General features: G+C 73.2%; 67 protein-coding genes, 3 tRNA genes and 2 pseudogenes (1 of these 72 only partly in view). 43 read left to right on the top strand and 29 right to left on the bottom strand.

Features of this window, described 5'->3' with window-relative positions:
* Positions 1-102: 102 nt before the first annotated feature.
* Positions 103-462 (top strand): annotated as a pseudogene (locus B056_RS46305) (integrase); the annotation flags it as partial.
* A gap of 235 nt (positions 463-697) precedes the next feature.
* Here B056_RS46305 and B056_RS0134030 read toward each other — a convergent pair.
* Positions 698-774 (bottom strand) — tRNA-Pro (locus B056_RS0134030).
* A 155-nt stretch (positions 775-929) separates the two neighbouring features.
* The gene (locus B056_RS0134025; RefSeq protein ID WP_026240481.1) at positions 930-1841 is read right to left on the bottom strand and encodes a metallophosphoesterase; all 912 of its coding nucleotides are present in this window, start codon (positions 1839-1841) and stop codon (positions 930-932) included.
* A 100-nt stretch (positions 1842-1941) separates the two neighbouring features.
* On the opposite strand from B056_RS0134025, the gene B056_RS0134020 reads away from it, so the two are divergent.
* Positions 1942-2400 carry a GatB/YqeY domain-containing protein gene (locus B056_RS0134020; protein WP_018506302.1) on the top strand — a complete coding sequence of 153 codons (459 nt, stop codon included), beginning with the start codon at positions 1942-1944 and terminating at the stop codon, positions 2398-2400.
* A gap of 169 nt (positions 2401-2569) precedes the next feature.
* Here the strand turns inward: B056_RS0134020 and B056_RS39050 are convergent, their stop codons facing one another.
* Entirely contained in the window at positions 2570-4912 is a 2343-nt protein-coding gene (locus B056_RS39050) for a penicillin-binding protein (protein ID WP_051105823.1), read from the bottom strand.
* A 798-nt stretch (positions 4913-5710) separates the two neighbouring features.
* Between B056_RS39050 and B056_RS0134010 the strand changes: the two genes are divergently transcribed.
* A complete protein-coding gene (locus B056_RS0134010) occupies positions 5711-6067 on the top strand; it encodes a WhiB family transcriptional regulator (RefSeq protein ID WP_018506300.1) in 357 nt (118 codons plus the stop codon).
* Positions 6068-6423: 356 nt separating this feature from the next.
* Here B056_RS0134010 and B056_RS39045 read toward each other — a convergent pair whose 3' ends face one another.
* A complete protein-coding gene (locus B056_RS39045; RefSeq protein ID WP_020572859.1) occupies positions 6424-7893 on the bottom strand; it encodes an ArsA family ATPase in 1470 nt (489 codons plus the stop codon).
* Entirely contained in the window at positions 7890-8924 is a 1035-nt protein-coding gene (locus tag B056_RS0134000; protein WP_018506298.1) for an ArsA-related P-loop ATPase, read from the bottom strand. Before B056_RS0134000 ends, B056_RS39045 begins: the two co-directional genes overlap by 4 nt.
* A 119-nt stretch (positions 8925-9043) precedes the next feature.
* Between B056_RS0134000 and B056_RS43805 the strand changes: the two genes are divergently transcribed.
* The 5 genes from B056_RS43805 (at position 9044) to B056_RS0133975 (ending at position 16030) form a co-directional block, all read left to right on the top strand.
* The gene (locus tag B056_RS43805; protein ID WP_018506297.1) at positions 9044-9202 is read left to right on the top strand and encodes a DUF4177 domain-containing protein; all 159 of its coding nucleotides are present in this window, start codon (positions 9044-9046) and stop codon (positions 9200-9202) included.
* Positions 9203-9281: 79 nt separating this feature from the next.
* Positions 9282-9773 carry a RidA family protein gene (locus B056_RS0133990; protein WP_018506296.1) on the top strand — a complete coding sequence of 164 codons (492 nt, stop codon included), beginning with the start codon at positions 9282-9284 and terminating at the stop codon, positions 9771-9773.
* A 38-nt stretch (positions 9774-9811) separates the two neighbouring features.
* The gene (locus B056_RS0133985; RefSeq protein WP_018506295.1) at positions 9812-10834 is read left to right on the top strand and encodes an NUDIX hydrolase; all 1023 of its coding nucleotides are present in this window, start codon (positions 9812-9814) and stop codon (positions 10832-10834) included.
* Positions 10831-11610: an MBL fold metallo-hydrolase gene (locus B056_RS0133980; protein ID WP_018506294.1), complete on the top strand. Its 780-nt coding sequence runs from the start codon at positions 10831-10833 to the stop codon at positions 11608-11610. The genes B056_RS0133985 and B056_RS0133980 overlap by 4 nt, the downstream gene beginning before the upstream one ends.
* 490 nt (positions 11611-12100) lie before the next feature.
* Positions 12101-16030, top strand: coding sequence for a tetratricopeptide repeat protein (locus B056_RS0133975; RefSeq protein ID WP_018506293.1), 3930 nt, complete (start codon positions 12101-12103; stop codon positions 16028-16030).
* A gap of 491 nt (positions 16031-16521) precedes the next feature.
* On the opposite strand, the gene B056_RS0133970 is transcribed toward B056_RS0133975, so the two are convergent.
* Together B056_RS0133970 and B056_RS0133965 are read right to left on the bottom strand one after the other, a co-directional pair.
* The gene (locus B056_RS0133970; protein WP_018506292.1) at positions 16522-17211 is read right to left on the bottom strand and encodes a Crp/Fnr family transcriptional regulator; all 690 of its coding nucleotides are present in this window, start codon (positions 17209-17211) and stop codon (positions 16522-16524) included.
* A 301-nt stretch (positions 17212-17512) separates the two neighbouring features.
* Entirely contained in the window at positions 17513-17749 is a 237-nt protein-coding gene (locus tag B056_RS0133965) for a hypothetical protein (RefSeq protein WP_026240480.1), read from the bottom strand.
* Between the two features lie 119 nt (positions 17750-17868).
* Between B056_RS0133965 and nth the strand changes: the two genes are divergently transcribed.
* From nth to B056_RS0133945, 4 genes are read left to right on the top strand one after another with little or no spacing between them, the layout of a single operon-like run.
* Positions 17869-18594: an endonuclease III gene (nth, locus tag B056_RS0133960; RefSeq protein WP_018506290.1), complete on the top strand. Its 726-nt coding sequence runs from the start codon at positions 17869-17871 to the stop codon at positions 18592-18594.
* On the top strand, positions 18591-19319 hold the full coding sequence (locus B056_RS0133955) for an NUDIX hydrolase (RefSeq protein WP_018506289.1): 729 nt from the start codon (positions 18591-18593) through the stop codon (positions 19317-19319). Before nth ends, B056_RS0133955 begins: the two co-directional genes overlap by 4 nt.
* The gene (locus tag B056_RS0133950) at positions 19316-19732 is read left to right on the top strand and encodes a cupredoxin domain-containing protein (RefSeq protein WP_026240479.1); all 417 of its coding nucleotides are present in this window, start codon (positions 19316-19318) and stop codon (positions 19730-19732) included. The genes B056_RS0133955 and B056_RS0133950 overlap by 4 nt, the downstream gene beginning before the upstream one ends.
* A gap of 19 nt (positions 19733-19751) precedes the next feature.
* The gene (locus B056_RS0133945; RefSeq protein ID WP_018506287.1) at positions 19752-20933 is read left to right on the top strand and encodes a MarP family serine protease; all 1182 of its coding nucleotides are present in this window, start codon (positions 19752-19754) and stop codon (positions 20931-20933) included.
* A gap of 9 nt (positions 20934-20942) precedes the next feature.
* On the opposite strand, the gene B056_RS0133940 is transcribed toward B056_RS0133945, so the two are convergent.
* Positions 20943-21977: an alpha/beta fold hydrolase gene (locus B056_RS0133940; RefSeq protein ID WP_018506286.1), complete on the bottom strand. Its 1035-nt coding sequence runs from the start codon at positions 21975-21977 to the stop codon at positions 20943-20945.
* An 89-nt stretch (positions 21978-22066) separates the two neighbouring features.
* Positions 22067-22567 (bottom strand): phage holin family protein, encoded by a 501-nt coding sequence (locus B056_RS39040; RefSeq protein ID WP_018506285.1) that lies wholly within the window; start codon positions 22565-22567, stop codon positions 22067-22069.
* 342 nt (positions 22568-22909) lie between these two features.
* Between B056_RS39040 and B056_RS0133930 the strand changes: the two genes are divergently transcribed.
* From B056_RS0133930 to B056_RS46300, 7 genes and pseudogenes are all read left to right on the top strand, one after another.
* The gene (locus B056_RS0133930; protein ID WP_018506284.1) at positions 22910-23887 is read left to right on the top strand and encodes a Fic family protein; all 978 of its coding nucleotides are present in this window, start codon (positions 22910-22912) and stop codon (positions 23885-23887) included.
* 161 nt (positions 23888-24048) lie between these two features.
* The gene (gene ssd, locus B056_RS0133925; RefSeq protein WP_018506283.1) at positions 24049-25677 is read left to right on the top strand and encodes a septum site-determining protein Ssd; all 1629 of its coding nucleotides are present in this window, start codon (positions 24049-24051) and stop codon (positions 25675-25677) included.
* Positions 25674-26978, top strand: coding sequence for a TadA family conjugal transfer-associated ATPase (locus B056_RS0133920; RefSeq protein ID WP_018506282.1), 1305 nt, complete (start codon positions 25674-25676; stop codon positions 26976-26978). The genes ssd and B056_RS0133920 overlap by 4 nt, the downstream gene beginning before the upstream one ends.
* On the top strand, positions 26975-28492 hold the full coding sequence (locus tag B056_RS0133915) for a hypothetical protein (protein WP_026240477.1): 1518 nt from the start codon (positions 26975-26977) through the stop codon (positions 28490-28492). The genes B056_RS0133920 and B056_RS0133915 overlap by 4 nt, the downstream gene beginning before the upstream one ends.
* A 177-nt stretch (positions 28493-28669) precedes the next feature.
* Positions 28670-29005, top strand: coding sequence for a DUF4244 domain-containing protein (locus B056_RS45205; protein ID WP_035753718.1), 336 nt, complete (start codon positions 28670-28672; stop codon positions 29003-29005).
* 10 nt (positions 29006-29015) lie between these two features.
* Positions 29016-29459 (top strand): TadE family type IV pilus minor pilin, encoded by a 444-nt coding sequence (locus B056_RS0133905; RefSeq protein WP_018506279.1) that lies wholly within the window; start codon positions 29016-29018, stop codon positions 29457-29459.
* A pseudogene (locus B056_RS46300) lies at positions 29456-29833 on the top strand (Rv3654c family TadE-like protein); the annotation flags it as partial. The gene B056_RS0133905 and the pseudogene B056_RS46300, both read left to right, overlap by 4 nt.
* A 107-nt stretch (positions 29834-29940) precedes the next feature.
* On the opposite strand, the gene B056_RS45200 reads toward B056_RS46300, so the two are convergent.
* Positions 29941-30921, bottom strand: coding sequence for a hypothetical protein (locus B056_RS45200; protein ID WP_026240476.1), 981 nt, complete (start codon positions 30919-30921; stop codon positions 29941-29943).
* A gap of 108 nt (positions 30922-31029) precedes the next feature.
* Positions 31030-33606, bottom strand: coding sequence for a DEAD/DEAH box helicase (locus B056_RS39030; RefSeq protein ID WP_018506278.1), 2577 nt, complete (start codon positions 33604-33606; stop codon positions 31030-31032).
* A 353-nt stretch (positions 33607-33959) separates the two neighbouring features.
* On the opposite strand from B056_RS39030, the gene B056_RS0133890 reads away from it, so the two are divergent.
* From B056_RS0133890 to B056_RS0133845, 9 genes are all read left to right on the top strand, one after another.
* Complete coding sequence (locus B056_RS0133890) at positions 33960-34301, top strand: STAS domain-containing protein (protein WP_012157755.1); 342 nt, start codon at positions 33960-33962, stop codon at positions 34299-34301.
* 36 nt (positions 34302-34337) lie between these two features.
* Entirely contained in the window at positions 34338-34925 is a 588-nt protein-coding gene (locus tag B056_RS0133885) for an ATP-binding protein (protein WP_018506277.1), read from the top strand.
* A gap of 610 nt (positions 34926-35535) precedes the next feature.
* A complete protein-coding gene (locus B056_RS0133875) occupies positions 35536-37896 on the top strand; it encodes a sodium-translocating pyrophosphatase (RefSeq protein WP_026240475.1) in 2361 nt (786 codons plus the stop codon).
* A 674-nt stretch (positions 37897-38570) separates the two neighbouring features.
* Positions 38571-41663, top strand: coding sequence for a type I DNA topoisomerase (topA, locus tag B056_RS0133870; RefSeq protein WP_026240474.1), 3093 nt, complete (start codon positions 38571-38573; stop codon positions 41661-41663).
* A complete protein-coding gene (gene tmk / locus B056_RS0133865) occupies positions 41663-44122 on the top strand; it encodes a dTMP kinase (RefSeq protein WP_018506272.1) in 2460 nt (819 codons plus the stop codon). Before topA ends, tmk begins: the two co-directional genes overlap by 1 nt.
* Positions 44123-44135: 13 nt before the next feature.
* Entirely contained in the window at positions 44136-45392 is a 1257-nt protein-coding gene (locus B056_RS0133860; RefSeq protein WP_018506271.1) for a DNA polymerase III subunit delta', read from the top strand.
* A 51-nt stretch (positions 45393-45443) separates the two neighbouring features.
* Positions 45444-46367 (top strand): metallophosphoesterase family protein, encoded by a 924-nt coding sequence (locus tag B056_RS0133855; RefSeq protein WP_018506270.1) that lies wholly within the window; start codon positions 45444-45446, stop codon positions 46365-46367.
* An 88-nt stretch (positions 46368-46455) separates the two neighbouring features.
* Positions 46456-47475, top strand: coding sequence for a PSP1 domain-containing protein (locus B056_RS0133850; RefSeq protein ID WP_018506269.1), 1020 nt, complete (start codon positions 46456-46458; stop codon positions 47473-47475).
* Between the two features lie 166 nt (positions 47476-47641).
* Positions 47642-48310 (top strand): histidine phosphatase family protein, encoded by a 669-nt coding sequence (locus tag B056_RS0133845; RefSeq protein WP_035753716.1) that lies wholly within the window; start codon positions 47642-47644, stop codon positions 48308-48310.
* Here B056_RS0133845 and B056_RS0133840 read toward each other — a convergent pair.
* Positions 48270-49001 carry a response regulator transcription factor gene (locus B056_RS0133840; RefSeq protein ID WP_012157746.1) on the bottom strand — a complete coding sequence of 244 codons (732 nt, stop codon included), beginning with the start codon at positions 48999-49001 and terminating at the stop codon, positions 48270-48272. The genes B056_RS0133845 and B056_RS0133840 overlap by 41 nt on opposite strands.
* Before the next feature lie 469 nt (positions 49002-49470).
* On the opposite strand from B056_RS0133840, the gene B056_RS0133835 reads away from it, so the two are divergent.
* Positions 49471-49542 (top strand) — tRNA-Thr (locus B056_RS0133835).
* A 140-nt stretch (positions 49543-49682) separates the two neighbouring features.
* Here the strand turns inward: B056_RS0133835 and B056_RS0133830 are convergent.
* Positions 49683-50222 (bottom strand): inorganic diphosphatase, encoded by a 540-nt coding sequence (locus B056_RS0133830; protein WP_018506266.1) that lies wholly within the window; start codon positions 50220-50222, stop codon positions 49683-49685.
* A 672-nt stretch (positions 50223-50894) separates the two neighbouring features.
* On the opposite strand from B056_RS0133830, the gene dacB reads away from it, so the two are divergent.
* The 5 genes from dacB to folE all read left to right on the top strand — a co-directional run bounded on the left by dacB (position 50895) and on the right by folE (position 58863).
* Entirely contained in the window at positions 50895-52379 is a 1485-nt protein-coding gene (dacB, locus tag B056_RS0133825) for a D-alanyl-D-alanine carboxypeptidase/D-alanyl-D-alanine endopeptidase (RefSeq protein ID WP_018506265.1), read from the top strand.
* Between the two features lie 79 nt (positions 52380-52458).
* Positions 52459-53592 (top strand): zinc-dependent metalloprotease, encoded by a 1134-nt coding sequence (locus tag B056_RS0133820; protein ID WP_026240471.1) that lies wholly within the window; start codon positions 52459-52461, stop codon positions 53590-53592.
* Positions 53593-53665: 73 nt separating this feature from the next.
* The gene (gene hpt / locus B056_RS0133815) at positions 53666-55519 is read left to right on the top strand and encodes a hypoxanthine phosphoribosyltransferase (RefSeq protein WP_026240470.1); all 1854 of its coding nucleotides are present in this window, start codon (positions 53666-53668) and stop codon (positions 55517-55519) included.
* Positions 55520-55819: 300 nt separating this feature from the next.
* A complete protein-coding gene (ftsH, locus tag B056_RS0133810) occupies positions 55820-58096 on the top strand; it encodes an ATP-dependent zinc metalloprotease FtsH (RefSeq protein ID WP_018506262.1) in 2277 nt (758 codons plus the stop codon).
* Positions 58093-58863: a GTP cyclohydrolase I FolE gene (gene folE, locus B056_RS0133805; RefSeq protein ID WP_018506261.1), complete on the top strand. Its 771-nt coding sequence runs from the start codon at positions 58093-58095 to the stop codon at positions 58861-58863. The genes ftsH and folE overlap by 4 nt, the downstream gene beginning before the upstream one ends.
* 66 nt (positions 58864-58929) lie before the next feature.
* Here the strand turns inward: folE and glsA are convergent, their stop codons facing one another.
* From glsA to B056_RS0133790, 3 genes are all read right to left on the bottom strand, one after another.
* A complete protein-coding gene (gene glsA / locus B056_RS0133800) occupies positions 58930-60804 on the bottom strand; it encodes a glutaminase A (RefSeq protein ID WP_026240469.1) in 1875 nt (624 codons plus the stop codon).
* Between the two features lie 165 nt (positions 60805-60969).
* Positions 60970-61815 (bottom strand): ATP phosphoribosyltransferase, encoded by an 846-nt coding sequence (hisG, locus tag B056_RS0133795; RefSeq protein WP_018506259.1) that lies wholly within the window; start codon positions 61813-61815, stop codon positions 60970-60972.
* Positions 61816-61879: 64 nt separating this feature from the next.
* Positions 61880-62332, bottom strand: a complete 453-nt coding sequence (locus tag B056_RS0133790; protein WP_018506258.1) for a phosphoribosyl-ATP diphosphatase — start codon at positions 62330-62332, stop codon at positions 61880-61882.
* A gap of 124 nt (positions 62333-62456) precedes the next feature.
* On the opposite strand from B056_RS0133790, the gene B056_RS0133785 reads away from it, so the two are divergent.
* Positions 62457-63245 (top strand): HAD family hydrolase, encoded by a 789-nt coding sequence (locus B056_RS0133785; RefSeq protein ID WP_018506257.1) that lies wholly within the window; start codon positions 62457-62459, stop codon positions 63243-63245.
* Positions 63246-63262: 17 nt separating this feature from the next.
* On the opposite strand, the gene B056_RS0133780 is transcribed toward B056_RS0133785, so the two are convergent.
* Together B056_RS0133780 and B056_RS0133775 are read right to left on the bottom strand one after the other, a co-directional pair.
* Positions 63263-64099 (bottom strand): helix-turn-helix domain-containing protein, encoded by an 837-nt coding sequence (locus tag B056_RS0133780; RefSeq protein ID WP_018506256.1) that lies wholly within the window; start codon positions 64097-64099, stop codon positions 63263-63265.
* A gap of 671 nt (positions 64100-64770) precedes the next feature.
* Positions 64771-64968: a hypothetical protein gene (locus B056_RS0133775; protein ID WP_026240468.1), complete on the bottom strand. Its 198-nt coding sequence runs from the start codon at positions 64966-64968 to the stop codon at positions 64771-64773.
* 616 nt (positions 64969-65584) lie between these two features.
* Here B056_RS0133775 and B056_RS39885 point away from each other — a divergent pair.
* From B056_RS39885 to B056_RS0133760, 3 genes are all read left to right on the top strand, one after another.
* Positions 65585-66751: a hypothetical protein gene (locus B056_RS39885; protein WP_051105817.1), complete on the top strand. Its 1167-nt coding sequence runs from the start codon at positions 65585-65587 to the stop codon at positions 66749-66751.
* Between the two features lie 291 nt (positions 66752-67042).
* Positions 67043-68614, top strand: a complete 1572-nt coding sequence (locus tag B056_RS0133765; RefSeq protein WP_018506253.1) for a TldD/PmbA family protein — start codon at positions 67043-67045, stop codon at positions 68612-68614.
* Positions 68611-70122, top strand: coding sequence for a metallopeptidase TldD-related protein (locus B056_RS0133760; RefSeq protein ID WP_018506252.1), 1512 nt, complete (start codon positions 68611-68613; stop codon positions 70120-70122). Before B056_RS0133765 ends, B056_RS0133760 begins: the two co-directional genes overlap by 4 nt.
* Positions 70123-70206: 84 nt before the next feature.
* Here the strand turns inward: B056_RS0133760 and B056_RS0133755 are convergent, their stop codons facing one another.
* The 3 genes from B056_RS0133755 to B056_RS0133745 form a co-directional block, all read right to left on the bottom strand.
* The gene (locus B056_RS0133755) at positions 70207-70770 is read right to left on the bottom strand and encodes a bacterial proteasome activator family protein (RefSeq protein WP_020572856.1); all 564 of its coding nucleotides are present in this window, start codon (positions 70768-70770) and stop codon (positions 70207-70209) included.
* Between the two features lie 101 nt (positions 70771-70871).
* Complete coding sequence (locus B056_RS0133750; RefSeq protein WP_076784829.1) at positions 70872-71864, bottom strand: NAD(P)H-quinone oxidoreductase; 993 nt, start codon at positions 71862-71864, stop codon at positions 70872-70874.
* A gap of 42 nt (positions 71865-71906) precedes the next feature.
* A complete protein-coding gene (locus B056_RS0133745; RefSeq protein WP_018506249.1) occupies positions 71907-72122 on the bottom strand; it encodes a hypothetical protein in 216 nt (71 codons plus the stop codon).
* Between the two features lie 487 nt (positions 72123-72609).
* On the opposite strand from B056_RS0133745, the gene B056_RS0133740 reads away from it, so the two are divergent.
* From B056_RS0133740 to B056_RS0133725, 4 genes are all read left to right on the top strand, one after another.
* A complete protein-coding gene (locus tag B056_RS0133740; protein ID WP_154677375.1) occupies positions 72610-73512 on the top strand; it encodes a SigE family RNA polymerase sigma factor in 903 nt (300 codons plus the stop codon).
* Positions 73513-74263: 751 nt separating this feature from the next.
* Complete coding sequence (locus tag B056_RS43365) at positions 74264-75316, top strand: hypothetical protein (protein ID WP_154677374.1); 1053 nt, start codon at positions 74264-74266, stop codon at positions 75314-75316.
* Between the two features lie 606 nt (positions 75317-75922).
* Positions 75923-76465: a hypothetical protein gene (locus tag B056_RS0133730; protein WP_018506247.1), complete on the top strand. Its 543-nt coding sequence runs from the start codon at positions 75923-75925 to the stop codon at positions 76463-76465.
* Positions 76462-76896 (top strand): DUF3817 domain-containing protein, encoded by a 435-nt coding sequence (locus tag B056_RS0133725; RefSeq protein WP_076784828.1) that lies wholly within the window; start codon positions 76462-76464, stop codon positions 76894-76896. The genes B056_RS0133730 and B056_RS0133725 overlap by 4 nt, the downstream gene beginning before the upstream one ends.
* 62 nt (positions 76897-76958) lie before the next feature.
* Here B056_RS0133725 and B056_RS0133720 read toward each other — a convergent pair whose 3' ends face one another.
* The 7 genes from B056_RS0133720 to B056_RS0133690 all read right to left on the bottom strand — a co-directional run bounded on the left by B056_RS0133720 (position 76959) and on the right by B056_RS0133690 (position 81626).
* On the bottom strand, positions 76959-77807 hold the full coding sequence (locus B056_RS0133720; protein ID WP_020572853.1) for a hypothetical protein: 849 nt from the start codon (positions 77805-77807) through the stop codon (positions 76959-76961).
* A gap of 155 nt (positions 77808-77962) precedes the next feature.
* Entirely contained in the window at positions 77963-78310 is a 348-nt protein-coding gene (locus B056_RS39015) for an FDXHR family putative zinc-binding protein (protein ID WP_230203317.1), read from the bottom strand.
* 781 nt (positions 78311-79091) lie between these two features.
* Positions 79092-79180, bottom strand: a tRNA-Ser gene (locus B056_RS0133710).
* Positions 79181-79192: 12 nt separating this feature from the next.
* Positions 79193-80656, bottom strand: coding sequence for a tyrosine-type recombinase/integrase (locus B056_RS0133705; protein WP_018506244.1), 1464 nt, complete (start codon positions 80654-80656; stop codon positions 79193-79195).
* A complete protein-coding gene (locus B056_RS45630) occupies positions 80653-80817 on the bottom strand; it encodes a helix-turn-helix transcriptional regulator (RefSeq protein ID WP_018506243.1) in 165 nt (54 codons plus the stop codon). The genes B056_RS0133705 and B056_RS45630 overlap by 4 nt, the downstream gene beginning before the upstream one ends.
* 44 nt (positions 80818-80861) lie before the next feature.
* Complete coding sequence (locus B056_RS0133695; RefSeq protein WP_018506242.1) at positions 80862-81071, bottom strand: hypothetical protein; 210 nt, start codon at positions 81069-81071, stop codon at positions 80862-80864.
* Positions 81072-81323: 252 nt separating this feature from the next.
* Positions 81324-81626: a hypothetical protein gene (locus B056_RS0133690; protein ID WP_018506241.1), complete on the bottom strand. Its 303-nt coding sequence runs from the start codon at positions 81624-81626 to the stop codon at positions 81324-81326.
* A gap of 149 nt (positions 81627-81775) precedes the next feature.
* Between B056_RS0133690 and B056_RS0133685 the strand changes: the two genes are divergently transcribed.
* A complete protein-coding gene (locus B056_RS0133685; protein ID WP_035753711.1) occupies positions 81776-81976 on the top strand; it encodes a helix-turn-helix transcriptional regulator in 201 nt (66 codons plus the stop codon).
* A gap of 7 nt (positions 81977-81983) precedes the next feature.
* Here B056_RS0133685 and B056_RS0133680 read toward each other — a convergent pair whose 3' ends face one another.
* A protein-coding gene (locus B056_RS0133680) for a replication initiator (protein WP_018506239.1) crosses the window boundary here: on the bottom strand, positions 81984-82921 show its 3' portion. The gene runs 694 nt beyond the window's last position; 938 of the gene's 1632 nt are visible here — the last part of the coding sequence; its start codon lies off the right edge, out of view — the gene reads right to left on this strand; its stop codon occupies positions 81984-81986.

Raw genomic sequence — 82921 nt, 5'->3', positions numbered from 1 at the left:
TGGTCGGGTCGCCCGGGGGGATCGCACCCCCGGGCTCCCACAGAACGGAGCGTGAACCTCTCGGTTCACTCCGCTCTTCTCACCGTGATCCGGTCGGCATGGATGGCCATGGTGTGGTCGCTGCTCTACGCCCTGACACGCAACGCTCTCGGGCTGATGCTGCTCCGTTCCGCGGGGACACCACGCAGGACGTGGAGCTCCTCGTCCTGCGGCACCAGGTGGCGGTGCTACGACGACAGGTCCACCGCCCGGCGCTGGAACCGGCGGATCGGGTCGTCCTCGCAGCACTGTCCCGGCTGCTGTCCTGGGCCCGCTGGGGTTCGTTCTTCGTCGCCCCGGCCACAGTGCTGCGCTGGCACCGGGACCTCCTCGCACGCAATGGACCTACTCGCGAAGACATCCGGACGGCCATCGGTCCGCCGGGAGATCTGCGATCTGGTCCTGCGCTTCGCGCGGGAGAGCTACCGCCGTCGCCTCTAACCTCAACCGCGGCGCCAGTTCCCCGCCGGTACCAACCAAACACCCAAATCGTCACCATCTGTGACGAAAAAGGGCGAGGGGCTGGGGGGATTCGAACCGCCACCACACCACCGACCTGCACCGTTGCAAAACACCAGCAGCGGAAAGCAACCCATACGGTGCCGGACGATCTATCCGGCACCGTATTTACCCAGGTCAGACATACAATCACTGTGCGTGGTCGGGGTGGCGGGATTCGAACCCACGACCTCTTCGTCCCGAACGAAGCGCGCTACCAAGCTGCGCCACACCCCGTAACCGTGGCTCAGTGTACTAGACGCAAGGATCCAGGTGGTGCGTCGGGGTGTCCCGGTTTTGCCGCGGTCCGCCAGGCCGGCTCCGGCGCTCCGGGCGGGGGCCGGGCGCTGGACACCAACGGGGCGCCCGACGTTGGACGGGCCGGGCGCGGGTCAGCGGCGCTCGGTGAGGGTGAGCAGGGTGGCCTCCGGGCGGCAGTTGAAGCGGAACGGGGCGAACGGCGAGGTACCGAGCCCGGCGGACACGTGCAGCCAGGAGTGCCGCCCGCCGGCCGCGTACCGCGACAGGCCCCAGGCCCGTTCCCGGTCGAGGCCGCAGTTGGTGACCAGGGCGCCGTAGCCGGGCAGCCGGATCTGCCCGCCGTGGGTGTGGCCGGAGAGGATGAGGTCGACCCCGTCCGCCGTGAAGGCGTCCAGCACGTGGGGCTCCGGTGTGTGCGACAGGCCGAGCGCGAGCGCCGTCCCCGGCTCGGGCGGGCCGGAGACCAGGGCGAGCCGGTCGCGGTGCAGGCGGGCGTCGTCCACCCCGCGCAGGTCGAGGGTGCGTCCCCCGACGTCGATCGTGCCCCGGACGTTGGTCAGCTCGCGCCAGCCGCTGGCCGTGGCGAGCGCGCGGGCGAAGCCGGCCCAGTCGAGCGCGGGGCCCTTCGGCGCGGGCTTGTACCCGCGTCTGAGGTAGTGGTGCGGGCTGCGCAGAGTCGGCGCGTGGTAGTCGTTGTTGCCCGGCACGAACAGGCCGGGGAACGTGAAGAGCGGATCGAGCGCGGCGAGCAGCGGGGCCTGGGCCCCCGGGTGGGAAAGCACGTCGCCGGTGAGCACGACAAGGTCGGGGACCAGCCGGGCCAGGTCCGACAGCCAGGCGTACTTGCCGTGCTGGTTCGGGGTGACGTGCAGGTCCGAGATGTGCAGCAGACGCAGCGAGGTGCTCCCCGGAGCGAGGACCGCCACCTCCCGCCGACGCAGCGTGTAGGCGGTTCGCTCGTAGACGCCCGCGTAGAGCGCGGTGCCCAGGCCCGCGGCCGCGAGCCCCGACACCGCGCGGACAGTTCCCCGGCTCGGTCGCATCGGTCCAGTCTCGCCCAGCCGCACGACGACCCGGCGATCCGGGGCCGCGCCGCGGAAACCGCGTGGCCGCCGGTGCGGGTGGGCCGTAGGCTCGTTGACCATGAGCACACTCAAGGAGCGGCTGCGCGAGGATCTCACTGTCGCGATGCGAGCACGTGACGACCTGCGCCTGTCGACGCTGCGCCTTGCCCTCTCCGCGGTGAAGGACGCGGAGGTCGCCGGCACCACCGCCCGGGAGCTCGACGACCCCGAGGTCGAGAAGATCCTGGCCCGAGAGGTCCGCAAGCGCCGGGAGGCGGCGGAGGCGTTCGCCGCCGCCGGGCGGCCCGAGCAGTCCGGCCGCGAGAACGCCGAGGGCGACGTCCTCGCCGGGTACCTGCCCAGCCAGCTCGGCGAGGACGAGCTGCGGACGATCGTCGACGAGGTGATGGCGGAGCTCGGGCTCACCGGGATGAAGGCGATGGGCCAGGTGATGAAGGCCACGCAGGCGCGCGTCGCCGGCCGGGCCGACGGGAAGCGGGTGTCCGAACTCGTCCGCGCCAGACTGAGCGAAACCTGACGACCCGGCCCCGCCGGGGCCCACCCGCCGAAGTGTGTTGCCTGACCAGCACACGGACGGGCTGAGACAACTCACAACGGCGGTGCCCGCCGGGCCGGTACCGCCGGGGCCGCCCGGCGGTACCGGCCCGGCGGTGCTGGCCGGCACCGCCCGTTGCGGAGCCGGGCTTTCAGTTCCGGAGCTGGTTGCGCAGGTCGGGCAGCCCGGCGATGCCGCCACGGCCGTCCCCCGCCGGTGGGGCGACGGGCTGGCCGGGGCGGACGCCGCCACCGTTGGGCAGCAGCACCGCGCCGGTGAGGCCGCCGGAGACCTGGAGCACCACCTCGGTGTCCACCGAGATCTCCCCGGGCCCGGGGGCCATCCCGACGACGATCCCCGGCGGCGCCACGTGCGGCACGGTTTCCGACCGGACCCGGAATCCCAGCGAGCGCAGGACGTACTCGGCTGCCTGCTGGGTCTGGCCGCGGACGTCCGGAAGCGCCTTCTTGGGGACCTGGGGCTGGGTGTTGTCCGGGGCCGGCAACGGCATGACCGGCAGGGCCAGGCCGTCGATCGTCCGGGTCATCGTCCGGGCCCAGACCTGGGCCGGGAATCCACCGCCGAACACCTGGCGGCTGGTGAGCACATTGCGCAGCTGATGGGTGGTGGGCCCACGCGGGTCGGCGAGGGTGACGGCGGTGGCGAGCTGCGGGATGAAGCCCGCGAAGGACGCGGTGCTGAATCCCTCCGCGGTTCCGGTCTTGCCAGCCGCCGGGCGGCCGATCTGGCCGTTGCCGGACGCGGTCCCGTGGTTGATGACACCTTCCAGAACCGAGGTGACGGTGTCCGCGATGCCGGGGGCGAGCACCTGTTCGCAGGGCTTTCCGGTGTTGAAGGCCAGCGGACGGTCGGCCGTCCCGACGCGTTGGGTGATCGAGAGCACCGTGCGGGGATAGCAGCGGTTTCCGCGGGCGGCCAGCGTCGCGTAGGCGGTGGCGAGATCCAGCGTGCTGATCTCGTTCGAGCCGAGGACCGCCGAGCCGTCCACCGGCCCGATGCCCTCCACGCCCTTGCACTCGGGGTCGTTCTCGTCGTTCGGCCGGATCCGGCAGGAGGAGACGCCGAGCCGGCGGGCCATCTCGGCGGTCTTCATGACGCCGAGCCGCTCGGCGAGCTGGATGTAGTAGGTGTTGACCGAGTTCCAGGTCGCCGTGGTGAGCGAGTAGAAGCCGTCCTCGCTCGGGTCGGCGTTGCTGTAGCAGTTCTTCCCGTCCGGATCCGGGTTGGGGAAGCGGTCCGAGTGGTAGCACAGCGGCGAGTGGAAGGTGGTCGACAGCGGGATGTTGTTCTCCAGCGCGGCGGCCAGCGTGAAGACCTTGAACGTGGAGCCGGGCGAGAACGAGTCGGGGTCGACCGGGTAGATCTCCTTGGTGTGGACGAAGTCGGTGGTCAGCGCCGGGGGCTGGTCGTCGACCGGTGTGCCGTATTCCCGGTTCACGGCGAGCGCCAGCACGTTGCCGGTGCCGGGCTGCACCATCGCGACGCCGGCGGCGACCCGGTTCCCGGTGGGGATCACCTCGGACGCGGACGTCTGCGCCGCCCCCTGCGCGACCGGGTCGAGCGTGGTCCGGATGGTGAGCCCGCCCTCGAACAGCAGGCGCCGGGCGTCCTCGGGGGTGGCGGCGAACGTCCGGTCGGCCAGCAGGACCTGGCGTACGTAGGAGCAGAAGAAGGCCGCCGAGGAGTCCTCGCAGGCGTCCGGTGAGCGCGCCGGCCGGTTGAGGACGAGCTCCTCGGCCCGGCCCGCCTTCCACGCCGCGGCGTCGAGGTCGCCGAGCTCGTGCATCCGGTCGAGGACGGTGTTGCGGCGTTCCCTGGCGGCCTGCGGGTGAAGCACCGGGTTGTACGCGGTGGGGTTCTTCACCAGGCCGGCCAGCATCGCCGACTGGGTGACGCTGAGCTGGCTGACGTCGATGTTGAAGTAGTGCCGGGCAGCCGCCTGGATTCCGTAGGCGCCGTCCCCGAAATAGGCGATGTTGAGGTACCGCTCGAGGATCTCGTCCTTGGCGAGGTGTTCTTCCAGGTACAGCGCGTAACGGGCTTCCCGGAGCTTGCGGTCGACGGTCTGCTCGATCGCCGCCGCCTTTTCCTCCGGTGTTCTGGCGGAGGCCAGCAGGACGTTCTTCACGTACTGCTGGGTGAGTGTCGATCCGCCCTGGGTGACCCCGCCGGACTCCTGGTTGGCCAGGTAGGCGCGGATCATTCCGCGGTAGTCGACGCCGGTGTGCTCGTAGAAGCGCGCGTCCTCGATGTCGATGATCGCCTGGCGCATCTGCGGCGGGACCTTGTCCAGGCCGACGATCTCACGGTCCTGCTCGCCGCGGAGCACCGCGATCTCGTTTCCGGCGGCGTCCAGGATGCGTGAGGGCTGGGCCAGCGGGGGAACGGTCAGATTCGCCGGCAGGGACAGGAAATGATCCGCGCCGCCCTTCGCGGTGACGCCGGCCAGGCCGACGACCGGCAGCGCCAGCATGCTGAGCAGAACGCCCGCCGCCACGCTGGTGGTAAGGACGCCGAGCAGCCGTTTCGGGGTGACTCGGCGGCGGCGCGCCGGGTCGGGCCCGAAATGCCGTGGGGCGGGGCCGACCGGCCGTGCGGCGGGGCCGGGAGCCGGCGTGGACGGGCCCGCCTGGCGCGTGGAGCGCGCGTCAGCCGCGCCGCGCGAGTTCGGCCGGATCACGCCTGGACCCACCGTCGCATCGGGAACGCTTCGAATGCTTCGAACATGGGGAACGGAGGGGTGCCCGGAACGCCCCGGGGCCCGGTTCCGGCTTCGGCGACCGGCGCTTCACCGGTGTTTCGGCCTGGTATGAACACTGAGCCCGGGACCCCCTGCTCGAGTCCTCCGCTGCCGTCGACGATGCCCGCCTTCGTCAGGTGCCCGCACCGGCCGCGGCCGAGGCGCTGATCCAGAGTAGTGCGCTGACCCAAACACCGTGCCCGCCCGGGGCCTGCCAGTCCAGGACTGTGGTCCCGCGCACTGCCCGCCCGGGACAACATGGGTGCACACGGCAGGCGTCCAAGCGGCTACCTCATCGAGCTAAGACTACGACGCCACAGCAGGGTCACAGTTGCGTCACCGAAGTGACACACAGGCGTCACAGATCGCACTACTGCGGCGATCGGGATCAATGGCCCGGACTAGTCATTTGGACAACCACCCGTGTGGGGTCTGTGCCGTGGCCACGCCACTCCGTACGGTTTCGGTTCAACGCCACGTCACCACCCGCACGGGCCCCCTGACCCGGACTCGAGAAGAAAGGCAGGTGGCATGACCAGAAGCCTGACCCCACCCGTCAGCCTGTCACGCCGTACCAGTACGACCGGGCTCGTCGGCTCCACCGCCGACGGCGACTGGACGGCCCACGCCGCCTGTCGCGACCTCGACCCGGATGAGCTCTTCGTCCAGGGAGCGGCCCAGAACCGGGTGAAGACCAGGTGCTTCGGGTGCGTCGTGCGCACCGAGTGCCTGGCGGACGCCCTCGACAACCACGTCGAGTTCGGCGTCTGGGGAGGAATGACCGAGCGGGAGCGCCGCGCGCTGCTCCGCCGCCGCCCGGACGTCACCTCCTGGCGGAAGCTGCTCGCGGACGCCCAGGCGGATCACCGCTCCGCGTCCGCCGGCTAGCCCGGCCCCGAGCCCTCATCCGGAGGTGTCCGACGACAGCGGGGTCGACCGGACACCACCACCCCGAACGTGACACCAGCAGTACACATTTGTTTCCATCCGAGTCGCGTATAGCCCGGATGGGCGGTGAAGTCTCCACCAGTGGCGCTGGTCCCCCGCAAGATCCCGGGCAACACGTTCCCCGTGTATGGCCCGGACGGGCGGAGGCCCTCCTTGGACCCGGGTTCACATCGCACCGGCGCGATTCCCGGGGCCGTCACCTCGGCTCCCCCCGAACATGCTCCTCCGAGCGGCAAGCTCCCCGAACGCTTCCCTGAACACGCGCCGCGCGCTCCCACCCGCCGTTTCCCGGCCGGTCAGCCGGCCGCCGCGGCCCGTTCGTCCCCGGCGAGCGCGCGACCGATCTCTCGCAGCCCGGCCAGGTCGTGGACGTCCTCGGACAACGCCTCGACCTCGACGAGTGCCGTGTCCGGATGGGCACTGGTGAACCGTTCACGCAGCCGGACCTCGCGTTCGGCAAGCCGCGCCCGATCGGCGTGGATACGCAGCACAGCCGCGGCCAGCGGATGCTCGCCGTGGTCGGTGAGATTCTCAGCGGCGGCCAGCCCCCGCTCGACGGTCAGCGCGGAGGCGGCGCAGAAGTGCATCCTGTTGACGATCAGTCCCGCGAGCGGCATGCCGTCCGCGTCGAGCCGGTCCACGAAGTAGGACGCCTCCCGCAGCGCGGCCGCCTCGGGCGCCGCGACCACCACGAAAGAGGTGCCGGGCGCCGCGAGCAGGCGGAACGTCTCGTCCGCGCGAGCCCGGAAACCACCGAACATCGTCTCCAGCGCGGCCACGAACTGGCTCACGTCGGCCAGCAGCTGCGCGCCGAGCACCTTCGTGATGATCCGGGTGAACATGCCCAGGCTGGCCCCGATGACCTTCGCGTACGCCCGGCCACCGGCCTTCGCCGGCGCCAGCAGCAGGCGCAGCAGCCGCCCGTCGAGGAAGTCGCCGAGCCGGTTCGGCGCGTCCAGGAAGTCCAGCGCGGAACGGGTCGGCGGGGTGTCGACGACGATCAGGTCCCAGGAGCCGCTGGCGTCGAGCTGCCCCAGCTTCTCCATCGCCATGTACTCCTGCGTGCCGGCGAAGGAGGACGAGAGCGACTGGTAGAACGGGTTCGCGAGCAGCGCCTCGGCCCGTTCGGGCGTGCTGTGCTCCAGGACGATCTCATCGAACGTCCGCTTCATGTCGAGCATCATCGCGTCGAGGCGGCCACCGGCGGCCGGGTCGACCCCCGCGACCTCGCGAGGATTGTTGTCGAGCGCGGTCAGACCGAGCGACTGCGCGAGGCGCCGGGCCGGGTCGATCGTCAGCACCACCACGCGCCGGCCGCGCTCGGCGGCGCGCAGCGCGAGCGCCGCGGCGGTCGTGGTCTTGCCGACCCCGCCCGCTCCGCAGCACACGATGATCCGCTCGGTGTCGAGCATGTCGTCGACGTCCAGCCGCGGGACCCCGGGCGGATGCGGACGCGGCCGCGGCCGGCTCGGCGCCGTCGTCCGCTGACCCCGTCCCGGGGCCCGACGGGCCCCGGTCGTCTTCCGCGGCGCTCCGGGCGTCGTCTTCGCCCGCCCCGTAGTGGTCTTCTTCCCGGCGGCGCGTGACCCTGACCCCGCGGCGCGTGTCCCCGCGGCGCGAGTCGGCTTGCCTGTCGTCGCGCCGGTGCCACCGTCGCCGGACGGCTGCCCGTCGCCGGACGGCTGCCCGCTGCCGGACGGGCCCGCGCCAGCCGGGTCCGCGCCAGCCGGGCTCGTACCGGCCGGGTCGGCGCCCGCGGGGGTCATGGCACCATCCGCTGGGATCGCAGCATCTCGGCGAACCGGTAGAGCGAGCCGAGATCCACGCCGTCCGCCAGCAGCGGCACCTCGTAGACCGGACGTCCCAGCGCGGCGATCTCGGCGCGTTGCGCCGTCTCCAGCGCGACCCGCTCCGCGTGCTGCGCGGCCTCCCAGGCCAAATTCGAGATCAGTTCCTCGGTCGGCTCGATGCCGGCCTCCTTGATGCCGGTGGCGAGTTCCTCCCGGTCGAGCTGGCCACGCCGGGCCAGGTCGAGATCGCCGGGAGCGAGCAGCGGGCTGCGCACCATGTTCACCACCACCGCGCCGACCGGCAGGCCGACCTCGCGCAGCTCCCGGATCCCGTCCACCGTCTCCTGGATCGGCATCTCCTCGAGCAGGGTGACCAGGTGGACCGCCGCCCGGTCGGGCGCCAGCACCGCCATCACACTGTCGGCCTGTGACCTGATCGGGCCCATCCGAGCCAGGCCCGCGACCTCCGCGGTGACGTTCAGGAAACGGGCGATCCGGCCGGTGGGGGGCGCGTCGAGCACGACCGCGTCGTAGGCGAGCCCGCTCGGCCGGGTGCCGTCCGGGCGGTTGACGGCCTCCTTCACCTTGCCGGTGAGGAGCACGTCACGGACACCGGGCGCGACCGTGGTGGCGAAGTCGACGGCGCCGATGCGGCCGAGCGCCCGCCCCGCGCGACGCAGGTTGTAGAACATCTCGAGGTACTCCAGCAGGGCCTCGTCCGCGTCGATGGCCAGCGCGAACACCTCGCCGCCGCCGGGCGCGCTCGCCACCTTGCGCTCCCGGTAGGGCAGCGGCGGGGTGTCGAAGAGCTGGGCGATCTGCTGGCGGCCCTCGACCTCGGTCAGCAGCACGCGGCGCCCGCCCGTGGCCAGCGCGACGGCCAGCGCGCCCGCGACCGTGGTCTTTCCCGTGCCGCCCTTGCCGGTGACGATGTGCAACCGACGGTCCCAGGGGCTGGCGGCCGCCGCTGGCACCTTGGCGTCAGGCGCCCTGTCGTCACCGGTCACGTGCTCGACCGTACCCGTGGGCCGCCGATCCGGACCGCCACGCCCCGGGCCCTCGTCACGGCGGCCACACCGCCTACCCAACCGGGTGGCGGTCCGCGGATGCTCTAGGGTCCATCGTCATGCAGACCAAGTGGGAGTACCTGACTGCCCCGCTCCTGATCCACGCCACCAAGCAGATCCTGGACAACTTCGGCGCCGACGGCTGGGAGCTCGTCCAGGTCGTTCCCGGGCCCAACCCGGAGAGCCTGGTGGCGTACTTCAAGCGGCCGAAGTCCTAGCGCCGAGGTCCTGGTAAGGACACCCGTCTCCGTTCCCCTCCCTGACGGCTCCCTCCTCGACAGAAGGTCGACTCCGACGATGACCGCTCCCGTCCCGTCCGCGGACGCCACGACGCCGTCCGAGCGGCTCGCCGAGCTCGGGCTGGTCCTCCCGGCGGTGCCCACCCCCGCCGGGGCCTACGTGCCCGCGGTGCGCGACGGCGATCTGGTCTGGACGGCGGGGCAGCTCCCGCTGGTGGCCGGGAAGCTGGCCGGGACCGGCCTGGTCGGCGCGGAGATCACCGCCGAGCGGGCCGCCGAGCTCGCCCGGGTGTGCGCGCTCAACGCGCTGGCCGCCGCGGCGTCCGTGGCCGGCGACCTGGACTCGATCATCCGGATCGTGAAGGTCGTCGGCTTCGTCGCGAGCGCGCCGGGGTTCGTCGGCCAGCCGGTCGTCCTGAACGGTGCCAGCGAGCTGCTCGGTGCCGTCTTCGGTACCGCCGGGCTGCACGCGCGCTCCGCCGTCGGGGTCGCGGCGCTCCCCCTGGGAGCGCCCGTGGAGGTGGAGCTCGTCGTCCGCGTGGCCGGCTGACCTCGTCTTCTGTCGGCCGCACGATCTACCATCAGAGGATGGTTGATCTTCAGGCGGCGCTGGTCGCCCGGTTCGGCACGTCCCGCCGGGTGGAACCGGAGGAGGAACTCCGACTGGCCCGGCTGGCCGTCGAGCCGTCCCCCGCCCGGGACGCCGCGACCGTCGTCTTACTCCGGGACGCGCCGGCCGGTCCCGGTATCGAGGCCTACCTCCTCCGGCGGACCCGGGCGATGTCGTTCGCGAGCGGCATGCACGTCTTCCCCGGCGGGCGGGTCGACCCGGCCGACTCCGCCGAGGACCTTCCGTGGGTCGGCCCCGCCGTCGCGGAGGTGATGCCGGGGCTGGACGACGATCACACCAGGGCCCGGGCCCTGGTGTGCGCGGCCGTCCGGGAGACCTTCGAGGAGTGCGGCGTCCTGCTCGCCGTCCCGGCCGACGGGGCTGGTCCTCCAGGCACGAATCCTCCTGGTCCTCCAGGCACGAATCCTCCAGGCACGAACGATCCGGGCACCGGCAAGCCGGCCGCTGCTGATCAGGGCGACGGCGATCCGGGCTGGGCCGCCGAGCGGCGGGCGGTGGAGAGCCGCCGCAGCGGGCTCGGCGAGCTGCTGGCCCGGCGCGGGCTGGCCCTGCGGGCCGACCTGCTGGCCCCGTGGGCCCGTTGGATCGCCCCCGAGCTGGAGCCACGGCGGTACGACACCAGGTTCTTCGTCGCCGCGCTGCCGGCCGGGCAGCTGCCGGGCGAGCAGGCGACCGAGCTCTCGACCGAGGCCGACGGGATGCTGTGGATCAGCCCGCTGGAGGCGCTGGAACGGTTCGTCGCCGGCGAGATCGGCATGCTCCCGCCCACCGCCTTCACCCTCGCCGAGCTGTCGGCCCACGACGACGTCGCCGGTGCGCTCGCGGCCGCGCGCACCCGTGACCTCAGCCCGATCATGGCGCGGATCGACGTCAGCGACGGCCGCTGGCGGCTGTTGTTCCCGCACCTGTCAGCACCGGACGGCGCGCCGGCCGCGGGCGCGGCCACGGGCGCGGGCGCGCACAGCGGTGGGCCGCGGTGACCGCCCCGCGTCAGGTCACGACGCTGGCCTCCGTCGTCCTCGCGCCGAATCCCGGCCCGATGACCCTCGACGGCACGAACACCTGGATCCTGCGGTCGCCGGGCGAGGCCGGCTGCGTGGTGGTCGATCCCGGCCCCGACCACGCCGAGCACCTCGCCCGGGTCGCGGCGGCCGGCCCGGTGCGCACGATCCTGCTGACCCACGGGCACCGCGACCACAGCGCGGGCGCCGCGACGCTGCACGCGCTGACCGGGGCGCGGGTGCGCGCCCTCGACCCGGCGCACCGACTGGGCTCGGAGGGCCTGGGCGCCGGGGACGTCGTCGCCGCCGCCGGGGTCGAGCTGCGGGTGCTGGCCACCCCCGGTCACACCTCGGACTCGCTGTCCTTCGTGCTGGCCGGCGACGACGAGCACCCCGCCGTGCTCACCGGCGACACCATCCTGGGGCGCGGCAGCACGGTCGTCGCCCACCCCGACGGCCGGCTGGCCGACTACCTCTCCAGCCTGCGCCTGCTGCGCGAGCTCGGCGAGGCCACCGTGCTGCCGGGCCACGGTCCCGAGCTGCCGGCGGCCGGGCGGGCGGCGCAGGCCTACCTGGAGCACCGGGCCCGGCGGCTCGATCAGGTGGTCTCCGCGTTAGCCGTTCTGGGCACGTCGGCCGAGCAGGCGACACCCGCCGACGTGGTCCGGATCGTCTACGCGGACGTCGACGTGGCGCTGTGGCCGGCGGCCGAGTTGTCCGTTCGGGCCCAGTTGGACTACCTCCGCCGACGCTGAGCCACCCGCGCGGCGGACACGCCGCGGGCACGCGGCCACCGCGGCGCGCGCCGGTTCGTCAGGCCCGGCGCAGGTCAGGGCCCCGGCGACGGGCACCGCGGGTGGCCGGGGCAGCCAAGGCGGCCACCCGGGGTCCGCGCCTGCCCGCAACCTGCCGAAAGCCGCGGGTCATCTCCCGGAAACCGGGTAGGCAAGTGAGCTGCGCCACTATAGAGGCTGGCCGCCCATGGTCTGGATCCCGGCGAACCGGGCCAGGTCGGCCATCCGACACACCTTGATCCAGAAAGGGAGACGAAGGCCACTAAACTTTCCGGCGGAGGAGACCGCTCGTGCGCTTTGTGACCCTTTGGACCATTGGTACCGACCGCGGGCCCTCGTACCCGCGGGACGTGACCGACCGCGCGCGCTCCGGTGCCGGCCCCGGCCCGGCCTTCCGATCCAGCGGTTCGCGCGGCCCAGCGATCTTCCGGCGGAGAGGAACCGGTCCACGATGGTGATCAGCTCCCCCACGACCGGTCCGCTGGTCTGCCCCAGATGCGGCACCCCGACGGTGCCCGGCGGGCGGTTCTGCTTCAACTGCGGGCTCCGGTTCACCCAGACCGACACGCCACGCGCCGAGGCCGCCGAGCGCCGGGTCGTCACCGTCCTGTTCGGCGACCTGTCCGACTTCACCGCCTGGGCGGAGGACCGCGACCCCGAACGGGTCGGCGAGGTCACCGACCGTGTCCTCGCCGCGCTCGCCCACGAGGTCGACGAGGTCGGCGGCCGGGTCGACAACCTCAGCGGCGACGGGATCATGGCCGTCTTCGGCGCGCCGACGGCGCACGAGGACGACCCCGAGCGCGCCGTGCGCGCCGCGGCCGCGATGCAGGAGACGGCCCGCCGCCTGATCATGGACGAGGGCGGCGACAGCAGCCCGCTCGGTCTGCGGGTCGGCGTCAACACCGGCGAGGTGCTCGCCGGTGTGCAGGCGGCGCTGTCCTACACGGTCATCGGGGACACGGTGAACACCGCCGCGCGGCTGTCCGGCGCGGCCGCGGTGGGCACCGTCTACGCCGGTCGGGACACGGTCACCGCCACCCGTTCCGTCGCCACCTGGCGCGACCTGCCGCCCCTGGTGCTCAAGGGCAAGCGCGAGCCGGTGCCCGCCTACGAGCTGGTCAGCCTGCGTCCGTCCAACATCGCCCGGCCGGGCCTGGCCGACGACGCGACGTTCATCGGGCGCGATCGGGAGCTGGCCGAGCTCAACCGCTACTTCGCCGGCGTGGTCGACGCCGGCCAGCCCGACATGGCAGTGATCATCGGCGAGGCCGGCATCGGCAAGACCCGGCTGGCTCGGGAGCTGGCCGAGGCCGTCGAGGCCGCGGGCGCGACCGTGCTGTGGGGGCGCACCGTGCGCCACGGCGACGTCCGCGACCTCGCCCCGCTGATCGACCTCATCCGCGGGGCGTGCGGCATCACCGACGGCGACACCCTCGACCGGGTCGCCGACCGGGTGCGCCGCACCGTCGCCGGCCTGACCCACCCGATCTTCGGGACGAAGCTGCCGAGCGGCATCGGCGACCGCCTGCTCGGGATGCTCGGCGTGCCGCCGGACCGCCGTCCCAGCGCCGGGGCGACCACCCCGCCGGGTGACCCGGTCAGCCGGGCCTCCCACGGCGAGGCGGTCCAGCGGGCGGTCGACGACGCCGTCGAGACGGTCGGTCTGCTGCTGAGCGCGCTGGCGGTCCGCAACCCGGTGCTGGTCGTCGTCGACGACCTGGAGTGGGCGACCAGCCGGCTGACGACGGCCCTGCGCCGGTTGACGACGACCCTCAACGGCCCGGTGATGCTCGTCCTGCTCGACCGGGAGAGCCCGCAGTTCTCCGACCTCATCGGCGCGCGCCGGATCGCGCTCAGCCCGCTGCCGGAGAACGCGGCCCGCGCCCTGCTCAAGGACTACCTGGGTGAGCCCGGGCTCTCCCGGGCGACCCAGGCCGAGCTGCTGGCCCGGGTGCACGGGAACCCGTTCTTCCTGACCGAGCTGCTCAACCTGCTGGTGGACCGCGGTCTGCTGCACCAGGTGCCCGACCCGGGCGGCGGCGAGGGGATGCGCTGGGTACTGGAGGGCTCGCTGGCCGCGACCGTCCTGCCCGCCGGTGTCCAGTCGGTGCTGGCCGCCAGGATCGACGACCTGGACGCGGCGGCCAAGGCCGCCCTGCGGGCGGCGGCCGTGCTCGGCGCGCGCTTCCCCGCCGAGGCGCTCCAGGTCGTCGGCGAGCGCCCGGCGGCCGAGGTCGAGCGCGCGCTGTCGGTGCTCACCGAACGTCAGATCGTCCGCCCGCCGCGGCAGGGCGAGACCCTGTGGCGGTTCGTGCACCCGATGGCGCGCGACGTCGCCTACTCGGGCCTGCCGAAGGTGGAGCGGGCGCGCCGGCACGCCACGGCCGCGCGCTGGGGCGTCACGGCGATGATCGGTTCGTCGCGTGAGGTGTCGACCTTCGTCGCCACGCACGCGCTGCGCGCCTACGACCTGGCCGCCTCGATGGCGCTGGCCGCCGGCGACCCGGCCTGGTCGGCGCGGGAGGCCGGCTTCCACGCGCACGTCCGGCTGGCCCGCTCGGCGCTGGCCCGCGACGACCACCGGACCGCCGCGGACCTGCTCGCCGACGCCCGCCGGCTCGGGCGGGGCGTGATCGACGGCGACGACGACATCAACGTGCGGATCCTGCACGCCGAGGCGCTGGTCTGGCTGCGCCGCCTCGACGAGGCGGAACGCACGCTGCGCCCGGCGCTGCGGGTGAACGTCCCGAGCCGGCGCGCCGCCGCCTACGCGGTGCTCGGTGAGCTGCGGCAGAAGCAGGGCCGCGGCGAGGAGGCCCGCCAGTCGCTGATCACGGCGCTGGAGGCCGCGCACCGGGCCGGCGACGACCGGGCGGTCGCCGCCGCGCTGCGCCGGCTCGGCCTGCTCGAGTACGCCGCCGGCCGTATCCAGGCCGCCGAGGAGCGCTACCGCGAGGCGCTCTCCCTGGCCCGCCGGGTCGACGACCCCCGCGGGGTCGGGTGGGCGTTGCAGCACCTGGCGTGGAGCGCCACCACCCGGGGGGACTACGCGCAGGCCGAGCGCACGCTGCGCGAGGCATCCGCGGTGTTCGAGCGGCTGGAGGACGCCGGTGGGCTCGGCTGGTGCTCCGGTACCGAGGCCCTCGTGCTGCTGCTCTCCGGCCAGCTCACCCGGACCCGCAAGGTCTCCCGGGTGCTCATCAACCTCGCCGAGTCGATGCGCGAGCGCTGGGGACAGGCGGTCTGCCTGACGATCGACGCGGTCGCCGCGGCCGAGCTCGGCGACATCGAGACCGCCGAGACCGAGGCGGCCCGCGCCGCGGAGCTGTTCACCGAGACCGGCGACAGCTGGGGGCGCACCATGACCCTCATCGCGCGCGGGCTGGCCGCCCGCGGGGCCGGCCGCCCCCGGCGCGGGGCGGACCTGCTGACCGAGGCGTGCGCGGAGGCGGCGTCCACCGGGCACGTGCTCATCGGCGCCTTCGCCCAGGTGCTGCTCGGCCTGACCCGGCTGGACGCCGGCGAGGTGGACGCCGCGGAGGAGGCCGCCCAGCGGGCCCTGGCCGACCTGGACCGGCTGGAGCTGCGCCCGCACGCCCAGCTCGGGGCGAAGGTGCTCGTCGCGCAGATCGCGCGGGCGCGCGGCCGCCTCGACGAGGCGATCACCGAGCTGCGGGGCGCGCTGTCCGCCAGCGAGCCGGCGACGCTGATGTTCCCGCGCCGGCAGGCCTACGCCCATCTCGCGGGCACCCTGCTCGACGCGGGCGAGCCCGACGAGGCCCTGCGGGTAGCCCGCCAGGCGGTCGGAGTGGACGCCGAGGACGTCCGGGCCCAGGTGCTGGCGTACCGGGCGCTGGGAACGGTCCTGGCGGCGCACGGTGACATCGAGGGCAGCCGCGAGGCCTACGAGCAGGCTCTGGCCGCCGCGACGGCCACCGGCGCCGTCAGCGAGGCGCCGCAGACCCGGCGGCTGCTCGCGGCCCTGCCGGGATCCGTTCCAAACGACCTCGGCGTACCAGACGGCCTCGGCACGGAGGACGGCCTCGACGCGGAGGACCGCCTGGGCGCGCCAGACGCCCCGGGCCCGGAGGACGGGCTGAGCGCGGCGGATGGGCTGAGCGCGGCGGATGGGCTGAGCGCGGCGGATGGACTGAGCGCGCCGCAGGACGGTCCGGCCGCCCAGGACGACCTGAGCGCCCAGGACGGGCTGGGCGCGGCGGCCGCGCTGGCGAAGGTGAGTGTGAACGGGTCGGCGGCGCGGGCCAGGTCGGCGGTGCGCCTGTCGCGATCACCGATCGTGGTGGTGCCGGCGTCCGACCCGTCTGGTGAGACCGTGCCCTCGGTGGAGATGCCGCCCGCCGAGGGCACCGGCCGGTAGCCGCACGGCGGTGGCTTACACCGCCGTGACACCGGTGACGTCGGATGATCCCCCGCATCCCCCTCGGGCAGGTCGGCGCGGGAAGATCAGGAAGAGGACGCTGTCCGCGGTGCGGGGCTCAGCCACTCGCCGTCTGGTTTCTTTCTCGCCGTTTCGGGGGTCGTTTCGACCGGGATGCTGCCCGAAAAGGCGAGAAGGGTACGAAAGGGCGAGCAGGCTGCCCCCGGAGCGCGAGGAAGCCTGTCCGATACATGGCGGTCCGCCCGGCCTTCGGACAGGGCGCCGGTACGAGGTCGTCCGCACGACCCACGAACGTTCGTGGTCAGCGCGCTGGACGGCCGCCAGCCACACAGCCGGCGGCCGGCTGCCGCATGGGACGTCTGCCGCATGGGACGTCTGCCGCGCGGATGCGTCCCCCGGATCCGGCGGCGGCGGCGGATCCGGGGGACGAGCGGGCAGGGGACAGGCCGGTTTTCAAACCGGCGGTGGGTTCAGCGGGCCCGGCGGGCGAGCCGCTCACGATCGAGCAGCACGACGGCGCGGGAATCCAGCCGGAGCCACCCACGGGTGGCGAAGTCGGCGAGCGCCTTGTTCACCGTCTCCCGCGAGGCTCCGACGAGTTGGGCCAGCTCCTCCTGAGTGAGGCCGTGTTCGACCCGGACCCCGGCCGCCTCGTTACCCGGCTGGGCCGGTTCGCCGAAGCGGTCGGCCAGGTCGAGCAGCGCCTTGGCGACGCGACCGGGCACGTCGGTGAACACCATGTCCGCCATCGTGTCGTTGGTCCGCCGCAGGCGGCGGGCCAGCACACGCAGCAGCAACGCTCCGGCCTCGGGCCGGGAACGCAGCCAGGGCCGCAGCGCGGTGTGCTCCAGCGCGACGAGCGACGCGTCGGTCACGGCGGTCGCCGTCGCGGTGCGCGGCCCGGGATCGAACAGGGAGAGCTCTCCGAACAGGTCTCCCGGCCCCATCACATACAGCAGGTTCTCCCGCCCATCGGCGGACTGGCGTCCTATCTTGACCTTGCCGGACAGGACCACGAAAACGCGGTCGCCGACATCCCCTTCGCGGAACAGCACATCGCCACGGGTCACGTCCTGCCGGTCCAGGTGATCGGAAAGCGCCTGGCGGTCGGGCTCGGACAACCCGGCGAACAGCGGAACGCGGGCTAGCAGATCGTCCACGCCCTGAGCATGCCAGGACGCGGGACGCAGAGCACGGTCAGGGACCCCCATCGGCCTGACCAGGTCACGCAGATGCACCCGAATGCTCTGTTCTGATACGTAAAGTGACGCAGGAAGGACCACCAAAGTGGTTCAGGTCACAATCTGCTCAGTACGGCCGATCGGCACCGGCCCGATCGTGCCACTTCCGGCGGGGGTCACATCGGCACAGCCCGACCCAGTTCAGGAGGGTTGTCGGAGGGTCGTTCGGGGGTCTGGAGGGCCTGACACGCGACACGCCCGGGGCCGCCCTGGTTGCCCGTCAGGCGGCACGGTGCTTGCCCGGCGGCGTGCGGCGAAGCCGGCGCCGGTAACGCTCGAGCGCGGCCGGCAGGCCCTGCTGGACGAACGTGGCGACCTCGTCGGGGCGGGCGCTGTCGAGGAAGCCCTCGAGCCCCTTGCCCGTGTCGGCGGCGTTGAGTGGCCGCTCGACCCGCTCCATCGCCAGCAGGAGCGCGAGCAGCACCAATGGGAACGTGATCGCGGCAAAGACAAACATGGCCTGTCCATGGTCGCCGATGTCGGCCGCGAGCCCGCACCCGGGGGGTCGACGCGCCCTGCCGGACCACGGCGAAGCGACGGGTCCCGCGGGCTGACCCGGCGGATACGCTGCGAGGCATGGCAACCACCGTCGACGCGCAAGCCGAGACGGCGCTGGCGCGCACCCGGCGCGCCCGGCGGATCGTGCGCGCCCTCGGCGAGCTCCACCCCGACGCCCGCATCGCGCTGCATTTCAGCGGTCCGCTGGAGCTTCTCGTCGCCACGGTGCTGTCGGCGCAGTGCACGGACAAGAAGGTCAACGAGGTCACGCCGGGCGTCTTCGCCCGCTACCCCACCGCCGCCGCCTACGCCGCCGCGGACCGCGACGAGCTCGAGGCGATCCTGCGGCCCACCGGCTTCTTCCGGGCGAAGGCGAACTCGCTGATGGGCATCGGCGCCGCCCTGGTCGAGCGTTTCGACGGCGAGGTCCCGGGCCGGTTGGAGGCCCTGGTGACCCTGCCCGGCGTGGGCCGCAAGACCGCGAACGTCGTGCTGGGCCATTATTTCGGCGTCCCCGGGATCACGGTCGACACCCATGTCGGGCGGCTCTCCCGCCGTTTCGGCCTGACCACCGAGAGCGATCCCGTCCGGGTCGAGAGCGATCTCGCCGCGCTGATCGAGCGGCGCGACTGGACGATCGCCTCCGACCGCATGATCTTCCACGGCCGCCGGGTGTGCCACGCCCGCCGGCCGGCCTGCGGCGCCTGCGCCGTCGCGCGGCTGTGCCCGTCCTTCGGTGCCGGCCCGACCGAGGCGGCCGAGGCGGCCCGGCTCGTCCGTGGGGACGCCGAGGCGGCGCGGTGAGCGACCCCGCCCCGGTTCCGCCGTGGCTGACCGCGCTGGTGGCGGCGGTGGGCGACGGCATCCCCGTCCAGACGCGACACAACCGTCAGACGCGGCCGGGTGGGCGGGCCGCGGCCGTCCTGATCCTGTTCGGGGAGGGTCCGCAGGGGCCGGACGTGCTGCTCCTGCAGCGGGCCGCCGACATGCGCGACCACGCCGGGCAACCGGCGTTCCCGGGCGGTGGCGCCGACGAGACCGACGCGTCGATGGCCGCGACGGCGCTGCGCGAGGCGGAGGAGGAGGTCGGGCTCGACCCGGCCGGCGTCGAGGTCCTGGCCACCGCCAGCCCGCTCTACCTGGCGGCGAGCCACTTCCTCGTCACCCCCGTGCTCGCCTGGTGGCGCGCGCCCAGCGCGGTGGACGCGGTCGACCCGGCGGAGACGTCCTCGGTGGCCCGGGTGCCCGTCGCGGAGCTCGCCGACCCGGCCAACCGGATCCTGCTGTGGCATCCGTCCGGCTTCGGCAGTCCGGCGTTCCGCGTCCGCGGTATGACCGTCTGGGGCTTCACCGCGGGCGTCCTGGACGCCCTGCTGCGGGCCGGCGGGTGGGAGCGCCCGTGGGACACCACGACGAGGGTGGACGTACCCGAGATCACCGCGGCGATCTCCGCGGCCATGGCCCTCCCCCGCGCGGTGGTGGAGCCGCGGGAACCACTCGGCGAAGCGGGCGGTACCGTCGGAAGATGACCTCAAGATCCGCTCGATCGGCCCTGGTCGCGCTGGCCACGGCCGTGGCGGTGCTCACCGCGCTGACCGGGTGCGGGAGCGGTGGCGACGACGCCGGCCCACCTTCGGCCGCGGCGACGCTGGCCCCGAGCGTCAGTGACGGTGTCCAGGTCTTCGCCGTGGTCGGCCAGGTGGACCAGACGTTCTCCGCCCGGGAGCTCGTCGCCCACCCCGGCACGATCCGGGTCGACTTCTCGGTCGCCAAGGGGTCCGCGCCGCACAACTTCGTCATCTCCGCCATCCCCGGTGCCACCACGAGGATCGTCAGCGCCGGCAACTCACAGTCGATCACGTTCACCGCCGACAGGCCCGGGCGATATCCGGTGGTCTGCACCCTGCACCAGGGCATGACCGCCACCCTTGTGATCGTCTGAGCTCGGCCGACGAGCCCCGGTGAACCTTCTCGATCTCGTTCTGATCGTCCTGGTCGTGATGTTCGCGGTCTCCGGGTATCGCCAGGGGTTCGCGGTGGGGGCGCTGTCGTTCGTCGGCTTCCTCGGCGGCGGCGTACTCGGCGCCAAGGTGGCGCGGCCCTTCGCCGAGCTCATCGGCCGCGAGGAGGACGGCGCGCTGGTCGGCCTCCTCGTCGTGGTCGGCCTGGCCCTCATCGGGCAGGTCGCGGGCACGGCGCTCGGGGCGACCCTGCGCGGCCGGCTCACCTGGCGGCCGGGCCAGCGGCTGGACTCGGTCGCCGGCGCCGTGCTCTCCGGCGTGTCCGTGCTGCTGGTCGCCTGGCTCGTCGCGACCGCCGTCGACCGTTCGCCGTTCCAGACTCTCGCCCGCGCCGCCCGCGGGTCCGAGGTGCTGGGCGTCGTCGACACCACCATGCCGGACGACGTCCGGCACACCTTCTCCGACCTGCGCCGGCTGATGGACGACCAGGGCTTCCCCGAGGTGTTCGCCGGCCTGGACGGTGAGCGCATCGTGGCCGCCGACCCACCGGACCCGGCGATCGTCGGCGCGCCCGCCGTGCGGGACGCCGCGGCGAGCATCATCAAGGTGCGGGGGCAGGCGCCGTCCTGCGGGAAGCAGGTGGAGGGCACCGGCTTCGTCTTCGCGCCCCAGCGGGTGATGACGAACGCGCACGTCGTGGCCGGTGTCACCGAGGCCGTCGTGGAGGTGGACTCCGGGACGCTGCGGGCCGAGGTCGTGCTGTTCGACCCCGACCGGGACGTGGCCGTCCTGTATGTGCCGGGGCTGCTCCGGCCGCCGCTGCGCTTCCAGTCCGAGCCGCCCGGCGACACCGGCGACTCGGCGGTCGTCGCCGGCTATCCCCAGGACGGCCCGTACACCACCGTGGCCGCGCGCATCCGCAACGAGCAGACCGCGCGGGCGCCGGACATCTACTCCCGTGGCACGGTGCGCCGCGAGATCTACGCGATCCGCGGGCGGGTCCGGCCGGGCAACTCCGGCGGGCCACTGCTCTCCAGCGCCGGAACGGTCTACGGCGTGGTCTTCGCCGCCGCCACCGACAACAACGACACCGGGTACGTGCTGACGGCCGACGAGGTCAGCGAGCCCGCGCGGCAGGGAGCCCAGGCCCTCGTGCCGGTGAGCACCCAGAGCTGCGACTGACGAGCGGGGTCACCGCCGCCCGGACTCCGATCGGGCGTCTGGTGCCGGTCCGGCGTCCGGTGCCGGCTCGGGCTCGGCGTCCGGTGCGGGCTCGGGCGTGGCTTCGGCGGTGGGGGCCCGGTCGGGCGTGATCTCGGCCAGCCAGGCGATCAGGTCGCGGGTGACGGTGTCGGGGTCCTCCTCGTGCGGGAAGTGGCCCAGTCCGTCGTACAGCCGCCAGGAGTAGTCGGCGGCCACGTGGCGATCCGACCCGGCCGCCGTGGACGGCAGGAAACAGCGGTCGAGACGTCCGTGCAGTTGCAGCGTCGGCACCCGCACCGGAGTCCGGAGCAACTCGGCGAAACGCGCCCCGTCGGGACGGAACAGCGAGCGCACGGCCCAGCGGTGGTACTCCAGGGAGCTGTGCGCGACGCCGGGAATCCGCATCGCGCGGCGGTAGCGGGCCTCGGTCTCCGGTGTCGGGTAGCCCGGTCCGCCCCAGTACCTCAGCAGCTCGCCGACATACGCCGCCCCGTCGGCGACGAGGCGACGCTCAGGCCGCCACGGCAGCTGGTAGGCGGCCAGATGGCGGCTGGCCAGGCCCTGCCCGCGGGGGTCCACGGCGATCTGGCGGCGGATCCGCAGCGGATGGGGCATGCCGATCACGGCCAGCGCGCGCACCACCCGCGGGCGGCGGACCGCTGTCGTCCAGCCGAGCAGGCCGCCCCAGTCGTGCCCGACGATCACCGCGTCCCGCTCACCGAGGGCCCGCACCAGGCCGGCGACGTCGTCGGCCAGCGTGAACGCGTCGTAGCCTCTCGGCGGCTTGTCGCTGGCGCCGTACCCGCGCAGGTCCGCGGCGACCACCCGGTAGCCGGCCGGCGGGAGGTCCCGGAGCTGGCTGCGCCACGTCCACCAGAACTGCGGGAAGCCATGCAGGAGGAGAACCAGCGGCCCCGCGCCGGCCTCGGCGACGTGCAGGCGGGTCCCGTTGGTCGATATGTCGCGGTGGCGCCACGGCCCGTCGACGAGAACCGTGGCGGACTCGGGTGTGGCATCCTCCATCGCCTGTCAGGATGGCAGATCCCGCGGCCGGGCCGACCAGCGGTCGCGCGGGTCACCCGGATCGCCGGGCCGCCGCGACCTGGGCGGTCTCAGTGGAGGCCGGGGCCGTCCTCCAGGTGTGCCGTCGGCGCCGGCGTCGTCCCGGTGCCTCCCGGCTTCGGGCGCGCCCGCGCCGAGCCGTTGGATCCGTTTGTCGGATTGCGCAGCCAGGCGATGTCGTCGCGGACGGTCTGGATGGTCCGTTCGGGCGGCGCGAGACGCTTGAACCTGGTCACGGCGAAGATCACGAGCAGGCCGGCCACGGCGAGGTAGAGCACCGCCGTCAACAGGTACGCCCAGAAGCGTTCCAGGCCCGCCCAGGTGAACAGCTCGCCCAGGAACACCGTGCCGGCGATGAACGCGCCCAGGCCGAGGCCGGCCGCCGCGGCGAGGAACCCGATGCCGAGCCCGGCCGACACCGCCTGCCGCGCGAGCTCCGCCTTGGCGAGCTCGATCTCCTGGCGGATCAGCAACGACATGTCCCGGGTCGCGAGCGCGACCAGCTCCCCCAGCGTCGGTTCCCGCCCCGCTCGCGAGTTGTCGGTCGTCATCGGCACACTGGCCCTCCCTCTCGAAGTCGGTGCGCGGGCCCTGTGGTCAGGTCCGCCGACCGATGCCCTCCCGGGAGCGCGCACGGCCGCCGTCACGCGGCCGACCCGTCCGGATGCCCTGCCTGCAGTGTGACCGTTCGTTGCGGACCACGGGGGGCAACAACCCGAAGGAGCGATGTGATCCGGAGGACGATTCACCCACTTCACGCCGCCGGGCACACCTGATGGCGGACGACGCGGCGTCCCGCGCGCACATGGTGGGCCGGTGCCGGCGAACCCGACCGGGGTAGCGTCTGCGGGGTGACAGCACGTTCGTCGGTATCAGTCGTCGGAACCGACCCATTGAGCCAGGTTGCGGCGATTCCCGGTGTCGACGAGGCCGCGACGGCGGCCCGCGCGGCCGTCGACGCGCTCCTGCGGCATCGCGTCCTGCGGCGCCAGAGTGCCGAGGTGACCGCCGAGGCGTCGCTGCGGGCGGCCCGCGCCTCGGCCGCGCTGGAGGGCCACGACATCGCGCTGGACGCGCTGCGGGCCCGGCTGGGCGAGACCGGCCGGGACGACGACCGTCCCGCCGTGTCGGCCGGCCAGTCGGCCGACCCGTGGGAACGTTCACTGGCCGTGACCCTGGGCGCGGTACGCCTCTACGCGGAGCTGGGCACGCTCTCCTCCGCCTGGGAGCGCGCACCACGCCAGGCGCTGGCGCGCATGCACCTCCTCGCCGGGCGCGGGCTGCTTCCCGACGACGTGCTCGGCCGGCCACGAACGGACGCCGCGACGGACATCGCATGGCCGCCGGCCGGCGGCACCGGGGCCGGCCCGGCGGCCGTCGCGGGGTCTCCGGCCGTGCCGGCGGTTCCGGCGGTTCCGGCCGCGGAGATGTCCCAGCGCCTGGACGGGCTCACCGCGGTGTTGACCGTGCCGACCAGGGCTCCCGCGATCGTGGTCGCGGCGATCACGCACGGTGAGCTGCTCGCGATCCGCCCGTTCGGCGCGCTCGATGGGATCATCGCCCGCGCCGCCGCGCGCCTCGTCCTGGTCAGCCGCGGGCTCGACCCCAAGGCGCTCGTCGCGACGGACGTCGGCCACCTCGAGCTGGACCGCGCGGGCGCCGACGCGGGTGCGGGCGCCGACGCGGGTGCGGGTGCGGGTGCGGGTGCGGGTGCGGGTGCGGGTGCGGAGCCGGACTACCGCGCCGCGCTCGCCGCGTACATCGCGGGTGGCGCCGAGGGCGTCGGGGTCTGGGTGCGGCACTGTGCCAGGGCGCTGGAGCTGGCGGCGCGGGAGTCGCTCGCGGTGTGCGAGGCCCTCTCCCGAGGCTGACCCAGCCCGACCCAGCCCGGCAGGGCGCCTGGCGAAGGCGACCTCCACTCGAAACGATTCTTATAGCACGACGGCGCCGACACTGAAGATCCACTCAGGGCGGGGCGCCCGACGCATGGTGGCCGCACACAGCCACCCGCGCCGAAGGGACGGGCCCCGCCATGACTCCCGCGAAGCCCCTGACATCAGTCGACGACAGCCGTCGCCAACGGCCCCTCGTCGTCACCGACGCGCCCGACCTGCTGGACGACCTGCTCCGGCTCGCGGCCGCGGCGGGATCGGCCGTCACGGTCGCGCCGACGGCCCGGGCCGCGAGCCGGTACTGGGCGAGCGCGCCGCTCGTCGTCGTCGGCGCCGACCGCGCCGCCGCCTGCGTCGCCGCGGGCCTGCCGGAACGGTCCGACATCGTTCTCGTCGGCGCCGACGTCGACGATCACCGCACCTGGAACCTGGCCCTGCTGATCAACGCCGAGCACGTCATCTTTTTGCCCGAGGCCGAGACCTGGCTGGTCAACCTCTTCTCGCGAGCGGCCGACGCGGCGCGGCGACGGTCGCGGACGGTGGGCGTCCTCGGTGGCCGGGGCGGGGTCGGCTCGACGACCCTCGCGGTGGCCCTCGCCCGCGCGGGGCTGCGGCGCGGCGTCCGTTCGGTGCTGCTGGAGGTCGACCCGTTCGGCGGCATCGCGGTGGGCGACAACGCCTCCGACGCCGACGGGCCACCCGGGTACCCGCGACCGGCCGACGCTCCGACGTCCGAGGCGCCGACGTCCGGCGCACCGGTCCGCGGGCCGGCGGCGGCCGGCGCACCGGTCGGCGAAGCGCCGACGACCGCGGCACCGGGTTCCAGGCCGGCGGCGGGCCCGTCACCGGCGGGCCCTCGGGCGGCGGGCCCGTCGCCGGAGAGCGGCAGCGGCCCGCTCACCACCGCCCGCCACGGGGCGCACCGCGGCGAGCGTCCGGTGCCGCCGGGCGGGTGGTCACGGCGGCACCGGCCCGGCCCGGCGGTTCCCGGCGGGACGCACGGCCGCGCCACCGGTGGCGGCATGGCGGGCGGCGGGGGCTCACGCGAGGAGCCCTTCGCCCACGAGGAGGAGGGGAGCTTCCTGGACTGGCTGCTCGCGGGGCCGACCATGACCGGCGGCGACCTGCCCGTGCTCTCCTGGGACCGCGCGACGATCCCGGTGCTGCCGCCCGCGGCGGTCGGCGCCCTGTTCGCCACGGCCTGCGGGAGCGCCGACCTGATCGTCGCGGACCTCCCCCGCTCGGCCGACCCGGCCTGCGACGTCGGCCTGTTCCTCTGCGAGACGGTGCTCGTCGTCGTGACGACGCAGCCGTGGGCGACCGCCGCGGCGGCCCGGGTGGTCGCGCACGCCGCTCGCACCTGCTCCGACGTCAGGCTGGTCGTCCGGCTGCCACCGCCAGGTTCCGGCGGCCGCGGCGGCCCGGCGACGACCCGGGGGACGGACCCGTCCGGGCGCTCGGCGACGGCCGGCGCGGTCGCGGCCAGGCTGGGTCTCCCGCTGGCCGGGGTGATCCACGACGAGCCCGGAGCGAGCCCCACCCTGCTCGCCGCCCCGGGCCGGCCGCAGGCGGCGGGCGGCAGGGGAGACCGTCCGACCACAGGTCGCACTTCGGGCAAGCCGCGCTCAGATGCCACGGACAGGACCACCGATCGGGACGCCGACGGCAACGCGGCGACCGGCTCGGAGTCCCGAGTCGGGGCATCGATCATCAAGTTCAGTGACCTCTTCATCGCGGAGCTCGGGCTGGACGGCGGAGCACGCCGATGACCGGGGTGGCCGGGGCGGCGGAGCCCGGTCGGATCACCGGCGGCGGTCCTGGCCGGGGCGGCGAACCCGACGCCGACCCGAGGACCTCCGGCGCGGCCGCGGGCGGCGAGCAACGGCTCGGGCCGCTCGCCGTCCTGCTGCGGGACCCGGAGGTGACCGACGTCCTGGTCAACAGCCCGGATCAGGTCTGGATCGAGCGGGCCGGCCGCCTGCGGCCCACGGCCGTGCGCTTCCCCGACGACGCCGCCGTCCGCGCGCTCGCCGTTCGGCTCGCCGGCAGCGGCGGCCGGCGCCTGGACACGGCGATGCCGTACGTCGACGTCCGCCTGCCCGACGGGATCCGGTTGCACGCGGTTCTCTCCCCACCCGCGCTCGGCGGGACGTGCCTCTCGCTACGCCGGCCGCGGCCCCGGCCGTTCACTCTGGACGAGCTCGCCGCGCTGGGCACGATCGGGCCGTCCGAGACGGTCGTGCTGCGCGCCGTCCTCGCCGCCAGGTTGACGGCCGTGATCAGCGGCGGGACCGGCACCGGGAAGACCACCCTGCTCGCCGCGCTCCTCGACGCCGTCCCGGCGAACGAACGGGTCGTGCTGATCGAGGACACCGCCGAGCTCGTCCTCACCCGGGTCAACCTGGTGCGGATGGAGGCGCGCCCGCCCAACATCGAGGGCGCGGGCGAGATCACCCAGCGTGAACTCGTCCGGCAGGCGCTCCGGATGCGCCCGGACCGGCTGGTCGTCGGCGAGGTGCGGGGGCCGGAAGTGCTCGACCTCCTGATGGCGATGAACACCGGTCACGAGGGCGGGATGGGTACGGTCCACGCCAACACAGCCGAGACGGTGCCCGCCCGGTTCGAGGCCCTCGGGGCGCTCGCCGGCCTGCCGCGCGCCGCGCTGCACAGCCACCTGGCCGCGGCCGTGCACGTCGCCGTCCATCTCGGCCGCGACGGCGACGGCGCCCGCCGCGTGACCGGCATCGGCGTGGTGTGCCGCGGCGCCGACGGGATCGTGCGGATCGTGCCCGCGCTGGCCGGCGGAACCGGCCCGGTCCACTACGGAGGGCGTCCGTTCGCCGGCGTCGAACGTGAGGGGCTTCCCGTCCTACGCTCGCTCCTGCGCGATCGTGGAGTCTCGCTGTGGCCCTTCGATCAGGCCGCCCCGGTCCGGCGCGGTCCGCGGCCGGCCCCGGTCACCGGATCGCCGCCGCCGGCGAGCGTGTCAGCGCCTCCACCGGCGGAGGCGCCGGCGCCTCCACCGGCGGAGGCCGCGGCGGCGGAGAACGTGCCGGAGGCGGTGCTGTGACCGCCGATGGCCGCGGGCGGCGGGCGGCCGTCTCGAAGTTCGCCGGCGCGGCGGCGCGGCTCGGTCTGGTCGTCTCCGGGACGGCTCTCGCCGGCCCGCTCGCCGGTCTTGCCGTCGTCGTCGCCCGGGCGGCGCAGCTCGCCGTCCGGCGGGCGGCCGACCAGCGGTACGAGGCGGAGCTGCGCGGCGCGGCCGAGGACGTGCTGGCCGCTCTGTCGACCGAGCTCGATGCCGGGGCGGCCCCCGACGAGGCCCTCCGGACCGCCCTGTTCTCAGTCGGCGATCTGCCGACCCGGCACCGCCGCCGGCGACGCGGCGCGGGCCACGGCGACCGCCGGAGCCGGGCGGGCGCAGCCGGGCTGCCCACCGGCGGGCTCGACCTCGGGCGCCTACGCGAGCTGCTGCCCCGCGCGGAGGATCCGGCGCGCCTGCTGGCCCGGTGCGAGGCCTCCGCGTTGCGCCAGCTCGCGACGGCGTACCGGGTCTGCCGGCTGGCCGGCGTCCGGCTCGCCCCGGTAGCGACCATGCTCGCCGACGCCGCCCGGGCCGACGCGGCCCGGGCCGACGAGCTGGCGTCCGCGCTCGCCGGGCCACGATCATCAGGTCGGCTGGTGGCGGGGTTGCCCCTGCTCGGGCTCGCGCTGGGCGCGCTCGTCGGCGCGTCGCCGGTGGAGGTCCTGCTGACCGGATCGGCCGGCCGGGCCTGCCTGACCGCGGGCGTCCTGCTCGACCTCGCGGGACTGCGCTGGCTGCGCCGCATCGCGGACGGAGTGCAGGCCCAAGTGCCGCCGGTATGCGCGGGCCCGCCACCCGCCGGCCGACGCCGGGGCGGCCCGACCTCGCGCGAGTACCGGCGCCGACTCCTGGCCGATCTTCCCCTCGCCCTCGACCTCGTGGCCGCGTGCCTGCGGTCGGGTGCGACCACCCAGCACGCTCTGGAGGTCGTCGGCGTGGCGACGGGCGGCGCGGCGGGCTCGCAGCTGAAAGCCGCCGGCCGGGCCATGCGCCGGGGCGTCCCCGTCGACGAGGCCTGCGACCGGCTCCTGGCAGCCGGCGGCGCGCCTCGCACCAACGGCACGCCTCGCCCCAACAGCGCGCCTCGCCCCGGCGGCTCCCCTCGTCCGGGAGCGGCCCGCGCCGGGACCGGCCGCGCCGGCTCGTCCCGCGCGGTGGGGCGGCGCCGGGACGACCGGCGCACGACCGTCCGTCGCGGTACGAGCCGGCGCCGGGAGACCCGCGTGGTGACGGCGACCGCCGCCGCCATCGGCCGGACGGAGTCGTCGGGGGCGAAACTGGCCGCGACGCTGACCAGGATCGGGGACCGTGCCCGGCAGGAGGCCCACGCCGCGGCCATCGCGGCCGCCCGCCGGGCGGGTGTCCTGGCCGTCGCGCCACTCGGGCTCTGCTTTCTGCCCGCGTTCCTGCTGCTCGGGGTCGTGCCGGTCGTCATCGGCTCGGCACCCGATCTCGGCCAGGTGTTCGGCTCGACCACACCGCCCACGCCCCAGGGCTGAGACACCGGGACCGCGCGAGACGCCGGGACCGCGCGGGAGGACCGGCCCAGGCCACGGATCGGCCGCTCCAGGTCACGACCGGCCCACCTCACGACCGGCCCTGTGGACGGGAATTCGCTGTCCACAGCGGCCCCGTCGCCGGCGTGGGGCGGCCGATCCGGCGACACGATCGATGGTGTGCGGGCCAGGTCGGCCCGGCTCTCCCTGAACCCGGAGGCAACGATGCTGTTCCTGTACGTACTGCTCCGCCCGCCGCGCTCCACGCCCTCGGCGCGGCCATGGCACCGACGCTGGCACCGTTCGCGCCGGCCGAACGCGGGCCTGTCGACGGAGACCGGCAGGCCCACGGAACCGCGCAGGTCGACCGACGCGGGCATGTCGACGGCCGAGTACGCGGTCGGAACGCTGGCTGCCGTCGCGTTCGCGGGGGTCCTCTACGCGGTCGTCTCGAGCTCGGCCACCCGCTCGTTGATCTCGTCGGTCGTGCAACGCGCGCTGACCGCCACGTTCTGATCCCGCCACGATGCCCGCACCGGTGCGGCTGCCGCACGCCGGACACAACGGCAAGGACCGCCGGAACGGCCGGCACGCCAGGCATGGCCGGGACGGCGGGGACGGCGGCCAGGTGACCGCGGAGCTCGCTATGGGCCTGCCGAGCCTCGTCGCGGTCGTGTTCATGGTCATCTGGATGATCGGCGCGGTGTCGACGCAGACCCGGTGCGCCGACGCCGCCCGCCTCGGCGCGCGGGCCGCCGCCCGCGGCGAGGCTGAGGCCGCCACCCAGGCCTGGGCGCGGCGTGTGGCACCACCCGGAGCCGCCGTCGAGATCACCCGGGCCGGGGGCGCGATCCGCGTCCGCGTCACCGCGGCGGTGGGCGGCGGCGACATCGGCCGCCTGATGCCGAAGGTCACGGTCGCGGCGGTCGCGGTCGCGGCTGTGGAGGAGGGCCCGGTGGAGCAGCCGTGAGGCGGTTTCCAGCGCCCGTGTGGCGCCTCCTGCGCCCCCAGCTCGGAGAGGGCTGCTCCGACCGGGGCTCGGGCACGATCTGGCTGCTTGGCGCCCTTTCCATCGTCGTGCTGGTCGGGTCGGCGGCGTTGGGCCTGGTGGTGGCCGGGGCGGCCCGTCAGCGCGCGGCCACCGCTGCTGACCTCGCCGCACTGGCCGCGGCCTCGGACCCGTCAGCCCGGCCTGAGGTGGCCTGTCGCCGAGCCGCGGCGACAGCGTCCGCCAACTCCGGAAGGCTGTCTCGCTGTCAGATCGAAGCCGATGCCATCAGGATCGAGGCGGAAGCCGATCTACCCGGGCCACTGCGGGTGCTCGGCCCGGCGCGGGCCCAGGCCCGCGCCGGGCCCTGGGAGGGCGGGCCCGGCGCTTATCAGCCGACCACGGCGAAAGGAGCTGGCCCCAACCGCGCACCGGATGGTCAGGGCGTGCCCGCACCCACGGGTCAGTTCGTGCGCACGCCCGCGGGAGGCGTGGGCGATCCGGATGCCGGCACCGCCCCGGAGGCGGGCCCCGGCGTGGTGGAGGCACCTGGCGCGGTCTCAGCCGCCTGCGCCTCGCGCTTCTTACGCCGCAGGTCGGAAACCCGAGCCACCACACGGTCACCCGGATGCGCCGTCGGAGCGGGCCGACGTCCCGCCGGCCGTCCCTGCCCCGCCGCCACCGGCGCGGGTCCCGCCGCGGCCACCGGCGTGGGAGCGGCCGTGTTCCCCCGCCCACCCCCGGCCTGGCCGACCGGAACAGTCCCGGCGGCACCCGGCTGGGTCGGGTCACCGGCGGCCCGGCCATCGGCAGGCCGGCTCTCCCCGGGCGCACCGCGCCCCGTCCGAAGCGGACCGGTGTCGGCCGCCGCGGCGGCCGCCTGGCGACCGGCCTGGGCGCGCACGGCCGGGTCAGGCGCGGTCGTCGGCACCGAGCCGGGCGACACAGAGCCCACCGGAACCGAGCCCGCCGGAACCGAGCCCGCCGGAGCTGAGCTGGGCGGCGTGGTTCCCGCGGCCCCACCCGGCCTGACGCCTGCGCCCGTGCCTCGGCCGCCGGCGGTGGCCGGGCCGGAGCGGGGCGGGGCGCCGACCGGCGTGAGCCCCGTGGCCGGGGCGGACCCGGCGGTCGGGGCGGTCGATGCCGTCGGGGCCGCGGGCCGTGGCGCCGGGGCGGGCACGGCCCGCGTCATGGCGGCCAGATCGCGGGCGCGCTGACGCTCCAGCCGACGCCGGTGCCTGTCCCGGGCGAAACCCTGCAACGTGATCTGCGTGCCGGCCACCACCAACACGCCGGTCGCGAGCCCGAGAACGAACAGCCCCCAGATGTCGAAGGAGAGCGACTGACCCATGATCATTACTTCTGTCTGACCGGAGTTCTCCAGGACGATGTCCGCGGTGAGAACACCCGCCAGAAGCAACAGGACCACACCGACGGTGACCACCGGAACCTCCAGATTTCCTGCTACGTATCGATTGCGCCGCCTCGAAAATCCGACAGAGGGCGGTCTACCCCCGATACGGTCGTCTGCACCCCCGACCCGCGAACGTGTTCATTCCGGCCGGGGGATCGGTGGGTTCGCCGGGTTGCCGTCCAGCACTGCCAGTACGGCGTCGAGCAGCCGCACGGCAGCCGCTTTCGCGAGCGGCTCGTTGCCGTTGCCGCACTTCGGCGACTGGACGCAGGACGGGCAGCCGGCCGGGCACTCGCAGGCGGCGACGGCGTCCCGGGTCGCCCGCAGCCAGTTCGCGACCCGCAAAAACCCGCGTTCGGCGAACCCCGCGCCACCGGCATGGCCGTCGTAGACGAAGACGCTGGTGCGGCCGGTGTCCGGGTGCAGGTCGGTGGAGACTCCACCGATGTCCCACCGGTCGCAGGTGGCGAAAAGAGGCAGCAGGCCGATCGCCGCGTGTTCGGCGGCGTGCACGGCGCCCGGGACGTCGGCGGGGTCGATCCGGGCCGCCGCGAGAAGCTCGTCGGTCACCGTGTACCAGACGGCCCGCGTACGCAGCTGGCGCGGCGGCAGGTCGAGCGGCTCCTGCCCGAGTACCTCCCCGGTGTTCAGCCGGCGTCGCTGGAAGGCGACCACCTGATTGGTGACCTCGACCGTCCCGAGATGAATCTCGACGTCGGCGAACCGCGCGGAGCGGCTGGACTCGACCACCCGGATGTCGGTGTGCTCCCGCGCGACCGTGCTCCAGTCCGGCGTCGCCGCCTCGACGAAGGCCACCGCGTCGTCCAGGTCGAGCTCGGTGACGATGAAGCTGGCACCCTGATGCAGGTACACCGCCCCCGCGTGCACCGTCGAGTGCGACGTCGCCGCGTCGACGGTGCCGAGCAGGCGGCCCGTCGCCATCTCGACGATCCGCACCGGTGGGCCACCCATACCCCGGATGTCGACGTCCGGGCGGTGCCGCTGGGTCCAGAACCAACCGGTGGGACGGCGGCGCAACCGCCCGCGCCGGACGAGGTCGTCGACCGCCGCGCGGGCCCCGGCCCCGAACAGCTCCAGGTCGTCCTCGGTCAGGGGCAGTTCGCTGGCGGCACACTCCAGGTGGGGCATGAGCACGTAAGGGTTGTCCGGGTCGAACACGCTGGCCTCGACCGGCCGGCCGAAGACGGCCTCCGGATGGTGGACGAGATAGGTGTCCAGCGGATCGTCCCGCGCGACCAGGACCGCGAGCGCGGCCTGCCCCGCCCGGCCCGCCCGGCCGGCCTGCTGCCACAACGACGCCAGGGTGCCGGGGAAGCCGGCGATCACCGTGGCGTCGAGTCCGCTGATGTCGACACCGAGCTCGAGCGCGGACGTCGCCGCCACGCCGAGGAGCTCACCCGTCCGGAGTCGCCCCTCCAGCGCACGGCGTTCCTCGGGCAGGTAGCCCGCCCGGTAGGCGGCGACCCGCTCGACGAGTTCGGGGGCGGCCTCACCCAGGCCGCGGCGGGCGGCGGCGGCCACGACCTCGGCGGCCCGGCGCGAACGGACGAACACCAGCGTCCGCACACCCTCGGCGACAAGATCGGCGAGCAGATCAGCGGACTCGGCGGTCGCGGCCCGCCGCACGGGGGCGTCGTTCTCTCCGCGCGGCACGGGTTCTCCGGGTGGCGAACGGACGAACACCAGCGTCCGCACACCCTCGGCGACAAGATCGGCGAGCAGATCAGCGGACTCGGCGGTCGCGGCCCGCCGCACGGGGGCGTCGTTCTCTCCGCGCGGCACGGGTTCTCCGGGTGGCACGGGTTCTCCGGGTGGCACGGGTTTTCCCCGGGTGCCGGGGCCGTCCACCGAAGCGCTCGGCCGTTCCGCGCGGACGCCGAGCAGCGGCGGCTCGTACAACGCGAAGTCCATGGGCCCTCGGGGGGAGGCGTCGGCGTCGACCACGTCGACGTCCAGGCCGGTCAGCCGGGAGGCGGACAGGCCCGGATCAGCCACCGTCGCCGAGGCGAGCACGAACACCGGCCTGGTGCCGTACCGGGCGCAGACCCGCCGCAGGCGCCGCAGGATCTGGGCGACGTGCGCACCGAACACACCCCGGTAGCCGTGGCACTCGTCGACGATGACGAACCGCAGGCCGCGCAGGAACGGGGCCCAGCGGCGGTGCGACGGCAGGATCCCGCGATGCAGCATGTCCGGGTTGGTGAGGACGAACGTGGCATGCGCGCGGACCCACTCCCGCTCGGGGCCCGGGGTGTCGCCGTCGTAGGTGGACGCCCGGACACCGGTCAGCGTCAGCGAGCGCACCGAACGGAGCTGGTCGTTGGCCAGCGCCTTGGTGGGCGCCAGATAAATGGCCCGCGAGTTCGGCTCCGCCAGCAGCCGGGTCAGCACCGGCAGCAGGTAGCCCACGGACTTCCCCGACGCGGTGCCCGTGGCGAGCACGACGCCGCGCCCCTCGTACGCCGCCCGGGCCGCCTCGACCTGGTGCTTCCACGGCCGCTCGATCCCCGCCGCGCGCAGCCGGCTCACCAGCAGGGGGTCGGCCCACTCCGGCCACGCGGCCGGCTGGCCCCGCCGGGCGGGAACGCGCTCGACATGGGTGATGTTGGCCGCCCGTCGACCGTCCCGGGCGAGTCGGTTCAGGACGGTTCCGACCCGCGCGGCATCGTGCTCGGTGACGGCCGGCGAACCCACGCCCGTCACGATAGGCGGTCGCCCGAGGACGATGTCCGCCCACCATCCACACCATTCGCCCTCGTTGCCTGGCCGAGCCCGGCCAGGTCACGGTAGGCAACCTGATGACACCCCACACCGGGGCCGGCGCTAGATCGGCGATAGCATCATCCGAGATGCGTCGCCATCGGATGAGCGAGGAGCAACACCGGGTCGCTTCAAACACCGGGCCGATTCATCCGTCGGCGGCGCCGAATACCGGCTCGCCATCTGTGTCGCGGGCCATCGGATTGATCCTCCTCATGGGAGGGTAGTGCCGCCGTGATGTCGGTCGCCCGAGGCGCGGGCGCCGGGAAGAACCACTAGGAGGATCCGTGGATCTGTCCCTCACGACTCGCCAGGAGGGGACCCACACGGTCGTCGTGGTGGGCGGCGAGATCGATGTTTACACCGCCCCCAAGCTTCGCGAGCAGCTCATCGACCTGGTCTCGGCCGGGTCGTACCACCTGGTGGTCGACATGGAGGGGGTGGAGTTCCTCGACTCCACCGGCCTCGGTGTCCTGGTCGGCGGGCTCAAGCGGGTGCGTGCCCACGAGGGCTCGCTGCACCTGGTCTGCACCCAGGAACGTATCCTCAAGATCTTCAGGATCACGGGGCTCACCAAGGTCTTCCCCATCCACTCCTCCGTCGAGGAAGCCCTGGCCGCCAGGGACTGATCAGGTCCCGTTCGCGAAAGGCAGGTCCTCGGACGCATGCCCACCGTCGAGTTGCACTTCGCCGCCTTGCCCGGTCATGTCCGCACCGCCCGGATGATCGCGACCGCGGTCAGCAGGCGCGCGGGCGTGCCGGCCGGCGCCGTCGACGAGATCAAGTTGGCGGTTGGTGAGGCGTGCGCCCGAGCCGTCCGGGTCAACCGCCGGAGCAATCCCGAGGCGCTGGTGCGCGTGGCGCTGACCGACGCGCCGGAGACGTTCACCGTCATCGTGTCGGACAGCGGCGCCCCGGGCGACGAGGTCGCCCCCGGCCCGGACGGCGGCCTCATTAGCGCGCCCGCCCTGCTGGATCTCGGGGACGCGGCGGCCCTCGGCTCCGCCGCGCTCACCGCGCCGGGCCTCGACGGCGATCCTGACGCCGACCAGCCGTTCCCACCCGGCCTGGGGCTGGCGCTCATCGAGGGCCTGGTCGACGAGGTCGCCGTCCGGCGCGGCACGGACGGCACGGGCACCGTCGTCGAGATGACCTGGCACACCGGTGAGCCGCCGGACGACTCCGATCTCGACTCCGCCGCCTACGCGGCACTGGCCGCGGAGATAGCGGGTTCCGCCCGCCGCGAGGCCTGACCGTCCCTCGGCGAGGCCGAGTCGTACCCCGGGGTACCCCGCGGGGTACCCCGGGCTGTGACCGTCGTGGCGGGTGGGTGAGCCGATCGGCTCACCCACCCGCCACGTTTGCGTTGGAACGGCTGGCTGAGGTCGGACGTCCGAGATCCGGCGGGGCCCGCGTCGGAGGCATCTCACGAGCCGCCCTACAACAAAAACGGGCGACTCGGCCAGCCACAACCGAAAAACGAGCGCACGTCACAGACGTGCGGATAGACTCCGCCGCATCTCACCGACGGTCGATCGGGGCCGTCGGTGTTCCCCTTGGTGTTCCCCGTGGGGCCTGGCCCCGGGCCACAGGCCAGGGCCACACGAAGGCGTTCACCGCGCGGGCTGGTCGGCGGCGCCGGGTACGGACCGGCACCGCTGCCGCACCGGAGTCACGTCCGGCGCCCGCTCGGCGCTCGCTGGAAGGTGGCTCCCGCCCGCTGACCGGTGTCGGTCGCCACCCAGGGCGTCGTCGGATACGACGTCACGGCTGTGATCGACGAACGGTGCACGGCGGGCGTCTCGCGCCCGACCCACATCTGCCGCGGCCACAGGGGGCGCACACAGCAGACCGGGAGGAGCCATGTCCCCGATCCACACCCTACAGGCCGAGGACCCCCCTATCGACCTTAGCGGTGGAGCTGTCGGATTGGTCGCCGGTGTGGCGATCGTCGCAGCACTCGCCCTCCTCGTAGCCGCCTACCTGGTGCGTGAGGTACTGGCGGCGAACGCGGGCACTCCGAAAATGATCGAGGTGGGGAGAGCGGTTCAGGAGGGAGCCGCAGCCTACCTCCGCCGACAGTTCCGGACCCTCGCCGGGTTCGTCATCGTGATCCCGTTCGTCCTGTTGCTCCTACCAGCGGATGACACCGGCGCTCGCGTGGGCCGTTCTGTGTTCTTCGTCGTGGGCGCCGTCTTCTCCGCGCTGGTCGGCTTCGTCGGCATGTCGCTCGCGACCCGCGCCAACACCCGCACCGCGGCCGCGGCGATAGAGAGCGGGGAACGTGCCGCGATACGGATCGCGTTCCGCACCGGCGGCGTCGTCGGGATGTTCACCGTCGGGCTCGGCCTCTTCGGAGCGGCGGTCGTGGTCCTGGTGTTCCGGGACACCGCCCCGCAGGTGCTCGAGGGGTTCGGGTTCGGCGCCGCCCTGCTCGCGATGTTCATGCGGGTCGGCGGCGGAATCTTCACCAAGGCGGCGGACGTCGGAGCGGACCTGGTCGGCAAGGTCGAGCAGGGCATTCCCGAGGACGACCCGCGCAATGCCGCGACGATCGCCGACAACGTGGGCGACAACGTCGGTGACTGTGCCGGGATGGCCGCCGACCTGTTCGAGTCGTACGCGGTGACCCTGGTCGCGGCGCTGATCCTCGGGGTCAAGGCGTTCGGCGAGAACGGGCTGGTCTATCCGCTGCTGATCCCGGCGGTCGGCGTGCTCACGGCGATCATCGGGATCTTCGCCGTCTCCCCCAGGGACGGCGACCGCACCGGCATGACCGCGATCAACCGGGGCTTCTTCATCTCCGCCGTGGTCTCCGCTATCGGTGTGGTGATCGTCTCCATGGTCTACCTGCCGGGCAGTTTCGCCGAGTTCCCCGGGCTGGAAGGCAGCACCCAGAGCGGCGATCCACGCGTGATCGCGATCAGCGCGGTGCTCATCGGCATCGTGCTCGCCGCCGCCATCCAGCTGCTGACCGGCTACTTCACCGAGACGAACCGCCGCCCGGTCCTCAGTGTCGCCGAAGCCTCGACGACGGGACCGGCCACGAACATCCTGGCCGGAATCGGGGTGGGTCTCGAGTCGGCTGTGTACTCCGCGTTGCTCATCGGCGCGGCCGTGTTCGGCGCGTACCTCCTCGGCTCGGGCAGTGTCACGATCGCCCTGTTCGCGGTGGCGCTTGCCGGAACCGGCCTGCTCACCACGGTCGGCGTGATCGTCTCGATGGACACGTTCGGCCCGGTCAGCGACAACGCCCAGGGCATCGCCGAGATGTCGGCGGGGCCGGAGGGCATCGACGAACGCGCCGGCGCGATCCTGACCTCGCTGGACGCGGTGGGCAACACCACCAAGGCGATCACCAAGGGAATCGCGATCGCCACAGCGGTCCTCGCCGCGACCGCGTTGTTCGGCTCGTTCACCGACACGGTCACGACCGCGCTGGCCGACGCGGGGGCGTCCACGGAGGCCGCCCGGGGCACCGTCGGTGGGCTGAACATCGCCTATCCGGACGCCCTGGTCGGCCTCATCATCGGCGCCGCCGTGGTCTTCCTGTTCTCCGGTCTGGCGATCAACGCGGTCGGCCGGGCCGCCGGCCGGGTCGTGATGGAGGTGCGCAACCAGTTCCGGACCAAGCCGGGGATCATGGCGGGCACCGAGAAGCCCGACTACGGGGCCGTCGTGGACATCTGCACCAGGGACTCGCTACGCGAACTGGTGACCCCGGGAACACTGGCCGTGATGGCGCCGATCGCGGTCGGGTTCGGCCTCGGCTACCCGCCGCTGGGCGCGTTCCTCGGCGGGGCGATCGCCGCCGGGGTGCTGATGGCGGTCTTCCTCGCGAACTCGGGCGGCGCCTGGGACAACGCGAAGAAACTCGTGGAGGACGGCAACTACGGCGGCAAGGGCTCCGAGGTGCACGCGGCGACGGTGATCGGGGACACCGTCGGAGACCCGTTCAAGGACACCGCCGGCCCGTCGATCAACCCGCTGCTCAAGGTGATGAACCTCGTCAGCCTGCTGATCGCTCCGCTGGTGGTGAAGTTCTCGGTGGGCGAGGACGAGAACACCGCCGCCCGGATCGGCATCTCCCTGGCCGCGGTCGTGGTGATCGTGGCGGTCGTCGCGACGTCCAGGCGCCGGGGCTCGTCGGTGGGGGACGAACCGCCGCCGCCCTCGGCCCCGCCGACACGCACCCCTCCGTCCGGTTCGGAGATGAAGGTCTGACGACGAGATCCGGCACTGTCGGCACGTAACCGGCGCACCGTCCGCGTGATCTGACGGTGTCCCGCAGCGGATCCGTCCCGACGATCTCCGGTCGGACCCCCCGGCTCCGGACGAAGCCGTCCGGATCACCGTCGGGGCCATGTCGAGGCCTGGTGGACGACCGCCCGCGCGGCCACGCGCGGCCGGTCGACGCTTCGCCCGGGACACGACGCGGGGCCGCATCCCGCCTGGTAGGCGGGATGCGGCCCCGTTCGCGCTCGCCGGGACCGGCGGTCCGCCGGGCACCCCGGGGGCCGAACGATGATCGGTCGGCGCCCGGCGGCACCCGATCGCCGGGCGCTGGACCGCCCGGCGTGGACGGCGGCACGATGGTGCGGATGCCTGCCGGCGCGACCGTGGAGGGAGTGCCCGCGCGGCCCGCGACGGCGGACGGGGGGAGCCCTCCGGCCACACACCGGCGTACGGTGCTCCCTGCGGCCGATTCCGGCAGCGGGAGATGTCCGGTCGCGCCGGGCCCCGTGTCCACGCCCATGGAGCGGGGATCACCGGCGCGTCGACAACGGCCCCGGGCGGGCATTGGAGCAACTGACAGAGGTAGATCACACGAGGATCACCCGGGCGGCACTGACGTCCCGGGCGGTCCACCGGAGCAGCACGCCGTAACGAGGAGAGAAGTGCCACCGCGCACGAATTCGACGAGCCGGACGACCGCGGGGTCGCCCACGCCGGTCGCCGAGCCCGCCAGGCCCGCGGCAGCGAGCGCCCCGGCGGCCGACGCCCCGGTAGCCGACGCCCCGGCAGCGAGCTCCATGGCGGCCGAGGCCGAGGCGACCGAGACGGTCGCGCCCGACGCCACCGGAGGGCGTACCGTCGCGCGCGCCCCGGGCGGGCGACGCCCGGCGCGGGCCGCCGCGAACGGGAACGGGACCCGTCTGGTGATCGTGGAGTCGCCGGCCAAGGCGAAGACGATCGCGGGCTACCTGGGTCCGGGGTGGCAGGTGGAGTCGAGCATCGGCCACATCCGCGACCTGCCGCGCAGCGCCGCCGACGTGCCGCCCGCGCACAAGGGCAAGCCGTGGGCCCGGCTCGGGGTCGACGTCGACAACGGCTTCGAGCCCCTCTACGTCGTCAGCCCGGATAAGAAGGTCCAGGTCAGCAAGCTCAAGTCACTCGTCAAGGACGCCAGCGAGCTCTACCTGGCGACAGACGAGGACCGGGAGGGCGAGGCGATCGCCTGGCACCTCCTGCAGACCCTGAAGCCGACCGTCCCGGTCAAGCGGATGGTCTTCCACGAGATCACCCCGCAGGCGATCCAGCGTGCGGTCGACAGCCCGCGGGAGATCAACGAGAACCTGGTCAACGCGCAGGAGACCCGGCGGATCCTGGACCGGCTCTACGGCTACGAGGTCTCCCCCGTGCTGTGGAAGAAGGTCATGCCCAAGCTCTCGGCGGGGCGGGTCCAGAGCGTGGCGACCCGCGTCCTCGTCGAGCGGGAACGGGCGCGGATGCGGTTCCGCACCGCGGAGTACTGGAACATCGAGGGTGTCTTCCAGCAGACCGTCGCGCACGACGGAGCCGCCCTGGACACGACCCCGCTCCCGGCGACCCTCGTCGCCCTGGACGGGCGACGCCTGGCCAGCGGCCGTGACTTCGCCCCGACCGGCGAGCTGACGTCCGACGGGGTCGCGCTGCTCGACGAGGCCGGCGCCCGCGCGCTGGCCGGCCGGCTCACCGGCGCCGCGTTCGCGGTGCGCTCGGTCGAGACCAAGCCGTACCGGCGCTCGCCCTACCCGCCGTTCATGACCTCCACGCTCCAGCAGGAGGCCGGCCGCAAGCTGCGGTTCTCCAGCCAGCGCACGATGCAGGTCGCGCAGCGCCTCTACGAGAACGGCTACATCACCTACATGCGGACGGACTCGACGAACCTGTCCGAGACCGCCCTGGTCGCCGCCCGCGACCAGGCCCGCACCCTCTACGGCGCCGAGTACGTCCCGGACCGGCCCCGCACCTACGCCAAGAAGGTCAAGAACGCCCAGGAAGCCCACGAGGCGATCCGGCCCGCCGGGGATCACTTCCGGACCCCGGGCGAGGTGCGCTCGGAGCTCGACGGCGACTCGTTCCGCCTGTACGAGCTGATCTGGCAGCGCACGGTCGCCAGCCAGATGGCCGACGCGCGCGGCACCAGCGCCACCATCCGCCTGGGCGCGACCTCCAGCTCCGGTGAGGACGCGGAGTTCTCCGCGTCAGGCAAGGTGATCACCTTCCCCGGGTTCCTGCGCGCCTACGTCGAGGGCGCCGACGACCCGGACGCCGAGCTCGAGGACCGCGAGCGGCGGCTGCCCGACGTCCGGCGGGGCGACCCGCTGGCCACCCGCACGCTCACCCCGCGTGGTCACACGACCAGCCCGCCGCCGCGGTTCACCGAGGCCAGCCTGGTCAAGACGCTGGAAGAGCTCGGGATTGGCCGGCCGTCAACCTACGCGTCGATCATCGGCACGATCCAGGACCGCGGCTACGTGTGGAAGAAGGGGTCCGCGCTGGTCCCGAGCTTCGTCGCGTTCGCGGTGGTCGGGCTGCTGGAGGACCACTTCACCCGGCTCGTCGACTACCAGTTCACGGCCTCCATGGAGGACGACCTCGACGCGATCGCCGCCGGTACGGCCGCGTCCACGGACTGGCTCACCGGGTTCTACTTCGGTCTGCCGGACACGACCGACACCGGCGGTTCCGCCGCGGTCGAGGGGCTCAAGCACCTGGTCGGCGAGCGACTCGGCGAGATCGACGCCCGCGAGGTCAACTCCATCCCGCTGGGCAAGGCGGATGACGGCGAGCCGGTCGTCGTGCGGGTCGGCCGATACGGGCCCTATGTCCAGCACGCCGACGGGCGGGCCAGCGTCCCGGACGAGGTCGCCCCCGACGAGCTGACCGTGGAGCGCGCGCTCGAGCTGCTGGCCGCGCCCAGCGGCGACCGCCTGCTCGGCACGGACCCGAAGACGGGCGCGTCGATCACCGCGAAGGCCGGCCGCTACGGCCCGTATGTCACGACCGACGGCGAGCCGCCGCAGACCGCGAGCCTGCTGCGCACCATGTCACTGGAGACGGTGACTCTCGAGGACGCGCTGCGGCTGCTGACCCTCCCCCGGGTCCTCGGCACCGACGCGGAAGGCGCGGAGGTCACCGCCCAGAACGGGCGGTACGGCCCGTATGTGAAGCGGGGCACCGACAGCCGTTCGCTGGAGTCCGAGGACCAGTTGTTCACGGTGACGCTGGAGGAGGCCCTCGCACTGCTCGCGCAGCCGAAGGCCCGCGGCCGGCGCCAGGCGGCGCAGACGCCGCCGCTGCGTGAGCTCGGGCCCGACCCCGCCACCGAGCGGCCGATGGTCCTGCGCGAGGGCCGGTTCGGCCCGTACGTGACCGACGGCGAGACCAACGCCAGCCTGCGCAAGGGCGACGCGGTCGAGACCATCACGGTCGAACGCGCCGCCGAGCTCCTCGCGGACCGCCGGGCCCGCGGCACGACCACCCCGCGCCGGACCACGAAGACCACGGCCAAGGCTCCCGCGAAGACCGCGGCCAAGCCCCGCACGGCCGCGAAAACCACCACGAAGGCCAAGGCGGCGGGCAGCACGGCGAAGGCCGGCTCCCGCGCGTCGAAGGCCGCCACCGGTGCCGGGGCGACCGGCGCCGCCGGTACCACCACGGGTGACACACCCGGCACGGACAGCACCACCGGAACCGCGTCCGGTGGCTCGCACCGGTCGAGCTGATGGATCTGCCCGTCGGCGAGAGCCACGGCAAACTGGATCAGACACCGCGGCGGGCCACCCGGGCGGCTCCACGGGAGTCCGCGGTGGCGCCCGCGGTCAACACCGACCCGGTGGGCGGTCACCTGCCGAGCGGAGCCCTGCCTAGCCTCGACCCACCGGAGGCTGACCCCCCAGGCGCTGAGCCGCCAGGCACGGTCACCGACCCGTCGGGCGGGGGCGTCGACCTGTCAGGCGGGGGCGTCGACCCGTCGGGCGGGGGCGTCGACCCGTCGGGCGGGGCAGTCGGCCGGTCAGGCACCGGCCCGCCGCCCGGTCGGCGGGCCCCGCGTCCGCCACGGATGCGGGTCCGGCGGCCGCTGAGCCGGCATCCGGTCACGACGGTGCCCTCGCCGCCGCCGCGCGCGCACACCACCGGCGGCTCGGACGGCGACCTTCGGGCGGTCCTGCGGATTCCCGAGTTCCGCCGGATGTGGATCCAGCTCAGCCTGTCCAGCCTGGGCGACTGGATGGGCCTGCTGGCGACCACCGCCCTGGTCACCCAGCTCACCGAGAGCTTCTCCGGGCAGGCGTTCGCGATCAGCTCGTTGCTGATCGTCCGTCTTCTCCCCGCGCTCGTGCTGGGCCCGCTCGCCGGAGCGATCGCCGACCGTCTCGACCGCCGGATGACCATGGTCGTCACCGACGTGATGCGATTCGGGCTGTTCCTGTCCATCCCGATCGTGGGAACGCTCCGATGGCTGCTGATCGCCTCCTTCCTGGTCGAGTGCGTGAGCCTGGTGTGGGCGCCGGCCAAGGAGGCCTCGATCCCGCACCTGGTCCCGCGGAACCGGCTCGCGGCGGCCAACACCCTGAGCCTGATCACGACCTACGGCACGGCGCCGCTGGCCGCGGCGATCTTCACGCTGCTCGCCACCGTGTCCCGAGGCCTGGGCCCGTCCATCCACTTCTTCCGCGACTCCTCCCTGGACATCGCGCTGTACTTCAACGCGGCCACCTTCCTGGGCTCGGCGATCGTCATCTGGGGCCTGCGTTCGATCGGTCGCGCGGAGCGGCCTGAGCACAGCGCCGAGCCGGGCTTCTTCGCCTCGATCACCGAGGGGTGGAAGTTCGTCGGCCAGGACCGCCTCGTGCGCGGGCTGGTCGTCGGAATCCTCGGCGGCTTCGCCGGCGCCGGCTGTGTGGTGGCGCTCGGCAAGCTCTACGTCGAGATCCTCGGCGGTGGCGACTCGGCCTACGGCGTGCTGTTCGGCGCGGTGTTCATCGGGCTCGCCGCCGGGATGGGTGCCGGCCCGAAGCTGCTCGGGGACTACAGCCGCACCCGCCTGTTCGGCGTCTGCGTCACCGCCGCGGGAATCACGCTGGTGGTCGTCGCGATCATCCCGAATCTGGTGATCGCCTGCATTCTGGTCGTGTTCGTCGGTGCCCTCGCCGGTGTCGCCTGGGTGACCGGCTACACCCTGTTGCAGGCCGAGGTCGCCGACGAGCTGCGCGGGCGTACCTTCGCCCTGGTCCAGTCGCTGGTGCGGGTTGACCTGCTGGTCGTGCTCGCCGCCGCACCGGCCCTCGTCGGCGTGATCGGTTCGCATCAGGTCCACCTCTGGGGCGACATCAACGTCCGGGCCGACGGCGTCACCGTCGTCCTGCTCGCCGGCGGGCTGCTCGCCGTGGCGGTCGGCCTGTTCTCCTACCGCCAGATGGACGACCATGCCGGGGAAGCCGTCCTGCCCGAGCTGTGGAACGCGCTGCGCGGGCGGCGGCCGGGCAGCGCCCGGCGCCGCCGGCACGGCGGGTTGTTCATCACGGTCGAGGGCGCCGCGGGCGCCGGCAAGACGACCCAGCTGGAACTGCTGCGCGGCTGGCTGGCCTCGAGCGGGCGCGAGGTCGTGCCGGCCTACGAGACCGACGGGACGTCCTTCGGCGCGGGCCTGCGGGAGCTGCTCGACGACCCCGCCAACCGGCTGCACGCCCGGACCGAGCTGCTGCTGGACGCGGCCGACCGCGCCGAGCACGTGGCCCGGGTCATCGAACCGGCACTGGCCCGGGGCGCGATCGTGCTCACCGACCGTTACGTGGATTCCGCGATCGCCTGCCAGGCGCTCGGCCAGCGGATCGACAGCGACGAGCTGACCGTTCTGACCCAGTGGGCCAGCCACTCGCTGCTGCCCGACGTGACGATCCTGCTGGACCTGCCACCGGAACAGGCACTGGTCCGGGGCGCGGGCGATCCCTACCTCGGGCGGGAGGGCGGGGCCGCCGACGGCGACGGCGACGGCGAGGCCACCGCCGTGGCCTACCACCGGCGGGTCCGCGAGCACTTCCGCAGGCTCGCGGACGAGGATCCGGACCGGCACGTCATCCTGGACGCGACGCTGCCCCCACCGGAGCTTCACCGGCAGATCCGCACGGTGATCGCCGGGCGGCTGCGCCCCGCGCCCGCCGGCGACGGCACGCGCGGGTGATCTGCTCAGCGTGATGCACGACAATGGCGGCGTGACGGTCTGGGACACCCTGGTCGGGCAGGACGCGGTGGTCGCCACCCTGACCGCCGCGGCCACGGCGGCGGCGTTGGTCACCGAGGGTGGGGCGCTGGCCGCTGCCCGGGCGGGCATGACCCACTCCTGGCTGTTCACCGGCCCGGCCGGCTCCGGGCTCGCCGAGGCGGCCCGAGCCTTCGCCGCCGGCCTGCTCTGCGAGAACACTCCGCCGGGCTGCGGGCAGTGTCCGGGCTGTCACACCGTCCTCTCCGACACCGCGGCAGACCTCCGCACGGTCCGTCCGGAGGGGCTGTCGATCGGAGTGCGCGACGTCCGGGCCCTGATCAGGGACGCCGCGAGCGCCCCGAGCGCGGGCAGATGGCGCATCCTGCTGGTCGAGGACGCCGACCGCTTCACCGACTCGGCGGCGAACGCACTACTCAAGGCGCTGGAGGAGCCGGCCGACCGAGCGGTGTTCCTGCTGTGCGCCCCATCCTTCGACGACGTGCTGCCCACCATCCGCTCCCGGTGCCGGTCGGTCGCCCTGCGGCTGCCGGACCCGCGGGACGTGGCCGGCGCCCTCATCCGGGAGGGAGTGGCCGAGGACCTCGCCGCCGTGCTGGCGCAGGCGTCCCAGGGGCATGTCGGGCAGGCCCGCAGGCTGGCCGTCGACCCGCAGGCCCGCGCGCGGCGGGAGTCGGTGCTGCGCCTGCCCGCCCGGCTGCGACGGGTCGGCGACTGCCTGGCCGCGGCCGCCGACCTGGTGGACGCCGCGAACGCCGACGCGCAGGCCGCGAACGCCGAGCGGGACGAGGTCGAGACCGAGGCGCTGAAGACGGCGCTGGGTGTCGGCGCGACGTCGTCCGGTACCAGGTCGACGTCCGCGCGCAGCGCCAAGGCGGGGGCCAAGCCGAAGTCGCTCCAGGTCCGCGGCGCGGCCGGGGCGCTCAAGGAGCTGGAGCGGGCCCAGAAGAGCCGAGGCCGGCGTACCGTTCTCGACTCCCTCGACCGGGCCCTGGTGGATCTCGCCGGGCTGTACCGGGACGTCCTCGTCCAACAACTGCGGGCGCGGGTCACCCCGGTGCACCCCGACCAGGCCGACGCCGTCGCCCAGCTGGCCGCCACGGCCACCCCGGAGCAGACGCTGCGCCGGTGGGAGGCCGTGCTGGCGACACGGCAGGCGCTGGCGGACAACCCGGGCCTGGTGCCGCAGCTGGCCGCCGAGTCCCTTGCCCTCACGCTGCGCGACGCATGAGAGCCTGTCCGACGAGGCCGGCGAGGGGCGTCACCGGCGGAGAGGGCGGGCATGCGGGTTGCGGCGGTCGGCGACCTCCATGTCGTTCCCGGATCCGCGTTGCGGCTGCGGCCGCTCTACCAGCGGGCGGCGATCGTCGCCGACGTCCTGCTGCTCGCCGGTGATCTGACCAACGACGGCGAGCTGGAATCCGCGGCGGAGCTGTGCACGGTCGTCCGGGGGCTTGATCTGCCGGTCGTGGCGGTGCTGGGGAACCACGACCACGACGCCGGCGAGGGCCGGCGGGTCGCCGCGATGCTCGGGGCCGCCGGTGTGATCGTGCTCGACGGAACGGCGGCGACGATCGGGACGGCGGCCGGCCCACTCGGGGTCGCCGGCGTGACGGGTTTCGCCGACAACCACCTCACCGACGGCGGGCCGGGCGGCCGCACCCCCGAGGACACCGCGGCCGACGCCTTCCACCTGCGCGACGCGCTCGCCTCCCTCGACACCGACATCCGCGTCGCGCTCACCCACTACGCACCGGTACGGGAGACGCTGACGGGCGAGGCGCCGGAGTTGCACCGGTTCCTCGGCAGCTCCCTGCTCGGCGCCGCCATCGACGGCTCACGCGCGGCGGGAGCCCTGCGTGGCGCCGGTTCCGGGCACGGAGCGACCGCGGCGCGCACGGCCGGCACGGTCAGCACGACAGGCACAACCAGCACGACAGACTCGACCGGCACGACCGGCACGACCGGCACGACCGGCACGACCGGCACGACCGGCACCACCGGTGCGGGCCGAGCCGCGCGCTCCGGCACGGGCACGGGATCCGCCGACGCGCCCGCCACCGCGCTCGCCGTCCACGGCCATGCCCACCACGGCCAGGAGGCGGGGCGGACACCGGGCGGGACACCGGTCCGCAACGTCGCCCGCCCGGTCATCGTGGCCCCGTTCGCGGTCTACCAGGTTCCGGGCGGGGCCCGCATCGGGTGAGGATGGGCGAACCGGAAGTCTCACCGCCGCCCCCGTCGTAGTCTTCCGTGGACCGGGCAGCCGAGGGCGGAAGGTGGCGGGACGTCGCATGCCGATGATGTGCGCGGTGTCCTTCTCCCGCAGGGGCCGGCTCTACTACGCCGATCCGGGCCCGTACAGCCCGCGGGTCGGCGACCGCGTCCTGGTGCCCACCGACGAGGGACCCGAGGTCGCCACCTGTGTGTGGGCTCCGCAGTGGGTCAGCGAGGACGTCGGCGGCCTGCCGGTGCTGGCCGGCCTCGCGGACGACGACGACCTGCGCCGCGATGACGCCGCCCGCCGGCGCCGCGCTCAGGCGAGAGTCGCCGCCCGCCGGCTCGTCCGGGAGCACGGCCTGCCGATGAAGGTGGTCGGCGTCGACGTGGTTCCCGACAGCAACGCCTTCACCGTCTATTTCACCGCCGAGAACCGGGTCGACTTCCGTGCCCTCGTACGTGATCTCAACCGGACGCTGTCCGCCCGCGTGCAGCTGCGGCAGCTGTCGGCCCGCGACAGCGCGAAACTCCAGGGCGGGATCGGCTCCTGCGGGCGGGACCTGTGCTGTTCCACCTTCCTCACCGACTTCGAGCCGGTGAGCGTGCGGATGGCGAAGGACCAGAACCTCTCGCTGAACCCGATGCGCATCAGCGGGGCGTGCGGCCGGCTGATGTGCTGCCTGCGCTACGAACATCCCCTCTACGAGGAGTTCACCGCCGCCGTCCCCGCGGTGGGCGCACGCGCGTCCACACCGGACGGGGACGGCCGGGTGGTCGCCCACGACGTGCCGCGCCAGCAGGTGACGGTCGCGCTCGACGGCGGCGGCCGGCACGCCTGCTCCCGGGCGGACGTGTGTGGCTCACGCAAGGCCTACGAGGCCACCCACGCGGCCGGGCTGGCCCGCCCGGCCGACACCGCGGATCCGACCGGCCCGACTGACACGGCTGACACGGCCGAGACCGCGGGCCCGGCCGAGACCGCGGGCCCGGCCGAGACCGCGGGCCTGACACCGGACGGCGGCGAGGACAAGTCCCCGGACCCGCCCGGCGGGCGCTCCCACCGCCGCCGATCCCGACGGCGCACGGAGCACTGAAGCCACGGAGCACCGAGGCGAGGGAAGCCCGGGACGCGGGGAGCACCGAGGGGCACGCGGCACGGGCCGCCCGGTCTCCCGCGGGCCAGCAGGGCTCGCGACAGGACAGACAGCGCGACATGACCGCGCGCCGGCGCCGGCCGGCGGCATCGACATGGGGGGAACCATGCAACGGCGGGTATGGCTGGTACGCCACGGCGAGAGCACGGCGAACGCGGGGCAGCCGTCGGCCGATCCCCACGGCATCGACCTCACCGAACTCGGAACGCGCCAAGCCGACGCGCTGGCCGGGATGATTCCCCACGACCCGTCCCTGATCGTGGTCTCCTGGTACCTACGCGCCCGGCTGACCGCGGAACCGACCGCGCGCAGGTTCCCGGCCACCCCGCTGGAGGTCTGGGACGTCCAGGAGTTCACCTACCTGGGCAGTCTCCACGGTCAGGAGCTGACCGATCGCGAACGGGCGCCGTTCGCGCGGCAGTACTGGCATCAGGCGAACCCGTACTCGGTGGACCGGCCCGAGCTGGGCTGTGAGTCGTTCGCCGGGCTGATGGACCGGGCCGACCGGCTCCTCGCCCGGCTGCACCAGGCGCCCCCGGGCCTTGTCGTGGTCTTCACCCACGGCATGTTCATCCGCGCGGTGGACTGGTGCCTGCGGGCCCGCGCCGGCACGGTGGAACGGCTCGACATGGGCGGCTACCGGGAACACCACCGGCGCCGACCCGTGCCGAACGGATCGATCATCGAGCTCCACGACGGTGACCGGGAGCTGCGCGAGGCGACGGAGCCGGATCTCAGGGATCGAACCGGTAGCCCATCCCCCGGAGTGTGGTGACCAGGCGGCGTTGCGGCGGTCTTCCCTCGACCTTGGTGCGCACCCGCCGAACGTGCTCGGTCACGGTGGCCGGGTCCTGGAAGCGGGTGCCCCAGACCTGTTCCAGCAGTTCCTCGCGGCTGAACACCCGGCGTGGATGTCGGGCGAGGAAGGCCAGCAGCTCGTACTCACGGGCGGTGAGATCCACCCGCTCACCCGCGACGGCCACCTCCCGCGCGCGCAGGTCGATCGAGACGTCGCCGTAGATGAGGGGCTCGTTGCCGTCCCCCGTGCGCTGCGGCGGCGCCTCGACGGGCCGGCGGCGCAGCCGCGCACGCACCCTGGCGACCAGCTCACGCAGCGAGTACGGCTTGACCACGTAGTCGTCGGCGCCAAGCTCCAGGCCGACGACGCGGTCCACCTCCTCGGCGCGTCCGGTCAGCATGATCACCGGAACCTCGCTGGTCTGGCGCAGCCGGCTGAGGACGGCGAAACCGTCCATCCGCGGCATGGCCACGTCCAGCACAACGAGATCTATCTCGGTGGTCTGGAACAGTCGCAGCGCTGCCTCGCCGTCCGCGGCCTCGAGCACCCGGTACCCGAATCGCTCAAGGCTGCGTGCCAGCGCGATTCGCGATGCCTCGTCGTCTTCGGCGACAAGCAGCGACGCTCCGCGCGTCGTGCCTGGCGCACCTTCCCCGGCCCCGGTCATGGTGCGAAACCCTACGCAACCTCTCCGGAGCCACTGCGACCGGGGGTGCCTTTTTGACACCTTCGGCCGACCCGCGGGGGTTCGAGCATTCAAATCCGTAACAGAAAGCCTTGCAAGACATGCGATCAGTACGCATCCTGATCATTTCGTATCCCGTGGACAACCGAACGTCGACGTGATGTGGCGGGGTGCGCCGACGGACAGATCGGCGCCTTCCCTCCGACCGACACCCCAGGACACGCAGCGCCACCGAACCGGACCACATCCGGACCCGGCGCGCAGCCGGATCCGCGCACGCCCCCGCCCGGCACCGACCACCCATCGACCATCCACCGACCACCCACCGCGAGCTCCGTCGAGGTCCCGACCCGGTCGCGGACGGGCGGCGATCGCCACAGCGCCTTCGTCTGGCATACTCGTCCGGGCAGGACGGCGTCGGGGCCCACCGGCTCGCAGCCGCCTGGCCGATGCCGGAGTAGCTCAGTGGCAGAGCAATCGCCTCGTAAGCGATAGGTCGCGGGTTCAATCCCCGCCTCCGGCTCAGACTCTCTTCCCAGCCCGCCGCCGTTCACCGGCGGTGGCGGCGCGCCTTCGGCCCCGGCGAACACACCCGGCACTTTTCTCAGGGCATGCGGCAGCGGCCGGTGAGGTCATGGACCCCGCCGGCCGCCACCGCGGTCGTCAGGCCGTGCGTGCGTGCGCGGCGCCGTCCTCGTCCCCGTGCTCCACGCCCTCGGAGTCCTTCAGGCGGGTGATCGAGGCGAGGATCTCCCGCTCGGCGGCCCCCCGGTCCACCCAGGACGCACCCTCGACGGACTTGCCGGGCTCAAGGTCCTTGTAGACCTCGAAGAAGTGCTGAATCTCCAGCCGGTCGAACTCCGGCAGGTGACGGATGTCACGCAGATGCTCCTGCCGGACGTCCGCCACCGGAACGCAGAGGACCTTGTCGTCCGGGCCCTTCTCGTCCGTCATCCGGAACATGCCGATGGTGCGGCACCGCACCAGGCAGCCCGGAAAAGTCGGCTCCTCCAGCAGAACCAGCGCGTCGAGCGGATCGCCGTCCCGACCGAGTGTGCCCTCGATGAATCCGTAGTCGGACGGATAGTGGGTGGACGTGAACAGCATCCGGTCCAGCCGGATGCGCCCGGTGTGGTGATCCATCTCGTACTTGTTGCGCTGCCCCTTGGGGATCTCGATGGTCACGTCGAACTCGAGGTCCACGCCGTTCCCTGTCTCCTTCGGTCCGTCCGGCACCGAAGGCCGGCTCTGGGTCTGCGGAACGCCGTGTCCGGCGTCCCTGGGTCGTCCGTGTCGCGATGCGCCACCCGCGTGGCGCGCGCGTCACTCGATCGCGGTAGTCAAGCCGAGACCCGGACCCGCGGTTCGCGCGGGTCCACTGTGCCCTGTGCGCGGTGACGCGCTGTGGCGGGGTGCGGCCACCGGACCGCGATGCCGCCGCACGAACGCCGCCACTCGCACGATCGCACGGCCACGCCCCACGAGGCGCGCCGCACGGTCGGCTCCGAGCGCCCTCGGACAGCCCCGAGGGTCCTCGGGCGGTCTTTCGATCCGCCCCGGGCGACCTCCATGGTCGCCTGTCGCGCCCCACGGCCAACACCATGGTGTGGCCTTCTTCGTACCCGATCCACGTGATCGCCGAAGCGGTTCCGCTCCGGACCGGGACTGAGCCGGCCCCGCGCAAGGGTGTTCCCACTCACCGGGAACCCACTCTGCCGGCGCGATCGTCGGCTCCACACTGCCGGCACACTGCCGGCGCGCGCGTCATCCCCGTGTCGGCGGGACGAAACCGTCCACCTCACGAAAGCCGGGACGTGACCGGCAGGGTGCCACCCCCGCGACACCGACCTGCGTAACCTCACCCGGGTGACCACAGTGCCGCTGGGCGCGCGGGCCGGTGGCCTCACGGCACTGGCTGGAGCGCTGCTCGCCGGATCGCTCTCGCCTGGTCCGGCGACGCCTCCGGGCGGCGCGCCACCGACCCCTCCCACCGTGCGCGCCGAGGCGTCCGCGCTGCCGGGGCTGGACCCGGACGCGCCGAAGGCGGACCCGGCCGCGGTGGCCGCGCGGCTGTTCGGGCCGCTCTCCGACCCGGTGCTGGGCGGCCCGGCCGCGCTGGTGGTCGACGCGCTGACCGGGCAGGTCCTCCTCACCAATCGCGCCGCCGAGCCGACCGCTCCCGCATCCACGGTCAAGATCGCCACCGCGACCGCGGCGCTCACCGCCCTCGCCCCGGACGCCCGCCTGCGCACCCGCGCGGTCTACCTCCCCCCGGCCGGCGCACCAGCCGCGACAGGCACGACAGGCACGACAGGCGGCGGATCATCCACGGTGCCGGGCGGCACGCTATGGCTGGTCGGCGCGGGCGACCCGACCCTGACCGCGGCCACCGGACCGGCCGGCTACCCGCCGGCGGCCCGGCTGAGCGACCTCGCCGAGCAGGTCCGCAAGGCCGGCATCACCGCCGTGGGCGCGGTGGTCGGCGACGGGACGGCCTACGAGGGCCCGGGCATGGCGCCCGGCTGGCGTGACGGGTACGTGACCGACGGAAACGTGACCCCGGTGTCCGCGCTGTCGGTCGACGCCGGGCGCGCCGCGCCCGGCTCCGCCGGGCCGCGCAGCCCGACCCCGGACGCCGCCGCCGCGGCCGCCTTCCGGACGGCCCTCACCGCGGCCGGCGTGTCCGTCGGCTCGGTCTCGACGGGCCGGGCGGACGCGGCGGCCCGCGAGGTCGGATCCGTGCAGAGCCCGCCGATCCCGATCCTGGTCGAGCGGATGCTCACCGATTCCGACAACGACCTGGCGGAAAGCCTGGGACGTCAGGTCGCCATCGCCCGTGGGCTTCCGGCGAGCTTCGACGGAGCCACCCGGGGTGTCCTCGGCGCCCTACGCGACGCGGGCGTCCCGACCGACGGCGCCTCGCTGCGCGACACCAGCGGACTCTCGATCGACAATCGGATCGCCCCGGCGACGCTCGTCGCGGCGCTGCGGACGGCCGCCATGCCGGGTCATCCGGCCCTGCGGACGGTCCTGTCCGGGCTGCCGGTCGCGGGTTTCACCGGAACGCTCGGTGACCGGTACGGCCCCGGCGACACCTCGCCGGGGGCCGGGGTCGTCCGGGCGAAGACCGGCTCCCTGCGGATCGTGACCAGCCTCGCCGGCATGGTGACCGACAGCGACGGTCGGCTGTTGCTGTTCGGGCTGTTCGCCCCGGTGGAGGAGCAGGGCCTGACCAAGATGGCCCTGGACCGGGTCGCGGCGGCCCTCGCCTCCTGTGGATGTCCGCCGGCCGGAACCGGGCCCGCGCCGGCCACCGCCGCGGCGCCGTCAGCCGGGCCACCGGTGCCGCCGGCCGGGTAGTCCGGACGACTCCCCGGGCCCGACCGGCCTCGTCCGATCGGGCGGGCGAAGCGGCCGGAAGCCCGGTACGCTCCTATTCGTGGACGCTGAGCTGGTGGACTGGGAACTCGCCGTAACGACGGCGAAGAAGCTCGTCCGACCAGGGCCGCAGCGAAGCCGGGCGGAAGCGGACGAGATCGTCTCGGAGCTCCGGCGCCTCGCGGTCGTCGCCGAGGGCCACGTGCAGGACTACACCCAGCTCGTCCCGGCCGGGCCGCCGACCCCGATCGCGGTCGTCGACCGACCGGAGTGGGTCCGGTCCAACGTCGCCGGGCTGCGCGTGGCGACCACGCCCCTGATCGAGAAGCTCTCCGACCAGAGCCGTGGCCGGCTCGCCGCCGCGGTGGGCCGGCGGGTCACCGGGGTCCAGGTCGGCTCGGCGCTCGCCTACCTCGCGGGCAAGGTTCTCGGCCAGTTCGAGGTCTTCCTCCCGCCGGAGGAGTACGAGGCGGGTGGCGCCGCGAGCGCCCCGTCGCTGGCCAAGCCCGGTGCTCCGACCCCGGTGGGGCGGCTCAGCCTCGTCGCGCCGAACATCGCCCACGCCGAGGAGACCCTGCGGGTGGTCCCGCGCGACTTCCGGCTCTGGGTCTGCCTGCACGAGCAGACGCACCGCAGCCAGTTCACCGCCGTCCCGTGGCTGCGCGAGCACCTCGAGTCCGAGATCGCGGCGTTCATCGGCGCGACCGACCTCGACCCCGACGTCCTCGCCGACCGGGTCCGCTCCGCCGTCACGGCACTGCGCAGCGCCGTACGCGACCACGGGCCGGACACACCGAGCGTCGTCGAGGCGTTGCAGACGCCGGCGCAGCGCGCCGTCCTCGACCGCCTGCAGGCGTTGATGACCCTGCTCGAGGGGCACGCCGACCAGGTCATGGACGCGGTCGGCCCGCAGGTCGTGCCGACGGTGGCCGACATCCGCGGCAAGTTCGACAACCGGCGCTCCGGCGGCTCGCCAATCGACCGCTTCCTGCGCCGCCTGCTCGGCCTGGATCTCAAGATGCAGCAGTACCGCCAGGGCGGGGCGTTCGTCCGCGCCGTGGTCGCCGAGGTCGGCGTCGCGGGTTTCAACCACGTCTGGCAGTCGCCGCAGACCCTGCCCACCCGCCCCGAGCTGACCGACCCGGGCGCGTGGATGCTCCGGGTCCTCGGCACCCGCCCGTCGATGTCCGCGTGACGGTGGTTCGGCCCGCGTGACGGTCCGGCCGACGCACGACCCGCAGCCCGCCGCGCTCGGGCGGGGCCGGGGGATGCCCGCTCCGGCGGTCGCCGCGGTGCGGCTGGCCGTCCGCGACGCGGTGTCCGACGTGCCACCCGGTGGCCTCGTCCTGGTCGCCTGTTCGGGCGGGGCGGATTCGCTCGCGCTCGCCGCCGCGCTGGCTTTCGTGGCCCCCCGCCGCGCGCTGCGGGCCGGGCTGCTGACGGTGGACCACGGATGGGATGACACCTCACCGGCCCGCGCCGAGGAGGTCGCCGCGGGCGGCCGACTGCTCGGGCTGTCCCCGGTGGAGGTGCTCGCCGCGCCGTCCCCGCGATCCGAGGGTGCGGCCCGGGACTCGCGCCGCGCCGCGCTGCTCGCGGCCGGCGAGCGCCTGGGCGCGCACGCGGTGCTGCTCGGCCACACCCTCGACGACCAGGCCGAGACCGTCCTGCTGCGGCTCGCCCGCGGCTCGGGGGCGAGATCGCTGAGCGGGATGCCCGCCACCGACGGCGTCATCCGCCGCCCGCTGCTGCGGCTGCGGCGCGACCAGACCCGCCAGGCCTGCCAGTCCCTCGGCCTGGAGTTCTGGGACGACCCCACCAACGCCGACCCGGCCTTCGCCCGGGCCCGGACCCGCTCGACCGTGCTGCCGGTGCTGGAGGCGGAGCTGGGGCCGGGTATCGCCGAGGCGCTGGCCCGCACCGCCGACCTGCTGCGGGCGGACGCGGACGCGCTCGAGGCGCAGGCGGAGTCGGTCTACACCGAGCTCGCTGACGCCGCTGAGCTCGCTGACGGCCCCGCGCGGGCCACGGCACCGCGGGCGCCTCGAACGCCGCCGCCGGCGCTGGCGCCGCCGGCCGAGCCGGGGCCGCGGGTCGAGTTCGACGTCACGGCCCTCGCGGGTCTGACCCAGGCCCTGCGCGGCCGGGTCCTGCGCCGCGCCGCGCTGGCGGCCGGATCGTCGGCGTCCGCGCTGCGTGCCGAGCACATCTGGGCGGTCGAGGACCTGGTGACCCGCTGGCGCGGGCAGAAGCCCGTCCCGCTGCCGTCGGGGGTGCTCGCCCGCCGGACCGGTGGCAGGATCGCCCTCGTCGGCCCGGATGCGCCGGTCCGTCCCGGGGCGGCGACCGGTGCGGAACGCCCGGACCCCAGTGGTGTGGTCCGTGCGCCCGGTGGGCGTGGCGGACCGACGTCCCGCGCCCCGGCGTCGGGCACTCTGACGCCAGGCACCCCGGCGTCGGGCGACCGAGGACCAGGCGACCCAGCGTGCAACGAGGAGGACAGGCCGGTGAGCCAGGCCGCGACCGCGAAGCCCGACCACGACGGCACTTCGACCCCGGCCGGCGGGCCGCGCCGGACACATCCCGACATCGACGAGATCCTCGTCAGCCAGGAGGAGATCGCCGCGAAGATCGCGGAGCTGGCGGCCCGGGTCGACGCGGACTACGCCGGCCGCGAGATCCTCCTGGTCGGCGTGCTCAAGGGCGCCGTGATGGTGATGGCGGACCTCTCCCGGGCGCTGGCCGTGCCGATCACGATGGAGTTCATGGCCGTCTCCTCGTACGGCTCGACGACGTCCTCCTCCGGGGTGGTCCGCATCCTCAAGGATCTCGACCGGGCGATCGAGGGCCGGGACGTGCTGGTCGTCGAGGACATCATCGACTCCGGGCTGACTCTCTCCTGGCTGCTGCGCAACCTGCGCTCCCGCGGGCCGGCGTCGCTGGAGGTACTGGCGCTGTTCCGCAAGCCCGAGGCGATCACCGTGGATGTCGACGTCCGCTATGTCGGGTTCGACATCCCGAGTGCCTTCGTCGTGGGCTACGGCCTGGACTACGCCGAGCACTATCGGACCCTGCCGTTCGTAGGCACCCTCACCCCCGAGGCGATCGCCCGGCGCGCCTGACGAGCGGCGGGGCAGGGCGATCCGTCCCCCGGTCAGCCCGGCGCGGCACGGGTTCCGGGAGGTCTCGCGGGCCGGTTCGCCCAAATCCGGGGGACCGGCGTCTCTGGTGGGCCGGTGTCCGGTTGCCCACCGGTACGTCCCCGACGGCCGTTACGGAACAGCGCGGCCCCCCGGGCCGTTGCTGGGATGTACGCGCGGTGAGATGCGCGTGCCGGCGGTACCCTCGGCACAAGGGAATCCCGATCGAGGGCAGCACACACGGCAGGAGGGTGGAACGCTTGTGTCCGGCGTTCCAGACAGATGACTCCAAGAAGAATCTTCCGCGGCTGGGTACCTCTGCTGCTCCTGGTCCTCTTCGTGATCATCCTCACGACGGGCGTGCTGTCCGGACCGAGTGAGTATCAGAAAGCAGACCTGAGCTTCGTACAGCAGCAGATCGACCAGAGCGCCGGAGCGAGGCCGGAGAGCAAGGTCGTCGAGGCGACGATCCAGGACTCCAAGCAGATCATCCGGGTCGAGCTGGGGAACGGCAAGAAGTACGAGTCGTCCTTCGCCACCGAGCAGGCCCTGGTCCTCGCCAACGAGCTCAAGACGCAGAACATCAAGTACAACGTCTCCGTCGACCGCGGGAACGTTTTCGTCTCGCTGCTGCTCAACCTGCTCCCCGTGCTGTTGATCGTTTTCCTGCTGCTGTTCTTCATGAACCAGATGCAGGGCGGCGGCAACCGCGTCATGAACTTCGGCAAGTCCAAGGCGAAACTGGTCAGCAAGGACACGCCCAAGACCACGTTCGCGGATGTCGCCGGCGCGGACGAGGCGATCGAGGAGCTCCAGGAGATCAAGGAGTTCCTGGAGAACCCGGGCAAGTTCCAGGCGATCGGCGCCAAGATCCCCAAGGGCGTCCTGCTCTACGGCCCGCCCGGCACCGGCAAGACGCTGCTCGCCCGCGCGGTCGCGGGTGAGGCCGGCGTGCCGTTCTACTCGATCTCCGGTTCCGACTTCGTCGAGATGTTCGTCGGCGTCGGCGCGAGCCGGGTCCGCGACCTGTTCGAGCAGGCCAAGGCGAACGCGCCCGCGATCATCTTCGTGGACGAGATCGACGCCGTCGGCCGGCACCGCGGAGCGGGCCTGGGCGGTGGCCACGACGAGCGCGAGCAGACCCTCAACCAGCTGCTGGTCGAGATGGACGGGTTCGACGTGAAGGGCGGCGTCATCCTGATCGCCGCGACCAACCGGCCCGACATCCTCGACCCGGCCCTGCTGCGTCCCGGCCGGTTCGACCGCCAGATCGTGGTCGACCGCCCCGACCTGCTGGGTCGCGAGGCGATCCTGAAGGTCCACGCCAAGGGCAAGCCGATCAGCTCGGACGTCGACATGCTGATCATCGCCCGGCGCACCCCCGGCTTCACCGGTGCGGACCTGGCGAACGTGCTCAACGAGGCGGCGCTGCTCGCCGCGCGGTCGGACGTCCGGTTCATCTCCTCGGCGCTGCTCGAGGAGTCGATCGACCGGGTGATGGCCGGGCCCGAGCGCAAGACCCGCGCGATGAGCGACCGGGAGAAGAAGCGGATCGCCTACCACGAGGGCGGGCACGCCCTGGTGGCGCACGCGCTGCCCAACGCCGACCCGGTGCACAAGATCACCATTCTGCCGCGTGGCCGGGCGCTCGGGTACACGATGCAGCTGCCCCTGGAGGACAAGTACCTCTCGACGCGGTCCGAGATGCTCGACCGGCTCGCCGTCCTCCTCGGCGGGCGCACCGCGGAGGAGCTCGTCTTCCACGAGCCCACCACCGGGGCCAGCGACGACATCGAGAAGGCGACCCAGATCGCCCGCGCGATGATCACCCAGTACGGCATGAGTGACAAGCTCGGCGCGATCAAGTTCGGCAGCGAGTCCGGTGAGGTCTTCCTCGGTCGCGACATGGGCCACCAGCGCGACTACTCCGAGGAGGTCGCGAGCGAGATCGACGACGAGGTGCGCCGGCTGATCGAGGCCGCGCACGACGAGGCCTGGGAGATCCTGGTCACCTACCGGGACGTCCTCGACAACCTCGTCCTGCGCCTGATGGACGCCGAGACCCTGAGCAAGGACGACGTCCTCGAGGTGTTCGCCACCGTCCAGAAGCGTCCCAGCCGGGGTTCGTACACCGGTGTGGGGCGGCGCATCCCGTCGGACCGGCCGCCGGTGCAGACCCCGGCCGAGCTGGGTCTCGTCCCGTCCAAGGTCTCCGACCTGGTGAAGGGCAACGGCGGGCCGGCCGGCCATGGCCCGAACGGCGGCGGCACGACGAACGGCGGCAGCACGAACGGCGGCGTGAACGGCGGCGGGGCCACCGGCGGCGGGAACGGCGCCGCGAGCCACCCCCGCCCGGCCGGCCAGGCCGACCAGAGCGCCGCCGGAGGTCCCGCGGGCCTCGGGCCCGGCGACCCCGCGCAGGGCGGGCCCGGGCAGAGCACCCCGAGCCCGGCCCACGGCACCCCCCCGCCGGGTTCCCCGCCGCCGGAAGGCCCCCGGATCGCGAACCCCTGGGCACCGCCCACCTGGGACAACGATGACGACAGGAGACGCCGTTGACCTCCGACTCCGACCAGGCGCAGACCGTCGTGCGACAGGCCGGTGAGCTGAACGCGGGCTCCTCCGGGCTGGACCAGGGCACTTCGCCGGGATCGGCCACCGGGAGCAACGTCTCGGACAACACGACCGGCCCGGAGCGCAACGGCGCTGGCAACGGCGGCGAGGCGCGGCGGCGGCCGAACCGGCCGGAGCTGGTCCGGCCCTTCGACCACGACCGGGTCGCCCGGGCCGTCCGTGAGCTGCTGATCGGCATCGGCGAGGACCCGGACCGTGAGGGCCTGCGCAAGACCCCGGACCGGGTCGCGCGCGCCTACCAGGAGGCGGTCGAGGGCCTCGGCCGGGACCCGGCGGAGGTCCTGACCACGGTCTTCGACGAGGGCCACGACGAGATGGTGCTGGTTCGCGACATCGACTTCTCGTCGCTGTGCGAGCACCACCTCGTGGTCTTCGCCGGCAAGGCGCACGTGGCCTACATCCCGAACGAGAAGGGGCAGATCACCGGCCTGTCCAAGCTGGCCCGGCTGGTCGACCTGTACGCCCGCCGCCCGCAGGTCCAGGAGCGCCTCACCTCGCAGGTCGCCGACGCGCTCGTCGACGTCCTCGACCCGCGTGGAGTCATGGTCGTCGTCGAGGCGGAGCACCTCTGCATGTCGATGCGCGGGGTCCGCAAGCCGGGGGCGACCACGGTGACCTCGGCGGTGCGCGGCCAGTTCCTGAGCCCGGCCACCCGCAGCGAGGGTATGTCGCTGATCATCCGGGGTCGCTGACCCCTGGTCCGGGCCCGGACTCACTCCGGGCCCGGACACTCGGCCGGGCGCGGCGCCGCCGGGCGCTCACTCCTCCAGCGACTGAATCTCCCGGGTCGCTCGGCGCAGCTGCGCCGAGAGGCTGCGCGCGATCGCGCGCACCAGCGCGTTGTAGACGTCCGGATTCTCGCGCAGCACGGTGTCGAACGCGGCGACCGAGAGCACCTCGCAGGTCGTGGTCTCCGCGACGACGATTCGGGTGGAACGGCGGCCGCCGTCCACGAGCGCCAGCTCGCCGAAGGCACTGCCGGCGGGAACCGAGCTGAGCCGGAACCAGCGGGTGCCGTCGGCGTTCGGCGCCTGCGCGTTCACCAGGCCCCGGGTGACGAAGTAGAGCTCGTCCGCCGGATCTCCCTCGTCGAAGACCGTCGCGCCGCGTTCGTAGGTGCGCCGTTCGCACACCGCACCGATGACGTCGGTGCCCTCCTCGCCGAGCTCGGCGAGGAGTTCCTGCTCGCCGAGCGGCACGTACGCGGTCGGCGGGAGGGTGGCGAGGTCCTCGCGGATCAGCAGCGCCTCCTCCGCCCATTCCAGCGCCGTCTCCAGATCGGGAACGCGCTGCGTGCTCCAGTCCCCGCGCATCAGGCGGTCGACGCCGGGAAGCCCGCGCGGATCAGCGAACAGGATGCTGACATCCCGGCTGGCCAGCTCGTTGAGCAGCACCCGCAGGAGCTCGAGGGCCGGCTCCCGGACGGCCGCCACCCGGCGCAGGTCCAGCACCACCCAGCGGACGTCGTCCAGGTGCTGGCGCACGGTGCGCACCACCCGCTCCGCGCTGGCGAACACCAGATCACCCTGCAGCTCGTGGATGACGATCGCGGATCCCCGCGCGGCGAGGACGGCCCGTTCCCGCGCGCCGCGCATCCGCTTCGAGCTCAGCGCGTCGCCGCGGTGGGTCCCCCGCACCGGGTGCGGGGGCTCTCCCTGCGGGGCGAGCAGGTGCAGCGCGAACCGGGAGGCCAGCCGTTCGCAGGCGCGCACGCCGCGGACACTGTTACCGACCTCGTCCAGCGGCGGGCTGAACACGCCGATCCCGAGCTGCCCGGGCAGCACCGCGCACACTCCCCCGGCGACCCCGCTCTTCGCGGGCAGACCCACCCGGAACAGCCAGGTCCCGGCCCGGTCGTACATGCCGCAGGTCGCCATGACGGTCAGCACATGGCTGACGTGCTCCTCGTCCAGGACCCGCTCGCCGGTCAGCGGGTTCACCCCGCCGCGGGCGAGGGTGCCGGCCATCACCGCGAGGTCCGCCGCGGTGACCTCCACGGCGCACTGCCGGAAGTAGACCTCACAGATCTCGTCGACCGGCCCCCGCAACGCACCCGCGCCACGCATCAGATAGCCGATCGCCCGGTTTCGATCACCGGTGTCCCGTTCGGAGGCGAACACCCGCTCGTTCACCGTGAGCTGCCGGCCCGCGAACGCCGACAGACCCGTCAGAACCCGGTCGAAACGCTCGGCCACGTCGCCGCCGCCCACCAGGCTGGAGGTGAGCAGCGCCCCGGCGTTCACCATCGGGTTCAGTGGACGGCCGGTCTCCGGCTCGAGCGTGATCGCGTTGAAGGCGTCACCGGTCGGCTCGACCCCGACCCTGGCCAGCACGCCGTCGGTACCGCGGTCGCGCAGGGCCAGCGCGTAGACGAACGGCTTCGACACCGACTGGATCGTGAACGCGACGTCGCTGTCGCCCGCCCGGTAGCGCAACCCGTCCATCGTCGTGACGGCGAGGCCGAACAGGGCCGGGTCCGCGGTCGCGAGCTCGGGGATGAAGCTGGCGACCTTCCCGGACCGGTCGGTGCGGAAGGTCTCGTGGATGTCGGCGAGCATCCGCTCCATCGGACCGGCGTCCGGTGCTCGTAGCCGGGATTCCTCGACTGTCCGTGCGTTCCCGCCCACGCGCATGGATCGATGAAAACACGAACATCGCGCCGACGTGGCCGGACGAACAGCGGCGGCCGACAGCGGCCAGTGCCAGCCGGCCCGGTCAGCAGCCGCCGGCACCGGCTCGCCGACCCCGGCCGTCAGGCCCGGCCGGTCAGTGCAGGCCGGTCAGCGGCAGGCCGGGTGCTACAGCCGGCAGGCCTGGATGCCGGAGACCAGGATCCCCCGCGCGCCGAGATCCCACAGGTCGTCCATCGTGCGGTTGACGTCGGCCTTCAGGACCATCGCCCGGACCGCGACCCAGCCCTCCCGCTGCAGCGGGGAGATCGTCGGAGACTCGTAGCCCGGGGTGATCTCGCAGGCCTTCTCCAGCACGGAGGAGGGCACGTCGTAGTCCATCATCACGTAACGCCGGGCCACCAGGACGCCCTGCACCCGGCGCAGCAGCCGCTCGTGAGCGGCCGACAGGTCCGCCCCGCGCTTGGCAATCATGATCGCCTCGGAGCGCAGCACCGACTCGCCGACGAGCTCGAGCCCGGCCGCCCGCAGGGTCCGCCCCGTCTCGACGACGTCGGCCACCGCGTCCGCCACGCCGAGCCGCACGGCGGTCTCGACGGCACCGTCCAGCTTGACGATCTGGACCGAGACGCCGCGCCCGGCGAGGTCGGTCCGCACCAGGGCGGGGAAGGACGTGGCGACCCGCAGCCCGTCCAGCTCCTTGATGTCGCTGATGGTGCCGGCCGGAGCCGCGTAGTGGAACGCCGACTGGCCGAACCCGAGGGGTACCAGCTCCTGCGCCGACGTGTTGCTGTCGACGAGGAGATCACGGCCGGTGATGCCGAGATCCAGCCGGCCGGTGCCGACGTACACGGCGATGTCACGCGGACGCAGAAAGAAGAACTCGATGTCGTTCTCGACGTCGGCCACCACCAGTTCGGCGGACTCCCGCCGCGCGAGGTAACCCGCGTCGCACAGCAACTGGCTGGAGGCCGCCGCGAGCCCACCCTTGTTCGGAACCGCTATACGCAGCATCATCAACACTCGCCAAAGGCACGGGGGGCCGCAAAGCGGACGACCACGGAAAGGCAGGACCTACTCACAGGTGCGAGTATACGTCGTCCAGGGAAAGGCCCAGGGAAATCATCATCAGCTGGCTCCAGTAGAGGAGCTGGGAGAGTTCCTCCGCGGCCCGCTCCCGACTCTCGTGCTCGGCGGCCATCCACGTCTCGGCGGCCTCCTCGACGAGCTTCTTGCCGAGATGGTGCACGCCCAGGTCGAGGGCGGCGACGGTACCCGAACCCGGTGTCCGCTCACGCCATTTCCCGGCGAGCTCGACAAAGAGTTCGTCAAATGTTTTTCTCGCACGGCCGGTACTCGCGCCGGGAGATGATCCGACGACGGACGGCAACGGCGACGTTCCGCCCGGCGTACCACCGGCCTGGTCCCCGGCGGCGGCGGACTCCCCGCCCGGGACGCCCCCGCCGTCGCTGCCCCCCGCGCCGCCGGTAACGGGCGAACGAGACACCTCGGACGCGTCGGAGAAGACCATGTCCGCATGCTACCCGCAGTGGCCGCGACGACAGCCGGCGATGATCGGCGGACAAGAAGGCGACACCGGCGCAGTCCTCTCGGACGATGGTGTCCCATCCCGGTGAATGGTTGACTAGTTGCTTGTGTCCCGTCCCGTTCTCGTCGCCACCGACCTGGACGGAACCCTGATCCGCACCGACGGCACCGTCTCCGGCCGGACCAGAGAAGCACTGCGGCAGGTCGAGAACTCCGGCTCCACGGTCGTGTTCGTCACCGGCCGTCCCACCCGGGTGATGGCGGACGTCGTCCGGCAGACCGCGGTCTCGGGCCTCGCCATCTGCGCGAACGGCGCACTCGTCTACGACCTCGACGCCGGCGTTCCGGTCAGCCAGACCGTTCTGGAGACGCCTGCCGCGCTGAGGCTGGCCGCCGCGATCCGAGCCGTGGTACCCGACGTCACCTTCGCGGTGGAGAGCGGTGTGCGGTTCGGCCGTGAACCCGAGTTCCTCACCATGTGGCCGGATCCGGACGAACTGGTCGCCGGTTTCCGCGAGCTGCTCGAGCATCTGCCCGCCACGAAACTGCTGGTCCGTCGGGGGGGCGCCTCACTGGCCGACGTGTACACGACGGTCGTCGAGCTGGCCGGTGCCGAGGCGGTCGTGACGACGTCCAGCCACGACCTGATCGAGATCGCCGGCCCGGGGGTGTCGAAGGCGGTCGCCCTGGCCGAGCTGGCGGGCGAGCGCGGTGTGCGCGCCGCCGAGGTCGTCGCGTTCGGGGACATGCCCAACGACCTGCCCATGTTCGCCTGGGCCGGCCATTCGGTCGCGGTCGCCAACGCCCATCCGGACGTCCTCGCCGCCGCCGACGAGATCACCGCGTCGAACGACGACGACGGCGTGGCCCAGGTGCTGGAACGACTGTTCTCCTGAACAACGGGCCGGCCGGGTCAGCCGTCGCCCTTCGGGCGGGCCAGGTCGGCGTACAGGGTCTTGTACCTGGTGAGGATCGTCTCCAGATCGTCCACGCCGCGGCCGGCGTACTGGTCGAAGAAACGCGTGTAGAAGTCGACGCTTTTCCGGTCGCGCAGGATCGTGGCGTCCATCGATTCCGCCAAAACGACGTTGTCGTCCAGAATGGTGAAACCCTGCATAGGCGGGTAGCCGAGATCAGCCGTGTCCGGAACCACTTTCACGGTTACATTGGAGAGCTGGGCGACAGCTTCGACTCTGTCGACCTGGTCCAGCATGGCACCCGGGGCTGCGAACCTGTTCCTGAACACCGTCTCGAATATCACGAACTCAAATTTTCGACTCAGGTCGTATAAGAGCTCCTGACGGCGTGCACGCAGGGAAACCGTCGCCGCGGTCTCGGCCGACTTGCTCTCGGCGTCCCCATGCGTGAGACTGAAGTACTCGCTGATCACCCGTCGCGTGTATTCACCGACCTGGAGCAGGCCGGGTATGAGGATCGGTTCCATGATCCGGATACGATGCGCACGCGCCTCCTCGGCGAAGAAATCATGCTGGCCGAAGGTGCCTCTGCGGGCGGGACCACGGGTCGCCCCGCCAATGCCCTGGTCCGCGCTCGCCTGGTCGACGAGGCTGGCGACAAGGGCCCGCGGCGCGTCCAGGGCGACGGCGATGCGCTCCACGTCCACGGGGGACGGCCGCACGACGCCACGCTCGATTTTCGAGATCTTCGCCTGGCTCATGTGAACCAGCGCTCCCAGCCGCTCCCCGGTCAGCCTCCGCTCACCGCGAAGCCGAGCCAGGACGATACCCACCGGCTCCCGGCCAGGTAGATCCCTGCTGCGCTCAGTCATTTCCTTCGCCCGCCGTCGGGACACCCGGGAGGCGGGTGGTGCCGGGAGGTGGTCCCTCGCCGAGCCCGGCACCACCCGATCTCAGGCCTGTCTTCGCTATATTTCAGTCGGGAGGGAGTCCACTGCGCGCAGCAGCAGCTCACGTGGGATCCGGACCCGGGCTTCCCCATCCGGGGGATCCTCGTGCGACCTCTGCTGCGGGATCACCCAACCCTGGACGACGACGTCGCCGCCGTCCGTTACGTAGATCGTCGGGCAGGCACCCCCGCTACAGGTGGCTATAGGCACGAGTTTCATTCGCTACCTTCCCCCCTCGCGCACGCGATCTACGCGAGTGTGCTGAGACTAGCAGGATTGGAACAGGAATAGGCGGCCAACCCCGCAGACTATGACGGGCAGCCGGAATACTACGGCGGCCGTGGACCGCGCCGGCTACCGGCGATGATGCCTACGAGGCATCCCGCGGCACCCCGCACATAGATCACCATTAGTGCAATCGACGCTGGTCACGGACCCACAAACACGATTGACACGCCGCAAAAAACCTACCCGGGAACAACCGGTGCGGCGACCGCGACAGCTCACCGGGCCTGCATTTACAGCGCGGCGACGGGAGTGGGCCCGGCGGCCCGCTAGGCGCCCAGACTCCGCACAGCGGCGATCAGGAGGTCCCGCGGGATCTCGACGAGATGCTCACCCGGAGCCAGTTCGACCTCCGCCTCGGCGGCGGAGACACCCGGCCCCTGGACGGCGATCGTGCCGGCCTCGGTCAGGTACAGCTGAGGGCAGGACGCTGATGCGCACGCGGGCGTGAGTGGGGTCATACGCATCGGGTCCGACCTCTCTTCGCATACCTCGACCACCGTCGCCGATCGACGTCACCGATCCGCCACTGCCACTGCCACCGGCACCGGCACCGGCACCGGCATGGTTCGGAAACCAGACATGGCACGCCCCGGACGGCTCGCCGTCCGCTATGACGGGATCATCGAATCGAGTAGACCACAACGGCGCACCACACTCACGGACTGCGACATCCTGCCGATCCGCACTTCCTGCTTGAAAAGCACCCAGAAGCACAAAAACAGGACGGGAAGTAGTCGCACAACTACCCGATGTTGAGCAAAACAGGCATTGGACGGGATTCGCGAAAGCTCGCCGATTATTCCGGCTTAACTACTTGCGATTCAGCGCCAGGACGGTCACGATTCGTGTAGGTCCTGGCGGTGGCCAGGACCTCAAGATCCTCCCGCACCCGAGGAGGTGCATGGATGTCTGGCACGGGGGCGTGGCCATCCACCGGACCACGATTGTCAACGCGGCCGTGGTTCCCCTCGTTCACGCCCGTCCAACCGTATGCGACACGGCGGAGTGCGCTTTCCCGGCCTGACCGAAAGGCCCGCCTGGAACGGGGCGGCACTGACACAGGGCACCGGGTGGCGTGAGATGACCGTGCTCACATCCATTGAGCCAGGAACTGACCTCTCAGTCGGGGACCTCGTCGTCGTCGGTGTGGGGCTCACCGTCGCCGCCGCCTGCCTCGGCAGGCTCCGCGCCGCGTTCGTCCTGGGCGTTCCCACACTCCTGCTCGCGGGGGGCGCGTCGATACTCGGCTGGCTACTCGACGGCACGGGCGGTGGCGGGAACACAGTTCCGCCAGCTCAGGGCCCGCCCATCGACGCCGCCATCACCGGCGGCGGCACGCGCTGGGGCGCCTTCCTCCTGACGGTGCTCGGCGCGGTGCTCATCGTCCTCGGTACGGTTGTGTGGGCGAGCTGGTCGAGGCGGCACGGCGAGCGGTTCGAAAACGGAAACGAGGCCGGACCGGTCCGGCGGCCGGATCCCACTGCGCCGCGGTGGACACATTCCGACCTCCCGGTATCCCTGTCGGAGCTGGACGACGATTCCTACCCCGATCTCCCCTCCCAGCACCGGGCGCCACCGGACCCGAACGCATGGGCGCCGGAAATCGCGCCTTCCGATGGCCGGGAGAGCCCGACGGGCGGGTTCGGCCAACCGCGGAGCCGACGGAATCACCGGGACCAGCCGGCCGACCCGTTCTTCGAGAACATCGCGGCCCGCATCGACCGGATCGTCGGCCTGTATCTGAACGCGGTGACGCCCCGGCCCGGTCGTCCGGCCCGTGTCGATCTGCTCGCGCCGGACGCCCAGTACTTCATCAGTGCACTGACTACAACACTGGACCTGTTCGGTGGCACGGCCCCGGCCGATCGGATGGAACCGCTCGTCGAAGCCGTCCGCGAGGTGGAACGCCGTTGGGATGCCGTCATCGGGATCCGGATCGGGCCGAACACGCCGGACGAGACCGAGACGTCCAGGGCACCGGCGGCGGCGCCCCGCCCCGCGACAGCGCCGAGGCACCGGCCGCGGATACCGCCCCGCCCCGCACCTCCCCCGCGGCCCGTGCTCCCGCCGGTGCCCGGCGGCGCGAACAGCGGCGGCGACCAGCGCCGCCGCAGGCTGCCGGGTGAGCATCCCGGGCGGAACCACCGGATCCGCCCGGAGCCCGACCGACCGGCGGAGCCCGACGAGCCCGGCAGTCCGGATGCGCCCGGCAGTCCGCGTGAGCCCGACCGGCCGGACCGCACCTGATCGCCTCTGACAGCTTCCGGCCGCCGGACCGGCCGCGGGCCCGCGGCGACCACGATGACCTGTCCGAATCGCAGATGACCTGTCCGAATCGCACCGACGTCCGATGTCGGTGCACGCGCGTCTCCGGGTCGGCCTCAGTTCGGGGGGAGACCGACCCGGAGACCACGTGCGCGCCTTTTCGTGGCTCTCCTTTGTGACTCCGCCGCCGGGTGCGGCATCCCCCGACCAGGTGATTCGGGGCCAGTCGCAGGCGATGGAGCGACCGGCGGTCGGTGAGGCCAGGATAGGAGCATGGCGACCTCCGTTCCCCGGGATCCGGCCGAGCCGGCCCTGCCGCCGCACGAGATCGACGAGGAGTTCCGCGCGCTGCCCACCGCGGCCCTCACCGACGCCGCGCTCCAGGCCGCCCGCGACCTGGGTGCCGCCCATGCCGACATCCGGATCGAACGTCTCAAGGAGTCGTCGCTGTCGTTCCGCGACGCCGGTCTGGAGAGCCGGTCGGACGGTGTCACCGCGGGCTTCGCCGTCCGGGTGGTCCACGACGGGACCTGGGGCTTCGCCGCCGGTGTCGACCTGACCGTGGACGAGGCCGTGCGGGTCGCCCGGGAGGCCGTCGCCATGGCCAAGGTGGCGCGTCCGCTGAACTCCGAACCGGTCGAGCTGGCCGACGAGCCCGTCCACGCCGGCGCGACCTGGGTCTCCAGCTACGCCACGGACCCGTTCTCGGTCGACCCACGCGATCAGGTCGAGCGGATCGGCGGGCTGTGCCGGTCGCTGTACTCCGCCGAGGACGTCGATCACGTCGACGGACGGTTCGCCGCCGTCATGGAGAACAAGTTCTACGCCGACACCGCCGGGACGGACACCACCCAGCAGCGGGTCCGCGTGCTCTGCCAGCTCGAGGCGACCCGGGTCGACCCGGCGGGTGGCTTCGAGTCCATGCGCACCATCGCGCCTCCGGCCGGCCGCGGCTGGGAGTGGCTGGTCGGCGGCTCGGCAGCCGGCTGCTGGGACTGGGAGTCCGAGATCGGGCTCATCCCCTCGCTGCTGGCCGAGAAGGCGAAGGCGTCGTCGGTGGAACCGGGGCGCTACGACCTGGTCATCGACCCGTCGAACCTGTGGCTGACGATCCACGAGTCGGTCGGGCACGCCACCGAGCTCGACCGGGCTCTCGGTTACGAGGCCGCCTACGCCGGGACGTCCTTCGCCACGCTCGACAAGCTCGGGTCGCTGCGCTACGGATCACCGGCGATGACCGTGACCGGCGACCGGACGGCACCGCACGGCCTGGCCACCATCGGTTACGACGACGAGGGTGTGCAGACCCGCCGCTGGGACATCGTCCGCGACGGTGTCCTGGTCGGCTACCAGCTCGACCGGCGGATGGCGGCGCAGAACGCGGCCGCGCTCGGCGTGGACCGCTCCAACGGCTGCGCCTTCGCGGACTCCCCCGGGCACGTGCCGATCCAACGGATGGCGAACGTCTCGCTGCTCCCCGCGCCGGGCGGGCCGTCCACGGAGGACCTGATCGGCCGGGTCGACCGGGGGATCTACGTGGTCGGCGACCGAAGCTGGTCGATCGACATGCAGCGCTACAACTTCCAGTTCACCGGGCAGCGGTTCTACGAGATCCGCAAGGGCCGGATCGTCGGCCAGCTCCGCGACGTCGCCTACCAGGCGACCACCACGGACTTCTGGGGCTCGCTGGACGCCGTCGGCGGCCCCGGGACCTACGTGCTGGGCGGGGCGTTCAACTGCGGCAAGGGCCAGCCCGGCCAGGTCGCGGCGGTCAGCCACGGCTGCCCGTCGGCGCTGTTCCGCGACGTCAGCATCCTGAACACGCGCCGCGAGGGCGGCCGATGAGCGAGGGGCTCCCGGTGACGGGGACGACACAGGCGATCCGCGCTTCGCACGAGATCGTCGAACGGGCGCTGGCGCTGTCCCGCGCGGACGGCACGATCGTCATCGCCAGCGAGTCGAGCACGGTGAACCTGCGCTGGGCGAACAACACGCTCACCACGAACGGCGCCGCGCGCGACCGTTCCGTGACCGTCATCAGCGTGATCGGGCGTTCCTTCGGGGTGCGCACGACCTCGACGGTGGACGGGCCGGGCGGCGGCGGCGATCTGGCCGGCTTGGAGTCGCTGGTCCGCGCCTCCGAGGCCGCCGCCCGCGAATCGGACGACGCCGAGGACTACAGCGGCCTGGTCGGGCCCGCCACGGCGGCGGTCGGCGGCGAGACCTTCACCGACCCGGCCGAGCGGACCAGCAGCGCGGTGTTCGCGTCCTTCGCCGGCGACCTGGCCGAGGCGTTCGGCGCGGCCCGGGCGCAGGGCCGGCGCCTGTTCGGTTTCGCCGAGCACGACCGCACCACGACCTGGCTCGGGACGTCGACGGGCCTACGGCTGCGGCACAGCCAGCCCACCGGCTCGGTGGAGTGGAACGCGAAGAGCGCCGCCCCCGGCGGCTCGGTCTGGCACGGGCAGTCCACCCAGGACTTCACCGATGTCGATGTCGCCGCGACCGACGCCCAGCTGCGGGCCCGGCTCGGCTGGTGCGACCGGTCTGTGGAGCTGCCGGCCGGCCGGTACGAGACGCTGCTCCCGCCCTCCGCCGTCGCCGACTTCATGGTCTACCTGTACTGGTCGGCGGCCGGTCGGGACGCCGCCGAGGGACGCACGGTGTTCAGCCGCCCCGGTGGCGGGACGCGCGTGGGCGAGGCGCTCGGCCCCGCCGGCCTGCGTCTGTGGAGCGACCCGGCGGCGGCGGGCCTGACGACCGCGCCGTTCGTGACGGCCGGGGCGTCCTCGGCGACGTCGAGTGTCTTCGACAACGGGCTCCCGCTGGGCCCGACCGACTGGATCCGGGACGGGCGTCTCAACGCGCTCGTCCAGACCCGCTCGTCGGCGCGCGCCGCGAGCCTGGCCGCCACGGCCGCCGGGCCCGACGGCGCCGGAAACGACTCCGGCGGCACCGGCGCTGCCGGTCAGCGCGTCGCCGTGACCCCGTTCGTCGACAACCTGCTCCTCGACGGTGGTGGCACCGCCACCCTGGACGAGATGATCGCCTCGACCCGACGCGGCCTGCTCCTCACCTGCCTGTGGTACATCCGGGAGGTCGACCCGCAGGTTCTGCTGCTCACCGGCCTCACCCGGGACGGCGTCTTCCTCATCGAGGACGGCGAGGTCGTCGGAGCGGTCAACAACTTCCGGTTCAACGAGTCACCGGTGGACCTGCTGGGCCGCATCGCCGAGATCGGTGCCACCACCCGGACGATGCCGCGGGAGTGGGCCGACTGGTTCACCCTGGCCAGGATGCCGGCGCTACGGATTTCGGACTTCAACATGAGCTCGGTGAGCCCGGCCAGCTGACCCGCCCGGCGCCGGCCCGTGGGCGCCGCCGCGGGCCGGCGCCGCCCACGGCGCCGTGTCACCACGGCGCCGGCGCCGGCAGCGTCAGAGGTAAGTGCCGCCGAACGGCTCGTTGTCGCTCTGCTGCTGCCCGCTCGGCAGAGCCCGGCGGCGCATCTCCTCGAGCTGCGCCCGCGCCGCCATCTGCTGGGCGAACAGCGCGGTCTGCAACCCGTGGAAAAGCCCCTCCAGCCAGCCGACGAGCTGCGCCTGGGCGATCCGCAGCTCCCCGTCGGAGGGGGTCGAGTCCTCGTCGAACGGCAACGACAGGCGGTCGAGCTCCGCGCGCAGTTCCGGGGCGAGCCCGTCCGAGAGCTCGGTGATCGAGCTCTGGTGGATCCGCCGGAGCCGGACGCGGCTGGCGTCGTCGAGCGGCGCGGCCCGCACCTCCTCGAGCAGCTGCTTGATCATGGTGCCGATCCGCATGACCTTGTCCGGCTGGGACACCATGTCGGCGAAGGGGTTCTTGCCCTCGCCCGGCCCGGCGGCGCCGCCCCGGCCACCGCGCCCCGCGGAGGGCGTGAGCGGGACGCCCACCGCGCCAGGGACCTCCTGGAGGGCACCGTCCGGGCCGACGACGACGACGCGGGGTTCCGGTTGGTCTGTCATGCCCACCATCCTGCCCTCCTGGCCGGACGAATCCACCCCGTGGCGCGGCGGACATCTCGTCCGGTCACGGCGCGTCCACGCCGACGGCGAGGTCGCCCGGCTCAGCCGCCGACCGTCATGATGACCTTGCCCACGTGCCCGGAATCCTCGAGCACCCGGTGGGCGGTGGCGACCTCGGTGATCGGCAGAACACGGTCGATCACCGGCCGGATCCGCCCGGCGGCGACCTGTGGCCAGAACTCCTCGCGCACTCCGGCGACGATCCGGGCCTTCTGCGCGTCCGGGCGGGCGCGCAGCGAGAGCGCGTGCACACTGGCCCGCTTGGGGAGCAGGGCGCCCAGATTCAGGGTGCCCCTGGTGCCGCCCTGCAGCCCGATCACGACGAGGCGGCCCTCGGTCGCCAGCAGATCCACGTTGCGTTCCAGGTAGGAGGCGCCCATGTTGTCGAGGATGACGTCGGCGCCGTGGCCGTCGGTCTCCGCTCGCACCCGGGCGACGAAGTCCTCCTCCCGGTAGGAGACCGCGATGTGCGCGCCGAGCTCACGGCAGCGGGCGAGCTTCTCCGCGCTGCCCGCCGTCGTGGCGACCACCGCGGACGGGCGCAGCGCCCGAACGGCCTGGATCGCGAACGTGCCGATACCCGACGCGCCACCGTGGACCAGGAACACCTCGCCGTCCGCCAGGGCCGCGCGCTCGAAGACCGTCGAGTGCACGGTGCACGCGACCTCGGGCAGGCCCGCGGCGTGGATCAGGTCGACCCCCGCCGGAACCGGCAGGAGCTGGGCCGCCGGGACGTTGACCTGGGTCGCGTAGCCGCCACCCACCAGCAGCGCGCACACCTCGTCACCCGGGGCGAAGCCGTCGACCCCCGGGCCCACCGCGGCCACCCGGCCGGAGCACTCCATTCCGATGATCTCGGTCGCGCCGCGGGGCGGCGGGTAGAAGCCCTGCCGCTGCAGGAGATCCGCCCGGTTGACGGCCGTCGCCACGATGTCGACGGTGACCTCACCGTGGCCGGGCGGCGGGAGATCGGGCACCTCCGACCAGCTCATGACGTCGGGTCCACCGGGAGCGCTCACCGTCACCGCATGCACGGACCTCACTGTACGGCGCGGGCCGGGTGCGCCGGCCCGAGCTCAGACGGGTTCCGGCTCCGGTTCCGGCCGTTCGGGGGCCGGCGGGGTGAACGGCGACGGCTCGTGCGGCGCGGGCGGAAGGTCGGGGGTGTCGGGAAGCAGCGGCCCCGGATCGTCGGGGATCGGGGCGTCCGGATCGAGCGGGGGCAGGTCGGGCCGCCGCGGGGTGGCGACCGGCGCGCGCGTCGGGCCGGGCGACTCCAGGACAGGCGGCACTCGATCAGTCAGCGCAGGCATAGACACCGACTACCCCACACCCCGTCCGTGGGAAACATCGCCGTTCAGCTCGGTGGCACCCCTGCCCCCGGCTGCGACGGGTGCCGCCGGCCCCGCCACCAGAGCCCGGGACGGGTACCGCAGGTCACGCTCCCGGAGGGAAAACGAATCCACCCAGAAGGCGATTTAGTCGGGATGTACCCCTTTCGCGATACTTCCGGCACGGAGTACCGTCCGGTCGAGCGGCGATGTCGTACCTGTTAACTAAGGATCTCCCGCGGCCGCGGCGGAGACACCCGTGGACACACGAGTATCGCCAAGACCAGCCGTGGGAGTGTGCCTGGTGAGTGTGGACAGCGCCGCGGACGTCGGCGTCCATACGCCGCGTCTGCCCACCGGCCGGACGCGTCCACCACGACTGGACCAGAGCGTGGGGGCGCACCGTGGACGCACACCGCACTGGTTCCCGGACCCCATGGCCACGAGCATGAGCACCGATGCGGCCGCCGGCAGCGGGGCCGCCCCGGCCCAGCGCCCGGGCTCCGACGACGGGTTCACCGGCTCCGAGGGTCGGCTTCCGGGCCGGCACCCGGACCCGGACGAGGTGGGGCCCAGTCTGGAGGACCCCGGGCCTGTTCCGGTCGGGGCCGTTGCGCTGGAGGCTGCCGGCTGCCCGGGGCCGCCCCCGAACGCCCGGGTCGAGTTCCGGGAGTTCTTCGAACATCACCACCGCGAGTTGGCACGTTTCGCCTACCTGCTCACCGGCGACCACGACGCGGCCGACGACCTCACCGCCGAGGCGCTCACGGCCGCCTGGTCCAAGTGGGACCGGGTCAGCAGCGCGGACAGTCCCCTCGCCTACGTGCGTCGCATCGTGGCGAACCTGGCCACCAGCCGGCTGCGACGGGTGATCCGGGAACGCCGGGGAATGACCGTCCTCGGCATGCTGGCCGAACACACCGAGCACGCGCCGGACGACACTGACGTTCCCGCCGCCGTCGACCTGCGCGCCGCGTTGATGACGCTTCCGGCCAGGAAGCGGGCCTGTGTCGTGCTGCGGTACGCCTTCGACCTGTCCGAGGCGGACACCGCCCGGACGCTGGGAATCTCCGTCGGAACGGTCAAGAGCCAGACCTCCAAGGCGGTGGCCGAGCTCGAACGGGCGCTCGGCACCCGGCCCGAGCTGACCCACTCCGACCCCCCGGACGACACGTCGGCCCGAAAACAGGACGCCCGCCCGCCGGCTCCGCAGACACCGCGCCGAGCCGGTGCCACCCGTGGCCGCCGGCGGGCGACCGGCGGTACGGATCCGGCGAGCGTCGCCCGGTCGGCGCTGAACCGGCTGCGCGACAGCGAGGCACCCGGACGGCTCCGCGGCAGCGAGGGCTGAGCGCACTCCCGAGCCCCCAAAGCGCACAGAGGAGCGGCCACAAGCGCGTTCCTCCGGCGGGGTGCCCTCGGCTCCTGGAGACCTCACGCCACGGCTGTGTACGGCGGTGAGTGGCACCCACGACGATCGCGGGTCTCATAATGGACATGTCATGATCAGGGACCGTTTCATCTCGAGCTCTTCCCGCCGCCGGGTGGACGGTCACGGCACCGCGGGCGATCAGGCTGGCACCCGCGATCGAACTGACACCGGCGATCGAACCGACACCGATGATCGAGCGGGGACCGACTCGGCGGCGGCCACGGTGCCCGTCGGCGACGACTCCGCGGCAGCCACGCCGCCGTCCTCCCAAGATTTCACCAGCACGTTGCGGTCCCTGATGGCCCGCGAGCTCACGGAGCACGATCCGGACACGGAACGCATCCGTGCCCGCATCGCCGCACTGGACCCGTCGGCCGCCGAACACCTGGGCCGCACCTCGCCGCCGGTCGAACACCCGGCGATCTCGGCGATCCCGACGCCGAGAACGACCCCGCGGACAGGCGCGGTGCCGCCCGCGACGGCATCTCGGCCGACAGGACCGCCCGGAGCCACCCCTCCAACGGGACCAGTCGCACACCCACCCGGGACCGCGCGAGCCGCGCGGAACACGCGGAACACGCGCCAGCACCGCCCACGTCGGACGCGGGCACGGCTGCTCGTCCCCACCACGGTCGGCACGGCCGCGGTCGCCCTGGTCGGTGTCGTACTGGTGAGCGGCACCCTGTTCACCTCCCGACCGGACACGGGCACCGTGACGGCCGCGCCGACCCGGATCCCCCGCGGGGCCGCCGCCGACGGCGGGGGCACGCCGCCGGCCGACCGCCCCGGCGCCGTCCCCGCTCCGGGCAGCACAGGGACGCGGAGTCCCGCGCCCGGCGACGACAGCCCGGCCGGGCTGACCCCCGAGGGCCTCTCCTCCCAGGGCGCGGGCCCGGATGCCGGCCCGTCCGGCGCGGACGGACCGGCATCCGGGTCTGACCAGGCAACGGGCGGATCGGTGCCGCCGAACACCGGGCCGGGCAATGGCGACGACAACGACGACAGCGACAACAGCGACGACAACGGTGCCGGCGACGCCGTTCCCCGCCGTAACGACCCACCCCGCTCCGGCGATCGGGACGGCTCCGGCTCCGCGGACCGCCGCTCCGGCGCCGGCACACCCCCGGGTCGCGACGGCGCGCGGCGCGACTCCGGCGACTCCGGAGGTTCAGAAGGCTCCGGAGGTTCAGCCGGCTCGGGCGGCGTCAGCGCGTCCGCGGTGCCGTTCGGCCGTGGCCAGGAGGTGAGCCTGCCGACGGCGGGGTGCCTCGACTGGGTCCTGTTCGGCGCGGGCGGCGTCCAGACCCGGGCCGACCTCCCGCGGCCCGGGATCGGCACCACCCGGATCGAGCGCGGCCCCGGATCGGGCGCGGGTGGATACGCCAACCGCTTCGCGTGGAGCGGCGGCCGGCCGGTCAGCGCTGGTTCCCGCGACGACGATCGGCTGGCCGTCGAGGGCACCGCGCGGCTGGACGTGGCCCTGGCCAGCCAGGCGCGGCGCCTGGATCTCTATCTGGGTTCCGCTGACGGCGGCGTGCGGGTCACGGTGGGCGATGACCGGAACGCCTGGTCGCGCAGCGTCGCGCTGAGTACCCGGCAGCGGGGCGAGGCCGACGGGGTGCTCTCCGTGTGGCTTCCCCGCGGGCAGGGGTCGATCGCCGTGACCGTGGCGGCCGGCTCTGGCGTCGGGCTGCTCACTCTCGCGGCAGCGGTCCTCTACTGAGAACCGCCACCGAAGAACTGCCACGGGCGACTACCGCCGACTGCAGCCGACTACCGCGGGCCGGGTTCCGGGCTCCTCAGGCGCACCGGAAAGCCGTCAACAGGAAGACACCCTCCACACCAGAAAACCAGCCAAGCCCCTCCGGTAAATCATCTGGCACAACAGAAAAAAACATTGCGAGAGATGGCAACCTGGCACGTGGTCCGGAGCGACTGGACATGTGAACGCACCGCCGTACTCCGCGCCAGGTTGCGGTGGTCGTTCCGGCCCGCCCGATCCCCGCTACCCCCCCCAGCCGGGCGGGCGGGCCGCACACAGCGCGGAAGCTCGAAACATCAGGTACCCAGCCGGCAACCAGAAGTGCCCTCCGCCGAGCGGTACCCGAGCCCCGCGTGGTGGGAGGGCTGCTTTCCGCCCGTCAGGCCCTCCCACCACACCTCTCCCCTGGCGCCTGCTCGCCGGCCCGGTCGGGCCCAGCCCGATGACCTCGACCGGGTCACACATCGCCCGGTCGGACCCGTCGGAGCAGCCCCGACGGGAGGCGTCCACCACGTCCGGATCGCCTGTTGTACCCACCGGCCCAACCCGGCGGGTAGCGTCGGTCCCGTGCGCAGGATCCTGCTCTCCCCGTGGTGGCTCGCCCGGCACGCGCTCGCGCTCTTCCTGATCGGGCTCTTCCTCCGGATGGGCGTCTGGCAGTGGACGAAGGGCGAATCCGATCACGGCAGCATGCAGAACCTCTTCTACGGGGTCGAATGGCCGGTGTTCGCCGCGTTCGTCGTCTACTGGTGGTACCGGATGATCTCCGAGGATCTCCGCCCGCGCGATCCTGACGACCCGGGGCCCCAGTGGGGCAAGGCCGGACGCATCGCGCCCGAGGCGCCCGTTCCGGTGGGCGGCGCCCCCCTGAACGGACCAGGCCCGCTCGTCGCCGTACCGCGCCAGGGAAAGGCCGGAGCCGTGGCGGTGACCGCGCCGCCGGCCCGGTCCGGCCGTCCGACGGCTGGCGGCCTGACGGCCGGTGACCCGACGGCCGAGGTCGAGACCGACGAGGACCGCGAACTCGCCGCCTACAACCGCTACCTGGCGTCGCTGTACGAACGCGACGCCGCCGGCTCCGACAACGACACCGAGGGAGACCGCCGGTGACGGCATCCTCCGACCCCGTGACGTCACGGCCGGCCGCGCCGGCATCCGGTCGGCCGGCAACGCCCGGTGGGGGGCGTTCCGCGCCCGCCGCGGTCAGGTCCGCGCTCCTGCGCTACCGGATCATCGCCTATGTGGTCGGCGTCGTCCTGATCGCGCTGGTCGTGGTCGGAGTGCCGCTGAAGTACCTGGCGGACGAGCCCTCCGTCGTGGCGGCCATCGGGCCGATCCACGGCGTGCTCTACATGGTCTACCTGGCGGCGACGCTCGATCTCGCGAGCCGGATCCGCCTGCCGGCCAGCCGGACCGTCCTGGTCATGCTCGCGGGCACGGTCCCCTTCCTGTCCTTCGTGGCGGAGCGGAAGATCGCCGGGCTCGTCCGGGCCGGCCTCACCGGAGCCGCCGGCCCCGGCACCGGTCGGGCACCCGCCTAGGCACCACGGACCCCGTCCAACAGCACCACGGCCCCGTCCAACGGGCCCCGTCCAGCGCCCGGTCAGGTCGCCGGGACGTCGGCCTCGCTCCCCCGCGGCTCGGGAAGGTTCACGAACGGCGGGCGCCGGATCCTGGTCGCGACGGTGACGGGAAGGGTCTCCCCGGCCGCCAGTCGGCGCGGCCGAGCGAGTCCGAACGGCCTGGCCGCGAGGACCTGAGCCCGTTCCATCCCGAACGCGAAGTACCGGCCGTCCGACCAGACCACGAACTCGTCCGCACGCCGGCCACCGCGACTCACGATCATCCGCCGGCGGCCCGGCTCCCAGATGATCGCCAGCAGATGCTCCCCCAGCGTCCCCAGCGCGCGCTGGCCGGCCGCCCGGTACGCGCGCATCAGCGCGGACGCGACTCCCGAACCGTGATCTCCGTCAGCCGCCCGGTCCCGGCCCCGGTCCCGGTCTCCCCGCGGCCCCGGATCACCGAGCTGGTCGTCCACGGCCGCGCCATCACCACTGTTGCCGCTACCACCGTTGCTGCTACCCGGATCGCGCGGATCTTCCTGACGGCCCCGGGCGCCCAGGTGGACGGTGCCCTCGGCCGGTCTCACCCCGCGTGGCGACATCGGCCGCCACGAACCCCGTGGCCGCAGCACGGTCACCGATCCCACCCCGGGGACGCCCCGCCCGCCCGCGCCATGCTCGGCGATCACAATGACCAGCCCGGCCGGCCCCACCAGCACGGACGGCATCGAGCCGGCGGCGTTGTCAGCGGCCGTCACCACCCCGAACGGACCGTCCAGGTGCACGCGACGCGCGGCGGGCAGACCGATCGAGGAGGCCGCGAGCATCCCGGTCAGCGCCGAGCGACGGACATCCGCGCCGTCCAGCCGCAGCAGCCCGCACACGGTCATGCCGTCCTCCCGCCCCGAGCACGCCCCAGCGGAACGCCCAACCGCGCTCCCGCGCCGGAACGTAGCAGCTCGAGGACCCGGTGACCGGGCCGTTGCGCCCGATGGGCGACTCGTCCGCGCCGGGGATGCCCCGCGAGGCCCTCAACCGGTCGGAGTCAGGCGACGTTCCACTCGTCACGGGCGGCGTCCACGGGACCGTCGGACCCGGCCTCCATGCCCTCGGCTGGACGTCGACGCTGGTCCGGGATCCGCTTCGCCCTACGCGGGGCGATCTCGGGCGCGGCCGGACATTCGACGAGATGATCATCGAACCCGACTGCCGACGGCCAGAGCTGATGACACGCCCGGCAGTGGGCCGCGTCGAGATCAGACCAGTGCTCGGCGCAGCCGCCACAGCTCATCGCGGTGGGGAAGTCACGCAGGCGGGCGGGCTGACGGGAGGACTCGATCGGCATGGGCAGCGCCTGCTGGGCGGACGGGCCCGGACGGACCGGCAACGTCACCGAAACGGCACGTGGGGCGGGGTTCGGCGCGAGCGGGGCCGGGATCGCGCGCCGACCGGTAGAGCGGCGGGGAGGCACCGGGCCATCCTGTCGTACACCGGCACAAGCGTCACGCAACCGGGCGTCGACTCTTCAGAGTTCTTGTTCGTACGGCCCGACTTTGGCCCTTCCAGGCGGCCGCGCAGGCCCGCTACCTGGGCTCCCGCGCGCAGGACCGCGTGATCGGGCCGCCGGCCCATCAACGGGGCGCGTCCACCTCCCGGGGGGACCCGGCCTGATCGGGTGAGGCCGGACGATCACTTCGCCAGCCCCGGCGGGGTATTCACCAGTCCCGGCCGGATGGGTGTGGTGGGCACCGGATCCCCCCGGACTGGTGCCCACCACCTACCGCACGCCGCCGCCCCCGTGCCGGCGTGCGCCCAGGCCGCGGGTGTGATCGGACGCCGGCCCCCCGACCTGAGCGTCCTACCCCCCGTCACCCGCCTGCCATCACTGAGTCTGCCGGTACACCCCGACACCGTCACGACCCCAGATACGCCGCCGGCCCGACCCCCGCCCAGGGGTCCGGACCATCCGGGAGATCCCGCACTGCCGGACCTGTCACCTCGGCTGGAAAGGTGATCGGCTACGTCGATCAGCATCGCCGGCGATCAGGACCGGAACCACACCGCATCCGCCGCGGGTCGGGTCGGGTCGGACGGACCCGACCGAAAACCACGACAACCCTGAACCCGAGATCGCGGCTTCAGGACTGTCTCCGATGTCCTGAGACATCACAATGCGGAGGGCGTGGGATTCGAACCCACGAAGAGGATCACTCCCCTTAGCGGTTTTCAAGACCGCCGCCATCGGCCACTAGGCGAGCCCTCCTGACCTGCGGTTTCAGCCCGGTTGGCCCCGATCGTCCGTGGGGTCGTTCCGCGCCTGTTCCGCGTGACCGTCCGTGCCGTCGCCGGCCGGGTGGTCAAGGTCGAGTATCGCAGCTTCGGCGCCGGGTGTGCCGAGGGCCTGTTCGATCGAGCCGTTCGCGATGACCTCCTGGCCGTCCAGGCAGTTCGCGTACACCTTGAGCAGCACCGCGACCCCGTGGCCGAGCCGCCGCGCGACCTCTGTTGCCGGCACCCCGGAGTTCAGCCACAGGGTGGCCGCCGCGTGCCGCAGGTCGTACGGACGCCGGGCCAGCGGCGACGAGGCCTGTTCCGCGCTCAACCCGCTCACCCGCGCCGTCCGCCAGACCTTCGCGATCGTGTGGTTCTGCAACGGGCCGCCGGAGCCGGTACGGAACAGCCGCCCGTCCTCGGTCACGCCGTGGGTGGTGATGTGGGAGCGCAGCAGCGCCACCAGCTCCGGCGGGATCGGAACCGGCCGCACCGTCTTCACGGCACGGTGCTTGAGCTGCCGAGCATCCCGGGCCGCCCCGTCGTCCGTCCAGCGCACCCCCGCCCGCGGTTCGGAACCGTCCAGGTCGAGCCGACCCCAGCCGGATTCGGGCAGCAGGCACGACGAGCGGCGCAGCGCCACGACCTCCGACGGGCGCATCCCCGCGAAGTACATACAGCCGTAGAACGCCACCAGGTGCCGACCTGTGGCCCCCTGGTCGCGGACCGCCCGGAGCAGCGCCCGTACCTGGTCAGGATTGGCGACCACCCGCCGGTCAACCGTCTGTGCGACCTCCGGTGCCGACCACTGCACCCTTGTCAGCGGATTCTCGGTGAGGTCGCCCCGTTCCACCGCATACCGGAGAGCATTGAAGAAGACGGCCCGCTTGCGCCGTGCCGTGGTCGCCGCCGCCGGTCGCCCGGTGAGGGTGGTCGACACGGCGTGCAGGGCCTTGCGCACCGTGTCCGGTTCGGCGACCGCCGACATCGGCAACGAGGCCTGTTCCAGCCAGTCCAGCGCCTCAGCGAACTCCGGTGGCGCCTGTCCGTCCCGACCGGTCGGAGTGAAAGCCCAGCCGAAGAGGGCCCGCCGCAGGACGTCATCATCCGGCCGCCCGCGGACGTTCGTGGTCAGCGCGATCGTGAGCGTCGTGAGCGCTTCCGCCATCGAGCGCCGGGAGGTCGCCGCCGCGTGAGGCCACTTCATCTCGGCGTAGGCGCAGGCGTGCACGTACCACGTCCGTTCGTTCAGCTTCTGGGCCTCATCGACCGGTAGGCCGGACGTCTCATCGAAGGCGACCCCCTTGCGCGCTTTGGTGACGAGACGGGAGCGGAAGCCGTCCGCGAGAGCCTTGGTAAGGAAGGTCCGCGACTTCTCCCGTCCGGCTACGACCCAGCGCACCTGGTACGGCCGGCGCTTCCCCTCCAGTTTCCGAACGTCCCAGAAGCGGACGTCGAAGCTGCTCATGCTGCGTCCTCCTCCAGCCCGTTGAGCCAGGCGTCAAGCCAGGAACGCCGGATGCGGACGTCTCCGTTCGGAAGCTTCACGGAGCGGGGACCGAGCCCCATCTGACGCCAGCGGTAGAACGTCGACCGCGGGACACGGACCTCCGCGGTCACGTCCGCCACGGTGAGCCATTCGTCCTGGGAAGATTGCTTTCCGGTCCTATTGATCACGCGACGTCCAGCGGGTTGCCGTCGGGCCATTCGATGTTGTCGCACCACGCGCAGCCGTAGCGGCTCTCGCCCATGTCACAGGCGAACTTGGACTCGCCGTCCGGCTGTGGGTAGAGCCGGCCCTGTCGGACGCGGGCGCGGTCGAGGTGCTCCCGGAGAGCCTGTTGCAGGCTCATCGTCGGGTGTCCGTCGTGGTCGGTGGGCATGACGAAGTCAGCTCCTTGCCGAGGGAAGAACGGGGAGGGGCACGCGGGCCGCAAGTGGCGTCGCCCGGTGCGGTGGGGTTTCCGTTCTCTGGCGCTGGGATGGTCTGCCGGGGCGCCGGCCGCGTCCAGGGCGCTGCGCGTCGCTACGCGATCGGCCTACGGCCGACCCTGGACCCGTCCGACACCCCGACAGCTTCAAGCGCCACCAGAGGACGGAAGAAAAATGAAGGGGTAGAGCAGGCAGGACTGCCGCTACGCGCGGGTGATGCTGGCCGCTCCCGGGCCGCCCGACAGCTTCGCCGTCACCGGGGCGGTTGCCGACTCTCCGGGCACCTGCCGGAAGACGAGCACAGCGTCAACGTCGCCGAAGTGCTCCGTGAAGAACGCGTCCGCGGGCAGGGTGCCCAGGATCGCCACCAAGTCGCCGACATCGGCGCCGGGCCGGATCGTCAGCTCGTGCTCCCCGGTGTCCAGGGTGCGGGCCGCGATCAGCGGAGAGTCGCCGTCGCCGGGGGTGCGCCAGGCACCGAAGCCGCCAGACGAGAAGATAGACATGGGTCTCAACTCCTGTGTACTCAGGATTGGGATCAAGGTCCCGGCTGGGTGTTGACGCACCCGCCGGGACCGCTTATGAGCGACTGGACGATCGTCCAGCGCCGCCAACGGTACCTGGTGTCTGGACGGTCGTCCAGTAGTCTGCGTTCATGACGCAACCGCTCATGGGAGCGGCGGAGATCGCGCAGCGGCTAGGGGTAGGCCGTACCCGGGTGAACCAGCTCCTGAAGGAGGACCCGACCTTCCCGAAACCGCACGCCACCCTTGCCGCCGGCCACATCTGGCAGACCGCCGACGTCGAAGCCTGGATTGCCGAACACCGGCCGGACCTCCCAGCGCCGCAGGTATGACGAAGGATCAGGCAGCGGCAGCGGCCGGGGCCGGTGGGCCGGTTGCCGGAAGTTCGCCGGGTGTCGCGGCGCGGGCCGCGTCGAGCTGTGCGCGCCAGGCGCGGCGTTGCGCGACGGCTTGAAGGAGCAGATGTTCGCGTCGAGGTGCGGCCGGGTCGCCGGGCCGTAGCAGGGTGCAGACCGTCCGGGCCGGATCGGATCCTGGCCCAGCGCCGGCCGCCGGGCCGTTGCCGGTGTCGCCGAGGGCTTCGAGTTGTTCGCGGACCCAGGCGATCCGGTCGGCCCGGTGATCGGCCAGTGTCTTGCCGGACCACTTCCGACTGACGAGGACACGCCGGCCGCCGAAGCCGAGGGTCTCCCGTCGGTGTGCCTTTCCGCGGCACCGGCCCGGGACGAGTCCGGGTTTCGGGTTGCGCGGCTGGACGCCGTAGCGCAGCCAGTTCGAGCACGTAGGCGAGCACGGTTCGTGCCGCAGCGCGTCCGCGAGCCGTTCGACGTGCCGCCGGTGCGCGTCGCTGTCGGTGTCGTGGCAGGTGTCGAGGCTCTTGGTCAGGTACTTGCACAGGTAGCCGATCATCCGGCCGGTGTGCGCCGAATTCGCGGTGACGCCGTCCGCCCGGAGTTGCGGGCCGAAGCGGACCACGTGCACGGGTTCGTCATCCTCGCCGATGGCGTCCAACGCCTGATCCCAGGTGGGCAGGGCCTCCCCGGTGTCCGGGTCGAGGTAGGCCCCGCTGTCCGTGTCCCAGACCGGGAGCGCCGTGTCCGGGTAGACCGGCCGGTCGCACGATGGCCACCAGATCTGCTGGTATGTTGCCGCCGCCACCTGGCGGAGCACCACCCGTGGGATCGTGCCCCGGACCGCCGCGTGTAGGTGCGGAGCGAGCCGCCGTTGCGGTTCGAGTGCGGCGAAGTACTGGACGTCCCAGCCGACACACCGGCGCA

Source organism: Parafrankia discariae (assembly GCF_000373365.1).
GTDB classification, from domain to species: domain Bacteria; phylum Actinomycetota; class Actinomycetes; order Frankiales; family Frankiaceae; genus Parafrankia; species Parafrankia discariae.
This window is presented reverse-complemented; position numbering and strand designations above follow the sequence as displayed.

Bases quoted from the DNA above. Each gene is read 5' to 3' on its own strand.
- B056_RS0134025 (WP_026240481.1), bottom strand. From the start codon at position 1,841: ATGCGACCGAGCCGGGGAACTGTCCGCGCGGTGTCGGGGCTCGCGGCC.
- B056_RS0133720 (WP_020572853.1), bottom strand. From the start codon at position 77,807: ATGACCGTGTGCGGGCTGCTGCGGCTGGACGGCGCGGATGTCCGTCGC.
- B056_RS0133985 (WP_018506295.1), top strand. From the start codon at position 9,812: ATGGTTGATCTTCAGGCGGCGCTGGTCGCCCGGTTCGGCACGTCCCGC.
- B056_RS0133875 (WP_026240475.1), top strand. From the start codon at position 35,536: ATGTCCCCGATCCACACCCTACAGGCCGAGGACCCCCCTATCGACCTT.
- B056_RS0133855 (WP_018506270.1), top strand. From the start codon at position 45,444: ATGCGGGTTGCGGCGGTCGGCGACCTCCATGTCGTTCCCGGATCCGCG.
- glsA (WP_026240469.1), bottom strand. From the start codon at position 60,804: ATGCGCGTGGGCGGGAACGCACGGACAGTCGAGGAATCCCGGCTACGA.
- B056_RS0133790 (WP_018506258.1), bottom strand. From the start codon at position 62,332: ATGGTCTTCTCCGACGCGTCCGAGGTGTCTCGTTCGCCCGTTACCGGC.
- B056_RS0133845 (WP_035753716.1), top strand. From the start codon at position 47,642: ATGCAACGGCGGGTATGGCTGGTACGCCACGGCGAGAGCACGGCGAAC.
- B056_RS0133690 (WP_018506241.1), bottom strand. From the start codon at position 81,626: ATGTCTATCTTCTCGTCTGGCGGCTTCGGTGCCTGGCGCACCCCCGGC.
- B056_RS39045 (WP_020572859.1), bottom strand. From the start codon at position 7,893: ATGACCCCCGCGGGCGCCGACCCGGCCGGTACGAGCCCGGCTGGCGCG.
- B056_RS43805 (WP_018506297.1), top strand. From the start codon at position 9,044: ATGCAGACCAAGTGGGAGTACCTGACTGCCCCGCTCCTGATCCACGCC.
- B056_RS0133765 (WP_018506253.1), top strand. From the start codon at position 67,043: ATGGCGACCTCCGTTCCCCGGGATCCGGCCGAGCCGGCCCTGCCGCCG.
- B056_RS0134020 (WP_018506302.1), top strand. From the start codon at position 1,942: ATGAGCACACTCAAGGAGCGGCTGCGCGAGGATCTCACTGTCGCGATG.
- B056_RS0133885 (WP_018506277.1), top strand. From the start codon at position 34,338: ATGCCCACCGTCGAGTTGCACTTCGCCGCCTTGCCCGGTCATGTCCGC.
- B056_RS39050 (WP_051105823.1), bottom strand. From the start codon at position 4,912: ATGCTGGCGCTGCCGGTCGTCGGCCTGGCCGGCGTCACCGCGAAGGGC.
- B056_RS0133840 (WP_012157746.1), bottom strand. From the start codon at position 49,001: ATGACCGGGGCCGGGGAAGGTGCGCCAGGCACGACGCGCGGAGCGTCG.
- B056_RS0133860 (WP_018506271.1), top strand. From the start codon at position 44,136: ATGCACGACAATGGCGGCGTGACGGTCTGGGACACCCTGGTCGGGCAG.
- B056_RS0134010 (WP_018506300.1), top strand. From the start codon at position 5,711: ATGACCAGAAGCCTGACCCCACCCGTCAGCCTGTCACGCCGTACCAGT.
- B056_RS0133695 (WP_018506242.1), bottom strand. From the start codon at position 81,071: ATGCCCACCGACCACGACGGACACCCGACGATGAGCCTGCAACAGGCT.
- B056_RS0133920 (WP_018506282.1), top strand. From the start codon at position 25,674: ATGACCGGGGTGGCCGGGGCGGCGGAGCCCGGTCGGATCACCGGCGGC.
- B056_RS0133905 (WP_018506279.1), top strand. From the start codon at position 29,016: ATGCCCGCACCGGTGCGGCTGCCGCACGCCGGACACAACGGCAAGGAC.
- B056_RS0133990 (WP_018506296.1), top strand. From the start codon at position 9,282: ATGACCGCTCCCGTCCCGTCCGCGGACGCCACGACGCCGTCCGAGCGG.
- B056_RS0133760 (WP_018506252.1), top strand. From the start codon at position 68,611: ATGAGCGAGGGGCTCCCGGTGACGGGGACGACACAGGCGATCCGCGCT.
- B056_RS0133685 (WP_035753711.1), top strand. From the start codon at position 81,776: ATGACGCAACCGCTCATGGGAGCGGCGGAGATCGCGCAGCGGCTAGGG.
- hisG (WP_018506259.1), bottom strand. From the start codon at position 61,815: ATGCTGCGTATAGCGGTTCCGAACAAGGGTGGGCTCGCGGCGGCCTCC.
- B056_RS0133705 (WP_018506244.1), bottom strand. From the start codon at position 80,656: ATGAGCAGCTTCGACGTCCGCTTCTGGGACGTTCGGAAACTGGAGGGG.
- B056_RS0133950 (WP_026240479.1), top strand. From the start codon at position 19,316: ATGACCTCAAGATCCGCTCGATCGGCCCTGGTCGCGCTGGCCACGGCC.
- hpt (WP_026240470.1), top strand. From the start codon at position 53,666: ATGCCCGCTCCGGCGGTCGCCGCGGTGCGGCTGGCCGTCCGCGACGCG.
- B056_RS0133740 (WP_154677375.1), top strand. From the start codon at position 72,610: ATGAGCACCGATGCGGCCGCCGGCAGCGGGGCCGCCCCGGCCCAGCGC.
- B056_RS0133975 (WP_018506293.1), top strand. From the start codon at position 12,101: ATGGTGATCAGCTCCCCCACGACCGGTCCGCTGGTCTGCCCCAGATGC.
- nth (WP_018506290.1), top strand. From the start codon at position 17,869: ATGGCAACCACCGTCGACGCGCAAGCCGAGACGGCGCTGGCGCGCACC.
- tmk (WP_018506272.1), top strand. From the start codon at position 41,663: ATGGATCTGCCCGTCGGCGAGAGCCACGGCAAACTGGATCAGACACCG.
- B056_RS39040 (WP_018506285.1), bottom strand. From the start codon at position 22,567: ATGACGACCGACAACTCGCGAGCGGGGCGGGAACCGACGCTGGGGGAG.
- B056_RS0133940 (WP_018506286.1), bottom strand. From the start codon at position 21,977: ATGGAGGATGCCACACCCGAGTCCGCCACGGTTCTCGTCGACGGGCCG.
- B056_RS39885 (WP_051105817.1), top strand. From the start codon at position 65,585: ATGACCGTGCTCACATCCATTGAGCCAGGAACTGACCTCTCAGTCGGG.
- B056_RS0133775 (WP_026240468.1), bottom strand. From the start codon at position 64,968: ATGCGTATGACCCCACTCACGCCCGCGTGCGCATCAGCGTCCTGCCCT.
- ftsH (WP_018506262.1), top strand. From the start codon at position 55,820: ATGACTCCAAGAAGAATCTTCCGCGGCTGGGTACCTCTGCTGCTCCTG.
- ssd (WP_018506283.1), top strand. From the start codon at position 24,049: ATGACTCCCGCGAAGCCCCTGACATCAGTCGACGACAGCCGTCGCCAA.
- B056_RS0133755 (WP_020572856.1), bottom strand. From the start codon at position 70,770: ATGACAGACCAACCGGAACCCCGCGTCGTCGTCGTCGGCCCGGACGGT.
- B056_RS0133850 (WP_018506269.1), top strand. From the start codon at position 46,456: ATGCCGATGATGTGCGCGGTGTCCTTCTCCCGCAGGGGCCGGCTCTAC.
- B056_RS0133965 (WP_026240480.1), bottom strand. From the start codon at position 17,749: ATGTTTGTCTTTGCCGCGATCACGTTCCCATTGGTGCTGCTCGCGCTC.